Here is a 115,343-nt window from a genome sequence, read left to right as displayed (position 1 = left end):
ACCTAAATAAAATGGGAAAAGTTCATCTACTTCGCCAAAAGTATAATGCCTACCGCGGCAGCAGAAATTTAAAAGCTAGAAACATCCACGTAGACGAACTTCTTTACGTTTTACAAAAGTAAATTTAAGGCTTAACCCTCATCCTCTGGCAAGCACTTCTCAAATATAAATTTATGCTCTTCAGGCAAGGTGTCGTAGATAGCATTTGCTAAATTTCTTATCTCCCAAAGGGCTGACTTTGAGCTTCTTAGTGAGATGAAATTTTGCAAGCTTCTAGCGTTTATGCTCCATGTAAGCTCGGTTTTATAGCACTCTGGCAAGCAGTATTTGACGATGTCTAGACTCTTTGTAGTTGAGGCTAAAATTTCACGTAAATTTTCAAGCGCTTTTATGCTCGCGTTATCGACCACTTCGTCATTTGTTAGCACGATAAATTTAGCCGCACGCTCAAACTGCCCTACTTCAAATTTCTCCTCTTTTTTTAGCTCTTTTAGCGTGTAGCGGGTTGATTTGACGCTTAGGCTTGCTAATCGGTGGCGGGCTAGCTCTTGAAGTAGTGCGCGCGAGATGCCTTGGATGTAGAAGTTGTAGTAAAGATGCTCCAGCGTTGAAGCGTGTTTAAATTTATTACCCACCCTATCTATCAGCTCGACATCTTTTTCGCCGCCATTATCGCCTTTTTCAAAGCTTTGCCAGCATGTGCGGATAGCGTGAGAGCAGATATTTAGTGGGGTGTGATTTAGTAGTGTTACTTGCATATTTTCTCTTTTTGTGAAATTTTTTAGCATTTTACAAAAAGAAGGCTGATTTTATTTGTAAATTTAAAAGGGAGCGAGCGCCCCCTTTATGATTATTGTTTTAGTTGAAGAAGTGTGTTTAGCATCTCATCGCTTGTTGTGATCGTTTTTGAGTTTGCTTGAAAGCCTCTTTGGATGACGATAAGATCTGTTAGCGCACGGCTTAGATCGACGTTACTAGCTTCTAGTTTTGAAGCTGCGATCGTTCCTTTATCGCCAGTGCCTGCTGCGCCGATGACTGCTTCGCCTGAGTTTGCAGTTTGTGAAAAGACGTTTCCGCCCTCACTTTGAAGACCCTCGTTGTTTGTAAAGCTAGCAAGTGCCACTTGAGCTAGACCAAAGCTTTGTCCGTTTGTAAAAGCACCGATGATAGTGCCAGTTTCGTCGATCTTTAGGTCATTTAGTGTGCCACCTGTGTAGCCATCTTGTGAGATAGACTCAGTTGAAGAGTCTTTATCAAAGCTTGTTAGTCCGTTAAAATCAGTTCCCAAACCAAAATTTAAACTAACATTTTGACCACTTTGTGAGCCGTTGTTAGCTGAAAATGTTATCGTAGCTGGGTGAAAGCTAGCGAGTGAGCCGTTTGAGTTAAATCTCAATGAGCCAGTCACGACGTTATCTGGACCCTCGCCTGTGTAGTTTATCTTAGCAGGCTCTGGCACTTGGATGATCATATTCCACTCTGTACCACCATCTGTTGTAGTACCTGTCTTTGCCCATCTGATACTAACTGTGTGTTTTGAGCCAAGTGAGTCAAAAATTTCAGCTGTTGAGCCGTGGCTTGACATCATCATCTTACCGCTCGCTCTTAGTGCTTGACCTGGGCTTAGTGCGCCATCAAGTGCTTTCATGATATTTGTAAAGCGAACGTTTTCATTTACTGCTGCGTTGTTTGTGCCTTGAGCTGGTTTTGTAAGACCAGTTGTAGTCATATAAAGTGCTTGATCAGCCATTTCGTTTGTAGGGTTTTCTAGTTGAAATTGACCTAGTTTATTTACAGTGATCTTTACGCCGTCGTTTGTATCATCTCCAGCAATTGCCTGAAGTGCTGCGATACCGGCTGCGTGTTTTTGATCAGGTGTGCCTGCTGCTGCCGCATAAGCGTTGTTATATGCTAGTGCATAAGCTGGATTTGTTATAGCTGCGCCACCTGTGCCTGGAGCTACCTTGTGAGCAGCAGTTGCAAGTTTTGCTGCATCAAGTGCGTCAGAATTTGCATTGATCTGACCATCGCCGTTATAATCAACGTGGTTTCTAGCATCCTCTTGCATAGCTGCACGAAGATCTTCTGTTGTAGTGATCTGTCTTGCGATTTTGTCGTTATTTGGGTGAACAGCTGTTGTTTGTGAGCTTGTATAGACATATTGATAAGCTGTGATGATATCTTTGCTAGCTAGACCGCCAACTGTGTTTCCAGCATTTACTGTTAGGTGGATGTTTTTTGTCTCTTCGGTTGTGCCTGAGTTGTTTCTATTTATAAGCGTTAGTTTGTTACCCTCTGAAATTTCAGCTCTAACGCCAGTTTTATTATACTGAGCGTTGATAGCAGCGGCAACGTCACTGATGCTTGTCATCGTGCCAGCTTGAGTTTTGATATTTTGTCCATTTAGTGTTATATCAAGTGTAGCTGGTGGGTTGATCTGACCGATATTTTGTGCTAGAGCGCTACCTACGCTAAATTTTTCAGTCTTAGCATTTGCGTAGCTTACCCAGATACCTTGTCCATCTCTTAGTGCAAGTCCGTTTCCAAGCTCGTCAAATGTAACACCAAGATCGACGCCACGCTCTGTTAAGATTTGCTCGTTTCTTGAGTTTGTATAAAATTCGTCGTTGTTTGTATCGTTTTCGTTATGAACTTCGTTTGCATTTAAAATTCCATCGTTATTGTAGTCACGTCCGCCTGCAACTGAATCAAGTGCATATATAGGCGTGCTTCTTTGGCCGATGGTGTTACCTGAGTCAAGGTTGCCTTTTATTTTAACTTCTGTTGTCGCTCTTGCTGGAGTTGTAAGACCTTCTTTGATGACGATGTTGCTTATAGGACCTGTTGAGTCGATAGTGCCAGTCTCGTCATCTCTAGTCCAGCCTTGAACGATGTAGCCGCTATTATTTACAAAGTTACCAGCCTTATCACGGACAAAGTCGCCGTTTCTTGTATAGTATCTTGTCGTTCCGCCATCTGGAGAGACGACAAAGAAGCCATTTCCTTGAAGAGCAAGGTCGGTTTGCTTGTCAGTGGCTGTTAGTGTGCCTTGTGAGAAAATTCTTGTAGTTGAGTTTATAGTCGTTCCTAGACCTATTTGCATAGCGTTTTGACCGCCTAGCTGACCTTGTGGAGCGGTAGCAACTCTTGGAGTTTGGCTTAGTATATCAGCAAAATTTGCGCGGTTGTATTTAAAACCATAAGTATTGACGTTTGCGATATTGTTGCCTTCTACGTCCATGGCTATCTGGTGGGCTTGTAGGCCTGAAACACCAGACCAAAGTGATCTCATCATGAGCTTATCCTTTTTCTCGTTTTAAAATTTTTTATGATCTTTCTAAAGCAAAAGATGTTCCAAAATTTATATCGGCAAAAAGAGAAAAAATTGAAAATTTTTATAGATTGTGTTTTTAATATGCTTTTTCTCGTGATGAGATTTCTATTATCTCAATAGTTAAAATTTCATCTTGCTTAAGCCCTATTATGCGGTAATGTATACCAACTCTCCAACGCCAGCGATCATCATAACCTTGCATCTTTTCTGCGTTATTTGTTGCAAAAGGATTTTCTACTTTTTCGAGCTCTTTTAGAAAGGTGCGTATTTTTAGAGCCGCTCTTAGATCGCCTTTTGAAATTTTATCTAGTTGCTTGTCGGCAGAGCGCTTAATGGCTATTTTATACACTAAACACCCATTTCAGTTTTAACTTCGGCTATTAGTGCTTCTTGCTCCGCTTTTGAGAGTTTTTTAAATTCTATATCGAGTTTTTTTATGCTTGGAGACTTTAAAAGTTCATAATCTTTTGGCTCATCAAGTTTGCTTTTTATCTTTTTTTTAAGATAAAGGATCAGTTCTGATTGTTTTTTTAAAGTATCTTGCAATGAATTTAGTTTTTTTTCTTCTTTTTCAAGAGAATTAAACAATGCTTTACGTGTCATAGTCTCATATTTTGCATAATCAATATTTGTTTGCATCGCATTTTCCTTTAAATTTTTTAATGATTTTAACACATTTATCCAAGTATCAACGCACCTACGATGCCACCGATGATAAGTGGGATGTTAAAAAATACAAATGTAGGCACGCAAGTATCATATATGTGGTTGTGCTCACCATCAGCGTTTAGACCGCTCGTTGGTCCAAGTGTGCTGTCGCTTGCTGGGCTTCCAGCGTCGCCTAGAGCTGCTGCTATACCAACTAGCAAGATGATAGCTGGCACGCCAAAGCCAAGGCTAAGACAAAGTGGCACGTAGATAGAGGCTAAGATAGGGATAGTACCAAAGCTAGTGCCTATGCCCATCGTGACTAAAAGTCCGATAAGTAACATCAAAAATGCTCCGCCTATCTTGCCGCCAGATACCAAACTAGCGTATTTTACAAGCTCGTCTATACCGCCACTCTCTCTTAAAATGGTGCCATACCCTGCAGCAACAAGCATAATAAATGCGATAAAGCCCATCATAGCAAGGCCATTATCCATGATCTTATCTACTTTTTTGTATTCGATGCCTCCAAAAACGACCATGACTAAAAGTCCAAGTAACGCGCCAAGTGGCAAGAGTGAAGTGTAAATTTGCACGACAAAGGCGACAACTGCACCAGCTAAGACCGCCCACTCTTTTTTAGTCATCTCAAGGCTTTTTGCGCGCTCGATCTCATCAAGTTCAGCCTTTTCAAATTTAGAAGTTTTATAAATCCTTTTTTTACTATAAAAAAGTATGGCTAAGATGAGCCCCACAAACATCGAAGCCCCACCTATCCACATGACTGATGAGATGTCTGAGATGGTTGTATTTATGCCGTTGTTTGCTAGCTCTTTTTTAAGGATATTGTGAAAAAGCAGACCAAAGCCAACGCTAATGCTCACATAAGGCGCTTGCAGTCCAAATGTAAGAGCGCAAGCCACCGCACGTCTATCTATGCCCATTTTGTTCATAAGAGCAAGAAGTGGCGGGATCAAGATAGGTATGAAGGCTATATGAACTGGGATCAAGTTTTGAGACAAACAAGCGATAAACGCGATAGTTAGCGTAAAAATGACCTTATTTGAGCTAAGAAATTTACTCATTGCATTTATCAAAATGGCTGTTAAATTTGTATTTGCGATGGCAGCTGCAAGAGCACCTAGCAAGATGTAACTAAGCGATGTCTCAAGGTTGCCTTGCATGCCGCTTATAAGGCTTTGCGTGGTCTCTTTTAAGGCCGTAAAAAAGCTCTCAAAACCGCTTGCCAAACCACTTTCAAATCCACTAAAACCATGCTTATACATGACACCAGCAACAAGGGCTGAGATAAGGATAGAAAGCAGGATGTTAAAGCGCAGCAAACATAGCACCGTCATCACCAAAATGCTAAAAACAACAGGGTTAAAGAGAAGCATGAGTGTCCTTTTTGTATGAGTGCAAGAATTATACAAGGGCGGGGCTTATTAAATTTTAAAAAGAGTGGCTTAAGTGGGTATGTGTTAAGATTTTTGGCAAATTTTAAAAGGAAAAAGCGATGGATTTAGAGAAAATTTATAAGGATGCTGGGGCGTATTTAGAGGGGCACTTTTTGCTAAGTAGTGGCAACCACTCGCAGTTTTATCTGCAAAGTGCAAAGGTGCTTGAAGATCCTGCTCTTGCAGCAAAGCTAGCAGATGAGCTAGCGCGTGTGATAGAGAAATTTGGCATTAAATTTGATAGTGTTTGTTCTCCTGCACTTGGTGGAATTTTAGCTGGATATGAGCTAGCTCGTGCGGCAAAAAAGCGTTTTATATTTACCGAGCGCGTTGATAGAGTGATGAGCTTAAGGCGCGGCTTTGAAGTGAAAAAAAGCGAGAAATTTATAGTTTGTGAAGATATCATCACAACTGGTGGCTCGGCACTTGAAGCAGCTCGTGTCATAGAGAGCCTTGGGGGCGAGGTGGTTGGCTTTGCGGCACTTGCGAACCGCGGCTTTTGCAAGGTTGCAAATTTAGGAAATGAAGCTAAGGCAAATGCAAAACTGCCAAGTGACAAGCCATTTTTCGCTTTGGGGAATTTTGAATTTGAAATTTACGAGCCAGAGCACTGTCCGCTTTGTAAGAGTGGTAGCAAGGCGATTAAGCCTGGAAGCAGAGGCAACTAAATTTTATAAAATTTATCGCTCAAAGCTTAAAATAATAATATTTGTAACTTATTCGTTATTTTGGGCTTTGAGTAAATTTTCTCATCAAAATTTCTTTTTTTCCTTAAATTTTAAAAGTTAATTTATAATTAAGATTTTAATATATAAAATGGCACGCAATTTTTAGGAAATCCCAAAATGCAAGGACGTGTGCTATGAAAATATCTACAAAGATAATTCTCGCTTTTGTATTCTCAGTTTTACTTGTCAGCTGTTTGCTCATCTTTTTAAATAGCAAATTTTCAAGCGATCTCACGCAGTTTTTCACCAACAAGTCATACGACGAGCTGGTAAATGCCAGAAAAGAAAATTTAAAAGATGACGTCGAGACGATCAATCAAATGATGCGTGAAATTTACAATGGCGGCAAAGAAAAAGGGCTAAGCGACGATGAGATAAAAAAAGAAATTTTTAGAGTCGTCTCAAAGCTAAAATTCTTTAGCGATAAAACTGGCTATATCTTCATTTATGACTACGACGGCGTTGTTTTGATGCACCCTGAAAAGCCATCACTTGTGGGTAAAAATTTAATCGGACTAAAAGATCCAAAAGGGCTACTTCTTATAAAGGAGCTCATCCAAAAGGCTAAACAAGGCGGCGGATTTGTCACATTTGGCTGGGCGAAAAAAGAGGGCGAGGAGCCAGTGGAGAAGCTTGGCTATGCTGCAAATTTTGAGCCATATAAGTGGATGCTAGGAAGTGGCGTATATGTCGATGACTTGGCTGATGAGATAGAAAAGACAAAGGTCGTGTTAAACGAGCAAAACAGCCAAAATACAAAAACATTTATCATCGCTTGTGCCCTGATCACGGTTGTTTTGATAGCTGTCGTGCTATTTATCTTAAGTAGGGCGATCATCAAACCTATAAAAAATATCGTTGCAAATTTAACCGAGATGTCAGATGAGATAAAAAGTGGCAAGGGCGATCTTACTAAAAAGCTTGAAGTTAGTGGCAAAGATGAAATTTCAAACATCAAAAGCTCGATAAATGACCTAACAAGCGAGCTAAGATCAGTGATAGAGAGTGTTAAAGGCCTAGCGCATGAGAACTCTTCTATCGCCGAGCAGCTCTCCTCAACCTCAGCTCAAACCACAAATTTAACCAACAAATCTTCTCTAATCGTCACAGATACGACAAATATGGCAAAAACCATGTCAGAAGAGATAAAAAGCTCATTTGAAGAGGCTAAGAAGAGCAAAGAAAATCTTGAAAGAACCTGTCTATACATAAATGAAGTCTCAAACGATGTTTTGGGACTTAGTAAAAATGTAGATGAGGCTGCAAATAGCGAAATTTCACTTGCTAGCTCGATGAAGAGCCTAGCTGATCAAGCTAAAAATGTAAAAGATGTCTTAAATATCATTGATGACATCGCTGATCAGACAAATTTACTTGCTCTAAATGCCGCCATAGAAGCAGCGCGTGCAGGAGAGCATGGACGCGGCTTTGCAGTCGTGGCTGATGAGGTTAGACAACTAGCTGAGCGCACGCAAAATAGCCTAAGCGAGATAAATGCAACTATAAATTTAATCGTTGAAGCGATCTCAAACTCAAGCCATACCATCGGCGATAATGCCAAAAAAGCTGGTGAGCTTTGCAAAAAATCAGCCCAGATAAATGAAAAAATAGAAAATATGAACCAGCTAATGAACGAGACTGTTAGCTTAAATGAGACCTCTACGAGGGACTATCTAGAGACTGGAAATAAGGTCGAAGAGCTGATAAAAGGCATCGTAAATATCGATGAAATTTCAAAACAAAACTCAAAAAGCATGGATGAAATTTCGCTTGCAGCCGCTCATCTTTCAAAGATGACTGATAATCTAAACACCAGCCTTTCAAAATTTAGAACCTGATAAATTTAGCCAAATCTTTGGCTAAATTTAACTTTATCTTTTAAATTTATCGCTTAAGTAGCGAGCCGATTTTTTACTTTAAGCTTACGATCATGATGTAAATTTATGAAATAATTTTTATTTTGTGTTATTTAAGTCGGCATTTTGACTTAAGAGATGAGATGACGTATGCAAGAGTATGATATTTTAGATGTTTTATCAAACAAAAAGGTCCTTTGCTTAGAGGATGAAGAGGCGATATTAAAAAACATTTGCGCCTCGCTGGAGCTATTTTTCGCAGAGGTTAAAGGCGTAACAGATGGCTTTGATGCGCTTGAGCTTGCTATGAGCGGGGCGTATGACGCTTTAGTGCTTGATATCAGCGTGCCAAATATCGATGGTCTTGAGATCGCTAAAAAAGTAAGAGCTATCAATCAAAAAATCCCTATCGTGATCTTATCAAGCCACGTCGAGCAAGAGTATCTGTGGCGCGCGGTTGAGCTAAAGATCACAAGATATCTTGCAAAACCATACGATAAAAAATCTTTTGTTAAAGCGCTTGAAGATGTGGCGTTTGAGCTAGTTGGGCGCACGCCAACCATCAGGCTAAATGACGAGCTTGAATATGACTTTGGCAAAAAAGCTCTTTATGTAAATGGTCAAATTTCTCATCTAAGCAAGAGCGAGAGCAAGCTTTTGGAGTACTTTTTAAACAATAAAAACCAAACTATCACTTATGAGCAAATTTTTGACTACATCTGGGACTACGAGCAGCCTACAAAAGAGGCGATAAAGACCATCGTAAAAGAGCTTAGAAGAAAGCTTGGCAAAGATGTGATCAAAAATTTATACGGCGTGGGCTACCTTTGTGAGATATAAATTTCAGCTAATAGTCGGTGCTTTTATCTTTGTCTATCTGCTAGTCTCAGCACTTGTTTTAAATTTCTACAACGATCTTGCGATGAAAGACGCTAAAAAAGAGGCGTATTATGTTTTAGAGGGCATAAATTCTGTAAGAGAGTACATCGCTGGAGTTCAGCGCCCGCTAATCGAGCAGTTAAAAGAGCAGGGCGTCTTAAAAGAGGACTTTTTTGACGAGAGACTTCTGTCATCTTCATATATAAGCCGTGAAATTTACAACATCCAAAAGAAAAAATACAACCTTGAATTTGACTACAAGCTAGTTGCCATCTCTCCGATAAATAAAGCTCACCAGCCAAATGAATTTGAAGCTGGCGTCTTGCATGGCTTTAAAGAGAATAAATTTCAAGAATTTGTAAAGATAATAAAAGATGAAAATGGCTCACAGCTCTTTGTAGGTCTGCCTATAAAAAACCAAAGTCCAAGCTGTCTAGCCTGTCATAGCAGCGCAAATGCCCCACAACAAATGCTAGAAAAATATGGCATGGATGGCATAGAGATCCCAGACGTGAACGAAACAGTCGCGATGATCTCGTTTAAGATACCAATCCGCGCCATTTTTACCTACCACTTGCAAGAGGTCATCGTCATAATGAGCGCTATAACGCTTATCTTTGGGCTATTTTTGCTACTTGTTTATAAGATGCACAGGCGAGGTGAGGAGAGCAAAAGGCAGACCGAGCAGCTAATGATTCATCAAAGCCGCCTAGCCTCTATGGGCGAGATGATAGGCAATATCTCGCACCAGTGGAAGCAGCCACTAGCACAGATAAGCTCAGCTTTGATAAATTTAGAGCTTTACCAGGAGAGAAAAAAGCTTGATGAAGCGAAAATTTATGAGTTTATAGAAGAGACAAGCAAGCAGATAAATTTCATGTCAGAAACCGTTGATGACTTTAAAAATTTCTTTAGTCCAAATACCTTGAGAAAAGAATTTAAGGTGCTTGAAGTGATAAATCAAACGATAAAAATTTTAAACGCAACGCTTAAAAAGTATCAGATCGAAGTGCAGTTAGACGTGAGAGAAAATTTTGAACTGTTTGCAAATTTCAATGAGATAATCCAAATTCTAATAAATATCATAAACAACGCCAAAGACGCATTTAAGCAAAGCTACACAAAGCCAAGAGTGATAAAGATAAGCGCCTTTTTAAAAGATAATCGCAAGAATTTGTGCGTGCAAAATAACGCAGGAGCGATAAAAAATTCATTTTTAAAGGTCATCTTTGAGCCACACTTTAGCACAAAAGAGAGCGGTAGTGGGCTTGGGCTATATATGAGCCAGCTAATCGCTCGCAAAAATAACGCCATAATCTTTGCTAAAAATGTAGATGAAAACCACGTTGCATTTACAATTAGTTTCGAAAATTTATAATTTGTTAATTTTCCCCCTTTTCTACCCTTTTTTGGTGTTAAGATTATCAGTATGAAATCATTTTGATTTTAGGATAAAAATTCAAAGGAGGAGACGTGAGAAACTTACACAAAGCCTTAGCAGGCTTACTCATGGGTGTTAGTATCTTTGCTTCACAAGCCTGTTGCGAAGAGCATAATATGCAGATGTCCGATAAAGCACGTGATGTTATCGCAAATCCTAAAGGCACACTGCAAAGTAGAGGTGTTGTCTCCTTGCAAGACTACGTCGTAGAAGAGCAAGAGATGTATAACTGGCTATTTAAAAACCACCCTATTTTTACAAAGTATGGTGGCAAAACCGTCGGCAAAATGGTCGTTCACGACCGTGGCTTAGAGTGGCTTGCCGAGGGACATGGCTTTGATATGTCAAAGCTTAGTAAAAGAGATGGTGGTAAGGGCTATAGCTCTATGATGTATAGAATTCCAGCCACCTCATCACTTCAATTTCCTAATAAATTTGTAGGACCAGAAAAGTGCGGTGAGTGTCACCCAGCTCAGTATGAGGTCTGGAGTAGATCTCGCCACGCAACTACTATGCGCTTCCCTGGCGAGCACCCAGAGGTTAATAACAACCTAACTGAGCCAGTATTTGACAAAGATACCGCTTCTATCCTTCCAAAAGGTATCACTCCGGATGTCATCTACGCAACCGTTGGTCACTTAAGAACTAAGATGGGCTACGTCGATGCATGGCTACTTCGTGGTACTTACTACGTTGAGGGCGGTTTGCTAAGAGATGGCACAGGTCAGATCGTAGCTGGATCAAACCAATGGCAAAGAACATGGGCGTTAAATTTAGACGACGCAACTGTTAAAAAGATAAAAGAGCTTGTCCCAGAATTTCCTGGCACGCTTGAAGAGTATGGCGATAATGGCGGATATGTTAGAGGTCTTGCCTCATACGCCGCAAAACATAAAAAGTCGATGTTTTTCCAAGCAAACTCATCATATTGTGAGGTTTGCCACCCAGTTAAATTTGACTTTAAGTCAAAAGCAGAATTTTACGCAGCACTTGGTAATGCCAAAGAGCTTCAAAAACACACTATCTCAAAAGGCGTAAGCTGTGAGGAGTGCCACGGAGCTGGCGGTCACCTTGATGGAGCTACAAATTTTAGAACATCAAACTGCGAACGCTGTCACCAAAGATTTAACTTTAGCCCAGATCTAATGCGAGCCAACCCACTCAATAACGGCAAGCTTGATCTCTCACTTAGCTCTAAATTTAAATCAATGGGACCAGGATGCGGTTCTGAGGGCTCACAATCATACTTTACCGCTCACTACGATAAAGGCATGAGATGCGTCACTTGCCACGATCCACACGACAACACAGGTAACGTTGTAGGCGATAAAAGCGTAACTGGTATGAATTACAACCCAGATCAAGGTTATCTAAGTGCGTTCTACACTAAACCAAAGATCAAAAAAGATTGTAAAGATTGTCACGAGACTCAAGCATATATCGCATCAAAAGCAGATACTCATAAAAACAACACTTGTGCATCTTGCCACATGCCATTTATGATGAGCTGCGAGAATTTCTACGCTGTTCAGTTCCAAGACAACGCTGGCTTTGATACTCAAAGACGCTCTCACATCTGGAAGATCATGGTCGATCCAAAAGAGAAATCTCTTGTCCCAGGCGACGCAGCTAAAGGTCCAAGAGATGCTAAAGATTGGCACTTCGAGAGAGATAAAAATGGCCACAACTATGTTGATTTGATGTGGGCATGCGCTAGAACATCTTGGGCTGATAAAGATATGAAAGATAATAAAGGCTGCCATAGCCCAGTGCTATCTGAGCTAAAACCAACACTTCACTTCAAAAACCAAAAACAAGTTTATGATGAGGTTATGGGATGGCAAACTCCAGTTAAAAATGAATTCTCAGAGGTCAAAATAGGCATCGAGGGAATTTACTCACTACTAGAGACTAAAAAGCTAGATCCAAGTGATAAAGCAAGAGTTTATGAGCTTGTCCAAAACGCTCAAGAGATCATCGATATGGTCGAAAAAGATGGTTCGTGGGGTATGCACGGATTTAAATTTACTAAACAAAGACTAGATGCATCTAAAGAGTATATAAAAGAAGCTCAGAGAATTCTAAACAAAAATTTATAGCATTTAGGGGCTAGTTTTAGCCCCTTTAATCTTAAGGGTTTGAAATGAAAAATGCGTTTTTAAAATGTTCGCTACTTCTTAGCCTAAGCATGGCTAGCCTCTTAGCAAATGTCGATACAAACGACTCTTATGCCATAGGCGCAACAAGTGGTGGATATGTTTTAAAAGGACTGCTAGATCAAAAGCAACTAGGTGTTGGCTATGACGCTGATGCAGTGATAAAAGGCTTTAGCGACGCGCTAAAGAGCGAGCTAAAACTAAGTGATGATGAGATAGCAAAGCTACTAAACAAAAGGGCTGAAAGCTTAGATAAGATAGTAAAAGAAAAAGAGGCTGCCAAGCTAAAAGAGAATTTAGCCCAAGGCAAAGCCTATATGGAAAAAAATGCAAAAAACAAAAATGTAAAAACAACAAAATCAAATTTACAATATGAGATCATAAAAGGTGGCTCAAAAGGGGCTACTCCAAAGCCTGAGAGCATCATCATAGTAAATTATAAAGCAAGCTTTGCTGGTGGCAAGGTCTTTGACGAGACAAAAGAGGCTCCAGCTCATCTTTCGATGCTAAATTTGATCCCTGGACTTGAAGAGGGACTTATGCTTATGAAAGAGGGCGAGAAGTTTAAATTTGTCATCCCGCCTGAGCTTGCATACGGCGATAGCGGCATGGAGGGGATACCTGGAGGCGAGACTATCGTTTTTGAGATAGAGCTTATTAAGGTCTTAAAGCCTGGCGAACTAGCTGAGGCGGCAAGAAAAATTCATGAAAAAGAGCAAAATGAGGGCATTAAAAAGCCTCATTAAGGCATAAATGGAGTTAAAAATGCAAAATCAAAATAGCAGAAGAGCCTTCTTTAAACGCATGGCAGTTGTGGCTGCTGGTGCTAGCGCGGCAAGTAGTGGTTTTGCTTTTAAGAGTGAAGAGAGTGCGAAAAAACCACATTTTGGCATGATATTTGACCAAAACAAATGCGTTGGCTGCACGGACTGCGAAGTGGCATGTAGAAAGGTAAATTTAGTCCCAAAAGGGCAGATGAGACTTTTTGTAGAGGATAAGACTGATCCAAAGAATTTGCTTGATAAAAGATATGTAAGAGTATCTTGTCAGCAGTGTGAGGATGCACCTTGTGTGGCTGTTTGTCCAACAAAAGCCTGTCACAAGGACATAAAAACTGGCATCCAAACTACAAACATAGATGACTGCATCGCCTGCAAATACTGCATCGTAGCCTGTCCTTACGACGTGAGATATATCGATAAGTTTAGTCACTCAGCCCAAAGCTGCAACTTCTGCATAGATACAAATTTAAAGGATAAAAAAGATCCAGCCTGCGTTGAGGCGTGCAGATATGAGGCTTTGGTATTTGGCGATTTAAACGATGAGAGCTCGCACATTAGCCAGTTACTAGCTGTCAAAGATAGCATAAGGCTAAGAGCAGAACTTGGCACAAAACCAAGCCTTAGATATATTCCTAAAGTAAAAGCGGGGGTGTAAGATGGATGGTGCATTAAATTTCACTGCGACATTTTCGCACGCAGTTGAGTGGGGCTGGCCGATCGCTGTTTATCTTTTGCTAGCTGGTATGAGCGGCGGAGCGCTAATAGCTGCCATAGTTCTAAAGCGCTATAAAAGGCAAGATGGCTTTAGTCCATTTTTTAAGGCTGCTTCGCTTCTAGCCTTTGTTAGCATCATGCTTGGTATGGTTTGCTTGATAGCTGACCTTGAAAAGCCACTTTTGTTTTGGAAAATTTTGATTAATTACAACTTCACATCGGTTATGTCTATCGGTGTAGCCGCGCTTTGCGTATTTATACCGCTTAGCTTTTTGATGTGTCTATACGCCTTTAATGCGGAGTTAAAGTCATTTTGTGGCTTTTTTGATGGCGTGATGAAAATTTTATCGCCACTTTATCCGCTCTTAAGCGCGCTTTGCCTGCTTTTTGCGGTTATCATTTGCGCATATACAGGCTTTTTGATCTCAGTGCTCATTAGATTTCCACTTTTAAACACCGCCGTTTTACCAGCGCTTTTCATAGCTTCAGGGCTTAGTGCTGGCATAAGTGGTAGCAGCTTGATAGCGGCACTATTTTTCAAAGAAGATCCACACTCAAGCGACCTTAGCTCGCTTCATGGCGTGGAGTTTTACGTCTTATGCGCTGAAATTTTACTCATTTTAATGCTTTTTGTATCGCTTTTGCTTGGCTCAAGCTATCAACAAGGCGCAGCAGTTGCATTTTATAGTGGCGTTTGGGCTAAATTCTTTTGGCTTGGGGTTGTTTTAGTTGGCTTTGTCTTGCCTCTTGTTTTAAATTTCGCACTTGGCAAGATGAAATTTAGCTTCTACCTTGGCTCGTTTGCGGCAGTCGTTGGCGTTTTACTGCTTAGGGTTTTTATACTTTATGCAGGACAGACTTATAGCATTTAAGGCTTAAGGGCAGGTGATGAAAATTTTAAACATTTATCGCTTGTCTTTAATATTATTATTTATCCTTGCTTTTGGTGCAGGGGTGGCGACCTTTTTGGAAAATTTTTATGACACACAGACGGCTAGAGTGCTTGTTTATGAAGCGCTCTGGTACGAGTGCGTCATGGCAGCTTGTGCTATTTGTTTAGCCATTAGCATCGTAAAAACCAAGATGTATAAGAAATTTGGCGCATTTTTGATACATCTTGCTTTTATCGTTATATTTATCGGTGCTGCGCTTACAAGATACTTTGGCGAAGAGGGCGTATTGCACTTAAGAGTGGGCGAGAGTGGCAACTCTATGCAAAGCACAAAGCCCTATTTAAGAGTGCAAATTTCAAATGAAAGTTTTGAATATCCACTAAAACTTAGCCTGCTTGGCAAAAACGACTTTGGCTTCAAAAAAGATATAAACGGCAAAGAATTTAAGATAAATATAATTGGCTACAAAAAAGATGAGAAAAACGCTCCAGCCACGCTTAGCATAGAGGCTGGCTTTGCTGGGCAAAAGAGCAAAACCGCCAAGCTAAAAGGTGGCGCTGGATATGATCTTGAGCCAAGCATTTTGAGCTTTGACGGACAGGAGGCGAAATTTTACTTTAGCTCAAGGGCGATAAATTTACCATTTTCACTAAGACTTGATAAATTTATCCTAGAGCGCTACGCAGGGCTAAATAGCCCATCATCTTACACGAGCAAAGTAAGCATCGCAGATGCCGAGCATGAAATTTCGCTAAATCACCCACTAAGCATCATGGGCTATAAAATTTTTCAGTCATCATACGACGCTGACGAGCTTGGAAGTGCCTTTGAGATCAGCTTTGATCCTGGCAAAGTGCCAACTTACATCGGATATTTTCTGCTTTGCCTTGGCTTTGTGGGAAATTTATTTAGCAAAAAGAGCCGATTTTTTAGACTTTGTAACTTCATAAAAGGCACGCAGTTTGCGTTTTTAGCCCTGCTTTTACTAAATGCCACGCCAAATTTTGCAAGCGATGAGGCTACAAATTTTAAAGCCCACGCAGATAAATTTGCCAAAATTTTAGTTCAAACTGATAGCAGGATCGCACCAGCTGGCTCTTACACAAGGGCAGTTCTTAGCAAAATTTCAACCAAAACCACACTCTTTGGGCTTAGTAGCGATGAGCTGATGCTCTCTTTTGCCATCTCGCCACAAGAGTGGATGGATAAAAGGATGGTAAAGATCACGAGCGAGCGTGTGGGCGAGCTTCTTGGCGTTAGTGAGAAATTTGCTAGCTTTAATGACGTCTTTAACGAAAATGGCGAGTATAAGCTGGCTAAATTTGTAGAAGCTGCAAATGAAAAATCCGCCTCAAAAAGAGATAAATTTGATAACGACATCATTAAATTTGATGAGAGGCTAAATGTCTTATACCTTGCGCTAAAGGGCGAAATTTTAAAATTTATCCCAGCTAAAAATGGTGATACTATCACGTGGTTAAGTGTAAATGAAACATTTGGCTCAAATGAAATTTCAAACGAGTTTAAGAGCGTTTTAGGAGCTTATATAGAAAATTTAAGCCTTTGCGTAAAAAGTGGCGAGTGTGCTGGGGCTGATAAGAGCTTGGAGCAAATTTCAAACTATCAAAGAAACGCTCTAGGCTCTCTTGCACCAAGCGAGGCAAAAGTCAGCCTTGAAGTGCTTTACAATCAAATGGAGATATTTAAATTTCTTATCTATTTTTACATGATCCTAGCTCTTGCTTCGCTCGCTCTTGGCTTTTATAGGCTTTTTTTTGGGAGGAAATTTAGATTTGAAAGAGCGCTTAGCCTTGCGTTTTTTACCGCATTTATAGTGCATGCTCTAAATTTAGCCCTACGTGCCTACATCTCAGGTCACGCACCTTGGAGCGATGCTTATGAGAGTTTAGTCTATATCTCGCTTATAAGCGTGCTAGCTGGAGTGCTATTTTTCAAGCATCAAAGCTTCGCTCTTGGCGCTGCTTCGCTCTTTGCAAGTGTTAGCTTGCTGGTAGCTCATCTAAATTTTATAAACCCACAGATAACAAATTTAGTCCCAGTTTTAAAGTCATTTTGGCTTAGCGTGCATGTAAGCGTCATCACGGCAAGCTACGGCTTTTTGGGCTTTGGTTTTGTGCTAGGGCTTGTGGGACTTATATTAATGGCTCTAAAAAATAACAAAAATGAGCAAAAACTTAGCGAACAGATAAGATACCTCGCCGCCACCGACGAGCTAAGCCTCATCATAGGACTTAGCTTGCTAACTGTAGGGAATTTCTTAGGCGGCGTCTGGGCAAACGAGAGCTGGGGCAGATACTGGGGCTGGGACAGCAAAGAGAGCTGGTCATACATCACGATCATCGTCTATGCCATAGTGCTTCACTTAAGGTTTATACCAAAGCTTAGGGGCGTTTTTGCCTTTTTAACAGCTAGCGTGCTATCATTTGCTTCGGTGCTTTTTACATATTTTGGAGTAAATTTCTACCTTAGCGGACTTCACTCATACGCAAATGGCGAGAGCTTTGGCATCTCAGGGCTAATATACTTGATCTTAGCGGCTCTTGCCTTGCTGATCGCCATAGCCTACCGCAGCAGAGATATAAAAGTAGTTTAGGAGATATGATGAAGAGTTTGGTTTTACTGGCTGCTAGTTTGTGCGTTTTAAATGCTGGCTACATCAAAGAGGCTTTAAACGCAAAAGATGATCACAACAAACTAGCGCAAATTTATGAAGATGCTTGCGACAAAGAGAAAAAGGCATCAGGCTGCTACAACCTAGCTGTGCTTTACAGCAGAGGGGACGGCAACGTTAAAAAGGATGAGGCAAAGGCGGCTATGCTTTATGAAAAGGCTTGCGATCAAAATTTCTCTATGGCTTGCAGCAACCTTGGCTATGTCTATGAAAATGGCAAAGGCGTAGAAAAAGACCTTGAAAAAGCAGTTAAATTTTATGAAAAAGCATGTAGCGATAACGAGGGCTGCACCGAGCTTGGCCTACTTTATGCAAATGGCACTGGCGTGAGAAAAGATCTAAAAAAGGCAAAAGAGCTCTATGAAAAGGCTTGCAAAGCAGGTGATGGCATGGGATGTAGCAATCTTGGTTACCTATACGCTCATGGCGAAGGCGTCGAGAAAGACTACGCAAAAGCCAAAGCAAACTATGAGATGGCTTGCGCAAACAAAGCTGGCATAGGGTGTGATAATCTTGGCTTTTTATATGTTTATGCTCAAGGGGTTGATCAAAATTTAACAAAAGCGACAAAGCTTTACGAGCAAGCGTGCATATACGCCTATGAAAAGGGCTGCAACAACTACGCTATCATGCTAGCTGAAGGCAAAGGCGTGAAAGAAGACGTGGAAAAAGCACGTGAAATTTTCACTAAAAGCTGCAAAAATGGCTTAAAAGAGGCGTGCGAGAATTTAGAAATTTTAGGAAAGAATTGATGAGTTTTAAAAACTGGGGCAATAAAGAGGCAAGCCTTGAGGCACTATATGCGCTTGATAGTGCTTTTTTAGAGCCAAGAGAAGAGTATCTAAGGCTCATTTCTAAAAAAGAGGATGAAAATAGCCTAAGATACGTGGTGGATAACGGGCAGGGCGATCTACTCGACGTGATATTTACGCGAGAGGCGGTACTGGTTAGAGGGTTTGATCACGAAAATGAGCTAAATGCGCTTAGCACAGCAGACAAAAGCGTGATAGAGCAAATTTATAGTGGCGAGGCTGCTAAATTTCGCTCTTACTTCTTGCCAGATGAGATAGAGCAGACGACCTTTTTTATCTGGTATGACGGGGCGGAGCATCAAAATTTAGTCGGTGGCAATAACGGCGGACGCTGGCTGCTTGGCTATGCCTTTGATGAGTTTGATAAATTTAGCGAGTTTGTAAAGGACTATTACGAGATAGAATTTGATGATGAGATGTTAAAAAAGCTCTATGAAAAGGGCGAGTTAGAAAAAGAGAAACTAAAGGAGATAAGATGAAATTTATAACTTTGTTACTTAGTGCGGTTTTTGCCTTGTGGGCTGGAAATTTGACGAGTGAGGCAAACATAAACGCCTATAAAGGGGCAAAAGAGCGCATCGAGCTACCAAAGGATGCAAGATGTGCAGTGTGTGGCATGCCTATAAAAAACAAGCAGTGGGCGACACTTATCAAAGCTGGTGGCAAGGATTATTACTTTGATGGCGTAAAAGATATGGCGCACTTTTACTTTGCAGATGAGGTGGCGAAAGAGGCTTATGTGAGTGATTATTACACGCTTGAAAAGCTTGATGCAAAAGAGGCGTTTTATGTTCATGGTTCAAACGTTTTTGGACCGATGGGCGAGGAGTTTATCCCTTTTAAAGACGAAGCAAAGGCAAATAGCTTTATGAAAGATCACGCTGGCAAAGGTGTCATAAAATTTGACGAGATAAAGACATTTATCGGTAAGTAAAGTGAAATTTCTAGCATTTTTGGCGTTATTTTTTGGACTCTCTTACACGCTTTTAGCGGCGCACTACCTTAGCTTTGACCGCAAAGCAAAGCAAGATGAGCTAAGAGAAATTTCAAAGATAACAAGGGCAAATTTAGCTTCTAGCTTTAGCCTAAAAGAGCAAAAAGGCTTTGTCTATGATAAGTAGAAATTTCATAAACTACGCTGTGGTCCTGCTCTTTAAAGACAAAAAGGACCACCTTTTTAGCTTTTGTCTATTTGCGCTCATTATCTTTGTGCTAAGCTCGGTGCTTTTCATCTCTGGCTCGATCCAGCATGATCTTATAAGCTTGGTAAAAGATCGCTCAAGCATCGTTGTTAGCGCATTTCGTGCTGGCAAAAACGATCTCATGCACCCTGGCTATATCTACGACATCTCAAAGATCGATGGCGTGGCTGACGTTAGAGGCGTGGCTGATGGGGAGTACTACTTCGTGCAAAAGCGCGTTTGGTTTCATCTATATGAGGATGATAGCCTAAAAGAGGACGAGATGATCGTTGGTGAGGGCGTAAAGGCGGTTATGAACGAGCTTTACTACGATGAGAGCTTTAACTTTTTAACCGAAGAGCGCATGATACCAGTAAAGATACTAAAAACCATGCCAAAACAAAGCGGACTTATCACAAATAACGCGATATTTTTGCACCCAAAAACGCTAAGGGCTATCTTAAATTTAAAAGATGAAGAATACACAAAGCTCTATGTAGAGGTGCCAAATAGCGAAGAGATCAGCCAAGTGGCTTTGAAGATAGAGAATTTATATCCAAATTCATTTGCCATTAGCATAGAAGACGAGGTGGCAAACATTAGACATCTTTACTACTATAAGGGTGGAATTTTTATGAGCATTTATGTTAGCGTTATGCTAATATTTTTCGTGCTACTTAAAAATCAAATTTCACTTGCTTATGGCAGCAAAAAGCGTGAGATAGCCATTTTGCGAAGTATCGGCTTTAGTATAAAAGAGATCATTTTTTTAAAATTTATACAAAATTTTATCGTTAGCGTTAGCGCCTTTTTGCTTGGCGTTATGTTAGCTTATCTCTTTGTATTTGTGCTAAATGCTCCATTTTTAAAGGGGATATTTTTAGGCGATGAGCTTTTAAATTTTACAAATTTCACGCCTATTTTGGAGTTTGATAAGCTCTTTTTGATCTTTGTCTTTGGCGTCATACCATTTTTGGCATTTGTGCTTATCCCATCGTGGCGTGTGGCGTGTGGCGACATAAATGAGGGGCTAAAATGATAAATATAAGAGGCGTTAGCCTAGTCTATAACCAAGGCAAACAAAATGAGTTTTGCGCTCTAAAAAATATAAATTTAGATGTTAGTAACGGCGAGTTAGTGATACTAAAAGGCGTTAGCGGAAGTGGCAAAAGCACCCTACTCTCGCTCATAGCCCTACTTCAAAAGCCAACTAGCGGAGAGATTTTGATAGACGGCACTAACATCGCAAAGCTGCCTGACGCATTTTGCTCAGAGTTTAGACACAAAAGGCTTGGGCTTGTCTTTCAAAATTTTAACCTCATCGAGGGCTTAAGCGTCTATGAAAATTTGTTAGCTCCGTTTGCTCTAACAAATTTCAAGGCAAATGTGCGTGAAGAGATGATAAAAAAGGCTCTAAGCCTTGCAAATATCTCACACAAAAGAGATGAAAACGTATCAAATTTAAGTGGCGGCGAACGCCAAAGATGTGCGGTGGCTAGGGCTTTGTCAATGGATGCGGATATCATTTTGGCTGATGAGCCAACGGCAAATTTAGATAGGCAAAATGCGCGTGCATTTTTAGGATTGCTAGAGTCATTTAAAGCGCTTAAAAAAAGCGTTATAGTTGCCACTCACGATAGCATTTTTAACGAGCTGGGCGCTACAGATAGAGTTGTAAGCTTGCAAAACGGAGAGATAGTATGAGCGTATTTTTATCAAACGCCGTTATCGCCTTTTTGTTAGCGGAGTTTGTGCTGTTAGTCTTGATGGGCATTTCGCTATTTTACGTCGTCAGGATCATGAAGTCGTGGGACTATAACGCGCTAACATCACTTCAATACTCACTTGAAAAGCAAAACTACCTTGTAAATACGATCTTGCTCTTTAGCGTCTGCACAAAGATCGTTTTGTTTATATTTTTCGCACTTTGTCTAAACGAGCTCTCTGACATCGTGCCAGGGGCTATGTGCTCAGCTGGCGTGATCGGCTCAAATAAATTTGGCGGCATCTTGATGCTCACTAAAATTTTGCTGATATTTGGGCTTGGCATCTGGCTGATTATAAATAAACTTGACTTGCAGGCTCTAAATTTCCCATATCTAAAGAAAAAATATGCCATTTTCATCTGCCTTTTTGTGATGATACTAATAGAGCTTGGCATAGAAATTTCATTTTTTTATAACATCCCACTAAAAGTGCCAGTCTTTTGCTGCTCTGTCACTTTTCAAGCTCCAAAGCTACCATTTGGCTATACAAATTTTGGCTTAGTAAGTGCCTTTTTCGTGCTATTTTTTGTCATTTTGGTTCTAAATTTCTTAAAGCAAAGCATGGCAAGCTTTGTGGCAAATTTGCTATTTTTGGTGCTTAGCTACTACGCTATCACCTACTTTTTTGGGCTTTACGTTTACGAGCAGCCAAATCACAAGTGCCCATACTGCATGCTAAGAAGCGACTATTTTTACATTGGCTACCTTATCTGGGGCACTTTGTTTTTGGGCATTTTTTACGGCCTTATGCCATATCTTGTGGAGATCATCACAAAGACAAACTACTCGCACAAGCTTAAATTTTCATCGATTTGGCTGAGTGTTTGCGTGCTGATCTGCTCGCTTTACGTGCTCAAATACTATTTATTAAGAGGATTTTTATTTTGATAAAGCAAATTTTTTCTCTTTGTTTGTTGGCTCTAGTCTTAGCTGTGCTAGCCTATAATGCCGACATAAGCGATGATAAAATTTTAGTCCTAAATAACGGCAAGTCTGAGCCCATAGAGCAGCTTACGCCAAATAAATTTATATGTTATGAGAGTAGAACGCTCATCGCTGATAACAACGACACAGCTCAGGCGATCATGTCAAATGGCGACATCTACTTTTTTAACGACGTCACAAATTCTTTCATCTGGTATATGGCGCAAAAGAGCAAAGATAAGATCAAACTATATGTCTATTCAAGAGATACAAACCGCTACATCCCAGCGCAAGATGCTTGGTACTCGAGGGTCGATATCACGCCGATGGGATACGGCATAGGAGCGTATGAGTTTCACACGTATGGTATAAACGACAACTATTTTAAAGAGGTTTTGCTCTACGCAGCACGCGGCGAGACGCTGCTAAATCCATACATAAACATCCTACTTTCAGAAAATAAGATATAAATTTACGAAGTTAGTCGATTTGTTTTAGATGATTGATCGTTTTAACCATAGTTTTAAATATGATCTCAATCTTTTCATCATTATCATCTGTGGCAATCATTTTATTAAGATAGTCGCACCCATCTTGGAAGCCTAGAGCGCAAGCTTTAAAAACGTATCTTTTTGCCGAGGTATAGTCCTGCTTTACGCCTTTACCTAGCGCATATAAAACGCCTAAGTTATGGCAAGCTTCGGCGATGTTGCCGTCACAAGCCTTTTTGTATAGATTGATAGCCTTGCTATAGTCTTGTTCTACCCCTTGATCTTTTATATATAAAACACCCAAATTTAGGCAACTACCAACAAATCCACCATCGCATGATCGTTTATATAGCTTGGCTGCTTTGTGATAGTCTTGTTTTACGCCTTGAGCATCCTCGTATAAAACTCCTAAGTTATGACAAGCTCGAGCAACATTATCATCGCAAGCTTTTTGCCATTGCTTGGCGGCTTTATCAAACTCGCCTTTATTATAAGCTTCAAACCCAAGCTCAAAAAGATCCTTAGAGAAGCCAGTAGTAAGTAAGATCACAGATAAAAGAACAATCTTTTTCATCTCTTCTTCATTTTTATAAATTTAATTTGCGAAACAAGCCAAAATGTTAGTATCTAACGTTATTAACTTTTAAAAAGTCTCTTAGATCCTCGTATTCGCTGTTTTCAAAGTAGCGCCATTTGCCAGGCTTTAGCATATCAAGGCTAACACGCCCAAAACTAACACGTTTTAGGTCCATCACTTCAAGGTCAAAGTAGCCAAAGAAGCGGCGTAGCTCTCTGTTTTGACCCTCGTTGATGATGACCTTTAGTTTTGTGTAGCCACCGCTTGAGCCAAAGACTTTGTAGGCTAGAAATGGCTTAAATTCCATTGATTTTATAGTGGTTTTTGCGTGCGCGCCTTTGGTGGCGTCCTTGGCAAAAAAGCCATTTGTCATCGCCTCTATCACCTCTTTTGAAATTTCGCCCTTTACCTTTAGGTAGTATTCGCGCTCTAAGTCGCTATTCATTAGCGCTGTGGCGATAGCTGGGGCATCAGTTAGTAAAAGCAGCCCCTCGCTTGCGTAGTCTAAGCGCCCTACGCTAACAAATTTGGTAAATTTCTTATCTAACGTGTCATATATCGTCTTTCGTCCGCGGTCATCTTTCTTGCTAACTAGCTCACCCTTTTGTTTGTGATAAACGATAACGGTAAATTCTTTTTTTAGCTTTATCAAACGGCCATTTATACGCACTTTGTCATCTTCATCCACGCTTGTGGCAAGGTCGATAACCACACGCCCTGCTATGCTAACCTTGCCAGCTTTTATCAGCTCATCTGCCTCACGGCGTGAGTAGTTTGTGTTATGTGAGATAAATTTGTTTAGTCTTGTTTTTTTCATTTTATAGTCCTAAATTTGCAAGGTCGTGGATGTGTAAAACACCCACGGGAACGCCATTTTCTACGACGGCTAGAAGCTGAATTTTATACTTTTCTATGAGGGCTAACGCATCTACTGCTAACATCTCTTTGTTATTTATCTCTTTTGGATGCAGTGTTGCAAATTTCATCGCTGGCTCGTCTAGGTCAAAGTCCTCTCTCATAAGCGCACGCCTAAGATCGCCGTCACTTAAAAGTGCGTTTAGCACGCCATCTTTATCAACGATAAGAACCGTGCCAAGCTTGCCATGCGTCATCGTATCGATCGCGCTTTTTAGGGTTGCATTCCAGCGGACTATCGGTAAATTTTCGCTTCTCATCACATCTTTGACCTTTAAAAATAGCCTTTTGCCAAGGCTGCCACCTGGATGAAAATTTGCAAAGTCCTCTTTTTTAAAGCCGCGCTTTTGCATCAAACAAACAGCTAACGCATCGCCAAGAGCTAACGTTAGCGTGGTTGATGCTGTTGGGGCGGCATTTAGCGGGCAGGCCTCTTTCTCTACGTCGGTAGTGATAAATGCGTCGCTAAATTTACCAAGCGAGCTTGTTTTGCTTCTCGCCATGGCGATGATTTTCACGCCAAAACGCTTTACGTGAGGCAAAATTTTGATAAGCTCATCGCTCTCGCCACTAAAACTAATGGCTAACAAGACATCGTCTTTTTCTATCATGCCAAGGTCACCATGCATGGCCTCTGTCGGATGTAAGAAAAAGCTTGGCGTGCCAGTGCTTGCAAGCGTAGCAGCGATCTTTGCGCCCACATGACCGCTCTTGCCCACGCCTGTTACTATGACTTTGCCTTTTGCATTAAATATCAAATTTACGGCATCTTCTATCTCTACGCTTTTAGCGTGTCTTAAAAGCTCGTTTGCTTCTATCTCTAAGACTTCAGCAGCGATTTGGTTGGCTTTTTGCATAAATTTTCCTTACATTAGATAGATGATCGGCACGATAGTTGGGTACTTTTTGACCTTTCTAAATATGTGCTTTCTGATAACTTGACGCACTTGTGACTCGAGTAGTCTGCTATCTTTTAAAAGCTCCTCTTTGACGTTGCTTAGGTACTGCTCTAGCACGCCTTCCATCTCTTTTCTAAACTCAGCGTCTTGCTTATCGCCCACAAGGCCGTAGCTGATGACGCGAGGTTTATTGATGAGTTTTGCACCGTGACGTGAAATTTGAGCGATTATCATGACGACGCCTGCTTCAGCGAGGTTTTGTCTGTCGATGACGACGTCGTCTGCGATTTGTTTATTTATTTGATTATCTATGAAAACTTTGCCAGTTTTTACAGTTTTTACACGTTTTAGGTATTTTTGACAAACCTCCATCTGATCGCCGTCGCTCATTAGATAGATATTTCGCTCATCCACACCACAGCTAATGGCTGTCTCTTTGTGCTTTGCGATGTGGTTGTACTCGCCATGCACTGGCAAGAAAAATTTTGGCTTTATGAGGCGAAGCATCAGCTTTTGCTCTTCTTGTGCTGCGTGGCCGCTGACGTGGATCTCGCTAAAGTCTTGGTAAGCGACGCTCGCACCTGATTTTAGTAAGAAATTTAGTACCGTTGAGACGCTGTTTTCGTTGCCTGGGATCGCTTTTGAGCTGATTATGATCTGATCGGTCGGCTTTATCTTTATATATTTGTGCTCATCTGTCGCCATGCGGTAAAGCGCGCTCATGGTCTCGCCCTGGCTGCCTGTGGTGACGATAAGTACCTCATCATCTTTAAATTTACCAACCTCGTTTGCGTCGATAAAAATTTTCTTATCAAGCTTGATGTAGCCAAGCTCCATCGCGGTGTATAAATTTCGCTCCATTGATCTGCCGATGACACAGACTTTGCGGTTGTATTTTAAACCCCATTCGATCGCTTGATAGACGCGGTGGATGTTTGAGCTAAATGTGCTCATGATGACGCGGCCTTTTGCTTTTGAAAATATCGCATCAAAGGTCTTGCCAACGCTACTTTCACTCTTTGTAAAGCCCTCTTTGTAGCTATTTGTGCTATCGCTCATCAGACAAAGCACGCCACGCTCGCCATAATACGCTAGTCTGCCAAGGTCTGTTGGGTAGCCATCTATCGGCGTGTGGTCGATTTTAAAGTCGCCTGTGTGGATGATCGTGCCAGCCTTTGTCGTGATGGCAAGTGCAGAAGCATCGATGATAGAGTGCGTTATATGTATCCACTCGACTTCAAAGTCGCCTATGAGATATGGCTTTCTCTTTTCAACTGAGCGAAAGAGTGAGCGCTCTTGCTTTAGGCCGTGCTCTTCAAATTTATTATTTATCATGCCAAGCGGTAACGGTGTGGCGTAGATAGGAAATTTAAACTCTTTGTAAAAATAAGGCACCGCACCGATGTGATCCTCGTGTGCGTGAGTGATGATGACGCCTTTTATCTTATCTTTTATCTTTCTAACGTAGTCGAAGTCTGGGATGAGGATATCCACGCCGTGCATGCTCTCGCTTGGAAAGCTCATGCCGATATCAACGATGATAGCGCTAGTTTCAGTCTCAAAGACAGTCATATTGCCGCCGATCTCGCCAAGACCGCCAAGTGGTGTTATACGAATTTTATGTTCGCTTGAGTTTAGATATTTTAGTGGCTCAAGTCTTAGCTCGTGAGTGGCTTTATTTGCCTCCATCGCGCTTGCGATATCTTGCTGCCACTGCTCGTTGCCATTTAGCTTTGCTGGTAAATTTTTCTTTGGTTTTTTAGCCTTTTTTGGCTTTTCTTTTGGCTCTTTTGTCTCGTTTTTAGCTGAAGCTTTTGGCTCTTGCTTTGGCTTTTCTTTTTGCTGTTTTTGCTCTTTTGGCTTATTGTTTTCGCCAGTTTTGTTTTGATTTTTGTTATTTCTTTGCTTTTTTGGGCGAGGATTTTGACTTTTTGGCTCGGCATGCGTTTTGGCTTCAGCCTGCTCTGCTGCAAAGAAGTTATCTATCACGCTTTTGCTTGCTAGTGATGTTTGCTCGGTAGTTTCGCCCTCTTGTTTTGGCTTGTTTTTTGGTCTAAATCTTCGTCTTTTGTTGTTTTTACTTTGATTAGTTACAACTTTCTCTTCGTTTTTGTCGTTCATTATCTTCCTTTAATCTTTCAAATACTTTTAGATAAGAATCGACATCTAGTTCGTGTGGACGTAAATTTTGAGCTAAGTCTAGGTCTTCAAAAATTTCTTCTAACGCCTTTTTGTCAAAATTTGTGGATAAATTTTTCAAAAGCGTCTTTCTTGGCGAAGCAAACGCAGCTCTTAAAAATGCTTTAAAAGCCTCGTATTGTTTTGCATCTTTGAAAATCCCGTCTTTGCCAAAAATCTTTTTTGTTTTTTGTAGTTTGATGACTGATGATGTGACCTTTGGAGGTGGATTAAAAAGCTTTGCATCCACGTCAAACAAAAGCTCGCACCTGCCTTGAAGTGAAGCGAGGATCGATAAAGCGCTAAATTCTTTATCCTTGCTCTTTGCACTAAATTTAAGAGCAACCTCTTTTTGTATCATCACAATAAGCCCAAGGCATTTTTCGTCATCTATCGCATTTAGTATCATCTTCGTAGCAACGTAATAGGGCAAATTTGCGACTAAAAAGTAGTTCTGGCTACTTAGTCCGCCCTCTTCTTGCCACTGCTCTAAAGCATCTTTACAAAAAAGTTTTAATTGTCCATTTTGGATCTCATTTGCAAATTTGACCTTTAAAATTTGAAACAGCTCACAATCTATCTCAAAAGAGGTCGTCTTATAAATTTGCAAAAGTCTAAATGTCAAATCACCTAAGCCAGGCCCAATCTCAACGACGTTTTCTACGTCATTGGGTATCGCTTGGATGATCTTATCTAGTGTCGCTTTGTCTTGTAAAAAATTCTGTCCAAAGTGCTTTTTTGCCTTTATCATAGCCGCGATATTAGCCAAAAATTACTTATACAATGATTACAAGTTTAGTTTAATCATATATAAAATGGACTATAATCACTAAATAACAACAAAATAAGGCGCAAATTTGAGTAGGGCAAACACCTTAAAATACTTTTTATTATCACAATATTTAGAGCCAAAAACCTTAGACGAGCCAAAAAAGACAAATAGTAAATTTAAAAAATCAATGGACCTTGAGATCGCAAATTTCGATGAGAAATTTATGCAAATTTTAAGAGCATTTGACAGGTCGCTTTTAAAAAATGGTATAGAAATTTCAATTTATGGCGGCATATTTGAGACTGACTTGCTCGCCCTTGCGATATCAAAGCTAGCAAAGGTGAAATTTGAAAAAGAGCAAATTTTAGATGAGCTACGCTCTGAGCAAACTAGCTTTGAAAAGGCATTTTGTTATAGGCTTAAGCTCTCTGGCGATCTAGCGTTTTGCAAAAATGAGCAAAGTTTTGCTTTGAAAGATGCAAATTTAGATGATGAGCTAAGCCCATTTTTCACGCCAAACTCATCAAATGAGCTCTTTATCCCAACGGCTCCTTGGGCGATGGTGCGCCTAAACCGCCTAAAAGAGATCAGCCAAAACGACTTTAACAAAGAGTGCGAGCACATCAAGGATAAAATTTCTATCCATAAAGAGAAAATGAAGCTTAGCGACTATGTAAAAGCGGTGCATGAGGAGCTAAAAAGCTCGCTAAAGACGCCATTTTGTAAAGATGTGATCAGGCTTGAAGTAAGGATCGCTGATCCAAATTTTAAGGAGAACGACGCCCTTTTAAATAGCTTTTTTATAGATGATATAAATTTGCTTATCAAATTTTACGAGTCAGGCAGGACGCACGAGCTGACGGACCAGTTTTTAGACGAGGGCAGTGAGAATAAATTTGAGAGGCTTGACGTTAGAGATGAGCTAAATCAAAGGGCGGTGAGGGACTTTTTTAAGGCTGAGCGCTACCCAAGATCGGCTTTTGCGAGTGATTTTGCCTTAAATTTCTCACAGCAAATGGCACTAAATAACATCATAGAGAAATTTAAAGAAGGTAACGGCGGGATTTATAGCGTAAATGGCGCTCCAGGTACGGGCAAAACGACACTTTTAAAGGACGTGATGGCTGAGGTTGTCACACTTAGGGCGATGAAGCTCGCGCAAATGAGCAGGCATGATATCTTTGAGCCAGTTTATGACAGCGACGAAAAGGCGCTTTATTTTAGGCTAAATGACGAGCTGCAAGGCTACGAGATGGTCGTTAGCTCTTGCAACAATGGCGCGGTTGAGATTTTGAGCAAGGAGCTAAGTCAGTTAAAGAGCATAGGGGATTATGCGGGCGAGATTGATTATTTTAAATTTATAGCCACAAGGCTGCTCTCGGCTGATGAAAAGAGTAAATTTGGCGAGAAGTCCTTTATCTCAAAGCCAGCTTGGGGGCTTTTTTGCGTGGCGCTTGGCTCAAAGCAAAACAAGTCAAATTTTGTTTTTAATGCAATTAATGGCGTAAAGATCGAGGCTACTCATAGCCAGTATGATGAGATCTCAAAAGAGTATGGCGAGTTTTTGGAGCAAGATGGCTTTTTGATGGGGCTTGGCAAATATCTGGCAGTGGGCGAAAGGACTGATGATTTTGACGAGGCGAAGGAGAAATTTAACCTTGCGCTTCACGAGGTAAATTTACTTTTTAGTGAGATCAGGATCAAAGAAGAGGAGCTAAAGAGCCTAAAAAGTGAGCTGGCTGATGTCGATAGGAGGCTAGAGAGCTATAACTCAGCCAAGCAGATAGAGGAGCTTTTATCTCCGCTTGAGAGTGAATTTACTAGCGTTAGTGGCGAGCTTGAAGATAAAAAGGCTGAATTTAGCGAGCTAACAAGAGTTGTTAGTCAAAATGAAGCTTTGCAGGAGTATCTAAGCACACCAGAAAAGCCGCCATTTTTTCTCTTTCAGCAAATTTTTAAGACAGAGGCCTTTGAAAAGTATAATGACGAGGCGTTAAAGGTTGGCGAGATAAACCGCCAGATAGCTGAGCAAAATTTAAAAGCAAGCAAGCAAAATGGCGAGAGCAAAGAGAAAAACGAAGCAAGGCTAAATGAGTTAAAAGACGAGATAGCAGGGCTTGAGAGCAGGGTAGCAGAGCTAAATACTAAGATAAATCTTTACAAAAGGCTACAAAGCGACTTTGCTAGACGTCAAAAGATACTTGGCAGGAGCGAGGAGCTAGATATCTTTCTAAACGGCAGCTTCAGCGAGAGTAATGACGAAATGCAAAAGAGTATGCCATTTATGATGGAATTTGGCATAGACAAAAAATTTCACAAGACAAAGCTTTTTAAGGCTAGGATAGAGCTTTTTAAAGAGGCGTTAAATTTGCACAAAGCTGCCATTTTTGCTTGCAAAGAGGCTGTTAGGACAAATTTACGTGCCCTTAGCGTTATCTTTAACGATGAAAAGATGGCTGAGAAAAACGGCTTAGAGGCAAAGCATAGACGTGAGGTCATCAGAGGGCTCTTCTTGCTAACGCCAGTTGTTAGCTCGACTTTTGCCTCGTTTAATAACACCTTTAAAGACCTTTTAAATGGCGATATAGGCATGCTTTTGATAGACGAAGCAGGGCAGGCAAATTTAACTAACGCGTTAGGCGCCTTGCTTCGCTCAAAGATGGCTGTGGTAGTAGGCGATCCACTCCAGCTTGAACCGGTCGTAACGCTGCCAGTTAGTTTAAATAACGCGATACTTAGCTACTGCGAGGCAAAAGAGGAATTTAACCTGCTTAAGTCCTCACTTCAACTAAGAGCCGACAAAGCGCAGAATATCGGCACATATATAAAAGGTAGCGGCGAGAGTATCTGGGTCGGCTCGCCATTGATCGTGCATAGAAGGTGCGCTAACCCTATGTTTGAGATTTCAAATGAGACTACATATGACGATATGATGATACTTGGCAGAAGCGCGGCTAGTAAATTTGCAAACACTAACGTGCAAACAAAGTGGATAGACGTTAGAAGTGAGGAGTGGATAGGCAACTACAACAAAGTCGAGGGCGAGGTGGTTAAAGAGCTCTTGGCAGGCGAGCTAGCTAGCCAGAAAAATAACATCAGGATAATAACGCCATTTAAAGATGTTTGTAGAAATTTAAAAGGTGCTGGCACTATCCACACTATGCAGGGCAAAGAGGCTGACATTATCGTATTTGTGTTAGGGGGAGCTACAAAGGGCGCTAGAGCATGGGCTGCTAGCAAGCCAAATCTGCTAAACGTGGCGCTAACAAGAGCAAAAGAGGTTATTTATATAGTTGGAAACCGAGAAAATTGGGCTAGTTTGCCATATTTTGAGGTGGCAGCTAGAAAGATAGACAAAGGATAAATTTGAATCATTTTGCAAAACGCATAATCCCATGCCTCGACGTAAAAGATGGCAGGGTCGTAAAAGGTGTAAATTTTGTTGGACTTGTCGATGCTGGAGACCCAGTCGAGATAGCTAAAAGATACAACGACGAGGGTGCTGACGAGCTTTGCTTTTTGGATATCACAGCCTCTCACCTTGGCCGTGATACGATAGTTGATGTGGTAAAAAAGGTCGCAAGCAAGCTTTTTATACCCCTAACCGTTGGCGGTGGCATACGCACGATAGATGATATCTCTCGCCTTTTAAATGCGGGCTGTGACAAGGTGAGCCTAAACTCATCGGCGATAAAAGATCCAAATTTGATCGACGAAGCGGCTAAGAAATTTGGCTCGCAATGTGTCGTCGTAGCGATCGACGCTAAAAAGATCGAAAATGGTTATAGCGTTTTTATAAATGGCGGCAGGATCGATACCAAAAAAGATGCCTTTTCTTGGGCAAAAGAGGTCGAGTCGCGCGGAGCAGGGGAGATATTGCTAACGTCTATGGATAACGACGGCGTCAAGCAGGGCTTTAGTCTGGAGCTAACAAAGATCTTTAGCGCGCTTTCTATACCGACTATCGCAAGCGGTGGCGCTGGCAAGATGGAGCATTTTAAAGAGGCTTTTGAAGCTGGAGCTGATGCGTGTCTTGCTGCTTCGATATTTCACTTTGGCGAGATCGAGATAAAAAAGCTAAAAGAGTATCTCAAGGCAAATGGCATTGAGGTCAGGCTTTGATGTTAGTTATCTCAGCTGGAAAAAACGAAATTTTTGACTTTGCCTTGCCGATGGGTGTGGGGCTAGTCGATATGGCGATAAATTTGACAAAGTTTTTGCAAAAAAGATCATGCGTGGGAGTAGATGAAAAGAGTATAAATTTAAAAAACATCGATCCACACTATCTCGCAAAGATCGAGGCTAAATTTGCAAACTCATCAAACCCAGAGCTGCAAAATCTAAGCCAAAATTTGTCAAAAAATCCTGAGCGAAATTTATATCAAATGCCAGAAAAGATAGTTTTTGTTGGCTCGGCAGGTCTATATAAAGATGGTGAAATTTTGCAAATTTATGAAAGCTCGGTTGGGGCAAATATTGAAATTTCTAGCATAGAAAATAGATCTTACTCGCCCATCGAGTGTGAAATTTTTTCTATTGTTTCACGTGGAACTATCAAAACAAATTCGTCAAATTTCATAACGAAAGACAAAATTTTGGCTCATAAGATGTTTGAAAAGGGATATTTTTTAGAAAATATGGAGTTTTTTTCTGTTCTAAAAGTGGCTCAAATTTTTAAAATTCCAGCTTACGGAATTTTTATAGCGACAAATTTTTGTGATGAAAATGCGCATGCTGATTTTATAAAAAATCACTCTGCGGCCAAAGAGCTACTAACAAAATATGTAAAGGAAAATATGTGAAAAATTTGCTTGATCTTAGCATCGAAGAGTTAAAAGAGCTAGTCTCTCCCTCTTTTAGAGCGACGCAAATTTATGAGTGGATATACAAAAAAAATGCGACTGAATTTAGCCAAATGCTTAATTTACCAAAGGATATGCGCCAGGATCTGGCTGAGAAATTTTATCTCGATCCTCTAAAATGTGTGAAATTTGAGCAAAGTAGCGACGGCTCTATCAAGTATCTTTTTGAGCTAAAAGATGGTCTAAAGATAGAGAGCGTTTTGCTACCAATGAAAGATGAGATTAGCGACGAAGATGGCAAGGTTAGTCGCCATGCTCGTTATACTGTTTGTGTTAGTTCGCAGGTTGGCTGCAAAATGGGCTGTGCTTTTTGTCTAACAGCAAAGGGCGGGCTTGTTAGAAATTTGACTGCTGGTGAGATCGTAGGACAAATTTTATGGATAAAAAGAGAGAATAACATACCATACGAGAGGCGCATAAACGTTGTCTATATGGGTATGGGCGAACCGCTTGATAACCTTGCTAACGTTAGTAAAGCGATCAAAATTTTAGCTCTTAATGAGGGTCTAGCCATATCGCCACGCCGCCAAACTGTTTCAACTAGCGGCCTTGGTAGTCAGATAAAAAAGCTTGGCGAGATGGATCTTGGTGTCTTGCTGGCCATATCACTACATGCTGTTACTAACGAGCTTAGAAGCCGCTTGATGCCGATAAATAAGGCTTATAATATCGAGGCAGTTATGGATGCTGTTAGGGGATTTCCTATCGATATGCGAAAGCGTGTGATGTTTGAATATCTTGTTATCAAAGACTTAAACGACAGCGTTAGTGATGCGAAAAAGCTGGTTAAACTGCTGCATGGTATCAAGGCAAAGGTAAATTTGATCTACTTTAACCAGCATGAAGGTAGTGAATTTGGACGACCTGAGCTTACTAGCATGCTAAAATTTCAAGAATATCTAAGGGATCATGGCGTCACTTGCACGATCAGACAGAGCAAAGGACTTGATATAAGTGCAGCTTGCGGACAGCTAAAACAGCGAAATGAAAATCCAAAATTCAGAGCTAACGTTAGCGATAAGAGTACAGCTAAAGCAGAAGAAAAACCAACTAACGATAAAACTAACGTGAGTAAAAAATGACAGCTCTTGATATCGCTGAGATCATTTTTATAGTAATAGTTGCTGGTGTTGGACTTGGGCTGATCCTAAAAGTTTTAAAAGAGGAAAGATAAAATTTATAGATTTTTTACTCGAAAATTAAATATGCTTGTTGGATTTTACAAGATATGTTGGTGAAGTAAAATTTATCTTATTTATGCAAAAAAAGATTAAAATACTTCACCTTTTAAAATTATTTTTTAAAATAATCCTATTATTTTAGCAGCTATAACAGGTATTGGTGCATTGTTTGTTTCAAAGGCATTATTTGAGTTACCATATTTAGGTTTTGCCTTACCTCCAGAAATCACCCATGCATCATTTGAACTACCATATTTTGGCTTTAATTCTTTACCATCAAATGTCCAAGCTGCATTTGAATTGCCATATTTTGGTTTAAACTCCTTGCCATCCCAAATCCAAGCTGCATTTGAATTGCCGTGTTTAGGTTTTAATTCTTTGCCATCCCAGACCCATCCATCACATTCTTTGCCATTCCAATTTAGCTTTAACATATTCTCTCCTTTGTGAAAAATGATAAAGAAATGTTACTTGTTAACATCTTAATATAATATAAAAATAGTCAAAATGTTTTTGTTTTTACCTATGTTATTTTGTAATAATAATGAGCAAAATTCATTGATATAAAAAATATAAAATCAGACTACAATAAAGCCCTCTTTTGCAAATTTATAAAACTCACTTTCGGCGTCAAAATTGCTTTTTATGGTGTAAAAAATTTCATCAAATTTAAATGAAATTTCGTCTGAGTGAAGTAAGAGCCTTTTTGCTCCAGTTAAATTTATCCGTTCATGCTCGCTCATCTCTTTGTCTAAAATTTTCTCGATCTGCGGACGTGACAAACCATAAAGTGGTTCGCCAAGTATCTTGTGTTTCACATGAAACAAATGTAAGCGAATTTGATGCTGCCTGCCAGTGAGCGGGATAGCTCGCACCAAAGTCGTATCGATATCGTCAAAATACTTTATAGGCAAAATTTTAGTCACCGCACTTTTTCCATTTTCACAAATTTGCATTCGCATTTTCACATCGTCATAGTTGTTTGCCAGATCCATCTTAGCATCGATCATAAATTCTCGCTCGATCTTGCCTTGCACCATTGCGACGTAGCATTTAGAAACCTCTCTGTTTTCAAAGATTTTCTTTAGCTTTATCGTAGAATTTCTATCTTTTCCAACGACTATCACGCCACTTGTTTCGCAGTCTAGCCTATGTGCTACGCTCGCTTCTCGTCCAAAAAGTGTGTAAATTTCATCATTTAGCGAGTAGTCGCAGTGCCTACCATTTGGGTGGCTCAGCACCCCGCTTGGCTTGTCAAATACCGCAAAGCTCTCGCACTCAAAGATCGGCTTTAGTCCCTTTGGTTTGGCCTCATAGTCGATCAAAAAGACATCGCCACACAAAACGGCATTTTTCTCACTCACGACACTGCCGCTACAGATCAGCCTGCCTTTATCGATGAGGCGCTGGGTTTGGCTCATGTTAAAGCCATTTTGCAACAAAATTTCGTAAGCTTTTTGATGATCTGCAGTAATGATAAATTTATTTACATAGGGCAAAAATGATCCTTTGAAAAACGAGCGAGCTATCTTAAGCCCAAATTTATAAGCGTATAACCGACATTTCAGCCCGGATTTTATATAATCAAAACTTAAATTTAGAGAAATTGCACGACGTGATTTCTGGCTCAAAAAAGCCAAATTTATACTTTCAGGACAAAAGCAAACTAACACAAAAGGTTCAACAATGGTCGAAAGATACTCACGCAAAGAGATGGCTGAAAAGTGGAGCATACAAGCAAAATACGACGCTTGGCTCAAGGTAGAAAAAGCTGCCGTTAAAGCTTGGAATAAGCTTGGCTTCATAAGCGACAGCGACTGCGAGAAAATTTGCAAAAACGCTAAATTTGAAGTGGCTCGCATCGACGAGATAGAAAAGACGACAAAGCACGATGTCATCGCATTTTTAACAAGCGTCAGCGAGAGCCTTGGAGAGGAGAGCAGGTTCGTACACTACGGCATGACCTCGAGCGACTGCATCGACACAGCCGTCGCGCTTCAGATGAAAGAGAGCTTAGAGCTCATCATCAGCGACGTAGAGGAGTTCATGCAGGCGGTCAAAAACAGAGCGAACGAGCACAAGCACACGCTCATGGTCGGCAGAAGCCACGGCATCCACGGCGAGCCGATAACTTTTGGCCTTGTGCTTGCCATCTGGTATGACGAGATCGCAAGGGCGCTAAAGCTCATCAAAGACGCAAAAGATACGATCAGCTACGGCAAACTCTCAGGCGCTATGGGAAATTTAGCCCACGCTCCGATGGAATTTGAAGAGCTAACATGTGAGGAGCTAGGTTTGAAAGCCGCTCCAGCGTCAAATCAAGTGATCCAGCGCGACCGCTACGCCCACGTGGTGAGTGCTATGGCTATCTTGGCTTCTACTTGCGAGAAGATCGCAGTTGCCATTAGGCACTATCAAAGGACTGAAGTTTATGAGGCGGAGGAGTACTTTAGCCCAGGACAAAAGGGCTCAAGCGCTATGCCACACAAACGCAACCCAGTCCTTAGCGAAAACATCACCGGTCTTTGCAGGGTGCTACGCTCATACGTCACGCCTTCTCTTGAAAATGTCGCACTTTGGCACGAGCGTGACATCAGCCACAGCTCGGTTGAGAGATTTATCCTGCCAGATATGTTTATCACGGCTGATTTTATGCTAGTTCGTATCAAAAATTTGATAGCAAATTTGGTTGTCTATCCAGAAAATATGATGAAAAATTTAAATTTAACAGGCGGATTAGTCTTTTCGCAGCGCGTGCTTTTACAGTTGCCGCAGCGTGGAATTTCTAGAGAGGACGCCTATAAGATCGTTCAGCGCAACGCCATGAAAGTCTGGGCGGACCTGCAAGAGGGCAAAAAAGCGATCGACGAGCAAGGTCACAGCCTATTTTTGCAAAATTTGCTAAACGATGAGGATCTAACTAAGAGCCTTAGCAAAGATGAGATCAAAGAGTGCTTTGACTACAACTACTACACCAAAAATGTAGATAAAATTTTCGCCAGAGTTTTTGGCAAATAAATTTAAACGCAAGGGGTAAATTTAGCCCCTTGTAACTACTCTAACACAAAATCCAAATTTATCAGCTAGGAGCTAGCATTTTTCAAGCAGCATTTGCAAGCACCAGCAAAATTTAGTGGCAATGTTGGCGCATTTAACTTTTGGTCGCCAAAGCTAACCCAAAAGCTCGCCACGTTTAACGTTTTTTATCACCCTCGCGCTAGAAAAATAAGAGTTTTTGGCAAGCCTTTCTCTTTCTCATTTTGGTGGTAAATTTTATATTTAATGAGTAGTTTTTGGCAAAGAGAGTTTTTATATCTTTTTGGATAAAATCTCAAATTAAAATTTAACACGGAGAGATATTTTTGAAAGTTATAAAACGTAATGGCAGAACAGAAGAGCTTGATATCAGCAAGATCAAAAAATACACAAACGAAGCGGTCCTAGGCCTTAGCAACGTAAGTCTTAGCGAGCTTGAAGTAGATGCGAAAATTCAGTTTAGAGATATGATAACGACTGAGGAAATTCAGCAAACTCTTATAAAAACAGCAGTTGATAAGATCGACATCGACCGCCCAAACTGGACATTTGTCGCTGCAAGGCTATTTTTGTTTGACCTTTATCACAAAGTGACTGGCTTTAACGGCTACAACCACCTAAAAGACTACCTCGCAAAGGGCGAAAAAGTAGGCCGCATCATCCCTGGGCTAAAAGAGAAGTACGATCTTGAGGACCTAAACGCCTACATAAAGCCTGAGCGCGACCTTCAGTTTGCATACCTTGGTATCAAGACGCTTTATGATCGCTACCTTATCAAAGACAAGAGCGGTATGCCCATCGAGCTTCCACAGCATATGTTTATGGCGATCGCTATGTTTCTTGCGCAAAACGAGCTAGATAGCCAAGGCTGGGCAAAGAAATTTTACGACCTCATCTCTAAATTTGAAGTGATGCTAGCCACCCCAACGCTCTCAAACGCAAGGACTACACGCCACCAGCTAAGCAGCTGTTACGTAGGCAGCACGCCTGATAATATCGAGGGCATTTTTGATAGCTACAAAGAGATGGCGCTACTTTCAAAATTTGGTGGCGGTATCGGCTGGGACTGGAGCAAGGTGCGTGCGATGGGCGGTAGTATCGACGGACACAAAAACGCAGCTGGCGGTATCATACCATTTTTAAAAGTGACAAACGACATCGCAGTAGCAGTCGATCAGCTAGGCACTAGAAAGGGCGCGATCGCTGTTTATATTGAGCCTTGGCACATGGACGTGAGCGATTTTCTCGATCTTCGTAAAAACTCAGGCGAGGAGAGACGCCGTGCACACGAGCTTTTCCCTGCACTTTGGATAAACGACCTATTTATGAAGCGTGTCAAAGAAAATGGCCGCTGGAGCCTTTTTGACCCAGCTCAAGTGAGCGACCTTTGCGACCTTTACGGCGAGGAGTTTGAGAAGAGATATTTAGAGTATGAAAATGACGAAAATATCCAGAAAAACACCATCCTTGCAAAAGAGCTTTGGAAGAAAATTTTAACTAGCTATTTTGAAACGGGCATGCCATTTTTATGCTTTAAAGACAATGCCAACAAAGCAAATCCAAACGACCACGAGGGCATCATCAGAAGCTCAAATTTATGCACCGAAATTTTCCAAAACACAGCGCCAAACTACTATAAGATCAAGATCACTTATGAAGATGGCGGCGAGGAGCTATTTGACGAAGAAGAAGACATCACGGTCGATAGCGGCATAACTAAAAAGGCCAAAAAGCTTAGCGCGCTTGATAGCCTAAAAGGCAAGCAAATTTTCATCGTAGAAAAAGAGAGCATCGAGGGCAAAACGGCAGTTTGCAACCTTGCAAGTATAAATTTAAGCAAGATAAACAGCAAAGAGGACATCGAGCGTGTCGTGCCGATAGCTATCAGGATGCTTGATAATGTTATAGATCTAAATTTCTACCCACATAAAAAGGTAAAACACACAAACCTTGCTTCTCGCTCGATCGGCCTTGGCGTCATGGGCGAGGCGCAAATGCTAGCTGAGAAAAACGTAAAATGGGGCAGTTATGAGCACTTGGCGCTGATTGATAGCATAATGGAAAACATAAGCTACAACGCGATCTACGCTAGCTCAAATTTAGCCGTAGAAAAGGGCATCTATCCAAAATTTGAAGGCTCAAAATGGAGTAAAGGTATCATGCCGATAGACACCGCAAACGAAAATGCAAAGGCGCTTTTAAACGACAAAGGCGGGCTATTTGATGAAAATGTCTGCGACTGGGACAAGCTAAGAGAGAAGGTCAAGCGTGATGGCATGAGAAATGGCTACCTAATGGCGATCGCTCCAACTAGCTCGATCTCGATCCTTGTTGGCACCACTCAGACCATCGAGCCAGTCTATAAACGCAAGTGGTTTGAGCACAATCTAAGCGGTATGATCCCAAATGTCGTGCCAAATTTAAGCCCAGATACTTGGCAGTTTTACACGCCAGCTTATGAGCTTGATCAAAGAATTCTTATAAAAGCAGGCGCTATCCGCCAAAAGTGGATCGACCAAGGACAAAGTCTAAATATCTTTATGAGCTTAGACAAAGCAAGTGGCGGATATCTAAGTGAAATTTACACGCTTGCATGGGAGCTTGGACTAAAATCAACCTACTATCTACGCTCTGAGTCACCAGATAGCGAAAAACTAAACGACGTAGCTGACCGCTCGATCGAGTGTGAGGGATGTCAGTAAAACAAAAAAATCAATTTTTAAAAAAGGAGATGTAAGATGGCCAGGGAAATAGATGCAAATGTAAAAAGTGTTTTGGAGCTTTTGCAAGGAAATATAAAATTTATTATTCCAACATATCAAAGGCCGTATATGTGGGAAGCAAAAACTCAATGCGAACAACTTTGGAGCGATATAATTGACTTTATAGAAACATATAGAGACAAAAATAGTGGAGAAGTAAATTTTGGATTTGATGAATATTTTTTGGGCTCAATAGTAGTTTTTCAAAATGAAAACAGAGAGTTTGAAGTCATAGATGGTCAGCAACGATTAACCACGCTAACGCTTTTTTATAGGGCTTTATATGAGAAAACCAAGGACAGATCAAAAGGCTGGGCTAAAAATTTCGGCAAATGCATTTGGGCATTTGATGAAGGTAGTGAAGAATTTGACTTCTCAAAAAGAAAACTAAAAAGTGAGGTGTCAACACAAGTAGATAATGAGATTTTGGATAAAATTTTAGATCAAGAATGCTTTAATGATACAAAATCAAGAAGCAAATACGCAGAAAATTTTAACTTCTTTTTAGATAAGATTGGCGGTATGCCACTCGATCTATTTGACCCTTTGTGTAAAATGCTAATAGATGATAAAGGGCGTTTAAAAATTTTGTTTATAAAATGCGATGAGCAAGAAAATGCTTTAAGAATTTTTAATACCTTAAATAATCGCGGGTTGCCACTAAGCGATGCCGATATTTTTAAAGGTGTAATCTACGGCTATCAAAAAGACAAAGAAAGCAAAAATAAATTTGCTAAAGAATGGCGTGAACTGGAAGAAAAATTAAAAGAAAATAACCTTAATATAGATACTATTTTTACGTATTATTCTCATGCAATTAGGGCTAGAAGTAAAGATAAAAGCAAGGAAATTGCTGCTAGGAAATTTTATAGCAAAGAGCGCTTGAAAGATGAAAAACTATTTTCCGAAATTCAAGAGTTGTCAGATTTCTGGTGTGGAGATTTTGATGATAAGATTAAATTGCGTGCTTCACAATTTTTTGATGTGATTAATCTCTTTCCTAATCAATATCCAAAGTCATTGATTTCTGCATTTTATTTTTATTGTAAAGACAAAAATTTGGATTTTTTTGATGATAAAAATTTATTGCCATTTTTATCCAAAATGATAGCTAATTTACTTACGATTTATATAAATAATTCTACTGTAAATGCAATAAAAGACCCTGTTTTTAACGCTTATGTAAACCTTTACGAAAACGGAAATTTAGATTTTAAAATTAGAACTCAAGATATCTTAAATGATAAAGATAGATTTAAAGAAGATTTTTTTAGAAGCTCAGGATTAATAAAAACCCTAACACTTTTAAATCTTTATTTGAAATATGAAACACAAGAAATTATCTATGGCGAGGTAGAGCATATCTTACCTAGAAACTGGCAAGATACTTGCTATCAAAATTTAAATAAAGACGAAGCTGGCAGATATATCGAAAGTATCGGTAATAAAATGTGGTTAGAAAAATCTTTAAATATAAAAGCTAGTAATCATTATTTTAAATCTAAAAAGGAAAAATATAAAGACTCAAAATTTCAAGAAGCTGTAGGGTTGTCAGAACTACCGCAAGATGAGTGGGGAAAGGATGATATTATAAAGAGAGAAAAAGAAATCTTTGAGACGATTAATAAATTTCTTCAAGATAACATCTAAATTTTAGAGACCTAAAAAAGGTCTCTAAAATCACATACATCAGTAGCCTCAACATTTGCTTGATTTTATCGCATCAAATACCGCGTCGTAGTTTGCCTCATTTACGATTTCGATAACGATTTATTTTTAAAAGTAGTAGGCTGTTATTGTTTATGGTTATTTTATGAAGTTTTTAAATTTTTAAGACTTTTCCTAAATAAGCTTGATTGACCTGTAAAATTTCAAATCTACTATTTTAAAAACTAAAATTAAAATAATTATTTAAGTAAAAATAATCAAATTTTAGTTTAAAATTCATAATAAACACAAAAATATACTTAAGAAAACTCTATAAAATTTTATATTTTTTGATAAATATTATTAAACAAAAGAAAATAGTTATCTATCTTTTAAGCTTTCTTGTCCTATACTTTTAAACTCCATATCAAAAAAACAATCAGAAAAGAGCGAGCGATGCGTGAAATTTTAAAACGAGATGGCACAAGGCAAGAATTTGTAGCATACAAGATAGTAGATGCTATAAAAAAGGCATTTGCCAGCGAAAATAAAGCTTATGACGAGCAAGTTTTTACAAATGTAGTCCAAGATATCTTTCAAAAATCAAGTGCGATAACAGTCGAAGACATCCAAGATGCGATAGAAAAAGAGCTATTTGACGGCGGACATTTTGAAGTGCTAAAGAGCTTCATGCTCTACCGCCACACTCACAAGCTCCAACGCGAGCAAATTTTAGGTCTAAACGAAGATACAACCTATATAAACTCAACCCAAACTATAAATGAGTACATAAACGGCACAGACTGGAGAATTTCTGCAAATTCAAACACCAGCTACTCAAACGCAGGCCTTATAAATAACACAGCTGGCAAAGTCATAGCAAACTACTGGCTAGACGCTGTTTATAGCAAAGAAGAAGGCCTAGCTCACAGAAACGGCGACTACCATATCCACGACCTTGACTGCCTCACAGGATACTGCGCTGGCTGGAGCTTAAGGGCTTTACTAAATGAGGGCTTTAACGGCGTTCGTGGCAGGGTCGAGAGCAAAGCGCCAAAGCACTTTAGAGAGGCGCTTTATCAGATGGCAAATTTCTTAGGAATTTTGCAAAGCGAGTGGGCGGGTGCTCAGGCGTTTTCTAGCTTTGACACCTACCTTGCGCCTTACGTCTTCAAAGACGATCTAAGCGACGCCGAGATCAAAAAGGCGATAACTAGCTTCATTTTCAACCTAAACGTCCCTGCGCGCTGGGGACAAAGCCCATTTACAAACGTAACCATAGACATCACCTGCCCAAGCGACCTAAGAGATCAGATCCCAACGAGCGATGACATACACCTTTTTACAAACGTAAAAGATGAGAAAATTTTAAAAAAAGCAAACGAGCGCGGCAGGAAAAATTTGATCGATATGACCTACAAGGACTTCGAGCCTGAGATGGCACGCATAGATAAGGCTTTTTACGAGGTCTTGACAGCTGGCGACAAGTGCTCACAGCCTTTTACATTTCCTATACCAACGGTAAATATCACAGAGGATTTTAACTGGGATAGCGAAGTAGCAGACGTGCTCTTTGAAAATACCGCAAAAATGGGCTCAAGCTACTTTCAAAATTTCATCGGCTCGCAATACACTTATGACGAAAATGGCAACAAGATAGAAAATGAAAACGCCTACAAGCCAGGCCACGTGCGCTCTATGTGCTGCCGCTTGCAACTTGATCTAAGAGAGCTTTTGAAGCGTGGCGGCGGTCTTTTTGGAAGCGCTGAGATGACTGGCTCGATCGGAGTTGTCACTATAAATTTAGCCCGCCTAGGCTATAACTACAAAGGCGATAAGGTCGCACTTTATAATAGACTAAGCTATCTTTTAGACCTAGCTAAATCAACCCTAGAGAAAAAGCGTAAATTTATCCAAGAGATGTATGACAGAGGGCTTTATCCTTACACGGCTAGGTATCTAAAGCACTTTAACAACCACTTTAGCACGATCGGTATAAATGGCATGAACGAGCTACTTAGAAATTTCACTAATGATAAAGAGAACATTTCTACCAAATTTGGACGAGAATTTGCCCTTGAGATGGTTGGCTTTTTGCGCGATAAGATAAGGACATTTCAAGAAGAGAGTGGAAATTTATACAACCTTGAGGCAACTCCAGCTGAGGGCACGACCTACCGCTTTGCCAAAGAGGATAAGAAGCGCTACCCAGACATCATCCAAGCAGGCGAGGGGGATAATATCTACTACACAAACTCAACCCAGCTACCTGCAAATTTCACAGACGACGCTTACGAAGCGCTTGATCTGCAAGATGAACTACAAAGCGCCTACACTGGCGGCACCGTCTTTCACCTATATATGAAAGAGCGCATAAGCTCGGCTAAAGCTTGCAAAGAGCTTGTAAAGAGTATAATCTCAAACTACAAACTCCCATACATCACGATAACGCCAGTCTTTAGCGTCTGCGCAAAGCATGGCTACATAGCTGGCGAGCATGAGTTTTGCCCACTTTGTGATGCAGAGCTTATAGAAAATGAGAAGAAAAAATCCAAATAAGGAGAGAAAATGACAGAAAAAGAAATTTTAGAAAAAGTGCAAGATAAACGCACAAGATGCGTGGTTTATACTCGTGTTATGGGTTATCACAGACCAGTTGAGAGCTTTAATCTCGGTAAAAAAGGCGAGCACAAAGAGCGTGTTAAATTTGACGAATACGCAAGTTGCTGCAAGAGATAAATTTCTTGCCTAAAAACAATAATAAATTTAAAAAAATAAATTAAAATGCGAACCAAAGGCACGCCATTGTGCCTTTTAGTTTAAAAAGGGTCAAATTAGTTTAAAAAGGGTCAAAAACTTGCAAAAAGTCTTTAGTATAACGCCATTTACGACGCTTGACTACCCAGACAAAGTGGCAGCTGTCATTTGGTTTGCTGGGTGCAATATGCGCTGCGGATACTGCTACAACATCGAGGTCGTAAGGTCAAATGGCACTATAAGCTTTAGTGAAGTTTGCGACTTTTTAGACCGCAGGGTCGGCAAGCTAAATGGCATAGTCTTTAGCGGTGGCGAATGCACGGCAAACCCTCTCTTTTTAAGGCTGGCACGCGAGGTAAAGGCGCGCGGTTTTAGCTTAAAGGTCGATACTAACGGCTCGTATCGTGACGTCTTAAAAGAGGCGATAGATGAGGGGCTGATTGATTACATCGCGCTTGATTTTAAAGCTCCAAAAGAGAAATTTATCGGCATCACTGGTTCAAATTTATATGAAAAATTTGCCACAACACTAAAATATCTCATAGAGATAAATTTTAAATTTGAAGTGAGAACGACCGTGCATGCGGACTTGCTAAGCGAAAAGGATATTAGCGAAATGTCTGAGCTACTTTACGAGCTTGGATACAGAGGCAACTACTTTTTACAAAAATTCTTTAACACTGGCGAAAATTTTGGAGGCTTAGGCGATCCAAAAAACAGCTTCGATCCAGATAAGATCACATCAAAACTACCTATCAGACTAAGAAATTTCTAAATTTAGCGCTGATAAAAATAGCTAAAATAAGAAAATTTAACTAAAATTTATACCAAACCACAAAAACAAACAAGGAGAAAAATATGCAAAATTTTAGCTTTTTAAACCCAACGAGAATAGAATTTGGCAAAGACAAAGAGCAAAACATCGGCAAATACATGAAAGAATTTGGCGTAAAAAAGACGCTTATCATCTATGGCAGCGACAGGATCATACAAAACGGACTTTTTGACGTTGCCACAAAGAGCCTAAGCGCAAATGGCATCGAGTTTTGCAAGATAGGTGGCGTGAAGTCAAACCCAGTGCTAAGCAAGGTAAATGAGGCTATAAATTTAGCTAAAAAGCAAGGCGTCGATAGCGTGCTAGCCATAGGCGGTGGCTCTGTGCTTGATAGTGCCAAAGCCGTAGCCGCAGGAGTTAAATATAACGGCGATGTTTGGGACTTTTTTACCGGCAAATGCCCAAAAGAGGCGCTTATGATCTTTGACATCATAACACTAGCTGCAACTGGCTCAGAGATGAACGGCGGAGCAGTCGTCACAAATGAAGCCACAAAAGAGAAATTTGCCATGCACGGCGCTTGTCTCTACCCAAAAGTCTCGGTGGTAAATCCGCTTCTTCAAGCAAGCGTTAGCAAGGAGTATTTGGTCTATTCAGCCTCTGACATCATCGCTCACAGCATCGAGGGCTACTTTACGGCGAGCGTTCAGCCTGAGATCATAAATTTATATATCGAAGCAAACATCAAAACGGTCATGAAAACGACTGAAATTTTACTAAAAGAGCCAGATGATTACGCCGCTAGAGGCGAGTTTGCATGGGCTGCGACGATGGCGCTAAATGGCTTAACTTACGTTGGCACGGCTGGCTACTCATATCCAAACCACATGATCGAGCACGCCATAGGTGCGGTGGTTGATTGCGCACACGGGGCTGGGCTAAGTGTAGTGATGCCAGCTTGGATGAAGTGGTATAAGAGTAGAAATTTAAAGGCATTTAAGCGCTTTGGCAAAGAAATTTTTGGCGTGGATGACGCAGACGAGGCTATTAAAAAGCTAAAAGAGTGGTTTAGCAAGATCGGCACGCCAACAAGCCTCATAGAAATTGGTGTCGATGAGTCAAATTTAGACGAGATCATGGCGCTAGTTTATGACTACGCCAAGGGCAGGGGTTTGGAGCAAATTTATACAAAAGAGGCCATAAGCGAAATTTTTGCCTTAGCGAGATAGAATTTATCCAAAATTTACAAAGGATAAACATGAAAAAAGTCGCCCTTATAGCAGGAGCCAGCGGCGCTGTGGGAAGTGAAATTTTAAAAGATTTATGTGGGAGTGAGCACTATAACAAGGTGGTCGCCCTTGTTAGGCATGAGCTAGAATTTACCCATGAAAAGCTTGAAGTAAAGATAGTAAATTTTGATGATTTTAAAGATGAGGTGCCATTTATCGCTGATGACGTATTTTGCGCGCTTGGCACGACGATGAAAGCCGCAAAGCACAAAGAGCAGTTTTACAAAGTCGATGTGACCTATCCGATAAATTTTGCCAAATTTGGCTTGGAGTGCGGTGCAAAACGCTTTGTCTTGCTCTCAGCTGCAGGGGCAAACAGAAAGTCAGGCTCGTTCTACCTAAAGGCAAAAGGTCAAGCAGAAGCAAAGATAAAAGAGCTTGGATATGGCTCATTTCATATCGCTAGGCTGCCACTTATAGAGGCTGAGAGAAAGGACTTTAGACTTGGCGAGTATCTAGCGATAAAGGCGTTTAAATTTATCCCAAAAGGCTTTTTTGACGAGTATCGTCCGATGAGAGCGGCTGATATCGCTAAAGTGATCGTGCAAGTAGCACAAGATGACCACAGCGACGGTGTGAAAATTTATAATCCGGAGGAATTTACAAAATGAAAAAATATATAGTGATCACTGGGGCAAGCTCAGGCATAGGAGCGGCCGTGGCAAAGGCATTTGCAAGGCGCGGGGAGAATTTGATCCTTGTTGCAAGGCGCGTGGAGCTTTTAGAAGAGTTAAAAAGCGAGATAGCTAAATTTGCAGATGTTGATGTCGTGATAGAAATTTGCGATCTCTCAAAGCAAGAAAATGCCCTAGCTCTTTGGCAAAATTTAGAAAAATTTGAGCTAAAAGCGCTTATAAACAATGCTGGCTTTGGCGACTACGGCAAGGTCGGCGAGCAAAATTTAGAGAAAGTGACGCAGATGATAAATTTAAACATCATCTCTCTTGTGACGCTCTCAACGCTATTTGTAAAAAAATATAGAGAAAAAGAGACAAAACTAATAAATATATCATCAATAGGAGGCTACAAGATCGTGCCAAACGTCGTGACCTACTGCGCTAGCAAATTTTTCGTCAGCGCATTTAGTGAGGGGCTTTACCACGAGCTAGCACAAGACAAGCAGGCGAAGTTGCAGGCTAAAGTGCTGGCCCCAGCCGCTACAAAAACAGAATTTGGTATGGTGGCGACTGATAAAGAGGGCTACGACTACGACAGATCATTTAAGAAGTATCATACGAGTGAAGAGATGGCGGAGTTTTTGCTGCGCCTTTATGATAGTGAGTATTGCGTTGGCTCGGTGGATAGAGATAGCTTTGAGTTTTCACTACACCAGCCCAAATTTGACTATGCGGTCAAGTATTAACAAAAAGGAAAGACAATGAAAAAACTTATGATTATAGCAGTGGCTGGCTTATTAGCCTTTAGCGGATGTGCGAAAAAACAAGCAGAGCCAGCTCCACAAAGCGCGCCAGAGCCAAAGATCGAAAGTAGCGTAGATAGCCACGGCTGCATGCCTTCAGCAGGACAGAGCTACTCTGAGTTTAAAAATGGCTGCGTACAGGTATTTAACGTAGCTGACGTTCGCTTGGACGACCCAGACAACAAGACTTTGGCAGTTTATGGCATATTTAACAAAAAGAAAAATAAAGTAGAAATTTTCTGGGCTAGCCTAGGTAATGAGAGCCAAATTTTAAGCAAAAAGGGCAAGAAATTTGTATCTGAAGATGGCAGCATACAGCTAGAAAAAGCAGGCAAAAAATATAAAATTTCTAAAAAATAAACAAAATGGCACTACAAAAAGTTGATCTAGAAAAGGCCTACCGCCTCATCAACCACGGCCCAACGCTCATCATCTGCGCAAGCCACGACGATGTAGTGGACGCGATGAGCGCCTCTTGGGTCTGCCCGCTAGACTACGACAAGGTAACAGCAGTCGTAGCCTCTGGCTCATTTACACGCACGCTTTTTGAAAAGAGCGGTAAATTTGGCCTTTGTGTGCCATTTTTCAAGGATACCGCCCTTGTCGCAAGACTTGGCACGACCAGCATGCACAGCGACAAAGAGAAGCTTGCTGGCGTGGAGATGTTTTACGAAAATGGCGTGCCTTTGCTAAAAGAGTGCGCAGCCTACATGGTTTGCGAGATCATAAAAGACGCCAAAAACGAGAGCGAGTTTGACCTTTTTAAGGCCAAAGTCGTGGCAGCCTACGCTGATACGCGCGTTTTTGAGGGCGGCCACTGGAAATTTGAAAATTTAGATGACGAGCTAAAGACGCCTCACTACATAGCTGGCGGGCAGTTTTATGCTGACGGAGCGGCGAAATTTGAGGAAAGGGCAGCCATTATTGGTTAAAGGACGAAGTATGAAAAGCGCAAAATACCTAGTTTTGGCGGTTTGCTTGGCTGGGGCGTGCTTTGGAAATGAGCTTAAATTCGATAAGAGTAAATTTGAGCTAAAAAGCGTGCAAGTTGGCGAGAGAACGCTTAAATTTAGAGCTTACGAGGGCATAGTCTATGTGGCAAAGCCAACGAGCGACTATGAGGTGCTAAATTTTTATGTGCCAGAGGGTAAATTTGACGATAAAACTACGGCTATTTTTATGCCAAATGGCATAGGCGGCTACATGCCAGCTAAACCGCAAAGGCCAGAAACCAAAAACGAAAAGCCAAATGCCACTCTCGAAGCGCTTCTTAGAGGCTACGTCGTGGCAAGCGTTGGCGCTAGGGGCAGGACGCTAAAAGATGGTGAGAAATTTATCGGCAAAGCACCAGCTGCGATAGTCGATCTAAAAGCGGCCGTTAGATATCTTAAATTTAACGACAAATTTATGCCAGGCGACGCAAATAAGATCATCTCAAATGGCACGAGCGCAGGCGGCGCGATGTCAGCACTTCTAGGCGTTAGCGCAAATGCAAAAGAGTATGAGCCATATCTTAAAGAGCTAGGCGCTGCAAAGGCGGACGATCAAATTTATGCCGTCTCAGCCTACTGCCCTGTTACAAATTTAGAGCATGAGGACGAGGCGTATGAGTGGATGTTTGGGGATTTGGATAAATTTGAAAGGATTGATTTTGCAAGTCTTGATGCGAGCACTTTTAACGACAGAAGCAAAAAGCCAAAGATGATCACAGGCGAGCTAAACGCCACGCAAAAAGAGCTTTCACGTGAGTTAAAGAGTAAATTCCCAGCCTATCTAAACTCGCTAAATTTAAAAGACGCCAAAGGCCACGCACTAAGCCTTGATGAAAATGGCGAGGGCAGCTTCAAGGAGTATATAAACGCCCTCATCTCAAAGGCATTTACCGCTACAAAAAACAGCGATAAAAGCACGCTTACGCCTAAATTTATAACTCTTGACACGCAGGGCTGCGAGCTTGGATATACGTTTAAGCTAGAAGACTTTATCGCTTCGCTAAAACGTGCCAAAGCACCAGTTGCCTTTGACGGCCTAGCTCTTGAAACGCCTGAAAACGACCTTTTTGGTGATAGCAAAACGCCTGCAAAGCACTTTACTAAATTTGCAAAAGAGCGAAGCGAGGGCGAGATGGCGGATGCTAGCGTCATAAAGATGATGAATGCGATGAACTACACCGCAAACAAAAACGGAGCGAAATTTTACCGCATAAGGCAGGGCACAAACGACACCGACCTAGCCCTTGCAGTGCCTGCTATGCTCGCACTCTCGCTTAAAAATGCTGGCAAAGAGGTTGATTTCGAAGCGGTCTGGGGACAAGGACACGGCGGAGACTACGACTTAGACGAGCTTTTTGCTTGGATAAAAAGAGTTTTAGAAAAATAAAATTAAGGAGAAAGTATGAGAAATTTTAAAATTTTCAAGGAGAATGAGAATGAGAAATAAAGCATTAATTGCAGCATTTGTTGTAGGATTTGTTGGTTGCATAAATTTAAATGCCTACTATGGATCTGATGTTTTTAATAAACATTTAAGAGGAGAAGCTAAAGAAGAAGTAGTTGATTGTGATGATCCAAAAAATATACCTAATTATATTGGTGGTTCAATGGTAAGTGGCAAGGAAGAGTGTGATGTCAATCGCGGTACCGCTGCTAGAGCTAAACAAGAACTAGATAGGACTATCGGTAGAAACCCAGTCACTGGTAAGGTCACATCAAAGGCTGAACTACTAGGTGGTAATAAAGCTACAAATAACCTTGAAAAAGCACAAAAGAACTATGGTAAAAGGGAATTTGAGCTTGAAGAGGCAGAAAAAGCCTATGCTGATAACCCAAGTGTCAAAAACTCTAACTGCAACTCTAACTGCTTAGAAAAAGCACGTAAAGCCTTTAAAAAAGCACAGCTTGACCTTGAGGCAGCAGAAGAGATAAAAGCTAAGGCTGATATGAAAAAGGCGAAATGATAAGGGGAATTTGATGTTTAAAAAGCTATTTTTACTAGCAGTTTTGGCGGCTTTTGCCTTTGGGGCGGAGGCGAAAGTGAGCTTATATGAGCTATTTTCAACGCCAAATAATAAGAGTTTGCTAAAGCAGCTTGGCAGGGAAAAAATACTAAGCTCAAAGAGCGAGCCAGGCACGCAGGCGATCTTTTTTGCGAGCGCAAAGAGCAAGCCAGAGCTATTTTACGTGCTTGAGTTTTACAAGGACGAGACGGCTTATAAAAAGCATCTAAGCTCGGCGCACTATAAGAAATTTGCAAGCGCAAGCGCTGAAATTTTAGCTAGCAAAAAGGCTATCAGCGTGAAAAAACGGGCCGCGTTTTCAAAAAATTTAACGCCAGAGCGCCTAAAAGATGCCTACTTTCACATCACAAACTTAAGCCTAAAGGCAAAGAGCGATGCGAAATTTGAAAAGATCATCAAAAAATATATGCAAAAAAGCATAGATGAGGGTGCTTACGCGCAGTTTGCCTTTAGTCAAAAGGATGCACCAAACAAATGGGTGCTGGTTGAAATTTACAAAGACGAAGCTAGCTTTGAGAGCTACCGCCACAGCGAAAACTACAAGGCTTACGCCAAAGAGCGAGCTGGGCTGATAGAGGAATTTGACGGCTTTGGCCTAAAAAACGAGACCTCATTTAGCAAGGTAAAATTTTAGGAGATGTTATGAATAAAATTTCACTTTTTTGCGCACTAGCGCTCATTGGCAGCACGGCTTTTGCCCTTGATAAGGCAGGATGTGTGAGTTTAAAAGATGTGAAAATTTTAAATAACGAGATGAAAGATGGGGGAGTGAGAGCGGCAACGGCATAGATGACGTGGACCCGCTTGGTGCGCTTGAAGCGTGGCACGAAAAGGGCGAAGCGCCAAAGAGTATGCTAGCAAAAAGCAAGACCTATGCTGACAAGGAATTTTTAGTGTGTGCCTATCCAAAGGTGGCTACATACGTAGGCGGTGACGCAAGCAAGGCATGTAGCTTTGTTTGTAAATAAATTTAGGTGGAAATTTGATACCAGTAAAATTTTATAGATATGTTTTTGCGTTTATAATGTCAGCATTTATGGCATTTTTTATGTCATTTGTGCTCACGTATCTAAATCTTGGCTTTGTTGATGGCTTTGTGAAAATTTGGCTAACTGCTTATGTAAAAGCCTTTGTGGTGGCGTATCCTGTGCTTTGCTAGTTTCGCCGTCTGTTGCAAAGATCACGCAAAATTTATGTAAAAAAGAGAGTTAAATTTGAAGAGTGGCTAGAGAGCCTAGCCACGTGAAGGTTTATTTTAAAAGACCTTGTTTTTTCATTTGGTCCATTACTTGAGCAAACATCTCTTTAGCTTGTTTGCAAGTAGCGTCTTGTTGCTCTTTTGGTAAAGAAGCTAGTTGATCCATTGATTGTTTCTTTTGATCTTCATACATTTTTACTTGTTGCTCTTGACCAGCTTGTTTGTAAGCTTCAACCATCTTATCGATGTCTGAGAAGTAAGACTTGCAAGTATCTGTAAGATCTGCAGCGTTTAGGCTTAGTGCAAAGCCAAGAGTAGCTAAAACTAAAAGTGATTTTTTCATTTTTTCTCCTTGTGAAAAAGTATGTGAAAGTATAACATTTTTGATAGTGGTTGTGTGCTTAAAAAATTATAAATTTAGCCAAGACAAGCGCCTTGGCTATTTTGGCTATTTTTAGCCTAGAAATTCGCGTTTAAAATACTCTTTTGGAGCTTTGCAAAGTGGGCAAGCGCCTGGAGCTTTTTTACCTCTGTGAACGTGTCCGCATACTTCACAAACCCAGATATCTTCTTCGTCGCTCTCAAAAAAGCCCTCTTCATCAAGCATCTTTTTAAGCTCTAAATACTCTCTTTCGTGCTCAACTTCAACCTTGCCGATCGCGTTAAATAGCCTCTCAATATCTCTTAGCTCTTCTTCTTTTGCGATCTTTGCAAAGTCTGGATACATCGTCGTATGCTCGTAGTTTTCGCCAGCTGCAGCGTCAAGTAAGTTTTTATCCATCTTATCGATCGGATCGTTCATCATCTCATGATATTTCTTAAATTCAGCCCTTGCGTGCCATTTCTCGTTTTCAGCTGCCTCGTAAAAGTGTCTAGCTATCGCGTGATAGCCTGCTTCTTTAGCTAGGTCGCCGTAAAGCTCGTATTTGTTTCTAGCTTGTGACTCGCCAGCAAATGCCTTCATCAAATTTACCGCTGTTAAATTTTCAGTCACACATTTCATCTCTTCGCCGCAACAGGTTAGTGTGCCGCCGCCAACTTTTTGAACTTCGATCTCGTTGCCGCATTTTTCGCATTTGTATGTTTCGTACTGTCTCATTTTGACTCCTATTTTGATAAAATTTGGGGCGATTATAACTCAATAAATAAAATATGTAAATAATAATTTTTATTGATAACGTATATTATTTTTATAAATTTAACAAAAAACAAAAAACCAAATCCATCATCATAAATTTAAAATAGACAAATTTCAGCCAAAATTTATTCTAGCGTTAAAAGTGCGGTTGAGCTTGGTTGTAGAATAACTCAAAATAAATCATCCAAAGGAGAATATTATGAGTTTTCTATCTAAATTTAGTAAGGCTATCTTTGCTGTTGCGGTAGCTGGAGCGATTAGTGCAAACGCATTTAGTGAGGGCGAGGACTACGTCAATCTTGAAAAGCCACTAAGTGTGGGACAAAATACGCTAGTTAAGGTTTTTAGCTATGCTTGCCCATTTTGCTACAAGTACGACAAGAGCGTCACTCCAAAGGTAGTTGAGAAAATTCCTGGCCTAAAATACGAGCCATTTCACCTAAAGACAAAGGGCGATTATGGCGAGGTTGCGAGCAAGGTTTTTGCCGTGCTTATCACTATGGACGAGGCAAAGGGAGTGAGCTTGTTTGATGAAAATTCGCTATTTAAAAAGGCTAAATTTGCCTACTACAAGGCTTATCACGACAAAAAAGAGCGCTGGGGCGATGGCAAAGATGTTGAGGGCTTTTTAAAGACTGGACTTGATGCAGCTGGCGTTAGCAAAGCAGACTACGAAAAAGAGCTGGCTAATCCAAAAGTGACTGAGCTACTTAAAAAGTGGGATGAGAGCTATGATGTGGCTAAAATTCAAGGCGTGCCAGCATTTGTCGTAAATGGCAAATATCTCATCATGACAAAATCAATCAGCTCACTTGACGGCATGGCAGCACTCATCGAAGAGCTTCTTAAAAAATAAGGCGCCACATGAGCTTTTTTAAAAAAATGGCTAAATTTCAAGACTCACGCATCTCTTGGGCGATCCTGGTCTTTGTGAGCGTTGCGCTTGTTGTCATCGCGCACTCGCTCTTTCAAAACTACGCCTATATGCCACCTTGCGAGCAGTGCGTCTATATACGTTTTGCCTTTTTATGTATGGCACTTGGCGGCGTGATCGCTATCATAAACCCTAAAAATTTGCTCTTTGCCTTAGTTGGCTACGTCTTTGCCTTTTGGGGAGCGGTGCAGGGCATAATGTATAGCGTGAAGCTAGCCAAAATCCACGATGCGGTGCATGGCGATGATCCTTTTGGCGTGCAGGGCTGCTCGACTGAGCCACACTATCCATTTGGCTTGCCACTTGAGAAGTGGGCGCCTGACTGGTTTATGCCTACAGGCGACTGCGGCTATGACAGCCCTATGGTGCCTGATGGCGTGGTGCTAAGCGATCTGCAAAAGAGCATAGTTGATCTTTACGCAGATGGCTGGTATCTTGTGCCGTCTTCTAAATTTATGTCGATGGCGGATTGCACGCTACTTGGCTTTAGTATTTGCTTTGTTGTGCTTGCACTTATGCTTGTTTCAAAGCTCTTATCTTTTAAAAATTAAATTTTAGTTAGCCCTATTTTTGGGCTAACTTAGGATATACTGCGCGCATGGGTATTAATTTAAAATCACAAAATATTAAAATTTATGCGATCATCTTGCTAGCAAGCCTCTTTGTCGTGCTTCTTGGGCTAAATAGCTACAACAATGCGAAAGAAAAGATCATCGAGCTATCTGATAAAAACAACATCGCAGTTAGTAAAAACATCGTTAGCAACTTTCAAATTTGGCTTGATGAGCGCTTAAATTCACTCATTCGTGCGTCAAAATTTATCCAAAACTCTGGCATCATTGATGACGATACTAGAGTGGCAAATTTCATAAAGCTCTTTAAAGAAAATGCGAAAGAATTTGATCTCATGCAGCTTCTAAGAGAGGATGGCGAGATCTTTGTAGATGGGCAAAAGATCTCAGAAGAGGTGATGTCAAAGCGCGAGCGAGCGGGGCTTATCTGGTATGTCGAGACAAAAAATACAAATGCTCCAAGCGTAAATTTCATGCAAAATCACAAAATTTTAAAAGACTCAACTTTAAATTTATGCGTGCCAGTTGAAAAAGACGCGAAATTTGAGGCGGCACTTTGCGGTGTCGTGCGCATAGGCACTATCTTTGATAGCATCAAAAACTTTAGCCTTGCGCCAAATTCTTACTCATTTTTAGTAACTCACAGCGGCGAGATCCTCACATCAATGGCTGATGCGACGCTAAAAAGAGAGATCGAGGAGAAATTTAAGGAGCTATTTTTAAAAGATGAAGACATCACTAGCCTAAAGATAGGGCAAAATTTGATCCAAGTAGCCAAGATACCGATGATGAACTGGTTTATCGGAGCTGGCACAAACAACGAAGAAGAAATTTTAGCCATGACAAGAGAGGCGCTAAAAAACGCCCTAAATTTACTCTTTGCCTTCGTCGCACTTGCGTTTTTGGCAAACAGCCTGCACAACTTCATGTATAACAAGATAAAAAAGGTGCAAGATGAGTACGAGACCTTGCTAGCGCACAGAGCCAAGATGAGCGAGGCTGGAGAGCTCATAAGCGGCATAAGTCATCAGTTCATCCAGCCAGTAAATTCGCTAAAACTGATGTTAAGCTCGGCGATAATGCTAAAAAAAGAGGGCAAGCTAAGCGATGAGGAGCTTGTAAATTTACTAAAAAAAGGGCAAAGCTCGATCGAGCTTCTTTCAAAAACAATCGAAATTTTTAGAAATTTTTACAAAAGCGCTGAAAATGTGAGCGAATTTGAGATCCAAACAAGCGTTAGAAATTTAATAACACTTATGCACACAGAGCTTAGCCGTGCAAATGTGAGCGTGAAATTTAGCGGATTTGAAGAGATGAAGGTCTGTCAGATAGAAAACATCATCCAGCAAATTTTGCTAATCCTAATCCACAACGCAAAGGACTCACTAGTTGAGAGCTACAAAGATGAGCCGCTAAAACGCGTGATAGAGCTTAAATTTAGAAGCTTTGAAGATAAGTGCTACATCGGCGTTTATGATAATGGCGGCGGCGTGAGCTACGAGATGAGTAAGAAAATTTTTACCTGGCTAAACACGACTAAAAAACAAGGAAATGGCATAGGACTTTACTTTGCTAAAAAGCTCGCGCGCGAGAAGCTAAATGGTGACATCACGCTTGCGCACAACCTAAAGCCTACGATTTTTGAGCTAAGCTTTGATAAGAATTTAAAGGGTTAAAAGATGCAAGAGGCACTAGAAATTTTAAAAAAAGTATCTATCTTAGTAGCCGAAGATGACGAGATGGCAAGGGAGCTCATCATCACTGGACTTAAGCCATACTGTGGTCAGGTCGTAGGCGCAAAAGATGGGCAAGATGGGCTGGAGAAATTTAAAAAACAGGGTTTTGACATCGTGATGAGTGACATTCACATGCCGGTGCTAAATGGCTTTGAGATGATGAATGAGATAAAAAAGCTAAAACCTCATCAGAAATTTATCGTCTTTACCTCGTATGATAGCGATGAAAATTTGATCAAGAGCTATGAGCAGGGGGCGACCTTGTTTTTGAAAAAGCCTATCGATATAAAAGATCTTAGATCGATGTTAATAAGCCTAAGCTTCGAGCGAGATGAGAAGCTAGTGCGCCTAAGTGATGAGGTGAGCATAAATTTAAAAAGAGAGAAAATTTATAAAAACGGCAGTGAGCTATACCTTAGCTTCTTGCAAAATAAGATATTTTGGCTATTTGCCTACAACCTAAACAAGCTTGTCACCTACGAGATGATAGAGGAATTTGTCTATGAGAGCACCGAGGTGAGCAAGGCTGCTATACAAAATGTCGTTTTGCGCCTAAAACGCGAGCTTGGCGTGAAATTTAAAAACATCAGCGAGAGTGGGTATATCTTAGTCTCCAAGAGCTAAAAAGTATAAATTCAAAATAACAAAACTAATATATTTATATAAGAAAATCTTAAAAGTAGTGATAAATTTATGTTACTCTAGGCTAAAATTTATAGAAAAAGAGATGAAAATTTGCAAAATTTGATAGATAAACTTAAGAAAATTTATGTCACAAGTGGGTATAAATTTATGATAGTTATAAATAAAAAACATTTTGATATAAAAAGGCTAAATTTGGTGATAATAAGGCTAGATAAAGGCTTTTTTGATTAAGAATTTATGCGTTTAAAATGAAAAAAATTTTGTGACATTTTTGGGTTATTTTATCAACTACTATGCTATTTTGATGAACAAAAACTTAAAATTTTAAAATTTATATAGATAAATATAAAAATTTTCACACATTTATAAAAAATTTACACATTATTAACCCCTAAACTTAGGCTTTTCTTAAGGGTATTGTACCAAAGTACAATATAACTAAATTTTTTTCTTGGCTAAAATCTTGATATAGATCAATAAAATCCAAAGGGAGGCACTAAGATGCAAAAGTTAGGCGTTATCAAAAATATCCTAGGCGGTGAAATCGTAGCTGTTGATAAAAGCGGCAACGAAAGAGTCTTGAAGGTGGGCGATAGCATTTTTGAAGGCGAAACGATAAAGGCTAATGGCTCTGCAAAAGCAGTGATCGCAGCAAACGACGGCAAAGAGGTCAGCTTGCAAAATGGCGAAAGTCTGAGCCTAGACAAAGAGGCAAATGCACTTAGTGACAACCCAGAGATAGCCTCTATCCAAAAAGCCTTACTAAACGGCGCAAACATCACAGACCTTGAAGAGACTGCAGCTGGTGGCAACCAAGGCGGTGGCAATGCTACTGGAGATGGCGTGAGTTTAGGCGCTGCAAGCTTTGCTGAGGGTGGCCACTACTCAAATATCAATGAAAACTATAGAAATTTAACCGACGCAAATAGAGCTTTTCAAACCCCAGAAAACTCAATAGGCGGCTATAATGATGCAGGCACAGATGCAGATACGACAACTCCTATCTCACCAGCTACGCCTGTCACCCCAAGCACCCCAGTAACACCACCAACTCCGAGTACGCCAAGCACTCCTGGCGTCACCGTAACTCCAGGCACCCCTTCACCTGCTAATCCTCCAGTCATCACGCCTCGCCCTGGTGCAGTAGAGATCACTACTAGCTTGGATCCTGCTGCTAGCGAGGTAAGAGAGAGCGACGCAGGGGCAAACGGCGAGGGCGGACGCTATCTTGTTTATAAACTAGGTCTATCAGGCACACCAGTAAGCCCAAGTGGTGAGACTACAGATCTAGGTTTAAATTTCCTTGGCGGCACTAGAGGAGAGGATTATTCAAGTGTGGTTGAGTACTCGACTGACAATGGAGCGACATTTCAGCCACTATCAGGCTACACGATAACTGGCGTAAATATAGAAGACATCTCAAAAGTGCAAGTAAGGATAAAGGTGCTTGACGATAACGGCCAAGACACCACAAAAGGTCCTTTGCATCACAACCAAAACGAGGGCGAGAACACTGGCCCTCAAGGCATGACTATCGACAACGTACAAAAAACTGATATGGTGGATAACTTTGCTGTATTTAAAGAGGGTGTAAAACTAAGTGTAACGCCAAGCAGTAGTTATCTGCTACCAACAACTAATGCAAATATGGCTGAAGGCAAGATCATAGACAATGACGACAACATCGAGCTAAATAAAGATATCAAAGGAAATATCGCAAACCACACAAATTTAAACACAAATGATGGCGATGATACGGTTAGTATAAAAGCAAATTTAGAAAATTTACACTTAGATACTGGCTCTGGCAACGATGTGGTGAATTTTGATAAAGAGGTTACTATTAGCGGTACTAAAAATAGCCCTAGCGTAGGTGGTGTTCTTGGACATTATAATAGCACTACTATAAACCTTGGTAGAGGCGATGACGTAGTAAATATAAATGCTGATCTTAGTATATTTAAAGCCAATATTAACCTTGGCGCATATACTCCTAGCTCAAGCGATAGCGCTCGCGTCGAAGCAGGAAATAACACTTTAAATATCAATGCAAATATCCTTGGCAAAGAAACATTTAAAGTTATAGATCCTAATATCCATAATAGCTGGTACAACGATAACCAGATCCACACAGGTGACGGCGATGATGTGGTAAATGTAAAAGATGGTGTGAGGATAGAAAGAGTAAATATCCGGATGGATACTGGTAGCAATACCTTTAAAGCAAACAATATAACTATGACAGATGCGTGGGTGGATACTAGCGATAGATACTCTGAGGCAAGAGATGTAAATACTATGGAGATATCAAACTCTACGCTAACAAATGTAAATTTAAATAGAGAGTCACAAGATGCAGTGCTGGGATATCAAAGTCTAAAACTAGATAATAACAAAGGCGAAAGCGTTACAGCTTATGCAAAAGACCTACTTGAAGTAAAAGGCAATAATGATGGCAATAGTCACTATGAAACTGGATCATTTAGCTCAGCCCACGTTATAGCAGACGGCATAAGCATAGGTCAAGCGGGCTTTAGTAATAAAACAGGTGTTGATTTTACAGCTGATATATCAAATTTAACAGCTAAAACTCGTGTGTGGGTAACTAGCTATGGCGAAAGTAATGATACGATAAATTTTAAAGGTAACAACATCTTAAATAACCTTGAGGATTCAAGTAGTGCTGATATAGATACAAGAGGTGGCAACGATACTATAAATTTTGAAGGCAAAAACGTAGCTGGCGCCATCAATATAAATACTGACGCTGGCAATGACACCATAAATATCGGCGGCGAAACTAAATTTGGCGGAACACATGAAAAATATGTATATAAAAGCGTTCAGTTCTCTAGCATAAACATGGGCGATGGCGACGATACGATAAATATCGACAAAGGCGCTGAGCTAAAAAGCACTACCATAAGAATGGGCGATGGCGACGACGTTGTAAATTTAAATGGTAGTTTAAAACATGCTGGTGGTACATACTGGGATGGCTCAAGTACTATTGATCTAGGTAGTGGCAACGATATCATACATATCGGCAAGGACGCAGAGATAAATGCAGATGGCTGGACTACTTCTGGTGGTATTGGGCATAAAGAGCATAATGGTATCGTTATCCAAGGTGGAGCAGGCACTGATACGCTAGATCTTGCTGGAAATATCGACTTTAGCAAGGTAGCTGGCTTTGAGAAAATTACCCTTGGTGGAAACGCAAACAACGTAACACTAAATTTAACACTAGATGACGTGCTAAATATCACTCGTGGAAATGTGAGCAACACTCTTAGGATAGATGGCGAAAATGGCGATCAAGTAGATATGTCAGCCTTTAGCAAAGGTGGGGTAAATTCTGAAGGGTATACAGAGTACTCAGCAACGTCTAATGGCACGACATTTACCATCGAGATAAAAGACGAAATAGTCTTACACTCTTAAATTTCATGCCCTAGTCTCCCAAAACTAGGGCAAATTCTTACAAAATTTCAAATTTTAGTACCATAGTACAATTTACAAAGCTTTTTTAAGATATTAAAATACGTTCAAAATTTTTTAGATAAGGAAGTAAAATGGCAACAAGGATAGGCGTAATCAAAAGCATCTCACAAGGATCAAGCGTAATCGCAACTGCAAAGGATGGCACACAAAGAGTGTTAAAAGTAGGCGATGAAATTTTTCTTGGTGAGACTATACAAACAACTGATTTTGACTCAAAAGTAGTCATAACTGCAAACGATGGTAAAGATATCGCGATCATCGGAAAAGATACCCTAAATTTAGACAAGAGCGTAGCTCACAACGATAGCTTTGGCGACGATAGCGTAGCTGATGTAAGTGCTATACAAAAAGCACTTCTTGATGGTGCAAACATCACTGATCTTGAAGAGACTGCAGCTGGCGGTAACCAAGGTGGCAACGCTGGTGGAGACGGCGTAAGCTTAGGTGCAGCAAGCTTTGAAGAGGGCGGTCACTACTCAAACATTACTGATGATTATAGAAATTTACCTGACTCAAATAGAGTCTTTCAAACTCCAGAGAACTCAATCGGTGGCTACAATGACGGCAATGACGCAGGTGATGTAACTCCTGTTGCACCAGTCATACCTCCAATCAGCGTTGATATCAAAACTTTAACTGATGATTTTGGAACTATAAAAGGCGATTACAGCTTAGACGCGCCAAGCGTACCTCGCACAAATGACGCTACTCCAACTATAAGTGGCACAGTTGAGCCTACTGCTGTAAGAGCGGTTGTTAGCGTACTTGATAAGAACGGACACGAAGTCTTTTCAAAAACTCTAAATCCAAGCGACTATACTGATGGTACATTTAAATTTACAACCAACCAGCTTGTAGTTGACGGCGACTATAAAGTAGAGATAACAGCTACAGGAAGAGACGGCAAGACTGCAACCGATAGTGGTAGCTTTGTACTTGATACAGTTGCAAAAATAACTATAAACGTTGAAACTGAGATGAGCCTTGTAAAAGAGTCTGAGATGAGTAGCGGACTAAAAGGAAATTTCTGGTTTAACCACATCTATGAGCCAGGCGTAAGCGGTACTGAGCTAAGACCTTATGCCTTTAATAATACAACATACGCTCATGATGGTATGAAGCAAAATGACTTTATCGAATACTATATGAACAACACCAAACCTTGGGCAAGCTTTAAAGCAAAAGAGTTAAATTTCCAACAAGGTAAAGGTGGAGATAGGGATAACACTGATAACGACGCAGGAACAGTCTCAGGACTTGACGGCGCTCACAATATGATAGGCAAGATCGATCTTGACGGTAACAAAGTAACTCCAAATGGCGAGTGGGTAGCTCCAAATTTAAAAGCACTTGAGTATTTTATCGACAATGCAAAAGGTAGCGATATTCATCCCCTAAGAGATGCTCCTAATGGCAAAAACACAACAGCTGGGGCGATGGTAAATTTAAAAGGCACTATGTATCTTGAGCCAGGGGACTATAAATTTGACGCAAAAGGCACTGACGATAGCGTGAGATTTAAGGTTGATGGCGTTACTATGGTCGATTATGACACTATCCACTCAGAAAATAGAGCCACAGTTACAACTTTACACGTTGATAAAGCAGGATACTACGACTTTGATATGAGCTATGCAAACTACATCTATTGGGGCAAGCTAAAACTAACAGTTTCAAAAGATGGCGGACCTGAGAGCATACTTGGCTCAGAGGCAAGTGGCATAAAACTAAATTCAACCGACTTTGACAGTTACGTAGATACAGTAACAAGAAATGTCTATAAAGTAACTCAAAAGATCACAGGAACTGTGGATAATGTAGAAGATGGACAGATCGTAACTGTCACATCAAGCACCGGCGAAAGCCATACAGCAGTTGTAAAAGACGGTAAATACGAAGTTGAGTTTAAAACTAGCGATCCAAAAGCGACATACACAGCTAAAGTTAGCGACCTTGTAGGCAACGAGGCGCAGGCAGAATCAACTAAACTAAATAATGTCGCTACAGACCTAATAGATGCGACCGATGATGATGCAAGCAGTGTAAGTGCAAATACAAATACAGGTATAAATGACGCAACTAAATATTATAAATATACAACTGACGACATCGCTCAAACTGATAAATTTTCAACTAATGCACCACTACCAGTACTAAGCGATAAGACTCCGACATTTACGGGCAGCATAGATAGCAGCGCAACTAAAGCTATCATCACTGTTCTTGATAAAAATGGACATGAAGTCTTTACAAAAGAGCTTAGCCAAAGCGAATTTGCAAATGGTAAATTTGAAGTCACATCTAATGAACTAAATGACGGCAAATATAACATCAAAGCAACTGCTGTCTTTTCAAATGGCGACAAGAGCACGATAGTTAGCGAATTTGTAGTTGATAAGACTCCAGTTACTATAGAAAACATCAAGATCATCGAAAATGATGGCGAGGGACTACACCATACGCTTAAATTTAACCTCAAAAACTATGAGGATGGCGATAAGATCGAGAGTATAAAAATCGTAACTGCTGACGGAACTACTAACGTAATCTCTGTTGGCACTACTAAGCCAACTAATGGCGTGCTAAGCTTTTATTACGATCACAAGATAAAGCTAGGCGATAAGATCGAAGTTGAGATGACTGATAAGGCTGGTACAAAATATACTCACGTAAATGAAATTTTAGTTCCAACTATGACGCAGTTTGAAAACGGCAACGACACAACTACAAATGCAAACAACCGTTCAGCTGAGAAGTTGTGGGGCACTATGGAGATGAGTGAGAGTGGCTTTAGGGCTGATGGCTCAAGGATCGTTTCAAACGACGCTGTGCCATACCTAAGAGCTGTGATCCCAGAAGATGCAACAGCTGGTAATGCTAGCGACAATCAAACTGTAAGCGAGTTTTTAAATAGTGGTAGAGGCATAACATGGGGCACTGGCGATGTTAGATTTGTAGCAACTAACGTTGATAGAGGTGTTTCAAAAGAGCTATTATCTCAATCGATAGAAAAACCAATAGGCAATGTAACGCCTGATCACTACAATAGACTTACAGGCTATAACAACAGACTTGATGCCGCTGGCAAGATGGCTGATGGCGTTTATAAAATTTCTATCGATGGTAAATATCAAGGTGGAGATGAGCTACTTTACAACTCTATCAAATTTACGATCGATGCAACAGCTGCAACTATAAGTAACTCAAATTTAAGCTATGACGCAGCGACTGGTAAAACAACATGGAGTGGAATTTTAAGTGAAAATGGAGTTGGCGCAAGCTATACGCTAAAAGAGCACTTTGAAGAGGCGGTAAAAGGTATAGCTCTAAAAGATAGTATCACACTAAGAGGTGCTGATGGACACATCATAGCTGCAAATTCTGTAACGCTTGATGAAAATGGAAATTTCGAAGCAGTGTTTAACGGCGATGTAAAAGCAAGCGATGTCTATCTACAAATTTCTGATATCGCTAAAAATACAAGAGTAGTTGCAGACAATGACAATGATAACGTGATCACAACTACTGAAGGTAATGACATCATCAATGTTGGAAATGGCGATAACATCATACACGCAGGACGCGGTGAAAATGAAATTCGCACAGGCAATGGCAACAATGTAATCATAACTGGCGATAACAACGACGTCATAACCACAGGAAGTGGTAACGACTACATCGACGCTGGCAGAAGTGGCTATACTGGCGCAAACAAAGGCGATCTAGTAAATGCTGGCGCTGGCAATGATAAGGTTGTATTTACTTTTGATAATCCAAGAGCAGCTCTATCTCAAAGTCTAGATGGCGGAGAGGGCACAGATACGCTTATCATGCGTCCAGTGGCAAAGGATGGCACTATCGACTTTGATAAGATAGATAATAAGTCTTTAACTAATGCTATCAAGAATTTTGAAGAGATCCAGCTTGGCATGGATGAGCATGGCAATGACAACCAAGATGTTAAGCTACTAAATTTAAAAGCAGATAATGTATTTAGCATCACTGATGATGTAAATACTATCTTAAAAATAAGCGGCGACAACAAAGATAGCGTTTCATTAAAAGGATTTACTGAGGCTACAAATCAAAGTGGTGTTGAGCATGGATATACAAGATATGAGGGTCAAACAAGCTCAGACACTCCAAAAACTATCTATATAGATGTCGATAACGATATAAACAAACAACTTGTATAAAATTTGGGCTTTTTAGCCCAAATTCTTCTTTTAAATTCCTATTTTTACTCCTAAAAAACGCCTTTAAAACCATCTTTGTACCAAAGTACAATATACAAATTTAATAAAAAATATTAGAATAAATCAAAAAATAAAAGTAAGGAATAAAGATGGCAGCTGTAGCCGGCAAGGTAAAAAGCGTCACATCTGATGTTGTAGCGATAGATAAAAACGACCGTGTAAGAGTTCTAAACGTAGATGATGAGGTTTATATCGGAGAGAGTATAAAGGGCGAGAGCCAAAGTGCAAGCGTGACTATCACTGCAACGGATGGCAGCGATATATCGCTAAATGGATATGACACGATATGGCTTGATAGTAGTGTGGTAAGTGCTGATACTAGCGCTGAAAATAGCATCGATACTGACGCACTTTTTAGAGCGCTTCTTGGAGAAAACTACGCTGAGATACTTGATCAGATGAATGAAAAAGTAGAAGATATGTTTGCAAAAACGCAGCCAAATGAGGCTGAAAATAGCTCAAATAGCCTTGAGGACAGTGAAAATTTAGCAGACAAACATAGCGCAAATGATGAGATTTTATCTGACTCAAATGAGCTAAAAGTAGATAACTCTTACGAGCATGCAAATTTTGACGCAACTACGATATATATCGAGATCGATAACGATCTAAATAAACTTTCATAAAATTTGAGCCTCTTGGCTCAAATTTCTTATCCTAAAAATTAACTAATATCTCTTATAATAAGCCAAAATTTACAAAAGGAAAACGATGAAGAAAATTTTAATCATCGCAGGCTCATGCAATAGCGGCACGGCAGGACTTCAGGCTGATATAAAGACATGTGCTAGGCTAAACTGCTATAGCGCAACGGCGGTCACTTCGCTAGTTGCTGAGACCACAGACGCGATAAAAAGCGTAGTTTGTCTTGAATCTAGCTTTGTTAAAGACCAGCTTAGCACGCTGGCGGAGGAATTTAGCTTTGATGCCATAAAGATCGGTATGCTCTTTAGCGAGGAGATAATGGACGTGGTGCATGAGTTTTTACTCACTCAAAAAGCAAAAGTCGTGCTTGATCCGGTCTGCGTTTCAAAGAGCGGCCACAAGCTCATAAAAGATAGCGCAGTAGAGAAGCTAAAAGAGCTAATGGCGCTTGCCACCGTCGCCACGCCAAATTTAGACGAGGCAAATGTCCTTTTTGGTGGAAATTTTAAAGATCTGCCTTGCGATATCATAGTGAAAAAGCGAGTGAGCGAGGGAAATAGCATAGATACGCTTTATAGAAAAGATGGCTTACTGCAAAATTTCAAAACGCCACTTGCTAGCCCGCTTGTGATGAGTGGGACTGGTTGCACTTTCTCAACAGCGCTTGCTTGCTACCTTGCAAAGGGCAAGAGCCTAGAGGAGGCCATAGGGCTTTCAAAAGAGTATATCTGCTCCATTATAAAAGAGAGTATCGACACAAAGTTAGGCAAAAACCGCCTTCTTTGGCACGGAGCAAAGTAAATTTAAGCCTAAAATTTAGGCTTAAATTTGATAGTTTTAGCTTACGCCTCTAGTATCGCGCCGTTGCTTGCGTTTGTGACTAGTTTTTGATACTGCCTTAGCCAGCGAGAAGTTAGTGCCTTATCGACTGGTTTAAATTTAGCCCTGCGCTCAGCGATCTCGACTTCGCTTAGGCGAACGTTGATCTCGTATTTATCGACGTCTATATCGATGATGTCGCCATCTCGTAGCAAGCCTATCATGCCGCCTTCAGCTGCTTCTGGGCTTACGTGGCCGATACTTAGACCTCTTGTCGCCCCGCTAAAGCGACCATCTGTGATGAGCGCTACGTCTGCGCCAAGTCCTCGCCCCATGATGAGCGAAGTAGGGCTTAGCATCTCTTGCATGCCTGGTCCCCCGCGTGGGCCTTCGTAGCGTATGACGACGACGTCACCTTTATCGACTTTGCCGCTAGAGATGCCAGCTATGGCTTCATCTTGTGAGTTAAAGCAGACCGCTTTGCCGCTAAATTTACGCTCGCCAACGATGCCAGCTGTCTTGATGACACAGCCTTGCTCAGCTAAATTTCCAAACAAAATGGCAAGTCCGCCAACCTGCGAGTAGGCATTTTCCACCTTGTGGATGACGCTTTCGTCTTTGATGTCGCTAGATTTTACGCGCTCGCCCAAAGTTTCGCCACTAACTGTTAGGTTGTCTAAATTTAGCATGCCGTTATCTCTGCGTGAAATTTCTTTTATCACCGCATTCATACCGCCAGCTCTGCCGACATCCTCCATGTGCACGTTTGGCAAGCTTGGGCTGATCTTAGCGATGTGAGCGATGTTTTGGCTGATTTTATTTAGCTCTTTTATCTCTAAATTTATGCCAGCTTCTCTTGAGATAGCTAGCATGTGAAGGACGGTGTTGCTGCTGCCACCCATCGCCATATCAACGACAAGTGCGTTGCGGATCGCCTTTTCATTTAGTATGTTTCTTATCTTAAATTTCTCATCAAGGGCGATCTGGCAAATTCTGCGAGCAGCCTGTCTGATGAGCTCTTCGCGCTCTGGAGTAAGTGCCAAGATAGTGCCGTTGCCAGGGAGAGCTATACCCATCGCTTCGCAAAGCGTGTTCATAGAATTTGCCGTAAACATACCGCTACAGCTGCCACCACTTGGACATGCGTTGCACTCGATATCTCTTAGCTCGGCCTCGTCTATCTCTTTGGTCTCAAATTTACCAACCGCCTCAAACGCAGTCGCAAGATCGATCGGTCTGCCATCTTTTGTGTGGCCTTTTCTCATAGGGCCGCCGCTTACAAAAATGGTTGGGACATTGACTCTTAAAGCGCCCATAACCATGCCAGGGACGATCTTGTCGCAGTTTGGCATACAAACAAGCGCGTCAAGGGCGTGAGCGTTCATCACTGTCTCAATAGAGTTTGCGATGATCTCACGGCTAGGCAAGCTATATAGCATGCCCTTATGCCCCATCGCGATGCCGTCATCGACGCCGATGCAGTTAAACTCAAACGGCACACAGCCATTTTTGCGAATTTCATCTTTTAAAATTTGTGCGTATTTGTTTAAGAAAAAGTGACCAGGGATAATCTCTATAAAGCTGTTTGCAACGCCGATAAATGGCTTATTAAAGTCCTCGTCTTTTAGCCCAGTCGCACGTAAAAGTGAGCGGTGTGGGGCTCTTGTGTAGCCTTTTTTGATAATATCGCTTCTCAAATTTGATCCTTTTTTTGAAATTTGAGAGGATTTTATCACATCTAAAGTATCAAAAATTTTAAAGCTTGACCGCGCATGGCAGCCAAGTAAAATTTAGTATTCATCAAAGAATTTTTGAATTTCTTTTGACCAAAAATTTTTGCTCTACTTTTAGAATTTTCTTAAAATGCCTATATATCGATGTTTTTTATTTGCAACTAATATAATTTATATTTCAATGTGATTTAAAAACGCTTATTAAAATCCAAAAGTCAATTTTTTTAAGAAAGGATTAATATGAGCGTAGAAGTAGCCGACAAAGAGGGGTTAAATTTAAGCGGTGGTGTGAGCCAAAATGACCCTCACGTGAGAATCATAGAGGAGATAAAGTCGCTTGAGATACTTGAGCCCAAGAATTTTCTTGCTGAGCTATACGGACGAAGGGTGGCAGATGCAAGGCCAAAAGCGCAGGATCAAATTTTAAACATCGCAGACGCAACCACGAGCGCAAACGATGTGCGTTTTGACAATGGCAACGACATAGTCGATATGACAAGATCTATCGTAAATGATGCCAAGATAGATGCAGGAGATGGCGACAACAAGCTAAGAATTCACGATAATATCGAGGTTAGAGGGCTGAGATTTGACGCTGGGGCTGGCAATGACGAGATAGAGATAAGAAACAACGTCGGCATAAAAGATCATACGCTTTTATACACAAATGACGGCGATGATAGCGTAAAAATTTATGGTGCGACGATGGAAAATGCTGCCATTCATACAGGTCTAGATAACGATGTCATAGATATCCAAAGATCTGAGATCAAAAATGGCGCTGATATAAGGCTTGGCGGAGGAAATGACACTATAAATACCGACTGGGTGGGCTTTTTTGGTGATACGAAAATTTCTCTTTCTAGCTTTACTAATCCAAACGAAGTAGATACGCTAAATATGGACAACACTATCTTTAACGGACACACTACTATCGAAGCGAATGATGGCGAAAAGACCACTATGAATATAAAAGTGTGCGGTGGAGACGGCGAGATAGATATAAAAGGCTCACACGCAAATTTGGACCACACGCCGCTTTTTGATATGAATTTTCTTGGGCCAAAATTTATGGGTGACGTTAAATTTGACGGCAGAAATAACAAGGTCAATATGCATATAGACGACTCAGAATTTCATGGTAAAAATAACGAATTTTACTTCTCAGATAATCAAAATGATACTTTAAATGTGACATCAGCTATCATAAAAAATTCTAAATTTTATCTAGGTGGCGGAGACGATACAGTTAGTTTAACTATGACAAGAACAGATATAGATAATAATACTCAAATATTTGGTGGCAAGGGCTATGATACTCTTGTACTTGATAATAATATCGACTTCTCAAAGGTCTCTGGCTTTGAAGAATTAAAAGTAACGAGCGGTGCTTATGTGACATTAAACGGCAATGATGTGGCTCATTTGAGTGACATTTTAGACAATGGCTCTAATGTAGTTAAATTTAGTGAAGCACATGGTACTGTAAAACTTAATGGCTTTAGCGAAACTAGCGGAGCAGAAAATGGCTACCATAGATATGAAAGTACTTATAATACGCACTTAGCAGACGGTAGTGATCGTCAAGGCACAGTCTATATAGATATAAAAGAAGACATTCACGTCGATCTTTAAATTTAGATCCCTTTTGGGATCTTGCTTACATTTATCAAAAATTTAATTTTTAAAACCCACTGCAGCAGCGTAATCTTAAGAATTAACATCATATTTACATTACTTTATATTTAAAAGAAATATTTATAATGTGTCAAATTGATTTTAAAGGAGGCAGCGATGGCTGTTAAAGTAGGTGTTATTAAAAACATTCTTGGCTCCAAGGAAGTAGTAGTTATAGACAAAAATGGCAACGAAAGAGTTGTTGTCGCGGGAGATAGTTTATACGAGGGCGACGTTGTTAAAGCAAATGGCGCAAAGGTAACTATCGCATCAAACGACGGCAAAGAGTTCGAGCTAAAAGATGGCGAAACTCTAAATTTAAATAACGACCTTAGCTCAGACAAAGAGGTAGCAGCTATACAAAAAGCCCTTTTAAAAGGTGAAAATTTAGCAAATCTCGAAGAGAGTGCCGCTGGAGGCAATAGCGGTGGCAGAGGCGGAGATGGCGTGAGCCTTGGCGAGACGAGGTTTGAGCATGGTGGTCATGAAAGCTCTGATGTATCAGCTAGCTTTAGATCACTTTCAGATACTTTTGGCGCTGTAAAACTAACTAACCAAGAGGTAAAAGGTGGCGGTAGTGATGTTTTTGATGGTTCAGATAGTGATATAAATTCTGCCATTGCACCTGTAGCCCCAGTTGAGCCATCACAACCAGAAAATCCAGCTCCAACTCCGCAGCCTAAACCAGAACCAAAGCCAGAGCCAAAACCTGAACCAACTCCGGAGCCACAGCCAGAGCCAAAACCTGAACCAAAGCCAGAACCAAAACCTGACGAGAGCAAAGATATAGTTAAAAACATCTCAGTTGAAAACAAGTCAGAATTTGGCTATGAAAAGAGCTCAGACGACAAATCATACCTAGAGTACAACCTAAAAGGCGAAGTAGCGGAGGCTGACGCTGATAAAAAGGTAGATGTGACGCTTAAATTTGGTGGAGAGGCAACTACTGGCAAAGACTATGAAAATGCAGAGTACTCACTAGATGGCGGTACAACTTGGCAAAAGCTAGATGATAGCTGCGTGATAAAAGATGTAAGAGCTGGCGATATAAATAAAGTAAGCGTTCGTGTTGAAGTAGCAAACGACCACGACCAAAATGAAGGCACACTTGATCCATCGGAGAAAATTTTCACAGATGCAGATAAGGGCGTAGAAAATAATGGCTACTTTAAAGAGAGCGTTTCATTAGAAGTTAGCATAGGAGATAACAAAGCCACAAAAAATAGCTATATTGTTGATAATGATCATAACATTACTATCACAAGCGAATTTCACAATGATAAATTCTTTGATGCTACGTTTAAAAATAATGGCAATAACACTTTAAATTTTGAAAATGCAACTATAAGCCGTGATGAGAATAAAAAGATACCTAGTGACATAGTTTTTGGTGATGGTGAGAAAAATAATGGAGTAGATATTATAAACTCAAATAACTCAAATTTAAACTGGCTAAATATCAAAACCCAAGGCGGAAATGACACCATTAATATAAATGGTGGAAGACACGAGAGACTTCACGTCGAAACTGGCGCAGACAACGACACTGTAAATTTAAACGGCGGAACTTACATAGGTACCAAACCTTATCAAAGTGGCTTCACGCTTGATAGCGGAAATGATGTGTTAAATTTAAATGGTACAAAAGATGATCATATAAAAATGACAGATATGTACCTAAGAACTGGCTCAGGCGAGAAAGATGAGATAAATATCAAATACGCTGATATCAACTCAACATATAAAAATTCAGCCAACCACATCGAAGCAGGCTCAAATAACAACACCGTAAATGTTGAAAACTCAACTTTAAAGGGCATCAACATAGGTACAGAGACCAACACAGGCACCGATGTAAATGGAAACCCACTAAATTTCGATCTAAATTTAAGATCATCTACCCTTGATGATGTAAATCTTAACACCAGCTACAAAACTCACGTAGTAGTCGATGGAAATACAAAGATAAATGGCAGCTACCCAGAAAATGCCACAAAGTGGAATTTCGCAGATACAGATGATACTTTAGAGCTAAGATCAGGCACATTAAACGATATGACGGTTAATCTTGGCAACGGCGAAGATAAAGTCGTCGTCTCAAAAGCTATGAAGCTTGATGGCTACACCATGATAAATGGTGGCACTAGCTACGAGACCGATACACTTGTGATCGATGGCAATGTTGATTTTAATAAATTTAAGAGCTTTGAAGAGCTACAAGTGACTGGCAACGAGAAGGTCAGCCTAAAGCTAGAAGATCTATATGATATGCTTGACATTAAAAATAGCGAAAGCAAACATATCTTGACAGTTACAGAGGCAGCTGGCGGAGTAGAGCTAGCAGGCTTTAAGCTTTCTGACTATGCAAGAGGTCTAAAAGAAGGCTTTACAAGATATGAGAGCGACTTTAATTTTCAGGAAAATGGCAGATCTTATACTATCAAAGGCTATATAGATGTAAAAGATGGTATCAATGTTGATCTTGGTGCTAAGCCAGAGCCTACGCCTGTTGAGCCAGTCGAGCCTGTAAATCCAGCTCCAGCCCCACAACCTGAGCCAAAACCAGAACCTAAACCAGAACCTAAACCAGAGCCAAAACCTGAACCACAGCCTGCGCCTAATCCAAATGGCAAAATAGTAAGCGATCTAAGAGTAGAGACCATAACTAAAGAAGTTTCTGAAAAACCAGGAAATGACTCATATCTAGAGTATGGTATAAGAGCCAATGTAGATAAAGCAAACGCCGATAAAATGTTAAAAGTTTTTTTTGGCTTTGGCGGAAAGGCAGATCATGGTAAAGACTATGATAATGTTGAGTACTCAATCGATGGTAAGAACTGGGAGCTGCTACCATTAAAAGATTATAGCGCCACTATAAATGTAAAAGCAGGTGATATAAATAACTTAAAAGTACGTGCAAGAGTGCTGGACGATGACAGATTAAATGAAGGCGTTTTCGATCCTACAAATAAAATTTATAAAAACGCAGAAGGCATTGAGGGTAATGGCGAATATAAAGAAAGCGTCACTTTAATTGTTGAAGTAGATGACACTATCACATCAGCAGATGAGTATATCGTGGATAACGACAGAGAAGTAACTATACCTATAGGCTATCATAGTACAAATCCTTTTGATATAGAATTTGCAGGTGATGGTAGAAATATACTAAAAATAAAATATGGTCATTCTATCCTTGGAAGCTTAGATCAAGAAGGAACTAACAAGATAAATTTTGGTGACGAAAAACTTAGCGGAAAAGACGAATTAAGTGCTGAATCTGTAAATTTAATAAAAACTGATATCAATACTTATGGTGGTGATGATGTTATTAATATACGTAGCTCTTATAATTTAAAAGAAGTAAATGTAGATATGGGTGCTGGCAATGATGTTTTAGGATTAAGCATTCTGGATAATTCTGTTGGCAAAATAGAAAATAGTAAATTTAAACTTGGTAGTGGTAGTAATACTGTAAATATCGGAGGTGCTGAACTAAAAGATGTGATCTTAGATATGTCATCAGATGACAAGGACGCGGTAAATACGATAAATTTTGATTTTGGTGATTATATGAACGTGATAGACAAACCTGTAAAATTTACTAGTACAACTCCAAAAGATGTTTATGATATCGATGTTTCATCTGCGCACAATACTTTAAATTTGGGTTGGGCATACCTTGATGGCGTAACTATAGGTTCAAATCGCTCTGAAAAGGGTACATTAGATATAAAAGGAGATATGGCTGACTTAAAGGGTGTAAATATCGAATCTGGAAACAACGAGACGCATATAGACATTGACTACGCACGTATAAATTATAGAGCGCCTGGTCAACCCGATCAAGAAGTTAAATCATCAGAGTGGAATTTAAGCCCTTATAATGATACTATCAAGATAGATGGCGGGTTTATAAATAAGCTAAAAGTAAATCTTGGAGCAGGCGATGATAATGTCTTTTTATCAATGAAAACAAACAACAGTAGTTTACAAATGGATGGTGGCGATGGCTATGATGTAGCTACAGTAGAAGCTAATATAGGAGGCTATAATAACAAATTTAAAGGTTTTGAAGAGCTAAGGATAACTGGCAATGAAGCTTATCGTATAGGTACGAGAAATGTATTTATAAATGATGTTTTGCAAGATGATAATAACCACACGATAGATGTCTATCTATCAAAGATCAGCCAGGCAAATGGTGGCGTAAAACTTTATGAAAAATATCATAAAGCTGATGGAGCAGAAGAGGGATATCAAAGGTATGAATTTAAAAATGAGAATTTTACCGATGATAACACAGGTGAAAAATATACTCAGACAATCCATGTAGATATAAAAAACGATATCCACGTCGATCTCTAAAATTTAGACCCTTTTTGGGTCTAAATTTCTTTCTATATAAATTTACAAATATCTTTTATAAATTCTATTATTCTTTTAAAATTTACTACGATCAAATAAAACATTTATAACTTAAAATATCATTAATCAATTCTTACTAGAAAATTAAAATTTATATAAGCGTCATAGAAATATCATCTATTAATTACAAAAAATTCTATAAATGTAACATATAATAAAATAATGTAACTATATTGTACCTAGGTACAATTTACAATTTCTCCTAATAGTTATAAAATAATGCCAAAATTAATTTAGCCCAAAAGGAATGAACATGGCAAAGAAATTAGGCACAATCAAGTCTATATCAGGTTCTGCTGAGGTTATCGCAGTAGATAAAAGTGGTAACCAAAGGGTACTAAAAGTTGGTGATAGCCTTTATGAAGGTGAGACGGTAAAAACAACTTCAGCTGATTCTAAGGTTGTGATAGCGACAAATAATGGAAAAGAGCTATCAATGATCGGCGAAGATACACTAAGTCTCGATCCAAAGGCAACTGCTGCTGATTCACAAGTAGCAGCACTTCAAAAAGCATTGTTAAATGGTGCAAATTTAGAAAATCTAGAAGAGACAGCAGCTGGCGGTACGAGCGGTGGCCGTGCTGGTGATGGCGTTAGTCTTGGTGAAACCAGATTTGAGCATGGTGGGCATTATTCAAATGTGAGCACTAGCACTAGTGCGATAAATTCATTGGGCGGTTTTGGTTTTGCTAGCCCAGAAACAGGCGTAAGAGGTGGCCTAGATAATGGCGGCACTGGTGGCGGCACAGGTTTTTACATCGACACTACAGCTCCAGTAGTAACTATAAATTCTATTAACCCAGTAGACACAAACGAAAAAGCAGATGGCAACCCAGACAAAGGAATTGTAACTGGTAAATCAGACGAGCCAAATGCTCCAGTAGTAGTAAAAGATAAAGATGGCAAAATAATTGGTACTGGCACAACTGATGACAAAGGAAATTTCGAAGTTCCAACTGATGCAATCAAACCAGGTGATAAAGTAACTGTAGAAGTAACTGATAAAGCTGGCAACACAGGTAAAGGTGATGGCACAGCTGGTAATACAGTTTACACAGATACAACTCCTCCAACAGTTGAAGACGTTAAAGTAACTCCAGTAGACACAAACGAAAAAGCAGATGGCAACCCAGACAAAGGAATTGTAACTGGTAAATCAGACGAGCCAAATGCTCCAGTAGTAGTAAAAGATAAAGATGGCAAAATAATTGGTACTGGCACAACTGATGACAAAGGAAATTTCGAAGTTCCAACTGATGCAATCAAACCAGGTGATAAAGTAACTGTAGAAGTAACTGATAAAGCTGGCAACACAGGTAAAGGTGATGGCACAGCTGGTAATACAGTTTACACAGATACAACTCCTCCATCTGAGCCAACAATCACATTTGTTGAAGATACTAATCCAAAAGATGGCAAGCTAAATAAAGCTGAAAACGGTAGCGATAGTGATAACGCTAATACAACAGCTAAAATTTCTATCCCAGCAGATGCAGTAGTAAATGATGTGATCAAATACACTGTAAATGGTGAAGAAAAATCACACCCTATAACTGAAGCTGATAAAGCAAAAGGACACATAGAAGTTAAAGTACCAGTAGTTGACGGACAAACTTCAACTATCACAGCTAAGATCGTTGATCAAGCAGGTAATGCTAGCAAAGAAGTATCTGGTAGCGTAGATGTGGATCTAACTATCGGCAATCCAAAAGTTAGATTTTTAGAAGATACAGATAATAACGGCGTTCTAAGCGTTGCTGAAGTGGCTGCTATAAAAGACGGCAAAGCTCACTGGGTAATAGATATCCCAACAGACGGTAGCATAAAAGCTGGTGATGTGATCCAGTCAATCGACAGCAAAGGTAATTGGGTTAAATTTGTTACTATCACTGATGAGATGATCAAAGATGGTAGATTTGAAGCTACATTTAATGTCGATATAGAAAAACTAAGAAATGGCAAATATGAGACTCCAGAGTATAGATTTGCTGATGATGCCGGCAACATTAGTGACTCATCAAAAGCTACACTTACACTTGATTCAGAACTAACTCGCCAACCAAGCAACCCATCTATCAAATTCCCAGAAGATAAAGACGGTGACCACAAAATCTCTGATAAAGAGAACAAAGAAGGTGATAATGATGCTGGTAAAACAACAGCTGAAGTCATCATTCCAAAAGATGGCAGCGTAAAACCAGGTGATAAGCTAATAGTTACTGATGACAAAGGTAAGGAGACTGTAAGACCAATCGAGCAAAGCGATATCGATAAGGGTAAAATAGATGTTCCAGTTGATCTAAACCCAGGTAAAGACAATACTATAATAGCTGAGATAGTTAACCCTAACAATCCTGACAAACCAGGCAAAGGTAAAGGTGTAATAGGTGAGAATAGTGAAGCTACTAAAGCTCCAGAAGCTCCAGTTATCACTGATGTTATCGATGATGTCAAGGGTGGTAAATTTAACGAAGACGTTAAAGGTGGCTTAACAAACGATAACACTCCAACTATCAAAGGTACAGCAAAAGCTGGATCAACAGTTATAATCTACGACAATGGTGTTGAGATCGGTAGGATAGAGAATGCAAATGCTAACTGGGAATTTACAACACCAGTTCTTAAAGAGCAAGGTAAACATAAATTTACAGCTATAGCTAAGAACGAATTTGGTGAGAGTGGTTCAAGTAATGAGGCAACAATTGAGCTTGATACAATAGCTCCAGTTATCAAAGAGGTTACAATAACTCCGATCGATACTGCTGCTAAAGCCGATGATACAGCAGAAGCAACTCTTATAGTAGGTGTTACAGATACTCCTCATGCTACCGTCATAGCTAAAGATAAAGATGGAAATTTCTTGGGTAGAGCCGACGCTAATGATAAAGGTGGCTTTGTTATAGACGCCAAACCTGTTAATCCTGGCGATAAAGTGGTCTTTGAAGTGACAGATAAAGCTGGCAATACTAGTGAAAGCGAATTTAAAGCTGGTGATTTAGCTCATCCAAATGATCATACAGCTCCAAAAGTAGATATCGAGACTGTAACTCCAGTAGATGAGACCAAACCATCAGATGGTACTCCAGATAAAGGTATCGTAAAAGGTAAATCAGACGAGCCAAATGCTCCAGTAGTTGTTACTGATGAAAATGGTAAAACAATAGGCACTGGCACAACTGATGATAAAGGAAATTTCGAAGTTACAACTGATCCAATCAAACCAGGTGATAAAGTAACCGTAGAAGTAACTGATAAAGCTGGTAACAAAGGTAAAGATACTGAAACTGCTGGCGATACGGATATCATTCATAAAGATCTTCCAGAAGTTCCAGTAATCAATGAAGTAATCGATAATGTTAAGGGCTATGGAGAAGATACTAAAGTGGGCAATATTCTTGATGTTGAAGGTCATTTAACAAATGATAAAACTCCAACCATCAAAGGAACAGCAAAAGCTGGATCAACAGTTGTAATCTATGATAATGGTGTTGAGATCGGCAAAATAGAAAATGCAGATGCTAACTGGGAATTTACAACTTCAGAACTTACTAAACAAGGCGAGCATAAATTTACAGCAATTGCTGAGAATAAATTTGGTAAGAGCACACCAAGCAATGAAGCTACAATCGATCTAGATTCAATCGCTCCAAAACTTGATAACGTTAAAATCACTCCTATTGATACTAATAGCAGAGCTGATGATACAGCAGAAATAACTATGGGAACAGGTCATACAGATACTCCAAATGCTGAGATATTATTTAGAGATGGAGACAACAACATTATAGGAAAAGGTCACGCTAACAGTTCAGGTGACTTCGCAATTCAACTAGATAAAGCTGTTCAGCCAGGTACTCCAGTATTTGTTCAAGCAATAGATAAAGCTGGTAACGCAGGTACAGATATGGCTGTAGCTGGCAATATAGAGCATCCAAATGATCATACTCCTCCATCTGAGCCAACAATCACATTTGTTGAAGATACTAATCCAAAAGATGGCAAGCTAAATAAAGCTGAAAACGGTAGCGATAGTGATAACGCTAATACAACAGCTAAAATTTCTATCCCAGCAGATGCAGTAGTAAATGATGTGATCAAATACACTGTAAATGGTGAAGAAAAATCACACCCTATAACTGAAGCTGATAAAGCAAAAGGACACATAGAAGTTAAAGTACCAGTAGTTGACGGACAAACTTCAACTATCACAGCTAAGATCGTTGATCAAGCAGGTAATGCTAGCAAAGAAGTATCTGGTAGCGTAGATGTGGATCTAACTATCGGCAATCCAAAAGTTAGATTTTTAGAAGATACAGATAATAACGGCGTTCTAAGCGTTGCTGAAGTGGCTGCTATAAAAGACGGCAAAGCTCACTGGGTAATAGATATCCCAACAGACGGTAGCATAAAAGCTGGTGATGTGATCCAGTCAATCGACAGCAAAGGTAATTGGGTTAAATTTGTTACTATCACTGATGAGATGATCAAAGATGGTAGATTTGAAGCTACATTTAATGTCGATATAGAAAAACTAAGAAATGGCAAATATGAGACTCCAGAGTATAGATTTGCTGATGATGCCGGCAACATTAGTGACTCATCAAAAGCTACACTTACACTTGATGGCGAATTCTCAAGAACACCAGGCTCACCACTAGATATTAACTTCAAAGAAGATACTAATAAAGATGGCAAAATATCTAACAAGGAGAACCAAGACGGTGATAAAGAAGTTGGTAAAACAACAGCTGAAGTCATCATTCCAAAAGATGGCAGCGTAAAACCAGGCGACAAACTTATCGTTAAAGACAACAGCGGCAAGCCAAAAGAGCACGTGATCACAGACGAAGATATTGCAAAAGGTAAGGTTGAAGTTACAGTTGATATTAAAACAGGAGATAAGACAACTATAACAGCCGAGATTGTCAATCCAAACAATCCAAGCAAGCCAAGCGAAGAAATTTCAAAAGATATCACTGAGGCTTCTTCTACTGTCCAAGTAACAATCGACGAAATTTATGATGACGTAGCTGGTGGTGTAGTAAATGGTGATGTTAAAAATGGTCTAACAAACGATAACCTACCAACATTCAAAGGTAGTGCAGCTCCTGGTGCAACAGTAGAAATTTATGAGAGCTTCTTAACAACTACAGAAAAAACTCTAGTTGGTAAAATAGTAGCTGACGCTAATGGCAAATGGAGCTTTACTCCAACTGAAGCTATGGGTGATGGCCTACACTACTTCGAAGCACATGCTACAGATAGTGCAGGTAATAAATCAATCACACCTAAGGTTGAACTAGATGTAGATGCAACAGCTCCAAGTGTTGAAAACCTAAAAGTAAGCCCACTAGATATTAGCAACCCAGCTGACAACACTCCAGAAAAAGGTAGAGTAGAGGGTAGCTCTGATACACAAGATGCTAAGGTTATTGTTAAAGATGAAGCTGGTAATGTAATTGGTGAAGGTAAAGTAGGTGGAGATGGCAAATTTGCTATAGATACTACTAAAGCACTAAACCCAGGCGATAAAGTAAAAGTAGAGATCACTGATGAAGCTGGCAACACAGGTAAAGGTAGTGCAGTAACAGGTAATGATATCATCCATACTCATGCTACAACTCAAGTAACAATCGACGAAATTTATGATGACGTAGCTGGTGGTGTAGTAAATGGTGATGTTAAAAATGGTCTAACAAACGATAACCTACCAACATTCAAAGGTAGTGCAGCTCCTGGTGCAACAGTAGAAATTTATGAGAGCTTCTTAACAACTACAGAAAAAACTCTAGTTGGTAAAATAGTAGCTGACGCTAATGGCAAATGGAGCTTTACTCCAACTGAAGCTATGGGTGATGGCCTACACTACTTCGAAGCACATGCTACAGATAGTGCAGGTAATAAATCAATCACACCTAAGGTTGAACTAGATGTAGATGCAACAGCTCCAAGTGTTGAAAACCTAAAAGTAAGCCCACTAGATATTAGCAACCCAGCTGACAACACTCCAGAAAAAGGTAGAGTAGAGGGTAGCTCTGATACACAAGATGCTAAGGTTATTGTTAAAGATGAAGCTGGTAATGTAATTGGTGAAGGTAAAGTAGGTGGAGATGGCAAATTTGCTATAGATACTACTAAAGCACTAAACCCAGGCGATAAAGTAAAAGTAGAGATCACTGATGAAGCTGGCAACACAGGTAAAGGTAGTGCAGTAACAGGTAATGATATCATCCATACTCATGCTACAACTCAAGTAACAATCGACGAAATTTATGATGACGTAGCTGGTGGTGTAGTAAATGGTGATGTTAAAAATGGTCTAACAAACGATAACCTACCAACATTCAAAGGTAGTGCAGCTCCTGGTGCAACAGTAGAAATTTATGAGAGCTTCTTAACAACTACAGAAAAAACTCTAGTTGGTAAAATAGTAGCTGACGCTAATGGCAAATGGAGCTTTACTCCAACTGAAGCTATGGGTGATGGCCTACACTACTTCGAAGCACATGCTACAGATAGTGCAGGTAATAAATCAATCACACCTAAGGTTGAACTAGATGTAGATGCAACAGCTCCAAGTGTTGAAAACCTAAAAGTAAGCCCACTAGATATTAGCAACCCAGCTGACAACACTCCAGAAAAAGGTAGAGTAGAGGGTAGCTCTGATACACAAGATGCTAAGGTTATTGTTAAAGATGAAGCTGGTAATGTAATTGGTGAAGGTAAAGTAGGTGGAGATGGCAAATTTGCTATAGATACTACTAAAGCACTAAACCCAGGCGATAAAGTAAAAGTAGAGATCACTGATGAAGCTGGCAACACAGGTAAAGGTAGTGCAGTAACAGGTAATGATATCATCCATACTCATGCTACAACTCAAGTAACAATCGACGAAATTTATGATGACGTAGCTGGTGGTGTAGTAAATGGTGATGTTAAAAATGGTCTAACAAACGATAACCTACCAACATTCAAAGGTAGTGCAGCTCCTGGTGCAACAGTAGAAATTTATGAGAGCTTCTTAACAACTACAGAAAAAACTCTAGTTGGTAAAATAGTAGCTGACGCTAATGGCAAATGGAGCTTTACTCCAACTGAAGCTATGGGTGATGGCCTACACTACTTCGAAGCACATGCTACAGATAGTGCAGGTAATAAATCAATCACACCTAAGGTTGAACTAGATGTAGATGCAACAGCTCCAAGTGTTGAAAACCTAAAAGTAAGCCCACTAGATATTAGCAACCCAGCTGACAACACTCCAGAAAAAGGTAGAGTAGAGGGTAGCTCTGATACACAAGATGCTAAGGTTATTGTTAAAGATGAAGCTGGTAATGTAATTGGTGAAGGTAAAGTAGGTGGAGATGGCAAATTTGCTATAGATACTACTAAAGCACTAAACCCAGGCGATAAAGTAAAAGTAGAGATCACTGATGAAGCTGGCAACACAGGTAAAGGTAGTGCAGTAACAGGTAATGATATCATCCATACTCATGCTACAACTCAAGTAACAATCGACGAAATTTATGATGACGTAGCTGGTGGTGTAGTAAATGGTGATGTTAAAAATGGTCTAACAAACGATAACCTACCAACATTCAAAGGTAGTGCAGCTCCTGGTGCAACAGTAGAAATTTATGAGAGCTTCTTAACAACTACAGAAAAAACTCTAGTTGGTAAAATAGTAGCTGACGCTAATGGCAAATGGAGCTTTACTCCAACTGAAGCTATGGGTGATGGCCTACACTACTTCGAAGCACATGCTACAGATAGTGCAGGTAATAAATCAATCACACCTAAGGTTGAACTAGATGTAGATGCAACAGCTAATGCTCCAGTAATAAATGCTGTAAATGACGATGTAGATAGCCACACTGGCAACGTTTTAGACGCTAAAACAAAAGTTGCTCTAACAAACGACAGCACACCAACTCTTGAGGGATATGCTGAGCCTAACTCGGTAGTAACTATATATGAAATTAGTGAACTAAGTGGCGATAAGAGAGCTATAGGAACTACTACAGCTGATAAGCATGGTGGTTGGAAATTTGAACTACCTCAACTAGAAGATGGCGAGTATCAATACACTACAAGAATACAAGATAAGGCTGGAAATATCTCAGACTTCTCAGAAACAGTGGTAGTTAATGTTGACCTAGTAGCTCCGTCTGAGCCAACAATCATATTTATTGAAGATATCAATAAAAAAGATGGCAAGCTAAATAAAGCAGAGAACGGCAAAGATGGTGACAATGCTAGCACAACAGCTCAAATTTCTGTTCCAGGCGATGCTGAAGAAAATGATGTGATCCACTACACTGTAAATGGTGAGGAAAAAACACATACTATAACTTACAATGACAGAGTAGCTGGCTACATAGAAGTTAAAGTTCCAGTAGTTGATGGTAAGACTTCAACAGTAACAGCTAAGATAGTTGATCAAGCAGGTAATTCTAGTGAAATAGTAAAAGAGAGCATAAGCTCAGACTTTACAGCTCCTAATGTCCAGATCACAGGTATTATTGACAACGTACCAGGCGGTACATACAAAGACAACGTTGCAGGCACTTCGACAAATGATAACAAGCCAACTATCAAAGGTACAACTGATGCAAATCAAGAAGTGGTTATCTATGATACTGATAAAGAGATAGGTAGAGTTAAAGCTGATAAAGATGGTAACTGGGAATTTAAGCCAATCGACTATAAAGAGCCACTAGCAGATCTTGTTGGCCGTGTTCACATCATAAAAGCTGTGGTTACAGATGCGGCTGGCAACTCTAGTGAAGCAACTTCTGCACTAGAAGTTGATACAACTGTTGGTACACCAAAAGTTAAATTTAAAGAAGATTTAAATAGCAATGAGGTCCTAAGCGTAGAAGAGGCAAAAGCCTTAACAGATGGCAAACTTCACTGGATTGTTGAGATCCCAACTGACGGCGTTATCGTAAAAGCTGGTGATATACTACAAGTATACGGACAAGATGGTAAGTGGAAAAATGCTACATTTATAACCAAAGAGGATATCGCTAAAGGTTCTGTTGAGAGAGACGGCTTTGTTATGGATCTACCAAAAGGCAATGGAGCACAAAGTCCAGCTTATAGGATAGTAGATATAGTTGGCAATGAAAGCGAGGGTAATTTTGCAAACTTGGTATATGACAAAGAACTAACTCGCCAACCAAGCAACCCATCTATCAAATTCCCAGAAGATAAAGACGGTGACCACAAAATCTCTGATAAAGAGAACAAAGAAGGTGATAATGATGCTGGTAAAACAACAGCTGAAGTCATCATTCCAAAAGATGGCAGCGTAAAACCAGGTGATAAGCTAATAGTTACTGATGACAAAGGTAAGGAGACTGTAAGACCAATCGAGCAAAGCGATATCGATAAGGGTAAAATAGATGTTCCAGTTGATCTAAACCCAGGTAAAGACAATACTATAATAGCTGAGATAGTTAACCCTAACAATCCTGACAAACCAGGCAAAGGTAAAGGTGTAATAGGTGAGAATAGTGAAGCTACTAAAGCTCCAGAAGCTCCAGTTATCACTGATGTTATCGATGATGTCAAGGGTGGTAAATTTAACGAAGACGTTAAAGGTGGCTTAACAAACGATAACACTCCAACTATCAAAGGTACAGCAAAAGCTGGATCAACAGTTATAATCTACGACAATGGTGTTGAGATCGGTAGGATAGAGAATGCAAATGCTAACTGGGAATTTACAACACCAGTTCTTAAAGAGCAAGGTAAACATAAATTTACAGCTATAGCTAAGAACGAATTTGGTGAGAGTGGTTCAAGTAATGAGGCAACAATTGAGCTTGATACAATAGCTCCAAGTGTAGAGAATGTTAAAGCAACTCCAATAGATATGAGCAACCCAGCTGATAGTACACCAGAAAAAGGTAGAGTAGAGGGTAGCTCTGATACACCAGGTGCTATAGTTGTTATCAAAGATCAAGCTGGCAAAGAAATAATAGGTAGCGGTAAAGTAGGTAACGATGGTAAATTTAGTATAGAAACTACTAGGCCAATCAATACAGGCGATAAAGTTACAGTAGAGATCACTGATAAAGCTGGCAACACTGGTAAAGGTGAAGCTGAAGCCGGCAGTGTAAAACACGAAGGTGATAGTGCAGCTCCTTGCGATCCAACAATCACATTTGTTGAAGATATCAATCCAGAAGATGGAAAACTAAACAAAGTTGAAAACAGCAAAGATGGTGATAATGCTAGCACAAAAGCTAGAATTTCATTCTTGCCAGATGTAGTTGAAGGCGATGTGATCAAATACACTATTAACAATGGCAAAGAGCAAAACCACACTGTAACTGCAGATGACGTAAAAGCTGGCTACATAGAAGTTAAAGTACCAGTAGTTGACGGACAAACTTCAACTATCACAGCTAAGATCGTTGATCAAGCAAATAATGAAAGTGAAGCAGTAACTAACAGTATAGATGTGGATCTAACAGCGTCAGATGCTCCAGTTATTACTCAAGTAACTGATAATCAGTATGGCGGAATCCAAGATGGCAAAAACGTTCTTGGCATTGACGATGGCTTAACAAACGACAGTACGCCTACATTTAAAGGTACAGCTGAGCCTGGTGCAACAATCGTTCTTAAAAATGGTAACGATATTATTAGTAAAGACATAATTATAAAAGCTGACGCTAATGGCAACTGGGAATTTACACCAAAAACTGCACTTGCTGATGGTGAGTATAATGTAACAGCTATAGCAACAGATAAAGCTGGCAATGTTAGCGATCCATCAAATGTTGCAACGATTAACATTGACACCAACTGCCCTAAACCTGTTATTACTGAGATTGTAGATAATACGGCCGGTGGTGTAGTAAATGGTGATGTTAAAAATGGCCTAACAAATGATAGCACTCCAACACTAAAAGGTACAGCTGAGCCTGGTTCAACTGTTAAAGTTTGGATAGATGGTTTAACTAAAGCTTCTCTTGTTAATGGTGAAGTTATTTATGATTGGACTACAACTACCAAAGGAGATGGTACTTGGGAATTTGTACTTCCAAAACTAGAAGATGGTCGTCATTTATTTGTTGTTAAAGCAACCGATAAAGCAGGCACAAATAGCCCAGATTCTGATACTGTTGGTGTAACTGTTGATACTACTGCAGGAGCTCCAAAAGTAATGATCACAGCTGATAAAGATGATAACAGCATCTTGACAGCCACTGAAGCTTCTGCTCTAACTGATGGCAAATTAAAATGGGTTATCAAGCTACCAGAGGATGCAAAAGAAGGCGATAGAATCGAAGTGACTAATAGCCATAGAGAGTGGGTGACTATATTAACCCTAAGCGCTGCTGACATAGCTAAAGGTGAAGTTGCAAGAGATGATTTTAGTGCGAATTTTGTAAAAAGCAAACCTGGCTTCGAAACTCCATCTTATAGGATAGTAGATCAAGCTGGTAATGTCAGTGCAGAACATTGGGATACAGTTAAATTTGACAAGACCACTCCTAAAGCACCAGTTATCAAAGAAGTTATAGATGACCATAAAGGCTATGATGATGATACTAGAGTAGGTGACGTGCTTAAAGTGGAAGGTGGTCTAACAAATGACAATACCCCAACTATCAAAGGTACAGCTGAGGCTGGCATAAAAGTTGATATTTACGATAACGGCAAGTGGATCGGAGATGCCAAAGCTGACGCTAATGGCAACTGGAACTTTACACCAAGCACAAGTGCAGCACTACCAGATGGCAAACATAGCATTACTGCAGTAGCTGAAAATGCCCTAGGAGTAAAAAGTGCACCTAGCAATGCAGCTAATATAGATGTCGATACTGTAACGCCGAAACCAACTATAGATAAGATCACTGATAACGTAGAAGGTGGTGTATATCATGGTGATGTTAAAGGTGGCTTAACAAATGACAATAGACCAGTATTTGAAGGTAGTGCTGAAAAAGGTGCATTTATTGAGCTTTTCGATAATGACAAAGTAATAGGCACAACCAAAGCTGGTGAAGATGGCAAATGGACAATACAGCCAAAAGAGCCAATGGCTGATGGCAAGCATAATATGGTCGTACAAGCAACTGACCTAGCTGGAAACAGAAGTAGATCCGACCAAACATCTTCAGATGTAGACACAACCCCTGGCGTTGTCAAGATCACAGCAGTTTGTGACGATGTGGCTGGCTATAACGGTAAAGTAGGAAATATCCTTGGTGTAAATAATGGCCTAACAGACGATAGTACACCAACTATCAAAGGTACAGCAAAACCTGGTGTAACTATAACAATTAAAGATGGTGACAAGGTTGTTGATGGAGATATCAAATATAATGGTGATGGTTCTTGGGAATTTACACCAAAAACTCCACTTGCTGAGGGTAAACATGAGCTAACCGCAATAGCTACAAGCAAGACCGGTGTAGTAAGCAACCCTTCAAATGTGGCAGCTATAGATGTTGATACTAAGATAGCAGATGCGAAAGTTGAATTCATCGAAGATACAAATAACGATGGTAAATTTAGCTGGAAAGAAAATATAGAAAATACTCACACAGGACGTCTATCATGGAAGGCTCTTATACCAGATGATGGTAGCATAAAAGCTGGTGATATATTCCACTATAAATGGGATGAAACAGGCTGGCATGAGCGCGCTATAAGTCAAGCTGAAATTGATAGAGGCTACATTGGTGAGATGAAAAATAACCAAATTGACAAAGATCAGCCGGATGCTGGTAAGCCTATGCCTTATGGTAAAAATGCAAACGGAAGCGTTTATGTTGCTGAAGCATACTTTAGCGATGCAGCTGGCAATCAAGGCAAAGTAGGTAGTGATAAAGTAGTATTTGACTTTAGTGATTCTGAAAGCGGTGCTAAAACTGTTAATGTTAAGATTACTTCAATAGATGATAATGTGCCTGGTTGGAATGGCAAAACTGGAAATATTATCACAAATGAAGCTGCGCATATTGCAGGCTTGACAAATGATAACACTCCAACCATAAGTGGAACAACAGAGGCTGGTGCTATTGTAAAAGTGTCTATAGTTAATAGTAAAACACATAAAGTTTGGGAGAGCGATGTTAAAGCTAATGAAAACGGCGAGTGGAGCATTACAACTGGAAATATCGCAGATGGTAAGTACTCTGTTGTAGCAGTGGCTACTGATAAGTCAGGTGTTGCATCAAGCCCATATACTGTTTCAGGTCTTGAGATAGATACAACAGTAGCAAAACCAAATATTTGGGTGGCTGAAGATAGAAATCATGACGGATTTTACGATAATGCTGAATATTATAATCCTGCAAATGGAAAAGGTGATATAACATTTGTTGTTGAAGTTCCAAAAGATGGTTCTGTAAAAGTTGGTGATACATTCCATTATACGCTCAATACCGACTATAAAGGATGGAGTAGTATAAATGGACATGGAGAAAATATAACAATAAGTCAAGCCGATATAGACAATGGAAGCTTTAGTCGTGTAGTCACTCTTTGCAAGGATAATCAACACTTTGATTTGCGTCATGATGGAGCTACTGTATCAATGAAAGGTCAGTTCAAAGATCTAGCTGGTAATGCACTTGCTGATGAAACATCAGTAAAATTTGACTTAACTAAAGTCCACAGCGGTAAAGTAAGAAGCACTAGAAGCTTGCCAGATGATATCTTAGACAATGATAGTGTTGATCTAAGCAATGCTGCTCGTATAAATGAGCCAAAAGCTGAGCTAAATGTTCTAAATAACAATAAAATAGGTGTTAGCGCAAACGATCTTTTAGAAACACCAAAAGATCATATCATGAATGAAGGTAAGTCAGAGGCTAAACCTTCTTATGCTACTGCAAGCTCACATGCTGGCGAAGAAAATATAGCTACAACTCATCCTATCCAAATCGAAGAGAAAGTAGAAAGCCACTTCTAATTTCTTATAAGCAGGGCGGACAAAGTCTGCCTTGCTTTGAATTTGTTTGCGGTGAAGGGAGTTTGTATGCAAAGCGAGAAGACAAAAAATTTACTCGATGAAGTAAATGAAACAATAGATTTTATATTTAGAACCTGTAACAGAAATGGCGGCACGAAGAAGGCTTTAGAAGATAAAAAGCTAAGTAGAGAAATTTTAAAAGATAAATTTAAATCGATCTTTTTAAAATTTGGCCAGATAGATGAGGCTAGTTTTAAGAGTGCGATCCTCGCAAATGAGGAAGCAAAAGAGCTAAACGAGATAGCGATGGCTCTTGAGATAGACAAAGATGTAAGCTTGCTAGAGCTAGAGCGAGCGATAAATTTTGACCTAACTAGCGTCAAAGAAGAAATTTATAAATTTCAAAATAATAACTAATACACTCGGTGTGAGAGGGGGTCTCACACCAAAATTTAATAACTAAACACTTCAGGATCGATAACCATCGCTCTATAAGCGACATCATCTCTTGAAGCAGAATCCACATCCATCTCAAATTTTATATCATTTGTCTTTGGGTCGATCTCGACTAAGACCATCTTGATAGTCTTGTCAGGGCGAAGTAAATTTACGTTTGAGCTTGAGATAAAGTAGGTGCTTTTATCCTTTTGCCACTCGACATTGCTGGTGACTGCGCTGTAAAAGTCAAATCCACGCTCCTTACCAAACTGCCAAGTCTGCTCGACTGTGCCCTTTTTCTCATCTATCTTATACTCAACCGCGCGGGAGTATTTGTCCTCTTTAAAGGCTGGCTGCTCCATGCCTCTAGCATCGCCATTATCAAAGACGCTTAGGTGTTTTATGTCGCCCTTGTTTTCGTATCTTGGCGTTAGCCATGCGGTGTGCTGGGTCCATGACCAGTCAAATTCGCCTTCGCATTTTGAGTTTTCACATTTTATCTTATTGCCCTTGCTATCAACTGGAGTTAGCACTTTTGCTTTAAAGTCCTCGCTCCAACCCTCGGGCGAGGCTAGTATCCATTTTACTTTCTTGTCGCGTCCTATCTTTACGATGCCTTGGTGGCGAAGCGAAAGGATGATGCTATCATCGCTCTCATCATACGAGATAGAATTTACATGCGCCCAGTTTCTACCTGTGCCAGTGGAGGTGACATCGCCAAATGGCTGATCGTCGCTTATCTTGATCTCTTTTGCGTCCATGTCGATATTTAGGCACACAGCCCTAGCATCAAGCGCTTTTATGAGGTTGCTGCGATAAACGTTATTACCAAAAATTTCATTTAGATCCCACTCTTCGACCACCTTGCCAGTGTTATCGACCTCAATGATGTGGTCTCTTATGGTGTGAGAAATTTTGCCGTTTTTGTGGTGGTAGTTGTATTTTGCTACTCTAAGAAGTGCGTGATCATCTTTTAGTGGCATCACCTCGTGGCTTAGATCGATGTAGCCTCTAGGTAGTGGGCGGTTGTAAATTTCTTTTCCCATGAGGTCATATCTAAGATATCTTTGTGCCATGCCAAAGCTGATATCGCCGTTTTTTAGCTGATGAAAGCCCATCATCATGCCCCCATCCATCACTCTTCTCTCGCTGCGGTCATAAAATTTCTGATAGTCAAGGTACCATCTGACCTCGCCCTTGGTATCTACGATGTAGTTTTCGGTAAAGTCGTTCCAGCTAGCAGCTCCACCATTTTTCCAATCAAGCGGTTTATAGACGCTTGTTATTGTGTTGTTTATGAGATAGAGCCTGTTTTTAAAGGCAGGATCGACCTTTTTGACGCGAGTTTTTTGCATGTGTGAGAACCTATAATCACGGCTATATGTGACGATAGGTTGGGCGTAAATTTTATATGTTTCTACCTTTTTAGCTCCGTTAAATGTGTAGCTAAGCACGACCTCGTTTAGATAGTCAGGATAAAGTCCCCAAACAGGCACGCCATCATGCGTGAGCAAGGCATGCTCTGAGACGTTGTAGTCGATATCGATGCCGCCATCTGGCTTGCCCTTTACTTTGACGTGGACATCTTTGATGTCCTTGCCAGCTCTATCGATGATAGCAGTTAGTGGCGATACGTCGTAGGGGTTTATAAAGACTGAGCCAAGCTCTCCTTGAACCTTTACTTGATGAGCCAAGACTCCAGCGTTTAGTGGAACACTAAAGCCAAAACCACTCACCAAAACAGCCGCAAGGGCAACTGAACCTAAGAAATTCTTGCTCATTTTCGCTCCTTTGTGAAATTTAATGATATCTTACTACCCAAATTTCACACAAAACTAACGCTTATATGAAAATAGGCTTAAGTAAATTTATAAAGAAGTCGTTTTAAGAGGTAAAAATAAAAAGAAGAATTTAGGAGCAAATGCCCCTAAATTTTAGTTATTTGAGTCAAATTTCTTAAGAGAAAAGAGAACAAATTTGTAGCTAATAAATAGCGTTACTGGCCAAAGTATCAAAAAAATTCCTGCTTCTAACATCTTTTATCCTTAGTATGCGTGATGATCATTTTTGATCTCATCTTGCGTGATCTTCTTGCTATCTATCGCTCTCCAGACGATGAAGATATAGGCAAGCACTACTGGCACTAGCAAGCTAACATAGGCCATAACGCCAAGTGTGTAGTGGCTAGAACTTGCATTTTTGATAGTTAGCGAGCTAGAGAGGTCGCTAAATGACGGATAAAATGCAGTGCCATTTAGTCCTGTTATCAAAAATAGCGCGGTCACAGCAAGCGTTACGCCAACGCCATAAGCAAAAATTCCACGTATGCTTTTTGTAAATGCCCCTTGGAAAATTCCAACAAGCACCAAAAGAACGCCAACAAGTAGTAGCACGCCAGCGACAGGCATCTCGATCAAATTTATAGCGTATTTGTAAGCAACAAGGCTAACTACGCCATTTGCGTCGTATGCAAAGCCATCTTTTGTAAGTATCCACGCAAGAAATCCTAAGAAAAATGGCAAGAATAGCACGGTATTGATAATTAGCTGTTTTCTAGCGTTTTGTATAAATTCGCCATCAGCGATGTTGTTCATAAGATATAAGCAGCCGCCTATGCGAGATAGGAAAAACATCGCTATGCCAAGCAAGTACAAGTAAGGATTTGCCAAAGCTTCAAGGCCACGAAATGGAGTTTTCCACTCGACAAAGTTGTGCTCATTTAGCACAAAGTCACTACCGCTAAAGAATGTACTAACCGCCATACCAATAAGGATAACACCAAGCGAGCCATTTATGAAAAGGAAAATTTCATAAGTCCTAGCGCCTAAGAAGTTATCAGGCTTTTTGCGGTACTCGTAGCTTACAGCTTGGATGATAAAGCAAAATAAAATAGCCAGCCAAACCCAGTAAGCGCCACCAAAACTAGTAGCGTAAAATAGCGGGAACGCCGCAAAGCACGCGCCACCAAACATAACAAGCGTCGTAAATGTAAGCTCCCACTTTCTACCGATAGAATTTATGAGCATATCTTTTTTAAGCTCGTCCTTGCCAAGGCTAAAGATGAGTGTTTGACCGCCTTGAACAAACATCATAAATACCAAAAGTCCGCCAAGAAGGCTAACTATAAACCACCAATAAATTTGTAAATTTTCTAAGCTTAAACTATGCATGGTCGTTAAATCCTATCTTTATTTGCTTAAGCATGATTTTGATCTCGGCAATCAGCAAGACCGTAAATAAAACAGCAAATAATATAAATGAAATTTTGACATTTGAGTCAGATAAATTTGTAGCTCCGACGCCAACGGTCATGAGATCTTGTATCGCCCATGGCTGACGGCCGACCTCTGCTACTATCCAGCCAGCCTCAGCTGCGATGTAGCCAAGCGGTATGGTAAAGAGGCAGATCCACAAAAATGCTCTTATGTTTTCAAATTTATATTTTCTTGAGAGATTTAGATAGAGCGTAATAGCAAAAAGAGCTATAAAGTAAGTGCCAAGCGCGACCATGATGTGGAAGCTATAAAATGTAAGTGCAACTGGTGGCACAGCATCTTTTGCGTCTTTAAGATAGCCATATCCTAAGAAATTTAGATTGCTCTCTAAATTTGAAAGCGAGCTTTTCATCAAGCTCTCGTCATTTGCTTTTTTAGCCTCTTTGTAGTTTTTAAGAGCTTCGATAGCTACTTTGCCCTTTGCCATCTTCTCTTCTACGCTTATTAGATTGTGCTCACTGTTGCCATAAAGTAGGTCGTTGATGCCTGGTGTAAATGAGTCAAGCTCTCTGTTTGCCATGATGCCAAGTGCGTAAGGTACTTTTATCTCAAACAAAAAGGCATCGCTCTCATCGCCAAGCTTTTTAGCTGGGTTTAAAATACCAGCTGCAACTAGGCCAGCGTTTTTCTCGCCCTTGTAAAGTCCCTCCATCGCTGCAAGTTTCATAGGCTGCTTTTGAGCTGCAAGATATGCGCTCTCATCGCCGCTAAGTAGCAAAAATGCCGAAGTGATAAGGCCAAATGCGCTAGCAACGACGATGCTTTTTTTAGCAAGCAAGATGTGGCGTTTTTTTATTAAAAACCAAGCAGAAATTCCTATCACAAAGATAGCTGAGATGGTGTAACCGCTAGTTACTGTGTGTAAAAATTTGCTAATGCCAAGAGGATTTAGCGCGACTTCGAAGAAATTTTCCATCTCCATTCTAGCCGTATCTGGGTTAAATTTCATACCTATTGGATACTGCATCCAGCCATTTGCGATCAAGATCCAAAGTGCGCTTAAATTTGAACCGATCGCAACAAGCCATGTTGAAAGTAGGTGAAATTTCTTACTAACCTTTTCCCAACCAAAAAACATAATGGCAAAAAATGTACTTTCCATGAAAAATGCTAGTAAGCCCTCGATCGCAAGTGGAGCACCGAAGATATCGCCGACAAACCAGCTATAATTCGCCCAGTTTGTACCAAATTCAAATTCCATGATGATGCCAGTAGCTACACCAATAGCGAAATTTATACCAAAGAGCTTTAGCCAAAATTTCGTTATCTCAAGCCATGCCTTATCGCCAGTTTTGACATATATCGTCTCCATAATGGCGATGATAAAACTTAGCCCCAAAGTGAGTGGGACAAACAAAAAGTGGTAAATGGCTGTCAGCGCAAACTGAGCCCTAGACCAATCAACAAAATCCATCTCAGACATTTTATTCCTTTATTAAATTACGAATTACAAATTCGCTTTTTTCTTCTTCGGTTTGAAATTTGGTATTAAGGGTCTCGTCAAAGATGAAGACCTTTAATATCCCAAACATAATGATAAGCTTTATCGCTATGAGAAGCCATAGTTTCTTGCCTATTTTCATATTTTTAAAGCCGTCTATATATAAAGAGGCGATGTTTTTTAAGCAGTTTTTAATCATGATGTCGAAGTCTATAACAAAAAAACTTAAAGAATAATTTTTAAAAATTGCAAGATTAATGCCTTACTAAATATTTAAGGGGTATAATCGGCAGATTAAAAAATAACTAAAGTTAAGGAAATTTTGATGGCAAAAGAGACGAAGTACATTTTTATCACAGGTGGCGTTTTAAGCTCACTTGGAAAAGGCATCGCAGCTGCGTCTATCGCGACATTACTTAAAAATTCTGGCTTAAAAGTGAGCGTTTTAAAAGCTGACCCATATATCAACGTAGATCCAGGCACGATGAGCCCACTAGAACACGGCGAAGTCTTCGTCACAGACGATGGCGCTGAAACAGACCTAGATCTTGGTCACTACGAGAGATTTTTAGATGAGAGCCTAAGTCAGGACAATAATTTCACAACAGGCAGAGTTTATAGCTCGGTTATCGAAAAAGAGCGACGTGGTGACTATCTTGGTAAGACTATACAAGTGATCCCTCACATCGTTGGCGAGATCGTTGATCGTATCAAAAAAGCGGGCGAGGGCAAAGATGTGCTCATCGTTGAGATAGGCGGAACCGTTGGCGACATCGAGGGACTACCATTTTTAGAGGCGATAAGAGCGCTAAGAGTAGAAGTTGGCAAAAAAAGAGCGCTAAATATCCACCTAACACTCGTGCCATTTATCAAAGTAGCTGGCGAGCTAAAAACAAAGCCAACCCAGCACAGCGTAGGCGAGCTAAGACGCATAGGCATAAGCCCAGATATCATCATCTGTAGATCTGAAATGCCACTAAACCGCGAGCTAAAAGATAAGATCGCAGCAAGCTGTGGTGTGGAGAAAAACTGCGTCATAGAGAGCTTAGACAGCGCAAGTATCTATCAAATTCCACTTTCATTTTTAAAGCAAGATATCTTAACGCCGATCGCTGAAAATTTAGGCTTTGGCGAGCTAAAACCAGACATGGCAAACTGGGATAGTCTAGTAAAAAGGATCATCGCCCCAACAAATGAAACTACGATAGCTTTTGTGGGTAAATATATCGATCTAAAAGAGAGCTACAAGAGCTTAACTGAGGGCATTATCCATGCTGGAGCAAATTTGGACGCTAGGGTAAATTTACGCTGGATAGATAGCGAAAAGATAGAAGAGAGCAATGTAAATGAGCTTTTAAAAGATGTGGATGGCATCTTGGTAGCTGGCGGTTTTGGCGAAAGAGGCGTTTTAGGCAAGATGCAGGCTATAAAATTTGCTCGTGAAAATAAGATCCCATATCTTGGAATTTGCCTTGGTATGCAGCTAGCGATGATCGAGTTTGCAAGGGATGTTTTGGGCTTAGAAGATGCAAATTCTATGGAGTTTAACAAAGAGTGCAAAAATCCTATCATCTATCTAATAGATAGCTTCATCGATGCCCACGGCAAAAAGCAGATAAGAACGCACACAAGCCCACTTGGCGGCACTATGAGGCTAGGTGCTTATAACTGCGACATCAAGCCAAAGACGCTTTTGGCTGAAATTTATGGCAACGCAAAGAACGTAAAAGAGCGTCACCGCCACCGCTACGAGGCAAATCCAAAATACAAAGAGACCTTTGAAAAGGCTGGTCTCATAGTAAGTGGTGAAAGCGACGGACTAGTAGAGGCGATCGAGCTAAAAGGTCATCCGTGGTTTGTAGGCGTGCAGTGTCACCCTGAATTTACTAGCCGCTTAACTAGACCAAACCCTGTGATACTAGGCTTTATCAAAGCAAGTTTGGCTAATCACATAAAATGATAAATTTGGCAAGTTTTCTTGCCAAATTTTCTCTTTAAATTTCTCTCAAATTTATATTAAAAATAAAAGTAAACGTATTATTGATAAATTTTAAATAATTTAAGTATTTTTTAATCTTGCTAAACATACAATGCTTACGCAATCATTTATAAAGGAGAAAAAATGAAAAATTGCGTTTTAAAAAGTGTTTTAGCACTTTCACTTGCTGGCTCATTTGCTTTAGCACAAGGCGGATTTGTCGGAGTTGAGGGCGGCTATGATTTTAGCTCAAAGCTAAAAGCTAAAGATGGCATTAGTGCAAAGGATAGCAGGCCGAATATCGGTATCAAAGGCGGTTATGACTTTGATGTAGCTAGAGTTTATGGTGGATACTTCTATCATACAGAGGCTAAAGATAACAAAAGCGGAGCTCTTGCTAATATCAGTGGTAACCTTGATACAAAGTGGACAACTCATAAATTTGTAATAGGCGGTGACTATACTCCAACTATAGCTAATAACTTTAAACTAATCGCTGGTCTTTACACTGGCGTTTCAGTGATCAACCTAAAGTCACATGTTAAAAATAACAAGGCTTGGGCTACATACGATCTTACACAGTCAGGCTTTTTGTTTGGTACAAGACTTGGTGCTGAGTATAGCTTTGATGGCCACAATGCTATTGAATTTGGTGTAAAAGCTGATAGATCTTGGTATGACGCAGACTATGCAAAAGATCTAAAAGCAACAGACATTGGCGCTTACCTAGGCTACACATATAAATTTTAATTTTTGGGGTCTTATGGCCCCTTATTTTTACTTAAAATTTCTCTCATTTTTTACTTCAAATTTACAATGGCTAATTTATAAAGAGTATCAATTTAACAAAAGTTTTTTGCCCTAAAAATCTTACTTTCAATGAAAATTATAAGAAATTAAATTTCAAAAAGATATAATCAAAGCATTCAAAATAAAGACGAAAGATTACGATGAAAAAAAAGCATTTTTGTTGCCAAATTTTTGGCAGTTTGGGCGTAAATTTAAGTGAGCAAATAGTATTAGTAAAAGTTGGCATGGCGCCAAAAAGTCCTTGCCAAAGCTATGTTAACTAAAGAGGATATTAGGAATTTACTAGCACGTAGATTTTGTAACGACATACACAAAAAACTTAGTGAAATTCCAACGCCAAGCGCCCTAAAAGATATCTACAAGGGCGCTAATCGCATCAAAGAAGCGATCGAGAGAAACGAACACATCGCTATTGTTGGCGATTATGACGTTGATGGCGTGGTTTCAAGTGTGATTTTAGCTGAGTTTTTTGATGATCTTGGCGTAAAAAACTACCTAGTAAAGATCCCAAACCGCTTTAAGGACGGATACGGCTTAAACCCTGAGATCATCGACGAGCTTGCAAGTGATGTGAGTCTAATAATCACCGTCGATAACGGCATCTCGGCTAATGAAGCAGCTAGCATCTGCAAAGAAAAAGGCATCGATCTCATCATCACAGATCACCACATGCCACCAGCCGTTTTACCAGAAGCCTACGCCATAATCAATCCAAAACAAGAGGACTGCAACTTTCCAAATATCGAAATTTGCGGTGCTGAAGTGGCTTGGTATTTGGTTGGCGCGCTAAAGGATGTTTGCAAGCTAAACTACGATATGAGCAAGTTTCTAGAGCTTTTAGCCATCGCGATAATCGCTGATATGATGGAGCTAAGAGATATGAACAGGATGCTTGTTCGCATGGGTATTTGCAAGCTAAATGCCTCGAAGCGTTCGGCATTTTGCGTCATAAAAGAGTTTTACGGCAAGGATAAATTTGAGTGTGATGATATCAGCTTTCTTATAGCGCCTCTTATAAATTCGGCCGGACGCATGGATGATGCGATGAATTCATTTAACTTCTTGCGTGCAAAGAGCATCGAAGAGGCTTACAACTACCTTGATACGATTATCGAGTTTAACAACTCCAGAAAAGAGGAGGAGCGCCAACTCTTTGAGTGCTCACTAAAGGACGTAAAAGAGGACGATGAGGTCATCATCACTTGGGGAGAGCAGTGGCATGAGGGCGTGATAGGCATCGTGGCCAGCCGCCTGGCAAAGCACTTTGCAAAGCCAGCTATCGTCTTTAGCATCGATAAAGGCCGCGCAAAGGGCAGTGCTAGAAGCATTGGCAAGCTTGATATCTTATCACTTATCGCAAGCCACGAAGATCTGCTAACAAGCTACGGCGGTCACAAAGGTGCAGCAGGGCTAACTCTTGCACCTGAAAATTTGGAGAAATTTAAAGAAGCGATAAATAAAAGCTGCTCATGCCTAAATATGCAAGAGTGCAAAAGCTCAGATGAGCTACTTGGCGACATAATGCCAAGCGAGATAGACTTTGAACTACTTGAAATTTTGGAATTTTATGAGCCGTACGGACAGAAAAACCCACGCCCAGTCTTTAAGATAGAAAACGCTGTCGTGAAAAACGAGAGGCTCATAGGCAGGGACCAAAACCACTTAAAACTTATCTTGCAAAAAGACAACAAGACGCTTGAGGCACTATTTTTTAACTTCACAAGGCACGTTAGAGTAGGCGAAATGATAGATATCATCTTTTGCGTATCTAAAAATTCGTTTCGCGGACTTGTGACACCACAGCTTCTCATAAGAGAAATTTTGTAAATTTGATATGAAAATGGCTTTAGATTTTGCTCTTTTATTAAAGTAAAAAGATGGACAAACTAAGAAGAAAAAGAACAAGTAAAGTTAAAAATAAAAAAGAGGCAGATCCTTCTAATGCCAAACTAAGCACTACTCATAAATTTATAATATCTATTGCGCTTGGCATCTTCTTGGCCCTTTGCGAGATAGCTTATAAAGAGGCTAAAAAACATGAATGCGAGGATCGCTGGGATAGATCATTAGGACCAGAAGCACTTGGCGGCGGCGGTATAGTGCGTGGCCTTTTAAAGGCTGGATGTGGTGCTGAAAGCAGCTACGAGCATCACTATACACATCATAGAAGAGGATGGTAAATTTAATACTTCGACTAGCTCTTTATCCTCTTGCATTACACTTGCAAATGCTTCTTAGGATACCAAATTTTTAGATATTTTTTGAAAGTTATAAATTTTTATCTATTAAATTTAATGGATTATTTGATAAAAATACAGAAAAGCTAGAAATTTAAGCTCTTTTAGAAATAGTTTATCTCTAAAAATCATTTAGCTGACCTCTTATATCGCAGCTTCTTATACGAGAAATTTTATAGCATTTTACCTAGTCGTTTGAAATTTAACGACTAGGTGTTACTTTTTAATAATTAAAAATTTTATAAATTTATATTTATAAATCCCTAAAATACGTACTATATAAACAAAATAAATTTATCAATGCTTATTTAATATTATAAATTAATAATATTTTAAATAAAAATTCGTAAAATTACATTTACATTATATTTTTAAAGGATTGAAAATGAAAAGTTCATTTTTGAAAGCTAGCATGATTGCATGTGCGGTTTGCTCATTTGCTATGGCAGAGGGGGCATTTATTGGTTACGAGGGCGGATACTCTTTTGCGTCAAATGTAAAGTTATCTGAGGCTAACGATGGAGCAAGACTTAGGAAAGGTCAATTTAACAGTGGCATAAAAGCTGGTTATGATTTTGACAGTTTCAGAGCTTATGGTGCTTATTTTTATAATTTTCAGACTAAAAAAGAGTTAGAGGATGATGGTGAAAAATATACAATTAAGTGGAATAAACACAGTTTTCTAGCAAGTGCTGACTATACTCCAAGTATTACTAGCGATATTAAGCTTGTAGCAGGTGCTTATACTGGCGTTTCAAGAATAAAATTTAAGGTAGATAATTCAGATAGTGCACAACACTCAACTGGTTTTGTGTTGGGCACAAAATTCGGTGCTGAGTACTTACTTGATCAAAACAATATTTTAGAGGCTGGCGTTAAGGCTGACTATACTTTTTATAGAAAAATTGAAGAAGTTAAAGTTAGAGAGAGCAACATCGGTCTTTACGTAGGCTACACTTATAAATTTTAATATTAAACATTCCCTCCTTAAGAAATTTGCGTCCTAGTTTGGGCGCAAATTTATCTCCTTAGCGTTTTTACCACTCAATTTAATATACTTTCCAAAAAGGATACAAAATGAAGAAAATAATATTGTCTCTATCTATGCTCTTGACCTCTACGTTTGCGGTTGATTGTGATAATGCATTTATTAAAGCTGTTGTAAGTATGATCGATGAGCCAGCTCCCACAAGAGTCGATGAAAATAGCGTAATAATGGGTGCTACATGTGAAAACAAGACCCTAAAAACCACGTTTGTTATAAATGATAGCGAGGATATTAAATTTAGTAAATTTACTAAAGATCAGATAGATGAGTTTAAAAAGATGCAAACCAAAATGTTAAAAGAGGACTTTTGTAGTAGTAAAAATCCTCTTATCGATAAAGCCTCGTGGATATATAACTACGAGAACGGCAAAAATTTTGCTGTGATAAATTTGACAAAAGAGGGTTGCAAGTAAATTTCTGGGGTTGCCCCCAGAAATTTAAGCTTTTTTATCTTCAAGCTCTTTTAGATGAGCTTTTACAAACTCACCAAATTCGTCTTGAGTTAGCACTCTTTTAGCAAGTTTTTCCTTGCATTTTTTGCCAAGCTCGCCTAGCGTTGCTCTATTTTTTTGGCTTTGTGATTTGCCAAATTTTGAAAGGATCGCATTTAGCTCATGCTCTTCACCGAAATTTACTAGCTCTTTATCTAGTGCCATTTTCTCTCCTTTGATGAAAATTTCTTCTAATTTTAAAATTTAATAGTAAATATAAATAAATTTAAATTTTAAAGGTCAAAAATAGCGAAAAATAGGGCTTTGTTAAATTTAAATTTCATATAGATTAAACGCGTAATAGTAAAATCACGAAAATTTTTAAAGGAGAAGTATGAAAAATTTACTTGTAAAATCAAGCTTGGTTTTAGCTTTAGTTAGTTCAGCTGCACTTGCGCAAGGTGCATTTGTCGGTGGCGAGGGCGATTATTCGTTCAATTCAAAGATCAAAACTAAAAATATCGCAAAAAGCGAAAAAAATAACTTCAACAAAGGTCACTACGGACTTGGCTTTTATGGCGGTTATGATTTTGACAGCTATAGAGCGTATGGTGGCTACTACTACGACTTTAAAGCTAGAAAAAATGCTGGCGAAGCAGACGCAAAATGGAGCAAACATAAGCTTTTAGCAGGCGCAGACTACACACCAAACATCACAGAAAACTTTAAAGCTGTGCTTGGCGGTTACGCTGGTCTTGGTTATCTAAGTGTTAGACAAAGCTTTGAAAACGAAACTAGCAAGAAAAATTTCAAAGGTTTGTTGATTGGTGCAAAAGCAGGTGGTATCTACTCATTTGACGCTCACAACGCGCTTGAGTTTGGACTAAAAGCTGATAAGACATTTTATAAGAAAAATAGCGGCGCTCAGCTAAGAGATACAAGTGTTGGAATTTACACAGGCTACACTTATAAATTCTAAATTTATGGCAAGGCTTAGGCTTTGCCCCCCCCAAAAAACTCACATTTATTCTTTAGATTTATAACTCAAGTAACCTTTAAGCGGCACGAGATAGAATGGCTCTTATCTAAAAAGGAGAAAAATGAAAACAAAATCGCTTCTTGTCATTGTGCTCTGTGCTGTTTTTAGTAGCTTTGCCTTTTGTGAGCCAAAAAGCGAGCCAACGCTAACAAAAAGTAGAAATTTAGTTGGTCAGACGGTGCCAGGCGCTATTTTGGGCGTTAAGGTGCCAAAGGAGTATCAAGCGAAATTTGATAGCGCAAAACCTAGGATGCAGGAATTTTTAGCAAATATGGCATGCTATAAGGCTAATAAAAATGATAAATTTATGGAAGGTGGCACAATGGCACCTGCGCTAAGAAGAGATGATAGCCATTCAAAAAGGGCTAGTGGCACTTGTAGCGATAACGTCGATATCTTGAGTATAGAAAATGTGAAATTTATCGCCAAAAACGCATTTAGTTTTAGCGTTACATTTATCACGGCGGATGGCGAAGAAACTACAAAATTTGATGATATTGTATTTACGCAGCACCCTAGCGGCGAGTGGCTGGTTAGGTGGTAGTTGTAGAGGTAAAGCCTCTACTCTCTGCCCTCAAGAAGTGGCACAAAAAGGCACTCGTCTAAAAACTCTTTTTCTAAATTCCCACTCTCGTCTTTTCTAAATTTAGCGATAAACTGCTTGCCATCTCTTTTCATCGGAGCGACCAAGATGCCGCCATTTTTTAGTTGAGCGAATAAATTTGGCGAGATCTCATCAGCAGCAGCCGAGAGTAAAATCCTATCAAACGGCGCGTAGCTTCGCCAGCCGTTGTTGCCATCATCATATCTTACGTGTACGTTTTTGATCTTTAGCGCCTCGAAGCGTTTTTTTGCCTCCATGGCTAGCTTTTCTATGCGCTCAACGCTAAAAATTCTATGTGCGAGCTTGCTTAATATCGCTGCTTGATAGCCGCTGCCACAGCCTATTTCTAGGATGTTATCCACGTTTTCGCACTCTAGCGCCATCGTCATCTTTGCCACCGTTAGCGGCGAGCTGATCCATTGATTACCCAGTATCGGCTGCGCGTCAAGCTTGTAAGCATGTGCAGGGATAGGCACGAAAATTTCGCGCTCGGTTGTTGATATCGCGTCAAACAAAAGCGGACTTAGCGTGATCTCATCGGCTATGTCGCTAGCTAAATTTTGGCATTTTATCGCTTCTAATTGGGTCAAAATTTCTATCCTAAACAAATTTTAAATCGTTATTATACGATTTAAAGCTTATCTTAAAATTTATAAAAGCCCTAAATTTTTCTTTATCTGCGCTATCAAATTTGCGTCAAAAACCGCGCTTTGCTCTAGCGTGCCATCTGGCAAAAAGACCCCAGCGAGCTCAAGATCAAGCGAGCTTGAGATCATGACGTAGCAGTTGTTTGCGATCGCAAGCGCCTTGCAAAGGCTAAGGTAGGCTTCTTCTCTAGCCTTGCCCCACATGGCTGGCACCATGATGATGTCGCACCCTTTTAGCTTTGCCCAAAGCCTGCTATCACGCAGCTCAAAGCATATCAGTACGCCAAGCCTTAGCCCTCTAAATGTAAATGCATTTATATCGCTCACCTCGCCAGCGGCAAAGATCTCATGCTCTAAATTTGGCCTAAAAAGCTCAGCCTTAAACTGCGAATGAAAGACGTTGTTTGAGTTAAGAAGTAAAAATTCGTTATAAATTTTTGGTTGGTGCGGATTTAGATTTGAAATTTGAGCGAGCCCTGCGCTTTTGTTTAGGCTGCTAAGGTGCGTAAAACCAAGAAATTTATCTGGGCTAAGCGCCTCTTGCAAGCGCTCAAGCAGCATCGCATCAAAGCTGCCTATCATGCCACCAAGCATCGCTTTGTTTGCCCCAGCAAAAAAGCCATCAAAGTCGTAGCCACTGATGCAAAGCTCGCTTGCAAGTAGGAGAGAGTTTTCAGGTGCAGCCTCAACTAAATTTGCAAGCTCTTCTAGCCGATCTGTTGCATTTTTTGCCTTTAAAGTTAGGCTTATTAGGTTTAAATTTTCGCTCATTTATTTTCCAAATACAAATATAGTTTGCTTTGGCGCATGGCAATTTTCTGGAATTCTAAAATCCATATCCGTCCCACCAATTTCAGGTGTTGGCTTTAGCAAAACAGTTATAGCTGTGATCTTATCATCACGCCCTGAAAGCGGGTCGTTAAAGACCCAAACTTCATAAGAAAACGAGGTTTTATCGTCAAAATATACCATCCTAGTCTCTTTTAGGTCGCTATATTTGAAGTTACACACTTTATTTATCTCTTTAAAAACATCAACAACAAGTGCAGAGCCAATAGGCGCTAGACTTGGCCAAACATCGCCAGCTGGCATGCTTTGGTAGGTGACGGCATCTTTAGTTTCGTTAGTTTTTGAAAGTATGTAAGGGTTAAAACTATTTAGCAAATCCTTATTTGCTATGCTAATGGCTCTTTCATTACTACTGCTTGCACACCCCACAAAAAGCACGCAGGCAAGGGCTAAGATGCCATTTTTAAAAGTCATCAAAGCTGATACTTCCCTTGCTGTAGTTTGTAACTTTTGCTTCAAAGAAATTTGACTTTTGGTCGTTAAATTTAGCAAAGTCATCTACCCATTTGATCGGGTGAGCGACGTTGTATTTGCGTTTTAGACCGATTGCAACTAGGCGCTGGTCGATGAGATAGTGGATGTACTGCTCGATGATATCATCTGTAAAGCCCATTATTTGATTTTGGGTGATGTATTTGCCCCATTTTATCTCTAAATTTCCAGCTTTTTCAAACATATCATAAATTTTTGCCTCAGTCTCAGGCGTGAAAAGGTCAGGTCTCTCTTTGCGGACTGAATTTATCATGTTTTGAAACAAAAGCAGGTGCGTGATCTCGTCGCGTTGGATGAAGCGTATCATCTGCGCTGAGCCTAGCATCTTGCCAGCGCGAGCTAGAGCGTAGATCGCTGTAAAGCCGCTGTAAAAGTAGATACCCTCTAAAATTTGGTTCGCAACCATCGCTAGAAGTAGCTTCTCATCAGTCACTTCGCCTGCAAGCTCCTCATAAACGCTTGAGATGTAGTCGTTTTTCTCGCGCAAGACGTCGTCATGCTTCTCCATCTCGTAGATGAGGTCGGTGTTGTCGCAGATCGCTTCGACCATGACAGCGTAAGACTTGCTGTGGTTCGCCTCTTCGTAGGCTTGGCGGCTTAGCACGGCGTTGATCTCTGGTGCGGTGATGTAAGGGTTGATGTTGTCAGCTAGGTTGTTTGTCTGAAAGCTATCCATCGAGATGAGCTGGCTCCAGACGAGGTCGTACATGCGTTTTTCAGCCTCTGTGAGGTTGTAGGCGTAGTCGCGCACGTCGTCGGTGGTATCGACCTCTTTTGGAAACCATGTGTTTGCCTCCATGAGGTCCCAAAGCTTTAACGCCCACTCGTATTTTGCCTTGGTGAAATTTAAAATGCCGTGTGGGTTGCCGTTAAAGACTCTTCTGTCGGTCAAATTTTCATTTGAACTTGGGTTGTAGATGCGTTTTCTGTTCATAAATTTCTCTCTTGTTTATGGTAAAAATTTCTTAAAATCTTACCCAAAGCAAGGTAAAAATTTACTTTTATTTAGAGTGCTTTGCTCCTTTTTATGGTCATCAAAAAGCCAGTTATTATAAGTAAAACTGCGATCACGCAAGAGATGGCAAATACGATCTGACCGACCTCGCCAAAGATCTCTCCAGTGTGCAGGCTAAGCACTTTTCGGCCCGCTTTTTTAGCTTCTGGGATGCTATCACTCTTGCTAACAAGCTTATTTTCTTTGACCTTGCCAGCGCTTGCGTCAAGCTTTAGCTTGCCTACCTGACTCTCGGCAGTTTCGTAGTTTATAGTGTAGGTGCTTTGGTTGTTTTCAGGCACGTTTATCGTGAGTGATTTTAGCTCTAGCGTGACATTGTCTTTAAAAATTTGCTCCGCAGCCTCGATCTCTTTAAATTTTTCATCGCTTATTGGGGTCAAATTTCTTTGAGGCATAGCCCTTTGTGCTTGGCTTGGCTTTAGCTCGAAAAATATGCTATTTACGCCGCTTCTGACCCAGCCATAAGACCAGTAAAGGCCAGTTAGCGACATCACGACAAGCAGGATCGCCACGTATGTGCCAAGGCTCGTGTGGAGGTTGTAAAAGCAGGCGTAGTCCTTTGTGTTTGTTTTGATCTTTAGCGAATTTAGTAAATTTCGCTTGATCGCTGGTGCGTAGAGGATGAGGCCGCTGATCGCAAGTAGAGCCATGATAATGGAGCTAATGGCGACTATTTGCTTGCCGATGTTGGCTGGGACTTTGCTATCAAGCAGGGCAAGGCCTAAATTTCTATGTAGGCTTAGTATTATCATGCGAGTTTTCTCGCCCAAGTCTTCGCTGATCACCTCGCCGCTACGTGGATCGATGAAGAAATTTAAGAGCTTTTTATCTTTAGTGACGCTGATGCTGTAAGCTTTGTTTTCGCCGCCGATTTGCACGTTTTCAAGCGTGTCAAATTTGATCTCACTTTTTGCTTTGGCGAGGATCTCGCTTAAGCTTAAATTTGGCTTTTCGCTGGGCGCTAAATTTATATATTTTTCATTTATCGCAGATTTTATCTCCTCTCTATAAGAGGCAAATGGTGCTGCAAGTGTCATGATAAGTAGCGGTATAGTCGCGATCAGACCGATTATTAGGTGGATGTTGAAAATGATTTTATTACGCTTGAAAAGCATATATCTCCTTTTGGATTTTAATAACGAATATTAATTTATTTTTTGTTAAGTAGAGATAAAATCTAGAAGATTATTTTTTAGTTATCTAGATGTGATTTTGGATTTTGCGGCTGGCAAAAGTAGCTCAAATGTAGAAATAGCTGCATTTAGATCTTTTTTGTCTAAAAATTTAAACGGCCTTAGCAGGTAGTAAAGTGGCTTAAATTTCACTATTAATCGCAAAGAGTGCTCGTAAATTTCGCTGCCATTAGCCTTAATGTACTCATCAATCGCCTCTTTTACAAGCTCGTTTGAAATTTTTTGTCGGTAGAGCTCGTGGATAAAAACTAGCAGATCACGGCACTTTCTAAGCTCTAGATCATCGCTAAAAAATTTTGACTCAAAATCAATAAAATTTATCTCGTCATTTTTTATGGCGATATCCCTAAGTGCTGGGCGTCCGTGTGCAAAATTTAGCGCGTGAAGTCCAGCTAATGCGCGGGCTGCTTTTAGTAAAATTTCATGCTTAAAATTTTCATCGGTGCTATATTTAAACAGCCTAGCAACTGGCTCGCCAACATCTTCTATAACGAAAAAATCATCACTTTTTAGCACGAGTTTTGGCGCAGGAGCATTTGCTTCGTTTAAAATTTCAAGTTTTTTTATCTCGGCAGCAAATGACTTATAAGGGTTTGGTTTAAAAATTTTAGTTAAAAAGCCACCTTCAATGCTCTTTTCAATGCGTTTTAACCAAAATTTTTGCCCATCAAATTCAAAGCTAAATACACGCTCATCATGGTGATTTTTTAAAATTTCATTTACATATTGTTTTAAATTTTGCATTTTGTAAATGTAGCGAAAGAATTCTGAATTTTTACATATATTTGACGTAAAATTTCATGAAAATGTGAAAATATTTGTTAGTAAAAAAAGAGAGTGAAACATGGTGGAGTTAAGCGGGATCGAACCGCCGACCTCTTGAATGCCATTCAAGCGCTCTCCCAGCTGAGCTATAACCCCAAAAGGATTTTGTATTCTATCTTTTTATGGCTTACATTTTTTTGAAAGTCGTTTTTATAAAATAAATTTTTAAGCAACTTTTGGGTAACATTGCAACCTTTAACGCGGGAATAGCTCAGGGGTAGAGCACAACCTTGCCAAGGTTGGGGTCGCGAGTTCGAATCTCGTTTCCCGCTCCATTAAATTTTGCCCGAGTGGCGGAATGGTAGACGCAAGGGACTTAAAATCCCTCGGTAGTTTTTACCGTACCGGTTCAAGTCCGGTCTCGGGCACCACCAAAACGGCGACATGGCCAAGTGGTAAGGCATGAGCCTGCAAAGCTTTGATCCCCGGTTCGAATCCGGGTGTCGCCTCCAACTTCAAAAATAACCACATAAAGGGATAACGATGAAAAAATTGCTTTTAATAGTATGTATGGCATTTTTTGCGGTAGGTTGTTCAAACACTTGGCACGGCGTAAAAGAAGATAGCCACAACGCCAAAGAATGGACTAAAGAAAAGATCAATGACGGCGCTAGTTACGTCAAAGAAAAAACAGAATAATTCAAAGTGGTTATAGCAAATTTTAAGCAAAGTTGGCTATAATCACAAATCTTTAATTCGGGAGATGGCTGAGCGGTCGAAAGCGGCGGTCTTGAAAACCGTTGAGGTGTGAAAGCCTCCTGGGGTTCGAATCCCTATCTCCCGGCCACAACCACTCTTAAAATATATCTTCAGATATCTGTATTTCAGCATTTTTAAGCAGTCTATATCACTATATTTTCGTCTCAAATTTCGGACGATTTTATTTTGTTACACTGAATTTGGATTTCTGTTACATCGTTTGCTTATTAGATTAGGAGTTTGCAATGACTTCTAAATTAATAACTCGAATCAAAAATAGACCAAGCTACTACTATTTCGATAAGGCCTTGAAAAATGATAAAATTATCACCGTCAAATATTGTCTATTTACGGACAATGAGTTTGAGGCCAAAGCCATCGCTTTAAAAATAAAAAACGAAGCCGATAATAGACGTAATTCTGTTCAAACCAAAAAATTTATTGATTTACCGTTAAGATACAAGATACGCAACATTCAAAAAAATATTAAAAACAAATCGCATCGACTATCGACGACCGAATATAAAGAAATATTTGAAAAAGTTATATCGGGTATTTATGGGATTACCAAAGCCGACAACGATATGTTTGTCAATAGAAAAGAATGTCAAGAAAACGATAGGCCAAATAAAACACGAAAATCGATAAAATTTACGGATATAGCATCCAGATACGCTCAAAACGAAAGTAAGAAGTCAAATAGTAAAAATACCGGATACTATCAAAGGGTAGCCAAAGCACTTGACATTTATTTTAAGCACAAGCAGATAACCCAAATTTCTTACCAGGACTGCGAGGATTTTCAATTACATCTCTTAAATAATAAAAGGCTTAACAAAAAGACCATCAATAACTACACGTGCTACGCAAGTAGAATGTTTGACTATGCTATCAAAATAGGCCTTATATCTCAAAACCCGTTTAAGCTTTTAAGCTCGTTTAAAATTTCCAAAGATCAAAAATCGCCGAAGGATAATTTTAGCATGGACGAACTGGTTAAGATTTTTAAGACCGATAAAAAGGAGCTTAAAGATTATATGGCGTTTGCCTTGCACACTGGACTTAGGCTTAGCGAAATTTGGAGCTTAGATGAAAGTAGCGTAAGCGAGCGAGACGGTATTAAATTTATCAAAGTTCAAACTGCCAAGCAAAAAGGCGGAGATGTTAAATTTAGAGAGCTGCCGATACATAAAAATATATATCGTCTAAGCGATATGAAGTGGTTAACGAAAATAAAAAAAGGCAAAAGCGATTGTAATTATCTTGGAAAAAGGCTTAACAAACATATTCATGCCGTTTTACCGGACTCCAACGTAAGCTTTCATAGGCTAAGGGCAAATTTTGCGTCCGCTATTAAAAATTACTCCTTAGAAAATGGTTTTACGGATGTTACCTCGGTACTACTCGGGCACGCTACCGATCTAGCAACAGACGTATACGCCAAGGATATCTCGCTAAAAGCAAAGCTAAAAGCTATGAATGGTCTAAATATATTTTCCAATCTCTAGCGATGAAATTCTATTGAATATCTTTGGCTAGTTATGTATAATTTGGCAAAAAGAGGTGAAATATGAATAAAGAGATTTTAAATTTACTTGACGAAGAAAACGTAGACTTCGGTAGGCTTTTTGAGTTTTACTCTGGCATAAAAAAGGATTTTATAAACAAAACAGACAATATCAAGATGGGCTTTATCGGAAACACCCTAGATAAGGAGCAGCTTGAGAGAGATATGGACCATTGCGTAAAGAATTATGCCAGAAATAAAAAAGACAAATATAAATGGCGAAAAAGAGCGGATATTTTAAAAAAATTAAACGACTCAACGCCTACCAAATATTACATGCAAGTCATTTTCAAAGATACTGCAATGATAATTCAAAAAAGCATCATAAATTCGGTTAACGAACTTGATATGCAAAATGAGCCAAAAACAGGCGTAATAGATCTTGAAACTTACAATATACCAGAAGAAGTAATAAAGTACGGCATTTTCACGGATGAAAAAGTAAAAGGCGGCAGATTTATCAATAAACAATTTGTACCCGACAATATTGCAGGGTACTTAGAGAGTGAAACGCTTAAAAAATTACCGAAAAAGCAAAAAGAGCTTTTACCGAAAAATCAAGAACTAAAAATAAATATAAATTTGCTGGATATGCGTGATAAATTTATAAAAAGAGAAGGCAAGAAGCAAAAGTATGAGGAGGAAACCAAAAAAAGATATATAAACGATATAAATCAATTCATCAAATATATGGAAGATAACAACATATATGAGATCGAAAAACTAGATGTAGAGGAGTTTCAAGAATACATAAGTGCAAAAAAGGGTAAACAAGGCAACCCAATAAGTGAAAAAACCGTAAATAATATAATAGGTAGAGTAAGAACATTTTTTGATTATGTGGTATCAAAAAGGTATATGAGCTTTAATCCGTTTGAAAAACTTAGTAACTACGGGGTAAATAAAAACGTAACGGATAAAAGAAATTTTACCCTTGAAGAGCTCAAAAAGATATTTAGCGGCAAATATGATAATGCGCGCAAAGAAATTTTAGACTGTTTAAGATTTCTACTAACAACTGGCATAAGAACGGAGGAATTTTATAACTTAAATAAAGATAGTTTTTATACGGATTGCAATCATCCGTTTTTGAAGGTAAAAACCGCGAAGCAAGGTGCCGATAAGATATTTTATAGAAACATACCATTGCATAAATTATTAAAAGATCTCTACAAATACGACTGGATTGCAAAAATTAAAAAAATATATTCAAATAAAGGAACTTTGTCAAAAGCTCTCAATGCCGAAATAGATAAGGTAATAAAAGATAATACGGTAAGCGTCCATAGACTTAGGGGAAATTTTGCTAACGCGATCGATGAGTGGCTGGTTCTTGCTGGCTTTAAGGACTATGTAGGTACGGATAAGAAATTGCTCGGGCATTCGGAAAATTTAAAAAAAGATGATATCGAAGATCAAGTAAAATATAAAATAACCAAAACTATACTGGGTTATGCACCAGATATGACACAGGGTACATATGCGAAGTCCGAATACATGGACGCGAAAATTTTAGCGATACAAGGACTTGACGCCTTTGAATATATTTTTGAATATTTGAATATCCCAAAAAATCAAATCGGACACGTAAAGCCTAGAAAATCTAGAAAAACAAAAAATAAACCCATCGCCATGACTGCAAAATGAAATAAGACACCGTAATCTGCCGAATTTTGATAAAACTTAGTATGTAGACATGGGTATAAAATCGGTTTTTCGGTTTGACTGGTAGTCGCAAGCCCAAATTTAAAGCTATACTCAAATAGCCCCGCTATTATGACAAAGAGTTCGCTTCCGGCTACCACTAGCTCGGCTCCGTATTTTATATCTCTTAGCACGGGTTTTATGGAGGCTAGTTTTATTTTTGAGCTTGCGGTTTTTTGTCTTTGCTCGGCCCTTCGGCAGCTTTTGCTATGCTTGCGTATTTTTTTATCGTTTCTATTACGTTTTTGATCTCGGCAGGCAAATTTTCGTCAAACTTTTCAGAAGTCAGAATGTATAAATTTTCCTTGCTTCTAGTTAATAAAACATAAATTTTTCTATAAAATAGCTTGCGGTCGTTTTTTAGCGTCGTTTGCAGAAACAGCAAAAAGTTGTGTATAACGATATTTTGGCACTATTTTATAGATACGCTTGTCCAACAAGAAGTAGAGCCAAATATCATAGCTCAAATAGTAGGACATGAGAAGCAGTATAAAATTTTACTCGGAACATATGCTACAAATATAAATGCCAGTGTTTTAAAAGCAAAAGTTGAAATGGTGTGCTATTAGATATTAGATGTATGGTTTATAATGGATACATGCTTTTTTCTATAAACCATAATCTATTACTTGATATTAAAGTGTTAATCCTTTATATTATGCTCTTTTGCATAGCTTAATATCTTAGCTCTAAGATCTTCAGGGAAGCTATCTCTATACATCACTGGTGTTAGAGGGTTTAGCTTTTTATCTAATTTACCAGCCTCATATAGTCTTGTTAGCTCTTCTGGTGTGTTGTAGTATGGTGCATTTGGATATCCCTCTGGTGGGGTTAGGGACATTATTTTAGCTTCTAAAATATTAATATCTCTGTTTAAAATCACTTGCCTATATTCTTGATCATCTGGTTCAGCTACATCAAAAGGAAGCATTTCATCTTTTAGGACGTCTTTCATTTTTGTCATAAATTCTTCCCTTGTAGTCTCATTTGCATCTAGGTCTCTAGGGTCTAATAATTTACCTTCGTCTTCAACGAGTTTTCTAAAATACCGCATAACCCTACCATCAGTATCAAGTGCAAGTCCTCTATTAAAATCCATCACGAAGTAGCTTCCTACTATCTCATCTAGATAAGGCATCATTCCATATTCATCTAATGGGGGATTTTTAGCTAGTTTTCTAAATTCTTCTGCCATTTGTAAATTTTTATTTAGACCTACTAAATAGGTAGAGTATTCAAATAAATCAGCTAATGCTTCTAGGGCTCCATCTTGACCAAGCTGGGCTGATAGAAACATTGATTGATATGCTCTTGCTTTAAATCCTGCGTAACCTAATCCAACACCTCCTACAAATCCTCCCATATCTCCTAATACTCCTGCACATATATTCCACTCTGCTGCAAATAGTTCTGATTTTAATGTACCTTTGTGAGAATTTACTTCATCATAAATTTCAGCATACTCTGGCTTTGTTAGTTTGCCATTGCTATCTACTCTACCTATGGCATCATCTGGGATATCTATCATAGTGCATTTTAGATTGCTTCTTTTTACTAGATAGATATATCTATCTCTCTTATCTTTTAAACTTTCATAGTAGGCTTTTTCTGATTTAGTCCAAGGTGATGGTTTAGTTGAGCTTGGTTTATAACTAATATCTAGCCATGGTTTAAATGATAGATAATCTGTTTGACCTAGAGAATTTGGTTTAGGGTTATAGTATAGTGGTTTATAGTTTTTATATAAAGATGAGTCTAGGATGGAGCGGGCTTCAAGTAAATATTTAGACTGAATTTCTAAGTATTCCTTATTTGTCCTAGGTTTTTTATAATTGTCATTGTTTGGTATCATTAAATTTGTCTTTTTATCAAATGGTATTTCCATTCCATTTGGAGCTATAACCGTATATGTATTAGTGTTATCCATTAAATTTCCTTTATCTTGTAATTTTCCTTTGCTTATTACCACTACTGCTGTGGCTACTAAAAGAGCTATGATGATAAATATGATCTTTTTCATATCTTATCCTATATATAGACCATCTTCCATTACTATGGTAGTGGCTAAACGACCTACTAGGCGAGGTGGGATAGATGATGTGGTTTGAGTACTCTTGTCTTTTCTATCTGACGATCCGAACTCCTTACACCCCACATATATACCCTTTATGTTATTGTTGCCAATAGTATCAAGAGCTTCTACTAGATCTCTTGAGAGGTTACGGTGAGTATTGTCATAGTTGGTGTTAAAAATTCCTAGTCTAAGCATATATATAATATTTGCAGCCTCTTGATAGGCATCTATCGGATATTTTGGTTTGCCTGCTGCTTTATTTGGCAATGCACCATCCTTGTAATTATTGTATATCTCTTTCTCCTCTTTCACATCCAAATTTAACTCCCTTATCTCCACATCAGATTCAGTGTATCTACTTCTAGCATATTTAAAGTAGTTTGCATCTATCTCATTACCAGCTCCTCTTAGCTCATCCAAGCATAGATAAGCACTAAGGTTATTTAGTGCTAGTTTAGAAGCTAGGTTAAAAGATAGTTTGTTTTTCTTGTGGTCTATGTCGTAGTATATAAATGAGTTATAGTCTAGTCCTCCACTACTTATATTAGCTCCTAGAAATAGTCTATTTAAATTTAGGCTTATATAGTTTTGATAGATCATTACTGGATAGTAGCAATAGGTATTTGTACTATCTTTATTGTAGGCTTCATATAGTGACATAGGTTTATATGAGATATTATTTAGTGCATATGCTTCATTAAATTTATATGTATATCTTGTATGCATTATCTCTTTGTAGTTTTCTTCTAGTTTTTCGTATGATGTTTTCCAAAGTTCTAATGCACCACTAATCATAGAAGCACCTATGCTCTTACCCAATGATCCTGCATAATCTTTTATTAGTCTCTTTATCTCTTGAAAATCTGTATAGCTAAACCTATGAGTATATCTCATAAAGGTATATGTTGTGATCTCTGTATAAGTTATGCTTAGTTTATAATACTCCATCGCCATATGAAGCCTAAAAGCATTTGAAGCTTGAATGATTAGATTAAGCTTTGAATGTTGTAAAACTACGCTTGTAGTTTTTAGACTCGTTATTAGCAAGATATATCTATCTATCTCTTTAGTCTTTCTTGCACCAAGTAGGTTTTTTACTAAATTTAATACCCCAAGCTCATCAAGAAATGTTTCTCTTAGTGCCTTTGCGTCTTTATTAAATATATAAGAACCAAGTGATTCATATATCTTAGATATGCCATCTTCTCCAACAAATTTTGCTAGTGGAAATACCTCTTCTATAGTAGTTTTTACTAATAACGAGGTTACCTCTTTATTTATATCTCTATCATTGCTATATGCTATATCTTTTAAATTTATAGCCTCTTTTAGAGTGTTTTTATTCTTAGCGGCTATAGCCTCTTTTATAGTAGTTTCATCTTTTTTATAGTTCTCATCTATCTTGTCAGCTTGCTCTATAAGAAGTTTCATTAGATCTTTTTGCAAAGGGTCTTTGATATCTGCATTCTTACCAACTTCATTTTCTGCTAAAAGCTCTTCAACACTAACTACATCTTTGTTATTTACTCCATCCATATATTTAGAAATTTCTTCTATACATAGATACTCGCCACTTTTTAAGCCACTATTTTTTACTGAGTCTTTATAGAAAAATAGCTTTACATCTCTATCAAAAATTCTTATTATAGAGTTTGAGTGTAGGGCTTTTATCTCATCATCTTCTATTACTATATATTCATCACCATCTTGAATGCTTTTCTTTATCATTTTTTTTGAATAGCTTTTAGTTATTATAAAGTAAGCTACGCCAAGAGATAGTGTCTCTATGAAAGAGTAGCGCTTTGGAAGGGTTTGTATTATACGTTGCATTTGTGGGTAGTACTCATCTGCGGTTGATGAGCCATTTTTTATATCATCTATAAGTTGGCTTGAGATATTGCTATTGTTATATGCTTCAGCCTCTCTTCTGTTTAAGGTGTTTTCATTTACCTTATCAAACACTGCTTTAAAAGAGAGAGTTACCTTTTTCATATACTCTTCTTCACTTTTTTTGATCTTCTCCATATCATTTGGTTGCTTAGCATAAGCATTTACGTGAGAGAAATTTGTCTTAAATAACTCTTCGTATTTGGTGTAATTATCAAGATAGTTAGTGTCATCTTGATAGGCGATCTCTTTAAATTCTTCCCTCTTTTGCTCTATGTTGTCTATATATTTTTTATCTATCCTTGCAAATGGAGATAAATTTAAAACAAGAGTTGATCTATTGTTTTCCTTATTGATATTTATACTGTACTGACTGTAATCCTTAATAGGACTTAGGGTCTTTATATCGGTGAATTTTTGTTTTACAAAGTTGGATTTGTTGGGTCTATTTAGCTCGTCTTCTATCACTTGATCTAGGCATTTACTTATTACTTCTTCTCTAAGACCTGCACTTGATCTAAAAGGCGAGTTTGAGAGGACTACATAGTTTTTATTTAAATTTGAAAAATCTTTGCTGTTCATCTCATCGTTTGCAGATGAGCCATTTTTATCGGACTTGTTTGCTATTAGATTGGCTAGTTTTATAGAGTTGAAATTTGAAGCACAGATAAAATTTAAATTTGCATTTAGTCCTTTTATTTGATCCTTTAGTCTTTTAAAGAGCGTATCATCACTAGAGCCAAAGCCTAAGTTTTTATTTACTATATCATAAGAGCAAACATCCTTAGTGTGATCAAATACCGACAGATCATCTAAATGACCAAACACACTATATCCCTCATCTGCGTTGCAATTAACCTCATTTAGGTTATTGTCGTCTCTAAAGTAGATATAGTCTAAATTTAGGTGAGTAAAGTCTATAAAAAAGCCAGAGTTAGAAGATTTATCTTGTTTAAATACTAATACATTGCAACTTGAGTTTATATTTAGGGTATTTATAATAGAAGCAAATCTAGATGTGAAAAA

Annotated in this window: 90 protein-coding genes, 5 tRNA genes and 3 pseudogenes (1 of these 98 running past the window's edge); 69 read left to right on the top strand and 29 right to left on the bottom strand. The window is 39.6% G+C overall.

The window, feature by feature from the left end:
* A protein-coding gene (locus MTT09_RS00490; RefSeq protein WP_429801932.1) for a DNA adenine methylase crosses the window boundary here: on the top strand, nt 1–122 show its end. It extends 985 nt beyond the left edge of the window; the window shows 122 of its 1,107 coding nt (coding positions 986–1,107); its start codon lies off the left edge, out of view; its stop codon occupies nt 120–122.
* Nucleotides 123–131: 9 nt separating this feature from the next.
* On the opposite strand, the gene thyX is transcribed toward MTT09_RS00490, so the two are convergent.
* From thyX to MTT09_RS00465, 5 genes are all read right to left on the bottom strand, one after another.
* Nucleotides 132–758: an FAD-dependent thymidylate synthase gene (gene thyX / locus MTT09_RS00485; RefSeq protein WP_429801931.1), complete on the bottom strand. Its 627-nt coding sequence runs from the start codon at nt 756–758 to the stop codon at nt 132–134.
* A 92-nt stretch (nt 759–850) separates the two neighbouring features.
* Nucleotides 851–3,295: a flagellar hook protein FlgE gene (flgE, locus tag MTT09_RS00480; protein WP_107804629.1), complete on the bottom strand. Its 2,445-nt coding sequence runs from the start codon at nt 3,293–3,295 to the stop codon at nt 851–853.
* 115 nt (nt 3,296–3,410) lie between these two features.
* On the bottom strand, nt 3,411–3,683 hold the full coding sequence (locus MTT09_RS00475; RefSeq protein ID WP_103645456.1) for a type II toxin-antitoxin system RelE family toxin: 273 nt from the start codon (nt 3,681–3,683) through the stop codon (nt 3,411–3,413).
* Nucleotides 3,683–3,973, bottom strand: a complete 291-nt coding sequence (locus tag MTT09_RS00470; RefSeq protein ID WP_021088839.1) for a hypothetical protein — start codon at nt 3,971–3,973, stop codon at nt 3,683–3,685. The genes MTT09_RS00475 and MTT09_RS00470 overlap by 1 nt, the downstream gene beginning before the upstream one ends.
* A gap of 38 nt (nt 3,974–4,011) precedes the next feature.
* Entirely contained in the window at nt 4,012–5,379 is a 1,368-nt protein-coding gene (locus MTT09_RS00465; RefSeq protein ID WP_429801930.1) for a Na+/H+ antiporter NhaC family protein, read from the bottom strand.
* A gap of 119 nt (nt 5,380–5,498) precedes the next feature.
* On the opposite strand from MTT09_RS00465, the gene pyrE reads away from it, so the two are divergent.
* The 18 genes and pseudogenes from pyrE (at nt 5,499) to MTT09_RS00375 (ending at nt 22,733) form a co-directional block, all read left to right on the top strand.
* On the top strand, nt 5,499–6,107 hold the full coding sequence (gene pyrE, locus MTT09_RS00460) for an orotate phosphoribosyltransferase (RefSeq protein ID WP_429801929.1): 609 nt from the start codon (nt 5,499–5,501) through the stop codon (nt 6,105–6,107).
* Between the two features lie 194 nt (nt 6,108–6,301).
* A pseudogene (locus MTT09_RS00455) lies at nt 6,302–7,147 on the top strand (cache domain-containing protein); the annotation flags it as partial.
* A 351-nt stretch (nt 7,148–7,498) separates the two neighbouring features.
* Nucleotides 7,499–7,688 (top strand): annotated as a pseudogene (locus MTT09_RS00450) (methyl-accepting chemotaxis protein); the annotation flags it as partial.
* A 485-nt stretch (nt 7,689–8,173) separates the two neighbouring features.
* On the top strand, nt 8,174–8,863 hold the full coding sequence (locus tag MTT09_RS00445; RefSeq protein WP_149706471.1) for a response regulator transcription factor: 690 nt from the start codon (nt 8,174–8,176) through the stop codon (nt 8,861–8,863).
* On the top strand, nt 8,853–10,280 hold the full coding sequence (locus MTT09_RS00440) for a c-type heme family protein (RefSeq protein WP_429801928.1): 1,428 nt from the start codon (nt 8,853–8,855) through the stop codon (nt 10,278–10,280). Before MTT09_RS00445 ends, MTT09_RS00440 begins: the two co-directional genes overlap by 11 nt.
* A 95-nt stretch (nt 10,281–10,375) precedes the next feature.
* Nucleotides 10,376–12,442, top strand: coding sequence for a cytochrome c (locus MTT09_RS00435; protein WP_002940704.1), 2,067 nt, complete (start codon nt 10,376–10,378; stop codon nt 12,440–12,442).
* Nucleotides 12,443–12,486: 44 nt separating this feature from the next.
* On the top strand, nt 12,487–13,245 hold the full coding sequence (locus MTT09_RS00430) for an FKBP-type peptidyl-prolyl cis-trans isomerase (protein ID WP_429801927.1): 759 nt from the start codon (nt 12,487–12,489) through the stop codon (nt 13,243–13,245).
* Between the two features lie 19 nt (nt 13,246–13,264).
* Nucleotides 13,265–13,936: a 4Fe-4S dicluster domain-containing protein gene (locus MTT09_RS00425; protein WP_199906503.1), complete on the top strand. Its 672-nt coding sequence runs from the start codon at nt 13,265–13,267 to the stop codon at nt 13,934–13,936.
* A gap of 1 nt (nt 13,937) precedes the next feature.
* On the top strand, nt 13,938–14,867 hold the full coding sequence (gene nrfD, locus MTT09_RS00420) for an NrfD/PsrC family molybdoenzyme membrane anchor subunit (protein WP_087583350.1): 930 nt from the start codon (nt 13,938–13,940) through the stop codon (nt 14,865–14,867).
* A gap of 16 nt (nt 14,868–14,883) precedes the next feature.
* Complete coding sequence (ccsA, locus tag MTT09_RS00415) at nt 14,884–17,502, top strand: cytochrome c biogenesis protein CcsA (RefSeq protein WP_429801926.1); 2,619 nt, start codon at nt 14,884–14,886, stop codon at nt 17,500–17,502.
* Nucleotides 17,503–17,510: 8 nt separating this feature from the next.
* Nucleotides 17,511–18,332: an SEL1-like repeat protein gene (locus tag MTT09_RS00410; RefSeq protein ID WP_429801925.1), complete on the top strand. Its 822-nt coding sequence runs from the start codon at nt 17,511–17,513 to the stop codon at nt 18,330–18,332.
* The gene (locus MTT09_RS00405; RefSeq protein ID WP_429801924.1) at nt 18,332–18,871 is read left to right on the top strand and encodes a hypothetical protein; all 540 of its coding nucleotides are present in this window, start codon (nt 18,332–18,334) and stop codon (nt 18,869–18,871) included. Before MTT09_RS00410 ends, MTT09_RS00405 begins: the two co-directional genes overlap by 1 nt.
* Nucleotides 18,868–19,326, top strand: coding sequence for a nitrous oxide reductase accessory protein NosL (locus tag MTT09_RS00400; protein WP_429801923.1), 459 nt, complete (start codon nt 18,868–18,870; stop codon nt 19,324–19,326). The genes MTT09_RS00405 and MTT09_RS00400 overlap by 4 nt, the downstream gene beginning before the upstream one ends.
* A gap of 1 nt (nt 19,327) precedes the next feature.
* On the top strand, nt 19,328–19,513 hold the full coding sequence (locus MTT09_RS00395; RefSeq protein WP_021092472.1) for a hypothetical protein: 186 nt from the start codon (nt 19,328–19,330) through the stop codon (nt 19,511–19,513).
* Nucleotides 19,503–20,612 (top strand): ABC transporter permease, encoded by a 1,110-nt coding sequence (locus MTT09_RS00390; protein ID WP_429801922.1) that lies wholly within the window; start codon nt 19,503–19,505, stop codon nt 20,610–20,612. Before MTT09_RS00395 ends, MTT09_RS00390 begins: the two co-directional genes overlap by 11 nt.
* Nucleotides 20,609–21,277, top strand: coding sequence for an ABC transporter ATP-binding protein (locus MTT09_RS00385; protein WP_429801921.1), 669 nt, complete (start codon nt 20,609–20,611; stop codon nt 21,275–21,277). Before MTT09_RS00390 ends, MTT09_RS00385 begins: the two co-directional genes overlap by 4 nt.
* Nucleotides 21,274–22,227 carry a hypothetical protein gene (locus MTT09_RS00380; RefSeq protein WP_429801920.1) on the top strand — a complete coding sequence of 318 codons (954 nt, stop codon included), beginning with the start codon at nt 21,274–21,276 and terminating at the stop codon, nt 22,225–22,227. Before MTT09_RS00385 ends, MTT09_RS00380 begins: the two co-directional genes overlap by 4 nt.
* A gap of 26 nt (nt 22,228–22,253) precedes the next feature.
* Nucleotides 22,254–22,733: a hypothetical protein gene (locus MTT09_RS00375; RefSeq protein ID WP_429801919.1), complete on the top strand. Its 480-nt coding sequence runs from the start codon at nt 22,254–22,256 to the stop codon at nt 22,731–22,733.
* A gap of 10 nt (nt 22,734–22,743) precedes the next feature.
* Here the strand turns inward: MTT09_RS00375 and MTT09_RS00370 are convergent, their stop codons facing one another.
* From MTT09_RS00370 to rsmA, 5 genes are read right to left on the bottom strand one after another with little or no spacing between them, the layout of a single operon-like run.
* Nucleotides 22,744–23,328 (bottom strand): tetratricopeptide repeat protein, encoded by a 585-nt coding sequence (locus MTT09_RS00370; RefSeq protein WP_429801918.1) that lies wholly within the window; start codon nt 23,326–23,328, stop codon nt 22,744–22,746.
* A 46-nt stretch (nt 23,329–23,374) separates the two neighbouring features.
* Nucleotides 23,375–24,148, bottom strand: coding sequence for a pseudouridine synthase (locus tag MTT09_RS00365; protein WP_429801917.1), 774 nt, complete (start codon nt 24,146–24,148; stop codon nt 23,375–23,377).
* 1 nt (nt 24,149) lies between these two features.
* Nucleotides 24,150–25,103: a KpsF/GutQ family sugar-phosphate isomerase gene (locus MTT09_RS00360; protein ID WP_429801916.1), complete on the bottom strand. Its 954-nt coding sequence runs from the start codon at nt 25,101–25,103 to the stop codon at nt 24,150–24,152.
* Nucleotides 25,104–25,112: 9 nt separating this feature from the next.
* The gene (locus MTT09_RS00355; protein ID WP_429801915.1) at nt 25,113–27,266 is read right to left on the bottom strand and encodes a ribonuclease J; all 2,154 of its coding nucleotides are present in this window, start codon (nt 27,264–27,266) and stop codon (nt 25,113–25,115) included.
* Entirely contained in the window at nt 27,232–28,074 is an 843-nt protein-coding gene (gene rsmA / locus MTT09_RS00350; protein ID WP_429801914.1) for a 16S rRNA (adenine(1518)-N(6)/adenine(1519)-N(6))-dimethyltransferase RsmA, read from the bottom strand. The genes MTT09_RS00355 and rsmA overlap by 35 nt, the downstream gene beginning before the upstream one ends.
* Before the next feature lie 106 nt (nt 28,075–28,180).
* On the opposite strand from rsmA, the gene MTT09_RS00345 reads away from it, so the two are divergent.
* The 4 genes from MTT09_RS00345 to rlmN are packed head-to-tail and all read left to right on the top strand — an operon-like array spanning nt 28,181 to nt 34,039.
* Nucleotides 28,181–31,459, top strand: a complete 3,279-nt coding sequence (locus tag MTT09_RS00345; protein WP_429801913.1) for a DEAD/DEAH box helicase — start codon at nt 28,181–28,183, stop codon at nt 31,457–31,459.
* Between the two features lie 2 nt (nt 31,460–31,461).
* Entirely contained in the window at nt 31,462–32,217 is a 756-nt protein-coding gene (gene hisF, locus MTT09_RS00340; protein ID WP_158335305.1) for an imidazole glycerol phosphate synthase subunit HisF, read from the top strand.
* Nucleotides 32,217–32,897 (top strand): purine-nucleoside phosphorylase, encoded by a 681-nt coding sequence (locus MTT09_RS00335; RefSeq protein WP_158335330.1) that lies wholly within the window; start codon nt 32,217–32,219, stop codon nt 32,895–32,897. Before hisF ends, MTT09_RS00335 begins: the two co-directional genes overlap by 1 nt.
* Nucleotides 32,894–34,039: a 23S rRNA (adenine(2503)-C(2))-methyltransferase RlmN gene (gene rlmN, locus MTT09_RS00330; RefSeq protein WP_429801912.1), complete on the top strand. Its 1,146-nt coding sequence runs from the start codon at nt 32,894–32,896 to the stop codon at nt 34,037–34,039. The genes MTT09_RS00335 and rlmN overlap by 4 nt, the downstream gene beginning before the upstream one ends.
* Before the next feature lie 218 nt (nt 34,040–34,257).
* Here rlmN and MTT09_RS00325 read toward each other — a convergent pair whose 3' ends face one another.
* Complete coding sequence (locus MTT09_RS00325) at nt 34,258–34,572, bottom strand: hypothetical protein (protein WP_021089919.1); 315 nt, start codon at nt 34,570–34,572, stop codon at nt 34,258–34,260.
* 144 nt (nt 34,573–34,716) lie between these two features.
* Nucleotides 34,717–35,637 (bottom strand): pseudouridine synthase family protein, encoded by a 921-nt coding sequence (locus tag MTT09_RS00320; RefSeq protein WP_158335307.1) that lies wholly within the window; start codon nt 35,635–35,637, stop codon nt 34,717–34,719.
* A 187-nt stretch (nt 35,638–35,824) separates the two neighbouring features.
* Here MTT09_RS00320 and purB point away from each other — a divergent pair, with 187 nt between their 5' ends.
* The 16 genes and pseudogenes from purB to MTT09_RS00240 all read left to right on the top strand — a co-directional run bounded on the left by purB (nt 35,825) and on the right by MTT09_RS00240 (nt 51,999).
* The gene (gene purB / locus MTT09_RS00315; RefSeq protein WP_021089950.1) at nt 35,825–37,156 is read left to right on the top strand and encodes an adenylosuccinate lyase; all 1,332 of its coding nucleotides are present in this window, start codon (nt 35,825–35,827) and stop codon (nt 37,154–37,156) included.
* A gap of 344 nt (nt 37,157–37,500) precedes the next feature.
* On the top strand, nt 37,501–39,876 hold the full coding sequence (locus MTT09_RS00310; RefSeq protein ID WP_103572963.1) for a ribonucleoside-diphosphate reductase subunit alpha: 2,376 nt from the start codon (nt 37,501–37,503) through the stop codon (nt 39,874–39,876).
* Nucleotides 39,877–39,912: 36 nt separating this feature from the next.
* Entirely contained in the window at nt 39,913–41,586 is a 1,674-nt protein-coding gene (locus MTT09_RS00305; protein ID WP_429801911.1) for a DUF262 domain-containing protein, read from the top strand.
* A 453-nt stretch (nt 41,587–42,039) separates the two neighbouring features.
* A pseudogene (locus MTT09_RS00300) lies at nt 42,040–44,322 on the top strand (ribonucleoside triphosphate reductase).
* Nucleotides 44,323–44,440: 118 nt separating this feature from the next.
* Nucleotides 44,441–45,115, top strand: a complete 675-nt coding sequence (locus MTT09_RS00295; protein ID WP_429801910.1) for an anaerobic ribonucleoside-triphosphate reductase activating protein — start codon at nt 44,441–44,443, stop codon at nt 45,113–45,115.
* Between the two features lie 83 nt (nt 45,116–45,198).
* The gene (locus MTT09_RS00290; protein WP_429801909.1) at nt 45,199–46,344 is read left to right on the top strand and encodes an iron-containing alcohol dehydrogenase; all 1,146 of its coding nucleotides are present in this window, start codon (nt 45,199–45,201) and stop codon (nt 46,342–46,344) included.
* 29 nt (nt 46,345–46,373) lie between these two features.
* Complete coding sequence (locus MTT09_RS00285; protein ID WP_429801908.1) at nt 46,374–47,015, top strand: NAD(P)H-binding protein; 642 nt, start codon at nt 46,374–46,376, stop codon at nt 47,013–47,015.
* Nucleotides 47,012–47,767 carry an SDR family NAD(P)-dependent oxidoreductase gene (locus MTT09_RS00280; RefSeq protein WP_429801907.1) on the top strand — a complete coding sequence of 252 codons (756 nt, stop codon included), beginning with the start codon at nt 47,012–47,014 and terminating at the stop codon, nt 47,765–47,767. The genes MTT09_RS00285 and MTT09_RS00280 overlap by 4 nt, the downstream gene beginning before the upstream one ends.
* Before the next feature lie 15 nt (nt 47,768–47,782).
* The gene (locus MTT09_RS00275; RefSeq protein ID WP_429801906.1) at nt 47,783–48,184 is read left to right on the top strand and encodes a hypothetical protein; all 402 of its coding nucleotides are present in this window, start codon (nt 47,783–47,785) and stop codon (nt 48,182–48,184) included.
* Between the two features lie 5 nt (nt 48,185–48,189).
* On the top strand, nt 48,190–48,756 hold the full coding sequence (locus MTT09_RS00270; RefSeq protein WP_429801905.1) for a flavin reductase family protein: 567 nt from the start codon (nt 48,190–48,192) through the stop codon (nt 48,754–48,756).
* A gap of 10 nt (nt 48,757–48,766) precedes the next feature.
* The gene (locus MTT09_RS00265; RefSeq protein WP_429801904.1) at nt 48,767–50,203 is read left to right on the top strand and encodes a subtype B tannase; all 1,437 of its coding nucleotides are present in this window, start codon (nt 48,767–48,769) and stop codon (nt 50,201–50,203) included.
* 49 nt (nt 50,204–50,252) lie between these two features.
* Complete coding sequence (locus tag MTT09_RS00260) at nt 50,253–50,780, top strand: hypothetical protein (RefSeq protein ID WP_429801903.1); 528 nt, start codon at nt 50,253–50,255, stop codon at nt 50,778–50,780.
* Between the two features lie 13 nt (nt 50,781–50,793).
* Nucleotides 50,794–51,474, top strand: a complete 681-nt coding sequence (locus MTT09_RS00255; protein ID WP_429801902.1) for a putative quinol monooxygenase — start codon at nt 50,794–50,796, stop codon at nt 51,472–51,474.
* Nucleotides 51,475–51,482: 8 nt separating this feature from the next.
* On the top strand, nt 51,483–51,629 hold the full coding sequence (locus MTT09_RS00250) for a hypothetical protein (protein WP_429801901.1): 147 nt from the start codon (nt 51,483–51,485) through the stop codon (nt 51,627–51,629).
* 5 nt (nt 51,630–51,634) lie between these two features.
* The gene (locus MTT09_RS00245) at nt 51,635–51,808 is read left to right on the top strand and encodes a tannase/feruloyl esterase family alpha/beta hydrolase (RefSeq protein ID WP_429801900.1); all 174 of its coding nucleotides are present in this window, start codon (nt 51,635–51,637) and stop codon (nt 51,806–51,808) included.
* A gap of 14 nt (nt 51,809–51,822) precedes the next feature.
* A complete protein-coding gene (locus MTT09_RS00240; RefSeq protein WP_429801899.1) occupies nt 51,823–51,999 on the top strand; it encodes a DUF2798 domain-containing protein in 177 nt (58 codons plus the stop codon).
* A 91-nt stretch (nt 52,000–52,090) separates the two neighbouring features.
* Here MTT09_RS00240 and MTT09_RS00235 read toward each other — a convergent pair whose 3' ends face one another.
* Nucleotides 52,091–52,381: a DUF5339 domain-containing protein gene (locus tag MTT09_RS00235; protein WP_002940734.1), complete on the bottom strand. Its 291-nt coding sequence runs from the start codon at nt 52,379–52,381 to the stop codon at nt 52,091–52,093.
* A gap of 111 nt (nt 52,382–52,492) precedes the next feature.
* A complete protein-coding gene (locus tag MTT09_RS00230) occupies nt 52,493–53,137 on the bottom strand; it encodes a ferritin family protein (protein WP_429801898.1) in 645 nt (214 codons plus the stop codon).
* A 238-nt stretch (nt 53,138–53,375) separates the two neighbouring features.
* On the opposite strand from MTT09_RS00230, the gene MTT09_RS00225 reads away from it, so the two are divergent.
* The 9 genes from MTT09_RS00225 (at nt 53,376) to MTT09_RS00185 (ending at nt 66,269) form a co-directional block, all read left to right on the top strand.
* Nucleotides 53,376–54,032, top strand: coding sequence for a thiol:disulfide interchange protein DsbA/DsbL (locus MTT09_RS00225; protein ID WP_429801897.1), 657 nt, complete (start codon nt 53,376–53,378; stop codon nt 54,030–54,032).
* A gap of 8 nt (nt 54,033–54,040) precedes the next feature.
* On the top strand, nt 54,041–54,661 hold the full coding sequence (dsbI, locus tag MTT09_RS00220) for a protein-disulfide oxidoreductase DsbI (RefSeq protein WP_429801896.1): 621 nt from the start codon (nt 54,041–54,043) through the stop codon (nt 54,659–54,661).
* A 47-nt stretch (nt 54,662–54,708) separates the two neighbouring features.
* Nucleotides 54,709–56,358 carry an ATP-binding protein gene (locus MTT09_RS00215; RefSeq protein WP_429801895.1) on the top strand — a complete coding sequence of 550 codons (1,650 nt, stop codon included), beginning with the start codon at nt 54,709–54,711 and terminating at the stop codon, nt 56,356–56,358.
* 3 nt (nt 56,359–56,361) lie between these two features.
* The gene (locus MTT09_RS00210) at nt 56,362–57,042 is read left to right on the top strand and encodes a response regulator transcription factor (RefSeq protein ID WP_429801894.1); all 681 of its coding nucleotides are present in this window, start codon (nt 56,362–56,364) and stop codon (nt 57,040–57,042) included.
* Between the two features lie 111 nt (nt 57,043–57,153).
* Nucleotides 57,154–57,294 carry a hypothetical protein gene (locus MTT09_RS00205; protein ID WP_429801893.1) on the top strand — a complete coding sequence of 47 codons (141 nt, stop codon included), beginning with the start codon at nt 57,154–57,156 and terminating at the stop codon, nt 57,292–57,294.
* 270 nt (nt 57,295–57,564) lie between these two features.
* Nucleotides 57,565–60,507, top strand: coding sequence for a retention module-containing protein (locus tag MTT09_RS00200; protein WP_429801892.1), 2,943 nt, complete (start codon nt 57,565–57,567; stop codon nt 60,505–60,507).
* Between the two features lie 131 nt (nt 60,508–60,638).
* Nucleotides 60,639–64,763, top strand: coding sequence for an Ig-like domain-containing protein (locus tag MTT09_RS00195; protein ID WP_429801891.1), 4,125 nt, complete (start codon nt 60,639–60,641; stop codon nt 64,761–64,763).
* Nucleotides 64,764–64,912: 149 nt separating this feature from the next.
* Entirely contained in the window at nt 64,913–65,449 is a 537-nt protein-coding gene (locus MTT09_RS00190) for a hypothetical protein (RefSeq protein ID WP_148824069.1), read from the top strand.
* Nucleotides 65,450–65,534: 85 nt separating this feature from the next.
* The gene (locus MTT09_RS00185) at nt 65,535–66,269 is read left to right on the top strand and encodes a hydroxymethylpyrimidine/phosphomethylpyrimidine kinase (RefSeq protein ID WP_107929938.1); all 735 of its coding nucleotides are present in this window, start codon (nt 65,535–65,537) and stop codon (nt 66,267–66,269) included.
* A gap of 41 nt (nt 66,270–66,310) precedes the next feature.
* Here the strand turns inward: MTT09_RS00185 and ilvD are convergent, their stop codons facing one another.
* Complete coding sequence (gene ilvD, locus MTT09_RS00180) at nt 66,311–67,984, bottom strand: dihydroxy-acid dehydratase (protein WP_429801890.1); 1,674 nt, start codon at nt 67,982–67,984, stop codon at nt 66,311–66,313.
* 276 nt (nt 67,985–68,260) lie between these two features.
* Here ilvD and MTT09_RS00175 point away from each other — a divergent pair, with 276 nt between their 5' ends.
* The 4 genes from MTT09_RS00175 to MTT09_RS00160 all read left to right on the top strand — a co-directional run bounded on the left by MTT09_RS00175 (nt 68,261) and on the right by MTT09_RS00160 (nt 88,481).
* Nucleotides 68,261–69,655 carry a hypothetical protein gene (locus MTT09_RS00175; RefSeq protein WP_429801889.1) on the top strand — a complete coding sequence of 465 codons (1,395 nt, stop codon included), beginning with the start codon at nt 68,261–68,263 and terminating at the stop codon, nt 69,653–69,655.
* A gap of 159 nt (nt 69,656–69,814) precedes the next feature.
* Nucleotides 69,815–74,065 carry a hypothetical protein gene (locus tag MTT09_RS00170; RefSeq protein WP_429801888.1) on the top strand — a complete coding sequence of 1,417 codons (4,251 nt, stop codon included), beginning with the start codon at nt 69,815–69,817 and terminating at the stop codon, nt 74,063–74,065.
* A 313-nt stretch (nt 74,066–74,378) separates the two neighbouring features.
* Nucleotides 74,379–88,064 carry a retention module-containing protein gene (locus MTT09_RS00165; RefSeq protein WP_429801887.1) on the top strand — a complete coding sequence of 4,562 codons (13,686 nt, stop codon included), beginning with the start codon at nt 74,379–74,381 and terminating at the stop codon, nt 88,062–88,064.
* A 66-nt stretch (nt 88,065–88,130) separates the two neighbouring features.
* Nucleotides 88,131–88,481 carry a hypothetical protein gene (locus MTT09_RS00160; protein WP_021088445.1) on the top strand — a complete coding sequence of 117 codons (351 nt, stop codon included), beginning with the start codon at nt 88,131–88,133 and terminating at the stop codon, nt 88,479–88,481.
* 35 nt (nt 88,482–88,516) lie between these two features.
* On the opposite strand, the gene MTT09_RS00155 is transcribed toward MTT09_RS00160, so the two are convergent.
* The 4 genes from MTT09_RS00155 to MTT09_RS00140 all read right to left on the bottom strand — a co-directional run bounded on the left by MTT09_RS00155 (nt 88,517) and on the right by MTT09_RS00140 (nt 93,360).
* Nucleotides 88,517–90,283 carry an aryl-sulfate sulfotransferase gene (locus tag MTT09_RS00155; protein ID WP_429801886.1) on the bottom strand — a complete coding sequence of 589 codons (1,767 nt, stop codon included), beginning with the start codon at nt 90,281–90,283 and terminating at the stop codon, nt 88,517–88,519.
* Nucleotides 90,284–90,547: 264 nt separating this feature from the next.
* Nucleotides 90,548–91,672, bottom strand: coding sequence for a cytochrome d ubiquinol oxidase subunit II (locus MTT09_RS00150; RefSeq protein ID WP_429801885.1), 1,125 nt, complete (start codon nt 91,670–91,672; stop codon nt 90,548–90,550).
* Nucleotides 91,665–93,200 carry a cytochrome ubiquinol oxidase subunit I gene (locus MTT09_RS00145; RefSeq protein WP_429801884.1) on the bottom strand — a complete coding sequence of 512 codons (1,536 nt, stop codon included), beginning with the start codon at nt 93,198–93,200 and terminating at the stop codon, nt 91,665–91,667. Before MTT09_RS00145 ends, MTT09_RS00150 begins: the two co-directional genes overlap by 8 nt.
* Nucleotide 93,201: 1 nt before the next feature.
* Entirely contained in the window at nt 93,202–93,360 is a 159-nt protein-coding gene (locus MTT09_RS00140) for a DUF4492 domain-containing protein (RefSeq protein WP_429803688.1), read from the bottom strand.
* Between MTT09_RS00140 and MTT09_RS00135 the strand changes: the two genes are divergently transcribed.
* The 7 genes from MTT09_RS00135 to MTT09_RS00105 all read left to right on the top strand — a co-directional run bounded on the left by MTT09_RS00135 (nt 93,284) and on the right by MTT09_RS00105 (nt 99,704).
* A complete protein-coding gene (locus MTT09_RS00135) occupies nt 93,284–93,454 on the top strand; it encodes a hypothetical protein (protein ID WP_002940723.1) in 171 nt (56 codons plus the stop codon). The genes MTT09_RS00140 and MTT09_RS00135 overlap by 77 nt on opposite strands.
* Nucleotides 93,455–93,543: 89 nt before the next feature.
* Nucleotides 93,544–95,178: a CTP synthase gene (locus tag MTT09_RS00130; RefSeq protein ID WP_429801883.1), complete on the top strand. Its 1,635-nt coding sequence runs from the start codon at nt 93,544–93,546 to the stop codon at nt 95,176–95,178.
* Between the two features lie 162 nt (nt 95,179–95,340).
* Nucleotides 95,341–95,946 carry an outer membrane beta-barrel protein gene (locus MTT09_RS00125; protein ID WP_429801882.1) on the top strand — a complete coding sequence of 202 codons (606 nt, stop codon included), beginning with the start codon at nt 95,341–95,343 and terminating at the stop codon, nt 95,944–95,946.
* A 312-nt stretch (nt 95,947–96,258) separates the two neighbouring features.
* Nucleotides 96,259–97,833, top strand: coding sequence for a single-stranded-DNA-specific exonuclease RecJ (gene recJ, locus MTT09_RS00120; RefSeq protein ID WP_429801881.1), 1,575 nt, complete (start codon nt 96,259–96,261; stop codon nt 97,831–97,833).
* Nucleotides 97,834–97,883: 50 nt separating this feature from the next.
* On the top strand, nt 97,884–98,186 hold the full coding sequence (locus tag MTT09_RS00115) for a hypothetical protein (protein WP_429801880.1): 303 nt from the start codon (nt 97,884–97,886) through the stop codon (nt 98,184–98,186).
* A 442-nt stretch (nt 98,187–98,628) separates the two neighbouring features.
* Nucleotides 98,629–99,213, top strand: coding sequence for an outer membrane beta-barrel protein (locus tag MTT09_RS00110; protein WP_223227837.1), 585 nt, complete (start codon nt 98,629–98,631; stop codon nt 99,211–99,213).
* A 107-nt stretch (nt 99,214–99,320) separates the two neighbouring features.
* A complete protein-coding gene (locus tag MTT09_RS00105) occupies nt 99,321–99,704 on the top strand; it encodes a hypothetical protein (protein ID WP_429801879.1) in 384 nt (127 codons plus the stop codon).
* Nucleotides 99,705–99,728: 24 nt separating this feature from the next.
* On the opposite strand, the gene MTT09_RS00100 is transcribed toward MTT09_RS00105, so the two are convergent.
* Nucleotides 99,729–99,947, bottom strand: a complete 219-nt coding sequence (locus MTT09_RS00100; protein ID WP_012140605.1) for a hypothetical protein — start codon at nt 99,945–99,947, stop codon at nt 99,729–99,731.
* A gap of 169 nt (nt 99,948–100,116) precedes the next feature.
* Here MTT09_RS00100 and MTT09_RS00095 point away from each other — a divergent pair, with 169 nt between their 5' ends.
* Together MTT09_RS00095 and MTT09_RS00090 are read left to right on the top strand one after the other, a co-directional pair.
* Nucleotides 100,117–100,701, top strand: coding sequence for a hypothetical protein (locus tag MTT09_RS00095; protein WP_429801878.1), 585 nt, complete (start codon nt 100,117–100,119; stop codon nt 100,699–100,701).
* A 121-nt stretch (nt 100,702–100,822) separates the two neighbouring features.
* Complete coding sequence (locus MTT09_RS00090) at nt 100,823–101,305, top strand: hypothetical protein (protein ID WP_107944646.1); 483 nt, start codon at nt 100,823–100,825, stop codon at nt 101,303–101,305.
* A gap of 17 nt (nt 101,306–101,322) precedes the next feature.
* Here MTT09_RS00090 and MTT09_RS00085 read toward each other — a convergent pair whose 3' ends face one another.
* The 7 genes from MTT09_RS00085 to MTT09_RS00055 all read right to left on the bottom strand — a co-directional run bounded on the left by MTT09_RS00085 (nt 101,323) and on the right by MTT09_RS00055 (nt 106,482).
* The gene (locus MTT09_RS00085) at nt 101,323–101,955 is read right to left on the bottom strand and encodes a protein-L-isoaspartate(D-aspartate) O-methyltransferase (RefSeq protein WP_103597057.1); all 633 of its coding nucleotides are present in this window, start codon (nt 101,953–101,955) and stop codon (nt 101,323–101,325) included.
* A 60-nt stretch (nt 101,956–102,015) separates the two neighbouring features.
* Nucleotides 102,016–102,783: a carbon-nitrogen hydrolase family protein gene (locus MTT09_RS00080; protein WP_103597056.1), complete on the bottom strand. Its 768-nt coding sequence runs from the start codon at nt 102,781–102,783 to the stop codon at nt 102,016–102,018.
* Complete coding sequence (locus tag MTT09_RS00075; RefSeq protein WP_429801877.1) at nt 102,784–103,275, bottom strand: hypothetical protein; 492 nt, start codon at nt 103,273–103,275, stop codon at nt 102,784–102,786.
* Entirely contained in the window at nt 103,265–104,287 is a 1,023-nt protein-coding gene (locus MTT09_RS00070; RefSeq protein WP_009494790.1) for a ribonucleotide-diphosphate reductase subunit beta, read from the bottom strand. Before MTT09_RS00070 ends, MTT09_RS00075 begins: the two co-directional genes overlap by 11 nt.
* 71 nt (nt 104,288–104,358) lie before the next feature.
* On the bottom strand, nt 104,359–105,483 hold the full coding sequence (locus MTT09_RS00065; protein WP_429801876.1) for a PepSY-associated TM helix domain-containing protein: 1,125 nt from the start codon (nt 105,481–105,483) through the stop codon (nt 104,359–104,361).
* A gap of 81 nt (nt 105,484–105,564) precedes the next feature.
* Nucleotides 105,565–106,305, bottom strand: coding sequence for a spore coat protein (locus MTT09_RS00060; RefSeq protein ID WP_429801875.1), 741 nt, complete (start codon nt 106,303–106,305; stop codon nt 105,565–105,567).
* A 101-nt stretch (nt 106,306–106,406) separates the two neighbouring features.
* Nucleotides 106,407–106,482 (bottom strand) — tRNA-Ala (locus tag MTT09_RS00055).
* Between the two features lie 104 nt (nt 106,483–106,586).
* Here MTT09_RS00055 and MTT09_RS00050 point away from each other — a divergent pair.
* The 8 genes from MTT09_RS00050 (at nt 106,587) to MTT09_RS00015 (ending at nt 110,925) form a co-directional block, all read left to right on the top strand.
* Nucleotides 106,587–106,661 (top strand) — tRNA-Gly (locus MTT09_RS00050).
* A gap of 9 nt (nt 106,662–106,670) precedes the next feature.
* Nucleotides 106,671–106,757 (top strand) — tRNA-Leu (locus MTT09_RS00045).
* Nucleotides 106,758–106,764: 7 nt separating this feature from the next.
* A tRNA-Cys gene (locus tag MTT09_RS00040) sits at nt 106,765–106,838 on the top strand.
* Nucleotides 106,839–106,869: 31 nt separating this feature from the next.
* Nucleotides 106,870–107,025, top strand: coding sequence for a hypothetical protein (locus tag MTT09_RS00035; protein WP_021086361.1), 156 nt, complete (start codon nt 106,870–106,872; stop codon nt 107,023–107,025).
* A 58-nt stretch (nt 107,026–107,083) separates the two neighbouring features.
* Nucleotides 107,084–107,173: transfer RNA gene (locus MTT09_RS00030), tRNA-Ser, on the top strand.
* 157 nt (nt 107,174–107,330) lie between these two features.
* Complete coding sequence (locus MTT09_RS00025) at nt 107,331–108,593, top strand: tyrosine-type recombinase/integrase (RefSeq protein WP_103593411.1); 1,263 nt, start codon at nt 107,331–107,333, stop codon at nt 108,591–108,593.
* 62 nt (nt 108,594–108,655) lie between these two features.
* On the top strand, nt 108,656–110,299 hold the full coding sequence (locus MTT09_RS00020) for a tyrosine-type recombinase/integrase (protein WP_103614479.1): 1,644 nt from the start codon (nt 108,656–108,658) through the stop codon (nt 110,297–110,299).
* A gap of 404 nt (nt 110,300–110,703) precedes the next feature.
* A complete protein-coding gene (locus MTT09_RS00015) occupies nt 110,704–110,925 on the top strand; it encodes a hypothetical protein (RefSeq protein WP_429801874.1) in 222 nt (73 codons plus the stop codon).
* Nucleotides 110,926–110,999: 74 nt separating this feature from the next.
* Here the strand turns inward: MTT09_RS00015 and MTT09_RS00010 are convergent, their stop codons facing one another.
* Together MTT09_RS00010 and MTT09_RS00005 are read right to left on the bottom strand one after the other, a co-directional pair.
* Entirely contained in the window at nt 111,000–112,376 is a 1,377-nt protein-coding gene (locus MTT09_RS00010) for a thioredoxin reductase (protein ID WP_429801873.1), read from the bottom strand.
* 3 nt (nt 112,377–112,379) lie between these two features.
* Nucleotides 112,380–115,343, bottom strand: a 2,964-nt coding sequence (locus tag MTT09_RS00005; RefSeq protein ID WP_429801872.1) for a hypothetical protein, incomplete at its 5' end; no start/stop codon positions are given.

This window comes from Campylobacter concisus (assembly GCF_050447505.1).
GTDB lineage: Bacteria > Campylobacterota > Campylobacteria > Campylobacterales > Campylobacteraceae > Campylobacter_A > Campylobacter_A concisus_BP.
This window is presented reverse-complemented; position numbering and strand designations above follow the sequence as displayed.

What these genes read in the sequence shown, in the direction of transcription:
- thyX (WP_429801931.1), bottom strand. Translation starts at nt 758, where the DNA reads ATGCAAGTAACACTACTAAATCACACCCCACTAAATATCTGCTCTCAC.
- flgE (WP_107804629.1), bottom strand. Translation starts at nt 3,295, where the DNA reads ATGATGAGATCACTTTGGTCTGGTGTTTCAGGCCTACAAGCCCACCAG.
- MTT09_RS00470 (WP_021088839.1), bottom strand. Translation starts at nt 3,973, where the DNA reads ATGCAAACAAATATTGATTATGCAAAATATGAGACTATGACACGTAAA.
- MTT09_RS00465 (WP_429801930.1), bottom strand. Translation starts at nt 5,379, where the DNA reads ATGCTTCTCTTTAACCCTGTTGTTTTTAGCATTTTGGTGATGACGGTG.
- pyrE (WP_429801929.1), top strand. Translation starts at nt 5,499, where the DNA reads ATGGATTTAGAGAAAATTTATAAGGATGCTGGGGCGTATTTAGAGGGG.
- MTT09_RS00445 (WP_149706471.1), top strand. Translation starts at nt 8,174, where the DNA reads ATGCAAGAGTATGATATTTTAGATGTTTTATCAAACAAAAAGGTCCTT.
- MTT09_RS00430 (WP_429801927.1), top strand. Translation starts at nt 12,487, where the DNA reads ATGAAAAATGCGTTTTTAAAATGTTCGCTACTTCTTAGCCTAAGCATG.
- MTT09_RS00425 (WP_199906503.1), top strand. Translation starts at nt 13,265, where the DNA reads ATGCAAAATCAAAATAGCAGAAGAGCCTTCTTTAAACGCATGGCAGTT.
- nrfD (WP_087583350.1), top strand. Translation starts at nt 13,938, where the DNA reads ATGGATGGTGCATTAAATTTCACTGCGACATTTTCGCACGCAGTTGAG.
- ccsA (WP_429801926.1), top strand. Translation starts at nt 14,884, where the DNA reads ATGAAAATTTTAAACATTTATCGCTTGTCTTTAATATTATTATTTATC.
- MTT09_RS00410 (WP_429801925.1), top strand. Translation starts at nt 17,511, where the DNA reads ATGAAGAGTTTGGTTTTACTGGCTGCTAGTTTGTGCGTTTTAAATGCT.
- MTT09_RS00405 (WP_429801924.1), top strand. Translation starts at nt 18,332, where the DNA reads ATGAGTTTTAAAAACTGGGGCAATAAAGAGGCAAGCCTTGAGGCACTA.
- MTT09_RS00400 (WP_429801923.1), top strand. Translation starts at nt 18,868, where the DNA reads ATGAAATTTATAACTTTGTTACTTAGTGCGGTTTTTGCCTTGTGGGCT.
- MTT09_RS00390 (WP_429801922.1), top strand. Translation starts at nt 19,503, where the DNA reads ATGATAAGTAGAAATTTCATAAACTACGCTGTGGTCCTGCTCTTTAAA.
- MTT09_RS00385 (WP_429801921.1), top strand. Translation starts at nt 20,609, where the DNA reads ATGATAAATATAAGAGGCGTTAGCCTAGTCTATAACCAAGGCAAACAA.
- MTT09_RS00380 (WP_429801920.1), top strand. Translation starts at nt 21,274, where the DNA reads ATGAGCGTATTTTTATCAAACGCCGTTATCGCCTTTTTGTTAGCGGAG.
- MTT09_RS00370 (WP_429801918.1), bottom strand. Translation starts at nt 23,328, where the DNA reads ATGAAAAAGATTGTTCTTTTATCTGTGATCTTACTTACTACTGGCTTC.
- MTT09_RS00365 (WP_429801917.1), bottom strand. Translation starts at nt 24,148, where the DNA reads ATGAAAAAAACAAGACTAAACAAATTTATCTCACATAACACAAACTAC.
- MTT09_RS00360 (WP_429801916.1), bottom strand. Translation starts at nt 25,103, where the DNA reads ATGCAAAAAGCCAACCAAATCGCTGCTGAAGTCTTAGAGATAGAAGCA.
- MTT09_RS00355 (WP_429801915.1), bottom strand. Translation starts at nt 27,266, where the DNA reads ATGAACGACAAAAACGAAGAGAAAGTTGTAACTAATCAAAGTAAAAAC.
- rsmA (WP_429801914.1), bottom strand. Translation starts at nt 28,074, where the DNA reads ATGATAAAGGCAAAAAAGCACTTTGGACAGAATTTTTTACAAGACAAA.
- MTT09_RS00335 (WP_158335330.1), top strand. Translation starts at nt 32,217, where the DNA reads ATGTTAGTTATCTCAGCTGGAAAAAACGAAATTTTTGACTTTGCCTTG.
- MTT09_RS00325 (WP_021089919.1), bottom strand. Translation starts at nt 34,572, where the DNA reads ATGTTAAAGCTAAATTGGAATGGCAAAGAATGTGATGGATGGGTCTGG.
- purB (WP_021089950.1), top strand. Translation starts at nt 35,825, where the DNA reads ATGGTCGAAAGATACTCACGCAAAGAGATGGCTGAAAAGTGGAGCATA.
- MTT09_RS00305 (WP_429801911.1), top strand. Translation starts at nt 39,913, where the DNA reads ATGGCCAGGGAAATAGATGCAAATGTAAAAAGTGTTTTGGAGCTTTTG.
- MTT09_RS00290 (WP_429801909.1), top strand. Translation starts at nt 45,199, where the DNA reads ATGCAAAATTTTAGCTTTTTAAACCCAACGAGAATAGAATTTGGCAAA.
- MTT09_RS00285 (WP_429801908.1), top strand. Translation starts at nt 46,374, where the DNA reads ATGAAAAAAGTCGCCCTTATAGCAGGAGCCAGCGGCGCTGTGGGAAGT.
- MTT09_RS00280 (WP_429801907.1), top strand. Translation starts at nt 47,012, where the DNA reads ATGAAAAAATATATAGTGATCACTGGGGCAAGCTCAGGCATAGGAGCG.
- MTT09_RS00275 (WP_429801906.1), top strand. Translation starts at nt 47,783, where the DNA reads ATGAAAAAACTTATGATTATAGCAGTGGCTGGCTTATTAGCCTTTAGC.
- MTT09_RS00270 (WP_429801905.1), top strand. Translation starts at nt 48,190, where the DNA reads ATGGCACTACAAAAAGTTGATCTAGAAAAGGCCTACCGCCTCATCAAC.
- MTT09_RS00265 (WP_429801904.1), top strand. Translation starts at nt 48,767, where the DNA reads ATGAAAAGCGCAAAATACCTAGTTTTGGCGGTTTGCTTGGCTGGGGCG.
- MTT09_RS00260 (WP_429801903.1), top strand. Translation starts at nt 50,253, where the DNA reads ATGAGAAATAAAGCATTAATTGCAGCATTTGTTGTAGGATTTGTTGGT.
- MTT09_RS00255 (WP_429801902.1), top strand. Translation starts at nt 50,794, where the DNA reads ATGTTTAAAAAGCTATTTTTACTAGCAGTTTTGGCGGCTTTTGCCTTT.
- MTT09_RS00250 (WP_429801901.1), top strand. Translation starts at nt 51,483, where the DNA reads ATGAATAAAATTTCACTTTTTTGCGCACTAGCGCTCATTGGCAGCACG.
- MTT09_RS00235 (WP_002940734.1), bottom strand. Translation starts at nt 52,381, where the DNA reads ATGAAAAAATCACTTTTAGTTTTAGCTACTCTTGGCTTTGCACTAAGC.
- MTT09_RS00230 (WP_429801898.1), bottom strand. Translation starts at nt 53,137, where the DNA reads ATGAGACAGTACGAAACATACAAATGCGAAAAATGCGGCAACGAGATC.
- MTT09_RS00225 (WP_429801897.1), top strand. Translation starts at nt 53,376, where the DNA reads ATGAGTTTTCTATCTAAATTTAGTAAGGCTATCTTTGCTGTTGCGGTA.
- dsbI (WP_429801896.1), top strand. Translation starts at nt 54,041, where the DNA reads ATGAGCTTTTTTAAAAAAATGGCTAAATTTCAAGACTCACGCATCTCT.
- MTT09_RS00215 (WP_429801895.1), top strand. Translation starts at nt 54,709, where the DNA reads ATGGGTATTAATTTAAAATCACAAAATATTAAAATTTATGCGATCATC.
- MTT09_RS00210 (WP_429801894.1), top strand. Translation starts at nt 56,362, where the DNA reads ATGCAAGAGGCACTAGAAATTTTAAAAAAAGTATCTATCTTAGTAGCC.
- MTT09_RS00200 (WP_429801892.1), top strand. Translation starts at nt 57,565, where the DNA reads ATGCAAAAGTTAGGCGTTATCAAAAATATCCTAGGCGGTGAAATCGTA.
- MTT09_RS00195 (WP_429801891.1), top strand. Translation starts at nt 60,639, where the DNA reads ATGGCAACAAGGATAGGCGTAATCAAAAGCATCTCACAAGGATCAAGC.
- MTT09_RS00190 (WP_148824069.1), top strand. Translation starts at nt 64,913, where the DNA reads ATGGCAGCTGTAGCCGGCAAGGTAAAAAGCGTCACATCTGATGTTGTA.
- MTT09_RS00185 (WP_107929938.1), top strand. Translation starts at nt 65,535, where the DNA reads ATGAAGAAAATTTTAATCATCGCAGGCTCATGCAATAGCGGCACGGCA.
- MTT09_RS00175 (WP_429801889.1), top strand. Translation starts at nt 68,261, where the DNA reads ATGAGCGTAGAAGTAGCCGACAAAGAGGGGTTAAATTTAAGCGGTGGT.
- MTT09_RS00170 (WP_429801888.1), top strand. Translation starts at nt 69,815, where the DNA reads ATGGCTGTTAAAGTAGGTGTTATTAAAAACATTCTTGGCTCCAAGGAA.
- MTT09_RS00165 (WP_429801887.1), top strand. Translation starts at nt 74,379, where the DNA reads ATGGCAAAGAAATTAGGCACAATCAAGTCTATATCAGGTTCTGCTGAG.
- MTT09_RS00160 (WP_021088445.1), top strand. Translation starts at nt 88,131, where the DNA reads ATGCAAAGCGAGAAGACAAAAAATTTACTCGATGAAGTAAATGAAACA.
- MTT09_RS00155 (WP_429801886.1), bottom strand. Translation starts at nt 90,283, where the DNA reads ATGAGCAAGAATTTCTTAGGTTCAGTTGCCCTTGCGGCTGTTTTGGTG.
- MTT09_RS00150 (WP_429801885.1), bottom strand. Translation starts at nt 91,672, where the DNA reads ATGCATAGTTTAAGCTTAGAAAATTTACAAATTTATTGGTGGTTTATA.
- MTT09_RS00145 (WP_429801884.1), bottom strand. Translation starts at nt 93,200, where the DNA reads ATGTCTGAGATGGATTTTGTTGATTGGTCTAGGGCTCAGTTTGCGCTG.
- MTT09_RS00135 (WP_002940723.1), top strand. Translation starts at nt 93,284, where the DNA reads ATGAAGACCTTTAATATCCCAAACATAATGATAAGCTTTATCGCTATG.
- MTT09_RS00140 (WP_429803688.1), bottom strand. Translation starts at nt 93,360, where the DNA reads ATGAAAATAGGCAAGAAACTATGGCTTCTCATAGCGATAAAGCTTATC.
- MTT09_RS00130 (WP_429801883.1), top strand. Translation starts at nt 93,544, where the DNA reads ATGGCAAAAGAGACGAAGTACATTTTTATCACAGGTGGCGTTTTAAGC.
- MTT09_RS00125 (WP_429801882.1), top strand. Translation starts at nt 95,341, where the DNA reads ATGAAAAATTGCGTTTTAAAAAGTGTTTTAGCACTTTCACTTGCTGGC.
- recJ (WP_429801881.1), top strand. Translation starts at nt 96,259, where the DNA reads ATGTTAACTAAAGAGGATATTAGGAATTTACTAGCACGTAGATTTTGT.
- MTT09_RS00115 (WP_429801880.1), top strand. Translation starts at nt 97,884, where the DNA reads ATGGACAAACTAAGAAGAAAAAGAACAAGTAAAGTTAAAAATAAAAAA.
- MTT09_RS00110 (WP_223227837.1), top strand. Translation starts at nt 98,629, where the DNA reads ATGAAAAGTTCATTTTTGAAAGCTAGCATGATTGCATGTGCGGTTTGC.
- MTT09_RS00105 (WP_429801879.1), top strand. Translation starts at nt 99,321, where the DNA reads ATGAAGAAAATAATATTGTCTCTATCTATGCTCTTGACCTCTACGTTT.
- MTT09_RS00100 (WP_012140605.1), bottom strand. Translation starts at nt 99,947, where the DNA reads ATGGCACTAGATAAAGAGCTAGTAAATTTCGGTGAAGAGCATGAGCTA.
- MTT09_RS00095 (WP_429801878.1), top strand. Translation starts at nt 100,117, where the DNA reads ATGAAAAATTTACTTGTAAAATCAAGCTTGGTTTTAGCTTTAGTTAGT.
- MTT09_RS00090 (WP_107944646.1), top strand. Translation starts at nt 100,823, where the DNA reads ATGAAAACAAAATCGCTTCTTGTCATTGTGCTCTGTGCTGTTTTTAGT.
- MTT09_RS00080 (WP_103597056.1), bottom strand. Translation starts at nt 102,783, where the DNA reads ATGAGCGAAAATTTAAACCTAATAAGCCTAACTTTAAAGGCAAAAAAT.
- MTT09_RS00075 (WP_429801877.1), bottom strand. Translation starts at nt 103,275, where the DNA reads ATGACTTTTAAAAATGGCATCTTAGCCCTTGCCTGCGTGCTTTTTGTG.
- MTT09_RS00070 (WP_009494790.1), bottom strand. Translation starts at nt 104,287, where the DNA reads ATGAACAGAAAACGCATCTACAACCCAAGTTCAAATGAAAATTTGACC.
- MTT09_RS00065 (WP_429801876.1), bottom strand. Translation starts at nt 105,483, where the DNA reads ATGCTTTTCAAGCGTAATAAAATCATTTTCAACATCCACCTAATAATC.
- MTT09_RS00060 (WP_429801875.1), bottom strand. Translation starts at nt 106,305, where the DNA reads ATGCAAAATTTAAAACAATATGTAAATGAAATTTTAAAAAATCACCAT.
- MTT09_RS00035 (WP_021086361.1), top strand. Translation starts at nt 106,870, where the DNA reads ATGAAAAAATTGCTTTTAATAGTATGTATGGCATTTTTTGCGGTAGGT.
- MTT09_RS00025 (WP_103593411.1), top strand. Translation starts at nt 107,331, where the DNA reads ATGACTTCTAAATTAATAACTCGAATCAAAAATAGACCAAGCTACTAC.
- MTT09_RS00020 (WP_103614479.1), top strand. Translation starts at nt 108,656, where the DNA reads ATGAATAAAGAGATTTTAAATTTACTTGACGAAGAAAACGTAGACTTC.
- MTT09_RS00010 (WP_429801873.1), bottom strand. Translation starts at nt 112,376, where the DNA reads ATGAAAAAGATCATATTTATCATCATAGCTCTTTTAGTAGCCACAGCA.